This is a genomic window from Streptococcus sp. F0441, assembly GCF_000314775.2.
Lineage (GTDB): Bacteria > Bacillota > Bacilli > Lactobacillales > Streptococcaceae > Streptococcus.
The window spans coordinates 19423-134765 of the sequence record NZ_KB373321.1; the positions used below are offsets into that span (position 1 = coordinate 19423).

Genomic DNA, 115343 nt, shown 5'->3' on the forward strand with positions numbered 1-115343 from the left:
GTTTTAGAGCTGTGTTGTTTCGAATGGTTCCAAAAAAAGCTACTCATTTTTTGAGTAGCTTTTAACTATCCCCCCTACACATAACTCATCCCTTTGTAGAAAAGGAAAACGGCGAGTGCGACAAAAAGTAGGGTTGCTCCGATTCGCTGGCTGGTACTATACATCCTTCTCTCCCATTTGACTGGAAAAATGACTGCTAGAAAGGCACCGCCTACTGCGCCACCAATATGCCCTGCTAGGCTGATTCCTGGGATCAGAACACTTCCAATGATATTTATCACGAAAAGTGTCAGATAGGATTGCCCCAACTGCTGAATATAGGGGTTGCGAGTTGCGTAACGCAAGACGATAATCGCAGCAAATAGTCCGTAAAGAGAAGTGGAGGCCCCTGCTGCTACAACTTTCGGTGTGAAAGCAAAAACAAAGAGATTGCCCATCATTCCTGATAAGAGATAGAGAAAGAAGAACTGCTTAGAACCGAAAATCTCCTCCACTTGTCGTCCAAGAAAGTAGAGCGAAATCATATTGACAATGAAATGCTCCCATCCAATATGCACAAATATAGCCGAAAAAAGGCGCCAAATCTGCTCAGGGAACAGGCGAATTATTGGTCCATACATAGCTCCAAACTGAAGCAAGGTATCTGCTCGTTCAAAATTTAAACCTGTAAGAACCAACATCAAAAGAAATACCAATGCCGTTACTAGGAGGAAGAAACTAGTCACAGGATAGCGTTTATCAAAGATTTCCTTCATAGATTAGCACCTCCTGGACGGGAATATCATGGTCTTCCAAGTTAAACTCCTGAACCTGACAAGGATAGATTGTACTCAGGCTCTGCCCAACAAAATGTTCCAGATAGCGGTCGTAGTAGCCTCCACCATATCCAATCCGATAGCCCTCTGTTGTAAAAGCCAAGCCCGGAACATGAATTAAATCAATCTGAGAGGCATCCACCACTTCCATGTTCCCTTGCGGTTCCAGTAAGCCAAAGGAAGTTTTTACCAACTGCTGCGGATGATAGACCACAAACTCCATTCGCCCCTTGGGATAGGTTTTGGGTATCAGAACTTTTTTGCCATCCTTCAGCGCCTGCTCGATCAATTCTTGCGTTTGAAATTCATGAGGGAAGGAGAGATAGGTTGCGATGGTCTTGGCTTCTTGGTAAAAGGGGTGATTCAAAAATCGTTTTGTTAAAGCTCGATCCATAGCCTGTTTTTGTTCTTGAGATAAAGCCTTCATTTCTTGCAAGACTTGCTTGCGTAATTTCGATTTCATAGCTAAGCCCTCTACTCCGCCGCTTTCTTTTTGAGAAAACTAGAAACCGCCTCAACACCAATGGCTAGGGCTTCTTCCTTGGGACTCATCTGAGGATGATGAAGAGCATAAGGACTGTCGATACCTAGCCAAAACATAACCCCATCAACCTTTGAAAGAAGATAACCAAAGTCCTCACCAGTCATAGCAGGCTCGATATCAATCAACTCGATTCCTTCTTTCTCTTCAAAGAATGTCATTAGTTCACGCGCCAAGGCTAGATTGTTCTCCACAGGCAGGTAGCCCCCTTGTTTGAGTTCCACTTCGACTTCCATATCAAAGGCTGCTGCAACACCTTCTGCGACTGTCTTGACTCTTTTTTGTACCAAAAGGCTCATGTCCTGAGTCAAGGCCCGAATGGTTCCATGTAAAAAAGCTGTGTCTGTGATGACATTATTGGTTGTTCCAGCTTGGAAAACGCCAAAAGTCACCACCGCCCCCTCGATTGGGTTGACATTGCGGCTGACAACTGACTGCACCTGGGTCACAAAGTAACTAGCAGCCACCAAGGCGTCATTGGCTTCATGCGGAAAAGCTGCGTGTCCTCCTTTTCCTTTGAAACGAATCTTCACCTCACAAGTCCCTGCAAAGAGCGTATGGGTATTGGTCGCAATCTGTCCAACCTTCAGATCCGGACGAACATGGAGGCCATAAAATTGGTCTGGCAACCAGTCCCCAAAAGCACCATCCTCATACATAAGCATCCCACCGGCTTCATTCTCCTCAGCAGGCTGAAATAGGAAGAGCAAATTATTCTTGGGTTGCTCCTCAAGAGCGCGTTCGAGACAGCCCAAGGCAATGGTCATATGAAAATCATGGCCACAGGCATGCATGCGACCTTGGTGCTGAGAAGCAAAAGGTAGACCTGTTTGTTCGACGATAGGCAAACCGTCAATGTCTGTCCGCCAACCAATGGTCCGCTCCGGCTGACTTCCCTGCAAATAAACCAAAATACCTGTCCGCCAAGTACGAACTTGAACAAATCCCTTGCCCGCTGTCAATTTCTCAATCACATCCAGCAAATAAGCCTGAGTCTCGAACTCCTCCAAGCCAATCTCTGGAATCTGGTGTAAATCTCGTCTAGTCTGAATCAAATCTAACATCTATCGATCCTCCTTTTGATAGAAGAAAGAGGCTGGAAAAAGGGTTCCGCCTCTTTTTTACTTTTGCAATTACAAGGTACGAAGCGCATCCTCAAGCGCTGTTTTTTGTTGGGTTTGGGCATCAATTTCTTTGATGATACGAGCCGGAACACCTGCTACAACCACATTTTCTGGAACATCTTGAGTAACGATAGCTCCTGCAGCGACAACTGAACCACTACCGATTTGGACTCCTTCAATAACCACTGCATTGGCACCGATAAGAACATTGTCTCCGACACGGACTGGCTCAGCACTAGCTGGCTCAATCACACCTGCCAAAACTGCACCTGCACCAACGTGACTATTTTTCCCAACGATGGCACGGCCACCAAGGATAGCCCCCATGTCAATCATGGTTCCTGCACCAATTTCAGCACCGATATTGATAACAGCTCCCATCATGATAACAGCATTGTCACCAATTTCAACTTGGTCACGGATAATAGCACCTGGCTCAATACGAGCGTTAATCGCACGTTTATCTAGCAAAGGAACTGCAGAATTACGAGCATCTTGCTCAACAACATAGTCTTGATTTTCTACCAAACCTTCAAGAAGCGGAGCGACATCCTTCCAGTCTCCGAATAAAACATTTCCTAGTTTGACAACAGAGATTGGCACAGCAGTTGCGAGTTCTCCTTCAAAGGTTACTTTGACACTGGTTTTCTTTTCAGCATTGGCGATAAATTGGATAATTTCTTGAGCGTTCATTTTTGTAGCAGTCATAGGCGTCTCCTAGTTCATTTTAATGATACCTATTCTACCAAAAAAGACTTTAAATTTGAAGCCTCAACTATCAAATAAGCACCTTTACTTGGCTTGTTTTGCTTCTTCCACAGATAAGAAAATCATTGGAACGATAATCAACACCATAGCTAAGGCCAAAAAACCATCCATGACCAATCCCAGAAAAAGAACACTTAATAGGGCCGAAGAGAGGGGCTCGCTAGCGCTCACTACAGAGACGACTAGAGGAGAAACGAGAGAGACGGCCTTCATAGACAGGAAGAAGGCAAAAGCAGTACCAAGCACGGCAATCGTCAGGCAAATTAGCACACTTACCAGATCCACTTGAAAACTTATCCGATAAATAGGGTAAAGAAAATTACTAAAGAGTCCTGCCAGAATCATCCCCCAACCAACAGTGGGGACAAAACCATAGTGGCGGGCAAATCGTTGGGGCAGGATGACATTAAACATGACGCCTACTGCACTGAGCAGACCAGTCACTAGAGCCAAGGGTGTCATGGACAACTGGGACACATCCCCTTTTGTGGCCATCAAAAAAACACCTAGCATGGCAATCAAAACATAGAAAACAGCTGTAATTGAAGCCTTCTTCTGGTAGACAATGCGATTGTAAAACAAAATAAAAACGGGGCTGATAAATTGTAAAATAGTCGCCGTCGCCGCATTGGAATACTCAACACAAAGATAGAAGAAAAACTGCACAGAAAAAATACCTAGAATAGCATAGGCTAAAAAAGGTAGATAATTTTTCTTATCACGCCAGATATCCAACAAGCGGCTACGCAACTGAAAGGCAGATAACCCTAAAACCAAACTCCCCGCCACAAGCAACCGCATAGAGGTAATCCAACCTGACGATACTGGGTAATGAGTGAAAAAATACTCTCCTAAAATCCCGCAAATCCCCCAGATAAGACCCGAGAACAGTGAATACAAGGTTCCCTTAAAAATCTTCTTTTGATACTTATTCATTCCCTTATTGTAACACGAAATAGAAAAAGAAAAAAGTAGCTAAGAGAAGAAAAATTACCTCTTGCTACTTTTTTTATTATCGATTAAATAGACGGGAACGACCCGACGAACCACTTTGAGTGTTGTTGTTCGAATTTGCCCCTGAGCTACTGCTTGAACTTGGAGGAGTTACTGCAGGAATGCTTCCTAGAATATTCTTCCAAGCATTCTGATAATCTGCATCGCTTCCTCCAATAGCGAAGCGGTAGGTGGTTACTGGCGCCCCTTCTTTAGTAGCCCAGTAACTTGTTACGGTAGAACCGGAAACGTTAACTTCTTTGCCATTAATTGAAACCTTGCCCGGTTTCTCCCCTGTCGACTTGAGAACTTGTGACTTGGTCACACTTGAGTCGAGATTAAAGCGCTCATTCCCCCAAATGCCAGGTTTTGCTTGTTGAATGGCATTAACCAAGTGAGCCATATAGTTGGCATTGCGGTAGTGGCCTGCTCCTTTAGCTAGTGGGCGGTTGTCATCGTGACCTAGCCAGCCACCCAAGGTCAAGCGAGGCGTAGAAAGCATAAGCCACATGTTTTCATCTTCATTGGTTGTACCAGTTTTTCCAATCCAGTCGGCGCTAGCGAGGCTTGGATTGATGGTAGCCAAGTCTGTCTGGAAACTTGAGGTAATCCGAGATGAAATAACATCGCGAAGCAAATTTTGCATGATGGTCGCTGTCGCTTTTGAGTAAACTTGGACAGGTTTATCTTTATGTTCATAAACCACTCGACCATCTGTTGACTCGATCTTCGCAATCATATGTTTCTTATGGTAAACTCCGTTGTTGGCCAAAGTCTGATATCCGTTAGTATGCTGAGCAACTGTAACGTCAATTCCTCCGCCCATCGGTAAACTCTCAATACCATATTCTGGGATTTCGTAACCCATTTTTTCCATATAGCCTTTAACATCAACACCCTTCTCTCGAAGTGTACGATAAGTCCAGTAGGCTGGGATATTCCATGAGTAGTTAAGGGCCTCCCCTAACGTCATCATGCCCGTACCAGGACTATTGACATACATGATAGGATTGCCGTTTGAAAAGTTGGTTGGATAGTTTGATAAGATACTTGCACTTCCCATCAGACCTTGGTCAATGGCAATACTGTAAGTCAATATCGGCTTAGTAGTCGAAGCAGGAGAACGTTTTGTGTCGATAGCGTGGTTATTCTGATTTTTTTGATAATTGCGACCACCGACAAACCCAAGAATAGCTCCCGTTTGGTTGTCCATGAGGACATTCCCCACCTCAGGCTGGCCTGTCGAATCATCTAGCAGATAGCCGTAGGTTGCCACCGCATTTTGCATCGCAGCATGAACATTTTTATTAATAGTCGTCGTAATCTTATATCCACCATTTTCAATTTCCTTAGTCGCTAAATCACGATAAGCTTTCTGGATGGATTCATTCTTTTGCTCTTGTACAGAAACATTATCTCTCTGAATCAGATAGTCATACATCCGATCAGTAGCTTCTGCCAAGGTTGCGAAGTAGAGATAGTCACGCGAAGTACCACTGACACTACCAGATGGTAAGAAGTCTTTCTTAAAATCATAATCCTTGTACTTGTCGTAATCTTCCTGACTTAGAGCCCCTGTCCGGTACATATTATAGAGAACATCTCTAGCCCGTTTGACCCCCAGAGCCAAATCCTCCTCGCTCTTCATACTACCGTCAGATTCATAAGGGGAGTAACTAATTGGGCTCTGTGGCAATCCTGCGATAAAGGCTGCTTGAGGGACCGTTAAATCCGAAGCCTTAACCCCAAAGATCCCTTCTGCGGCCTGTTGGGCACCTGCAATATTTTGGCCTTTATGATTGCGACCAAAAGGAGCAATGTTGAGGTAGGTTGTTAAAATCTCATCCTTACCCATAGCCCGCTCTAAAGCTAAAGCATCAATAATCTCTTTGGCCTTACGAGCTAGAGTGGGAGCGTCCCCCACCACTTGTTGCTTGATAACCTGCTGGGTCAAGGTCGAACCACCACTGGACGACCCTAGACCGACAAAGGTTCCCAAGGTCGCACGAATAACGGCCTTAGGCACGACTCCCTTGTGCTCGTTGAAATTCTCGTCCTCTGTCGCAATGATAGCCTTTTTAAGATTATCCGAAATAGCACCTGAAGCGACTGAAGTGCGCAACAAATCACCCTCAATCGAAGCAATGGTACTGCCGTCAGAATAAGTGATTTCTGAGATAGAGGCAATATCCTTCACTTGCTTGACCAACTCTTCTGCTTGAGGGACTTGGACCTTGTCGAATAGAGCAACCCCATAACCCATGGCCACACCCGCTCCCAAAAGACCTCCGATAAAGGCTAGGATAAAAAGAGTGTTGAAAGTCACTTTAAAAGCACTCAAAATCTTAGCGAAAATAGTCCCTACCCTTTTGACTCTGTCAGAAGAGGCTACTTTCTTATCAGTCTTTTTACTTGCTTGCTTTTTCTTCCATTTAGCAGTTAGCTGCTGGAAAAAATGCTGCATTTTTGTTTTTAATTCATCAATTCTTTCTTTCATGAATGTCCTCACTTTCTCTATTATACCATAAAAGGGAAACTTTCAATAAAATAGCCACTTTCTTCCCTATTCTACTAGGCTATTGCCCAAGTTTGTGATACAATAGGTAGAAACAATATTTTAAAAAGGAGAAAAGACATATGCACATTTTTGATGAGCTAAAAGAGCGTGGTTTGATTTTTCAAACGACTGATGAAGAAGCTTTGCGTAAAGCCCTAGAAGAAGGTCAAGTTTCTTATTATACTGGCTACGACCCAACTGCTGACAGCCTTCACCTAGGTCACCTTGTCGCAATCTTGACCAGTCGTCGTTTGCAATTAGCAGGTCACAAACCTTATGCGCTCGTTGGCGGTGCTACAGGTCTCATCGGAGATCCGTCCTTCAAAGATGCTGAACGTAGTCTCCAAACAAAAGACACAGTAGATGGCTGGGTCAAGTCTATCCAAGGACAACTTTCTCGTTTTCTTGACTTTGAAAATGGCGAAAACAAGGCTGTCATGGTCAACAACTACGACTGGTTTGGCAGCATCAGCTTCATTGACTTCCTCCGTGACGTCGGAAAATACTTCACTGTCAACTACATGATGAGTAAGGAGTCTGTAAAAAAACGGATCGAGACAGGGATTTCTTACACTGAGTTTGCTTACCAAATCATGCAAGGTTACGACTTCTTTGTCCTTAACCAAGAGCACAACGTAACCCTACAAATCGGTGGTTCTGACCAGTGGGGAAATATGACAGCTGGTACCGAATTGCTTCGTCGTAAGGCTGACAAGACTGGTCACGTGATCACTGTTCCACTCATCACAGACGCAACTGGTAAGAAATTTGGTAAATCAGAAGGAAACGCAGTTTGGCTTAACCCTGAAAAGACTTCTCCATACGAAATGTACCAATTCTGGATGAATGTCATGGATGCCGACGCTGTTCGTTTCTTAAAAATCTTTACCTTCTTGTCACTGGATGAAATTGAAGACATCCGCAAAGAGTTTGAAGCGGCTCCACACGAACGCTTGGCACAAAAAGTCCTCGCTCGTGAAGTCGTGACTCTTGTTCACGGAGAAGAAGCTTACAAAGAAGCCCTTAACATCACTGAGCAACTCTTTGCAGGAAACATCAAAAACCTTTCTGTCAAAGAACTCAAACAAGGACTTCGTGGAGTGCCAAACTACCAAGTTCAAGCAGACGAAAACCACAACATCGTGGAAATCCTCGTATCTTCTGGTGTGGTTAACTCAAAACGCCAAGCCCGTGAAGATGTTCAAAACGGAGCTATCTACGTCAACGGCGACCGCATCCAAGACCTTGACTATGTCTTGGGGGATAGCGACAAGTTAGAGAACGAACTGACTGTTATCCGCCGTGGGAAGAAAAAATACTTTGTATTGACTTACTAAATTGTTCAACATTTACCTATAAACAAAGGAGTTAACCTCGAGAAAGGTAACTCCTTTTTGCTGTGAATAGTCCCCACCTATCCCTTAATAGACAGGCTACGCAGTACAATGCGTAAGGTTGTTAGATTATGTAAGATAGAGAGATTTGAAGGACTGAGCCAGTTAAACAAGCCAAAGCCAATCAAACTACTATTTACGACAACGGTATCTTGAATATTCTTCTTAATGAGTGTTTGCAAAGATGATGATAGCGAATCCAACTCTTGGAAGAAATCCAAACGATTATCTAACAATAAGATATCACTCATCTGCTTAGAAATATCTGCACTCTCATTCATCACCACACCGATATCTGATAGGGTTAGAGCCGCTGAGTCATTCAATCCATCTCCAACCATCAAAATAGTGTGACCTGCTTTCTGCAGTTCCTCTACTAACTCAAATTTCCCATCAGGTTTCAAGTCTGTATATACCTGATCAAAGGGCAAATCTTTGACTAATTCCTCTGTCCTAACCAAGGTGTCCCCTGTTGCCAGAATCAATTTTTTCCCCTGTGCCTTAAGTTTATCCAAGGCTGTTTTTGCTTCTTTTCTCAAAGGAGTATGAATGCAGAACATTCCAATCAATTCATTCTGATAAGCCAAGAATAAGAGATTGTAGTGACTCTTGTACTCTTCAATTAAAGCATTTTGTTCTGAACTGATATGAATCTGCTCATCCTGCATCAAGACATAATTCCCAATAAGAACTGGTTGGCCATCTATATGAGATTTGATCCCCTTGCTTGCGATATATTGGAGTTTCCCATGCATTTCCTCATGTTCAATCCCCTCTATCTCAGCTTGCTTGACGATGGCATTAGCAATAGGATGATAAATGTGTTCCTCAAGACAGGCACTGATTCTGAGAATATCTTCCTCACTATAGTCTCCAAAAGGTAACACCTTTTCAACTATCGGATAGCTAGTTGTGATTGTTCCCGTCTTATCAAACAAGAAAGTATCAACTTCCAGATATTTCTCCAAAACATCTCCATCCTTAATCACCATTTCACGGTTCAACCCCTCCTTGATAGCTGTCAAATAAGCTACAGGAGTAGAGATTTTCAAAGCGCAGGAGAAATCGACCAATAGGAAAGAAATAGCCTTAGAAAAAGAACCTGTCAATAGGTAAGTCAGTCCAGCCCCCAAGAAATTATATTTGACGACCTTGTCCGCCATTTTGATGAAATAGCGTTGTTTCGTTTTCTTGTTTTCTTCAGATTTCTTCATCAACTCAATCAGTTGTAAAACCCGGCTGTTCATCTGATTATCGGTTACACGAATGCGTAACTCTCCAGTTTCTAATACTGTATTTGCACAAACCAAATCAGACTCTCTTTTTTCAACTGGAAAACTCTCTCCCGTCAAGGAACTTTCGTTGACCATACCTAAACCTGAAACTACTTGTCCATCAAACAGAATTTCATTTCCTTGAGATAAGACCAAAACATCTCCTATTTGAACATCGGAACTCTTGATACTAACAACCGTATCGCCCTGTACTAGGAATACATCGCTCTCTTTTGCAAGAAGACTCTGTTCTAAATCTGTTGCAGTTTTTTTCAAGGACCACTGATCTAAATGATTCCCCAAATCAAGCATAAACATGATGTTGCTAGCAGTCTTGGATTGATTCATGAACAAGGACAATAAAATCGCCGAACAGTCCAAAACCTCCATCGTTAGTTCCTTACGCGCTAGGGTCTGATAAGCTTCTTTGACATACCCCAGAGCCTGATAACAAGTCCATATATAGCGAATAGGAGACGGTACAAGACTACGAAAAAGCACACGCTTAATCGCTGCACCTGAAACAATAGAATAGGCACTATCTTCTCTACGAATGGGAAGAGTCATCAACTCAGAAACTTTCCCTCTATCAATTCTTTTTAAAAAGGCTTCTGCATTATCTAATACAGAAAAGCCTTCTTTTATACGTAGAGTAAAGTGCTGTTGATCCATGTAAAACTGGATAGACTCAATTCCCTTTTCATCTCTCGCCAAGGAACGAAGATAGTCTTGAATATCCAAGGTGAGTGAAAAAGAAGATGATAGTCGGATATGTTGGTATCCTCTATGTAGCACTTTAAAAGACATATTATTCCCCTATCAGGCTATCTAATTGCTCTTCTTTTTTCTCTTGCTCATACAAATATTTAGCATCTTGCAAGACATCGTCTCCATGTTGCTTCACAACAGAAACAGACGCATCTAGCTCGTCCTTCAATTTGTAAGCCTTAGCCAAGGCTTTAGAATAACCTTTTTTAGCTTCCTTACTTGCTAAGATTTTCAAACCAAGAGTGCCAAATGCTACACCACCCAAAAAGAGTGATGATTTTTTCGCAACTTTTGCGACGGTCAATACTTCTTTTAACATACTTATTTCCTCCTTATCATTATTATATAGCAATTTAGATATAAAAGCAATTTCATTCTATAAATTGGAGAATTAATTTTATTTCTACTGAATCTCCCATCTACTTATTCCTAAGGTTGCTTTCATCTGCCTCTTTTGATACACTTAAACTATGAATACAAATCTCAAACCCAAACTTCAGCGTTTTGCGTCTGCGACTGCCTTTTCCTGTCCTATCTGTCAAGAAAATCTGGCTCTGGTGGAGACTAGTCTCAAATGCTTCAATCGTCATTCTTTTGATTTGGCGAAATTTGGCTATGTCAATCTGGCACCGCAAATCAAACAATCCACCAACTACGACAAGGAAAACTTCCAAAATCGCCAACAAATCCTAGAAGCTGGCTTTTATCAAGCTATTTTAGAAACCATCTCAGACCTGCTTACAAATTCTAAAACTAGCCAAACAATTTTAGATATCGGTTGTGGCGAAGGTTTCTACTCTCGCAAACTACAAGAAAGTCACTCTGACAAAACCTTTTATGCCTTCGACATCTCCAAAGATTCTGTCCAGATCGCTGCTAAGAGTGAACCCAACTGGGCAGTCAATTGGTTTGTCGGTGATCTGGCTCGTCTTCCTATAAAAGATGCCAGTATGGATATCCTGCTTGATATCTTTTCGCCTGCCAACTATGGAGAATTTCGCCGCGTTTTATCCAAAGACGGTATCTTGATCAAGGTCATCCCAACCGAGAATCACCTCAAAGAAATCCGCCAAATGGTGCAAGACCAGTTGACAAAGAAGGACTATTCCAACCAAGATATCAAAAATCATTTCCAAGAACACTTTACCATCCTATCTAGCAAAACTGCCTCTCTGACTAAGGCAATCACAGCAGAGCAGCTCCAAGCCCTACTCAGCATGACACCTCTACTTTTTCATGTCGATCAAAGCAAGATTGATTGGAGCAACTTGACAGAGATTACCATTGAAGCAGAGATTCTGGTTGGGAAAGCACTGTAAATTAGTTTAAATATGAAAAAACGCACCTTAAATAGATGCGTTTTGTTTTACAATCTGATGTAATGAATCTTAGTTCAAGTGCCAGATATCTTCGTTGTACTGTGCAATTGTACGGTCAGATGAGAAGAATCCTGCTTTGGCAATGTTGACGATGACTTTATCCAACCATGCGTCACGGTTTTCGTAGTCAGCAAGCATTTGCTCTTTCACCTTGATGTAGTCTTCCAAGTCAAGGAGAGTCATGAACCAGTCTTTGTTGATCAATTCGTTGTGAAGACGTTCCAAGCGTTCTTTCTTACCTACTGCAAGAACAGCGTCGCTGACGATGAAGTCAACCAATGGTTTGATGGCTTTGCGTGCGTAGAATTCGCTTGATTTGTATGCTGCTTTTGCGTAAAGGTCAATAACAGTTTCTGAATCTTCTCCAAAGATATAGATGTTGTCGTCGCCAACCAACTCAGCGATTTCCACGTTAGCTCCGTCCATAGTACCAAGAGTCAAAGCTCCGTTCAACATGAATTTCATGTTACCAGTACCTGAAGCTTCTTTAGAAGCAAGTGAGATTTGTTCAGAAATGTCACATGCTGGGATCAAGAAGCTTGCTGCAGTAACGTTATAGTTTTCAACCATTACGACTTGCAAGTGTGGAGCTACTTCTGGATCATTTGCAATCACTTCTGACAAGCAAAGGATCAAGTGAATGATGTCTTGGGCAATTGTGTAGGCAGGAGCTGCTTTACCACCAAAGAAGACTGTGATTGGGCGAGCAGGGATGTTGCCAGCCTTGATATCAAGGTATTTGTGGATGACATACAAAGCGTTCATTTGTTGGCGTTTGTACTCGTGAAGACGTTTGATTTGGATATCAAAGATAGAGTTTGTATTGATTTCCACACCTTGGTGATCTTTCAAGTGACGAGCCAATTTACGTTTGTTGTGAGCCTTGATGCTTTCCAATTTTTCTTTGACAGCTGCTTTGTCTTCGTAAGACAAGAGTTTTTCAAGCTCATCTGCTTCATGGTGCCATCCCTCTCCAATAATCTCATCCAAGTAGTGAGATAGTCTTGGGTTGGCATGCATGAGCCAACGACGGAATGTGATACCGTTTGTTTTGTTGTTGAATTTTTCTGGGTAGATGTCGTAGAAAGCTTTCAACTCTGAGTTCTTCAAGATCTCAGTGTGGAGTGCTGCTACCCCGTTAACACTGTATCCGTAGTGGATATCCATGTGAGCCATGTGTACACGGTCGTTTTCATCAATGATTTGAACAGCTGGGTCTTTGTATTCTGCTTTCACACGACGGTCCAATTCTTTGATGATTGGTACCAAGTGAGGAACCACTTCTTGCAAGAATTCAAGAGGCCATTTTTCAAGCGCTTCAGCAAGGATTGTGTGGTTAGTGTAGGCAGTCATGCTACGAACGATTGAGATTGCTTCATCAAGTTCGATACCACGTGCAGTCAAAAGACGGATCAATTCAGGAATCACCATTGATGGGTGAGTATCGTTGATTTGTACAACTGCATAGTCCGCAAGGTCATGCAAGTTGCTTCCTTTTTCGATTGCTTCGTCGATGATCAATTGTGCACCGTTTGAAACCATGAAGTATTGTTGGAAGATACGGAGCAATTCACCTTGCTTGTCGCTGTCGTCTGGGTAAAGGAAGAGTGTCAAGTTGCGAGCGATATCTGTCTTGTCAAAGTTGATACCATCTTCGATGATAGAAGAATCAACTGAATCCAAGTCAAACAAACGCAAGCGGTTTTTAGTAGCTGTCTTGTAACCAGGTACATCGATATCGTAAAGAGTAGATGTCAATGTGAAGTGTGCGAATGGCACTTGGTAGCTACGGCTTGAGCGAACCAACCAGTTTTGCTCTGTCAACCAAGCATTTGGAATTGTTTCTTGTTGGTTATTTTTAAGAACTTGTTGGAAAAGACCGAAGTGGTAGTTCAAACCAACACCGTCACCATTCAAACCAAGTGTAGCGATTGAGTCGATAAAGCAGGCAGCCAAACGTCCCAAACCACCGTTACCAAGTGATGGTTCCAATTCTACTTCTTCGATTTCGATTAACTCTTTACCTGCAGCTGCAAGTTCTTTTTTCACATCGTCATAAAGACCAAGGTTAATCAAGTTGTTTGATAAGAGTTTACCAATCAAGAACTCAGCTGAGATGTAGTAAACTTTTTTCTTACCAGTGTTGACTGGTTTTTGACTGCTAGCAAGCTTGCTGTAGTTGAGAAGAGCAAGATAAAGATCTTTATTGCTACATTCTGCAATAGTTTTATTGTAACGCTTTTGTACAAATTCTTTTAATGGTAACATTTTTGTGTCTCCTGATATTGTCTTATTTCTTTAATTCTACCAAATTTTCATTAATTCGGCGATAAATTGTAGTCAAGTCAAGCAAAGTTTCTTCAACAGCTGGTGTGAGTTGGTCTGCTGTCATACGCCATGACCAGTTTCCACCAAGAGTAGATGGGTAGTTCATGCGAGCTGCCTCATCTAGTTCTAGCAAATCTTGCATCGTTGCAATGGCCATGAAGCTAACGGATGAAAAGACTGTGCGAAGCATTGCGTGTGGCACTGTCTCGTACTCTTTACGGTTGGTGTAACGCGCCATATACTCACGAGTTGGATCGTCGATCTCATTACGGTACCAACCAAGGACTGTATTGTTATCGTGTGTTCCTGTGTACATAACAGAGTTGGCAGGTGCTAAGTGTGGGCTATCGATACTTTCGTCTTCTGGGTTGAAGGCAAATTGAAGAATCTTCATCCCTGGGAAGCCAGTGCGTTCACGCAACTCGATGACTTCATCTGTCATGAAACCAAGGTCTTCCGCGATGATGTTTAGCTCACCAAGCTCTTCCTTAACGGCTGCAAAAAGCTTGTAGCCAGGACCTTTCACCCATTTACCAGGTGCTGCTGTATCGGAACCAGCAGGAATTTCCCAGTAAGATTCGAAACCACGGAAGTGGTCGATACGAACGATATCGTAGATTTTGAAGCTTTCGCGCAAGCGTTCAATCCACCATTTATAACCGTCTTTGTCCATTGCTTCCCAGTCGTAGATTGGGTTCCCCCAAAGCTGACCAGTGGCAGAAAACTCATCTGGTGGGCATCCTGCGATGCAAGTTGCTTTACCAGTGGCATCTGTCTTGAAGAGATGTGGATTTGCCCACATGTCGCTTGAATCTTCCGCTACGTAGATTGGCATGTCTCCAACAATTTCGATGTGGTTGTCATTAGCGTAGGCTTTCAATTTCAACCATTGTTGGAAGAAGAAGTATTGAGTCACACGGTGGTAAACCAACTTGTCTGCCAATTTCTCACGGTAGCTTTCAAGAGCTGAAGCTTTACGAGCACGAGCATCTGCATCTGGCCATTCTGTCCAAGCAAGATTGTCAAAATGCTCTTTAATCGCCATATATTCTGCGAAGAGTTCAAGCCATGATTGGTTGTCTTGAGCAAACTTCTCAAAAGCTTTGACATCTCCCACTTCCAAGAAACGTTTAACTGCTTTTTCTAAAAGCGGACGACGTGCGTAATAAATCTTCGCATAGTCGACTTCTGATGCATCACTACCAAAGTCAACACCTTCAAGGTCACTAGCTTCGAGCAAGCCTTGCTCTACTAAGATATCAAGGTCGATAAAATGCGTATTTCCAGCAAAGGCTGAGAATGATTGGTATGGAGAATCTCCATAGCTTGTTGTCCCAAGAGGGAGGATTTGCCAGTAACGTTGCTTGGTACGAACCAAGAAGTCAACGAAATCATAGGCAGTCTGACCAAATGATCCAATCCCGTATGCTCCTGGTAGAGAAGAGATGTGCATCAACACACCACTTTGACGTTTTTTCATAATAGCACCTCATGTGTTTGTTATAAAACGTTGCGCAATCAAGGCGCAAACGTTTGCGTTAAGTTAAGTATAGCGTATTTCAAAGACAAATGCAAGCGTTTTTAAAATTTTTTTTGAATTATTTTTATCTAACTAAAACTTATTCCCACTGATATTTTATGAAATAAGCGAAAAAATTTTAAAGATTTTCTGATTTAAGATAATTCATTCCCAATATCTGCTCTATTTTCTGAAAAACCGAGCCGAATTTACGCAATCGTTTTCCTAATATATTTTCAATTCAAGAGAAAGAAAGATTTAAAGTTTTTTCCTATATAAGAGCATTGACAAATGTTTGAAACCTTAAAATTTTTTTAAAAAACTTTTTAAAAACGCTTGCAACCGTTTTCTATTTGTGCTATACTAAGCTCATAAAAGAAAACGTTTGCGTTTTCTAAATAAATTATACTGTTATTCTTTAGGAGGAATACACTATGTCATCTAAATTCATGAAGAGCGCTGCTGTGCTCGGAACTGCTACTCTCGCTAGCTTGCTCTTGGTGGCTTGCGGAAGCAAAACTGCTGACAAAGCAGCTGATACTAGCTCTTCAGAAGCGAAAGAAATCACTTTCTACGTTGAAGACCAATATAAAGCCTTTGCTGAATCAGCTGCAAAAGCTTATGAAAAAGAATCTGGCGTAAAAGTTACCATCAAAACAGGAGACCAAATGGGTGGTCTTGATAACCTTTCTCTAGACAACCAATCTGGTAAAGCTCCTGATGTTATGATGGCTCCATACGACCGTGTAGGTAGCCTTGGTACTGACGGACAACTTTCAGAAGTAACTCTTAGTGATGGTGCGAAGACAGACGATAAAACAAAATCACTTGTAACTGTTGGTGGTAAAGTCTATGGTGCTCCAGCTGTCATCGAATCACTCGTTTTGTACTATAACAAAGATTTGCTTAAAGAAGCTCCTAAAACATTTGCTGATTTGGAAAACCTTGCTAAAGACAGCAAATACGCTTTCGCTGGTGAAGATGGCAAAACTACTGCCTTCCTAGCTGACTGGACAAACTTCTACTACGCTTACGGACTTCTTGCTGGTAATGGCGGTTATGTATTTGGCCAAAACGGTAAAGATCCTAAAGATATCGGACTTGCAAACGACGGAGCAATCAAAGGTATCGAATACGCTAAATCTTGGTACGAAAAATGGCCTAAAGGTATGCAAGATACTGAAGGAGCTCCAAACTTAATCCAAACTCAATTCCAAGAAGGTAAAACTGCTGCTATCATCGATGGTCCTTGGAAGGCTCAAGCATTCAAAGATGCTAAAGTAAACTACGGTGTTGCGACTATCCCAACTCTTCCAAACGGTAAAAACTATGAAACATTTGGTGGTGGTAAAGCTTGGGTTATCCCAGCAAGCACTAAGAACCTTGAAGGAGCTCAAAAATTTGTAGACTTCCTAGTTTCAACTGAACAACAAAAAGCATTCTACGATGTAACAAACGAAATCCCAGCTAATACTGAAGCTCGTACTTATGCTGAAGGCAAAAAAGATGAGTTGACAACAGCCGTGATTGAACAGTTCAAGAACGCTCAACCAATGCCAAACATCTCTCAAATGTCAGCTGTTTGGGACCCAGCTAAAACAATGCTCTTTGAAGCTGTAAGTGGTACGAAAGATGCGAAAACAGCTGCTAACGATGCTGTAACATTGATTAAGGACACAATCAAACAAAAATTTGGTGAATAATTGATTTGTTCAAGGGGGGTGGAAGCAAAATCCCCCTTTGAATTTATAGATACGCCTATTATTATACGTACGTATCTTACGATTGAATCCGAGTTTTATCTCGCATCCTATGAAAGGAGTAATCATGGAAAAACAACAGCCTCGCAAAGCAGCCTTGCTGTCAATCATTCCTGGTTTAGGACAAATTTATAACAAACAAAAAGCGAAAGGTTTTATTTTCCTTGGTGTTACCGTTTTATTTGTTCTGTATTTTCTAACACTTGCAACCCCTGAATTGAGCAATTTGGTCACTCTTGGTGACAAACCTGGTCGTGACAATTCACTTTTCATGTTGATTCGCGGTGCTTTCCATTCTATCTTTGTTGTCGTTTACTTGCTCTTTTATATCTTTAATATCAAGGACGCACATACAACTGCTAAACGTATCAACAACGGTATTCCTGTAGCTCGTACCTTTAAGGATATGATTAAAGGTATTTATGAGAATGGATTCCCATACCTTTTGATCATCCCATCGTATGTAGCGATGACATTTGCGATTATCTTTCCAGTTATCGTAACCTTGATGATTGCCTTTACCAACTATGACTTCCAACATTTACCACCAAATAAATTGTTGGACTGGGTTGGTTTGACGAACTTCACAAACATCTGGAGCTTGAGTACCTTCCGTTCAGCCTTTGGTTCCGTTCTTTCTTGGACCATTATCTGGGCTTTAGCTGCTTCTACTTTGCAGATTGTTATTGGTATCTTTACAGCAATCATTGCTAACCAACCATTTATCAAAGGAAAACGTATCTTCGGTGTTATTTTCCTTCTTCCTTGGGCAGTTCCAGCCTTCATCACTATCTTGACATTCTCAAATATGTTTAATGATAGTGTCGGTGCTATCAACACCCAGGTCTTGCCTCTTTTGTCTAAGGTTCTTCCTTTCCTAGATGGAGCTCTTATCCCTTGGAAAACAGACCCAACTTGGACTAAGATTGCCTTGATTATGATGCAAGGTTGGCTAGGATTCCCATACATTTACGTTTTGACCTTGGGTATCTTGCAGTCTATTCCTAACGACCTCTACGAAGCGGCTTACATCGATGGTGCTAATGCTTGGCAAAAATTCCGCAACATCACTTTCCCAATGATTTTGGCTGTTGCAGCTCCAACATTGATCAGCCAATACACCTTCAACTTTAACAACTTCTCTATCATGTATCTCTTTAATGGTGGAGGTCCTGGTACTGTCGGAGGCGGAGCCGGTTCAACTGATATCTTGATTTCATGGATTTACCGTTTGACAACAGGTACATCTCCTCAATACTCTATGGCGGCAGCTGTTACCTTGATTATCTCAATTATTGTCATCTCTATCTCTATGATCGCATTCAAGAAACTACACGCATTTGATATGGAGGACGTCTAAGATGAATAACTCAATCAAACTCAAACGTAGACTGACTCAAACCCTCACTTACCTCTACTTGATTGGCCTATCAATCGTGATCATCTACCCACTTTTGATTACCATTATGTCAGCCTTCAAGGCAGGTAACGTCGCAGCCTTTAAACTAGATACTAACATCGACTTCAATTTTGATAACTTTAAAGGACTCTTTACTGAAACCTTGTATGGCACTTGGTACCTTAATACTTTGATTATTGCCTTTATCACAATGGCTGTTCAAACAAGTATCATCGTACTTGCTGGTTATGCCTACAGCCGTTACAACTTCTTGGCTCGTAAACAAAGTTTGGTCTTCTTCTTGATTATCCAAATGGTGCCAACCATGGCCGCATTGACCGCCTTCTTCGTTATGGCGCTTATGTTGAACGCCCTTAACCATAGCTGGTTCCTCATCTTCCTCTACGTCGGTGGAGGTATTCCGATGAATGCTTGGCTCATGAAAGGCTACTTTGATACCGTGCCAATGTCTCTTGACGAATCTGCAAAACTAGATGGTGCAGGACACTTCCGTCGCTTCTGGCAAATCGTTCTCCCTCTTGTTCGTCCAATGGTGGCTGTACAAGCCCTCTGGGCCTTCATGGGACCTTTCGGGGATTATATCCTCTCTAGTTTCTTACTTCGTGAGAAAGAATACTTTACTGTTGCCGTTGGTCTCCAAACCTTCGTTAGCAATGTGAAAAACATGAAGATCGCCTACTTCTCAGCAGGTGCTATCCTCATCGCTCTTCCAATCTGTATTCTCTTCTTCTTCCTACAAAAGAACTTTGTTTCAGGACTTACAAGTGGTGGCGACAAGGGATAATCTATCCCCGCCACCCTTTTTCATTTTATACTCTTCGAAAATCTCTTCAAACCACGTCAGCTTTATCTCCAACCTCAAAGCTGTGCTTTGAGCAACCTGCGACTAGCTTCCTAGTTTGCTCTTTGATTTTCATTGAGTATTAGCGATTGTTACTGTAAATAATATTCTTGCAACAAGCAATTTATCTCCTAGACTTGAAATAAAGCACATTTCTCTATATAATAATACTCATATAGAAAACACTTTTAGAAAGATGCCTATGCTTCCATATCCATTCTCGTATTTCTCTAGTATCTGGGGATTTCGTAAGCCCCTGTCAAAACGTTTCGGACTCAACTGGTTTCAATTGATTTTTACCAGTATTTTCTTGATTAGCTTGTCTATGGTTCCGATCGCCATTCAAAACAGCTCGCAGGAAACGTATCCGCTGGATACGTTTATCGATAATGTTTATACACCGCTGACAGATGAAGCCATCATGGACTTGTCAGAGAATACACAAATCGTTGATGGAAAGATGAACTACTCAGGTACGAAGAATCATCAGCCTTCTCTTTTAATTGGTCCAAGCCAAAGCACGGAATTTCCAAAGGACTTGCAACTTCATTTTGATACGGAAGAACTCGTCATCAGCAAGGAAAGTAAGGAACTGACTCGCATTCGCTACCACGCGATTCAAACGGAGAGTTTCCAGAGTAAGGAAGATCTTACCCAGGCCATTTCTAAAGACTGGTATCAACAAAACCGGGTCTATATCAGTCTCTTTCTCGTTCTTGGTGCAAGCTTTCTCTTTGGATTGAATTTCTTCATTGTCTCTCTTGGAGCTAGCTTTCTCCTTTATATCACTAAAAGATCACGCCTCTTTTCATTTAGGACCTTTAAAGAGTGCTACCATTTTATCTTGAACTGTTTAGGATTACCCACTCTGATTACGCTTATTTTGGGACTTTTTGGCCAAAATATGGCAACCCTTATCACTGTACAAAACATTCTTTTTGTTCTTTATCTGGTCACCATTTTTTACAAGACACACTTCCGTGATCCAGATTATCATAAATAGGAGATTTTTATGCCCGTTACGATTAAAGACGTGGCCAAGGCAGCAGGTGTCTCACCTTCAACTGTTACCCGCGTTATTCAAAACAAATCAACGATTAGTGATGAAACCAAAAAACGAGTTCGCAAGGCGATGAAGGAGCTCAACTACCACCCCAATCTCAATGCTCGTAGCTTGGTAAGTAGCTATACTCAAGTTATCGGCCTGGTGCTTCCTGACGACTCGGATGCCTTTTACCAAAATCCTTTCTTCCCATCTGTTCTACGAGGGATCGCCCAAGTGGCATCTGAGAACCACTATGCTATCCAGATTGCAACGGGGAAAGATGCAAAAGAGCGGCTCAAAGCTATTTCCCAGATGGTCTATGGTAAGCGTGTAGATGGTTTGATTTTCCTCTATGCCCAAGAAGAGGATCCTTTGGTTAAGCTAGTAGCAGATGAGCAATTTCCTTTCCTTATCTTAGGTAAATCTCTATCTCCCTTCATTCCGCTCGTCGATAATGACAATGTCCAGGCAGGTTTTGATGCAACAGAATATTTCATCAAAAAAGGATGCAAGCGAATTGCCTTCATCGGAGGAACCAAAAAACTTTTCGTAACACAAGATCGTCTAATGGGTTATGAGTTAGCTCTTAAACGATACCAACTTCCTATTGATCCAAATCTGACCTACTTTGCGACCGAATTTCTTGAAGATAATGGTTATCGCTTTAGTAAACTTCTCTTCGAGCATGATCCAAATATTGATGCTATTATTACTATTGATAGCCTTCTTGCTGCAGGGGTCTGTGATTACATCGTAAAACACCAACTGGATGTCCCTGTCCTCAGCTTTGACTCGGTCAACCCTAAACTGAACTTGGCAGCCTATGTGGATATCAATAGCTTAGAACTCGGGCGCGTTTCCTTTGAAACCATTCTCCAGATTATTAACGATGCCAAAAACAATAAACAGATTTGTTACCGCCAGTTGATTGGACACAAAATTATCGAAAAATAAAGACCAGCCTCAAGGCTGGTCTTTTGAGTATTATTAATTGTCTGTTTCTACGAATCGTCCTAGGATGTGGACATTTTCGGATACAGAGACAAAGGCTGTCGGATCGACCTGTTTCATGATGTGTTTAAAATCATTAAACTCTGCTCGCGTGATAACCGTAATCAAGACTGCTTTTCTCTCATGATTATAGGTTCCTTCTGCATCGTGGATCATGGTTGCTCCGCGGTGCAATTTTTTATGGATTTTTGCGATTACCTTGTCAGGATTATTGGTCACAATCATGGCCTGCATGCGTTTTTGCTTTGTAAAGACCGCATCTGTCACACGGCTCGATACAAAAATGGTGATCATAGAGTAGAGGGCGTATTTCCAACCAAAGGTCAGACCTGCTATCAGCATGATGGTTCCATTTACCAAGAAAGAAATACTGCCGACATTCTTACCCGTTTTCTTTCGAATGGTGAGACTGACGATATCTGTACCTCCGCTAGAAATATTGTTACGGAGTGCAAAACCAATCCCCAAGCCCATGACAACACCCCCAAAAAGAGCATTGATAATGGGATCCTCTGTCAAGGTCACAACTGGCACAAGCTGGATAAAGAGGGAACTCATGGATACTGTGATAAAGGTAAAGACCGTAAACTTATGCCCAATCTGATACCAAGCCAAAATCATCAACGGAAAATTGATGGCATAAAAGGTCAGCGATATCGGAATATAAAAACCAAACCAGTGATTACTCAAAGCAGAGATAATCTGTGCCAAACCCGTCGCACCACTGGAGTAAACGTGTCCTGGTTGAAAAAAGAAATTGACTGCTACTGCTGACAAAAAGCCATAAACCAGAGAAGCCGAGACTTTCTCATCATATTTTTCCCGAGAGATACTTTGTAAAACTCGTAAGATTTTTATCTGATAAGCAAAGCGGCGCAGATAATAGCGCCACCGCTTAATTTGTTTTGCTTGTTTCATCTTCTTCTACTTGTAAGCTGAGTTCCTCTAGTTGTTTGAGAGCGACTGTTGATGGAGCTTGTGTCATTGGATCGGTTGCCTTATTGTTCTTAGGAAAGGCAATGACTTCACGGATATTTTCTTCTCCTGCTAAGAGCATCACAAAACGGTCAAGACCGATCGCCAAACCACCGTGTGGTGGGAAACCATAGTCCATAGCCTCAAGAAGGAAACCAAACTGGTCATTTGCTTCTTCGGCTGAGAAACCAAGAGCCTTGAACATGCGTTCTTGAAGGTCTTTTTGGTTGATACGGAGGCTACCACCTCCAAGCTCATAACCGTTCAAAACGATATCGTAGGCAATGGCACGAACCTTAGCCAAATCACCTTCTAATTCGTGAGCTGTCTCTTCCTGTGGAAGGGTAAACGGATGGTGGGCACTCATGTAACGACCTTCTTCTTCAGACCATTCAAACATTGGCCAGTCAACTACCCAGAGGAAGTTAAATTTGTCGTTATCAATCAAGCCAAGCTCTTTGGCAATACGTCCACGAAGGGCGCCTAGTGTTGCATTAGCCACTTCAAGCGTATCCGCTACAAATAGAACCAAATCCTTATCTTCAAGACCAAGTGCTGCAGTCAATTCTCCTTGGATACCCGTCAAAAACTTGGCAACCGGTCCATTTAATTCTCCATCAACTACCTTGACCCAAGCAAGACCTTTGGCACCGTACTGTTTGGCTACTTCGGTCATCTTGTCGATGTCTTTACGTGAGTAGTTGTCCGCAGCTCCTTTGACTACAATGGCTTTAACAGCAGGTGCTTCTGAAAAGACTTTGAAATCAACACCCTTGACAACTTCTGTCAAGTCCTGAAGCAACATGTCAAAACGGGTATCTGGCTTATCAGAACCGTAAAGAGCCATCGCATCATCGTACTTCATACGAGGAAATGGAAGCGTTACTTCGATGCCTTTGGTTTCTTTCATCACGCGTGCAATCAAGCCTTCTGTGATATCTTGGATCTCTTGCTCCGTAAGGAAAGACGTTTCCAAGTCGACCTGGGTAAACTCAGGCTGACGATCCCCACGCAAGTCCTCGTCACGGAAGCATTTAACGATTTGGTAATAGCGGTCAAATCCAGCATTCATCAAGAGCTGTTTCGTGATTTGTGGACTTTGAGGAAGAGCGTAAAAATGCCCTTTATTGACACGAGATGGAACCAAATAGTCACGCGCCCCTTCTGGTGTTGACTTAGAAAGGAATGGCGTCTCCACATCGATAAACTCCAACTCATCCAAGTAATTACGGATAGAGTGGGTCACCTTGGCACGAAGCTTGAGATTTTCCAACATCTCTGGACGACGAAGGTCAAGGTAACGGTAACGCAAACGTGTATCGTCATTGGCCTCAATGCCATCCTTAATCTCAAATGGCGTTGTTTTAGCTGTATTAAGCACTGTCAAAGCTGTCACGTTTAACTCAACCGCACCAGTCGGCAATTTATCATTGGCTTGCTCACGCGCAGCGACTTGTCCAGTCACCTCAATGACAAATTCGCTACGAAGACTTTCGGCTGTTGCCATGACCTCTGCAGATACTTTTTCAGGGTTGATAACCAACTGCATGATTCCTTCACGGTCACGAAGGTCGATAAAGATCAAACCACCAAGGTCACGACGACGACCAACCCAGCCTTTCAAGGTGATTTCTTGTCCGATATGTTCCTCACGAACACGACCAGCATACATACTACGTTTCATTGTTTCTCTCCTCTTTTATTCTGTTACTATTTTACCATAAAAGCGCAGGCTCTTCATGAAAATCAGCAGAAAAGTTTGATTGTCTTTAGAAATCAAAACGAACAGACTAAAAATCCGATGAAAACGTCATCGGATTCTCTGATTATGATTATTAACCTTTTTTACGCTTTTCAGCAATCTCAGCTGCCTTTTTAGGTAGAACAATCTCCGTCGCATAAGCCGAAGCAAAACGCAAGACACCTGCAATAGGCGCAAAGACAACTGCTAGATAGTTGTAAAAGAAATCGCCTTTAAAGGCATAGGCAAGTGCCCCGATGATAAAGAAGAGAACGACCGCCTGTATCACTGCTAATAAAATTACTCGTTTCATGTGACCTCCTGACTCTATTATAGCATGAGTATCATCAAAAAGCCGATTAAATTATTCAAAGCGTGGAGAGAAATGCTGTAAAGAAGACCTTTTCGGTTCACATAAGCTAGACCCAAACTCAATCCCAGACTGGCATAAACTAAAAACTGTTGCAAAGTCCCTGGAAAATGAATCAAGGCAAAAAGAACACTCGATACGAGGAGAAACAGAGCTGTCTGTTTGCTGTTGTTTTGCTTAGGAAAGAAATAGCGCGCCAGCATCCCTCTAAAGATGAGTTCTTCCGTCAGAGGAGCAAAGACTACCACCATAAAGAAACCAAATACAGGCTGAGCTAGTGTCAATTGTGATACAATCTGTTGATTGACCGACGGATCATCTGGCAAAAAGAACTGGGCTGTAATCGCCACTAGCAAAACCAGGGTTGGCAACCAAATATAACGATTAAAAACCGTCGTCTGGATGCTAACCTTTTCTGTCTGATACCATCTGTAAACTCCATAAACATAGGCTCCTGACAGGACGATATAAAGTGGCAAGACTCCAAAGATCGAAGCCCCTAGGTCAAGCGCTGATAAAGCCATACTCTGAACCATTCCATAGCCAAAGAAAAAGGATAGAACAGCTAGAAGAAACCAGCCAAGATTTTTAAATAATTTCATAAAAGGCTCCTATTTGAAATAACGTTTTATCATAGGTAATTGCATCACATTGATATAAATATGGATCGCTCCTACAAGCAAGAAGGCTAGTAACTGAATCTCTCCTGTCAATAAAGAAAAGATAGCAATCAAAAAATAGAGACCTGGTAAGACATACTGATTTAATTGGAATAAAATTCGAAAACTTTGTTCCAAATTAGCCTGACGCTCCCCTTCATCATAGGAGTTTACGTAGTCCAAGACATCCTTTGGTGTAGAGAAGAATTCCAAATCAAACTGACGAACGATCGCAATGGTCTTATAGAGATATTTTTGAGCATTGAAAACCAACACTAATGCCAAAAAAGAAAGAGATAAGGTTAGGTGGCTTACATTTAGTACAATTACTTCACTTCCTGAAATGAATAGAGCCAAAAAAATCGCTACGCTTGCACTATTAAAAGCAATAGTTCCAAACTCGAGATTACGATACATTTGTACATAATAGGTTTCATTCAGATCATCATCCATTTCCTCTTTATACAAGGAGTGAAATGTTCTGCTTTTCTTTAAGAAATCGAAAGTCAAAAACATACTAATGAAACCTAACAGTAAACAAATAGATGATATCCATGGAATCACGGTTTTGACATCTAAAATGCTTCCATAGTTTTCGGTATAGGCCTTAAACATCCCTGCAAGCATGCCCAAGAAGCCTCCCAAGATCAAAGCCATTAAAAATAACAATTCACGTTTCTTTTTCATATTCAACCTCTTTCTAAACTAAACCAATCCAACTAACCACTGACCAAATGCTTTCCCTGATTCATAAATTGCTGTCAAACCCTCTGTTCCAAGTGATACTAAAATCAAACAAACAGCAAGTAAGATAATAGCTTGATTTCTTGCTTTTTTTGCTCCATCTCCCAAGGGTTCATTCCCAAGCCAACCTGCTAGATAAGCATATAGGACGACTGTTAAAATCCCAAACTCTGTTGACGAAAGAAACAACAAAATTGCCACTAAGCGGATAACGTTCGTCTTGATATTAAAATAATTTCCTAAACCTGCACAGACACCTGCAAGTTCTTTGTTCTCAGTATCTACTTGAAAACCTGCTAAAAACTCTCTCATGATTTTTCTCCTTTTTCAACCTTTTTGAATTTTATTTTTCTCTCTACCCATCTAAAGACTAATAGTAAAACTATGTTAATCCAGAAGAGATATTTGCTTTCAACAATTGTAAACCAACCAAATAGGCTTCCGATCATAGCCAAAAAATTAACGATAAACACAACTATAGATAGATAATAAATCACTTTATACTTATTCATTCCTCATCCTCCTCTATACGAAATACCGACTCGACTGGCTCATGGAATATCTGAGCAATCTTCAGGGCAATGACGATGGATGGGGTGTACTCATCCCGTTCTAGCAAACTGATGGTTTGCCTGGACACGCCAGCTAGTTTGGCAAGTTCGGTCTGATTGAGACCATCGCGAGCCCGAAGCTCTTTTAAACGATTTTTTAGCATTCCTTTCTCCTTTACTCTTAACTTGCTTATATTGTAACACATCTTTTTCTTTTTGACAAGTATATTTGTCAAAAAGTTTATGATTTTTGTCATTTTGCAAAAGAAAAAGGTCAGGAATAAGATCCTGACCAGTTTTAAATACTATTAAAAGCCTAATTTTTCAAAGATTTCTGAGAAATTTTGATTGATAGCATCAAGTGACACTTGAACTTCTTCTCGAGTTTGGTTGTTCTTGACTGTCACTTGTCCGCTTTCGACTTCGCTCTCTCCTAGAGTGATGAGGGCCTTAGCCGCAAAGACATCGGCGGACTTGAACTGAGCTTTGAGTTTACGGTTGAGGTAATCACGCTCTGCTTTGAATCCTTGTTGGCGAAGAGCCTGTACCAACTCCAAGGCCTTGACATTTGCGTCTTCACCCAAGACTGCGATATAGACATCTAGAGCGTTCTCGATAGGAAGGGCCACACCTTGTTTTTCAAGGATGAGGAGCAGACGCTCTACACCAAGTCCAAAACCAAATCCAGCAGTCTCAGGGCCACCAAAGTAGGAAACCAAGCCATCGTAGCGACCTCCTGCACAGACTGTCAAGTCATTGCCCTCGATTTCAGTGATAAACTCGAAAATCGTGTGGTTGTAGTAGTCCAGACCACGCACCATATTGGTATCGATGATATAGTCTACATCCAGATTTTCCAACATCTGACGCACAGCATCAAAATGAGCTTGACTTTCTTCATCAAGGAAGTCCAAGATAGACGGAGCATTCTCTACTGCCACCTTGTCTTCTTTTTCCTTAGAGTCCAAGACACGAAGAGGATTTTCCTCCAAACGACGTTGGCTGTCCTTAGACAAGGTCTCCTTGAGCGGTGTCAAATAGTCGATCAAGGCTTGACGATAGGCTGCACGGCTCTCAGGATTTCCGAGCGTGTTGAGGTGTAGTTTGACACCTTGAATGCCGATCGCTTTCAAGAAATGAGCTGCCATAGCGATGGTTTCCACATCGGTAGCTGGATTGCTTGAGCCAAAACACTCAACACCAATCTGGTGGAACTGACGCAAACGACCTGCCTGTGGACGCTCATAACGGAACATTGGGCCCATGTAGTAGAACTTACTTGGCTTTTGCACTTCTGGGGCGAAAAGTTTATTTTCCACATAGGAACGGACAACGGGCGCAGTTCCTTCTGGACGAAGAGTGATATGGCGGTCACCCTTGTCATAAAAATCGTACATTTCCTTGGTTACGATATCCGTTGTATCTCCGACAGAGCGACTGATGACCTCGTAATGCTCAAAAATAGGCGTACGCACTTCCGCATAGTTATAGCGCTTGAAAATTTCACGGGCAAAGCCCTCAACGTACTGCCACTTGGCAGATTCAGCAGGTAAAATATCCTGCGTTCCTTTTGGTTTTTGTAATTTCATAGGGAATCCTCTTTAAACTTAATAGTCTTATTTTACCATAAATAGAGGGATTAAAACAGTGAGAGTAGAAAATCTCAAGAGAGTCTTTTCAGAAAATTCATCAAAAACTTGCTAAATTGTCAGAATTATGAGAAAATAGAGGATATTTATCACGTGGAGGGACTGTTATGAGAGACGATATCAAAATCAATGACCGCGCTTTGGCCTTACAAGACCAAATTATCGAAAAACTAGAGAAGGTTTTTGATACAGATGTGGAATTGGATGTTTACAATCTGGGCTTGATTTATGAAATCAATCTGGACGAAACGGGTCTCTGCAAGATTGTCATGACCTTCACCGACACTGCCTGTGATTGCGCTGAAAGCCTGCCTATCGAAATCGTCGCAGGTCTGAAACAAATCGAGGGTATCGAAGATGTTCAAGTTGAAGTTACCTGGTCACCCGCTTGGAAGATTACACGAATCAGTCGCTACGGCCGTATTGCCCTTGGACTGCCACCTCGTTAAGCAGGCAAATCACTTTTGAAGATGAAAAGAAGCAAGCCGAAATTGGCTTGCTTTTTGATACTCAATGAAAATCAAAGAACAAACTAGGAAACTAGCCGCAAGCTGTACTTGAGTACGGTAAGGCGACGTTGACGTGGTTTGAATTTGATTTTCGAAGAGTATGAGTTTATTTTTTACCTGACTTGTCCATATTCCAGAAGTCTGTCACGGCTCCACGAGAAGCGGATGATACGATGTGGGCATATTTACCAAGAACACCACGGCTGTAAAGTGGTGGCAAGGTTGTTTCTGCCTTACGTTTTTCAAGTTCTTCTTCCGATACGGCCATGGAAATTTCTTTGGTATCTTGGTCGACCGTAACGATATCGCCTGTACGGAGATAAGCAATCGGTCCACCATCCTGAGCTTCAGGAGCGATATGTCCAACAACCAGACCATAAGTACCACCTGAGAAACGGCCATCTGTCAAGAGGGCAACCTTGTCTCCTTGACCTTTACCAACGATCATGGATGAAAGTGACAGCATCTCAGGCATACCAGGACCACCCTTAGGTCCAACGAAACGAACAACGACAACATCGCCATCAACAATTTCATCTGTCAGAACGGCCTGAATAGCATCTTCTTCTGAGTCAAAGACCTTAGCTGGTCCAACGTGACGGCGCACCTTCACACCTGATACTTTGGCAACCGCTCCATCAGGGGCAAGGTTCCCGTGCAAGATGATAAGCGGACCATCTGCACGTTTTGGATTTTCAAGTGGCATAATGACTTTTTGACCTGGTGTAAGGTCTGCAAAGTCAGCCAAGTTCTCAGCAACTGTCTTACCAGTACATGTGATGCGGTCGCCATGAAGGAAGCCATTTGCCAAGAGGTATTTCATAACCGCAGGGACACCACCGACTGCGTAGAGGTCTTGGAAGACATACTGACCAGAAGGTTTCAAGTCAGCCAAGTGAGGCACACGTTCTTGGATCGTATTGAAGTCCTCAAGTGACAAGTCAACATTGGCCGCATGGGCAATGGCAAGCAAGTGAAGAGTGGCATTTGTAGAACCACCGAGAGCCATCGTTACAGTGATGGCATCTTCAAAAGCTTCACGAGTCAAGATATCTGATGGTTTGAGACCAAGCTCCAGCATCTTGACAACAGCTCGCCCTGCTGCTTCGATATCTTCTTTCTTGTCAGCTGATTCAGCTGGGTGAGATGAAGAACCTGGCAAACTCATACCTAGAACTTCGATAGCAGTCGCCATGGTATTAGCTGTATACATACCACCACAGCCACCAGGGCCAGGGCAGGCATTACATTCAAGACGTTTTACGTCCTCAGCTGTCATGTCACCGTGGTTCCATTTTCCGATTCCCTCAAAGACAGAAACCAAGTCGATGTCTTTACCATCAAGATTTCCGGGTGCAATAGTTCCACCATAGGCGAAAATAGCTGGAATGTCCATGTTGGCAATAGCAATCATAGAACCAGGCATGTTCTTGTCACAACCACCGATGGCTACAAAGGCATCTACGTTGTGGCCCCCCATAGCAGCTTCGATAGAATCCGCAATGATGTCACGAGATGTTAGAGAGAAGCGCATACCAGGCGTTCCCATGGCAATCCCGTCCGCTACGGTAATGGTACCAAACTGAACAGGCCAAGCACCTGCAGATTTGACACCTTCTTTCGCCAATTTCCCGAAATCATGCAAGTGGATGTTACATGGTGTATTTTCCGCCCAAGTCGAAATCACTCCCACAATCGGTGTTTCAAAGTCCTTATCTGTCATACCAGTTGCACGCAGCATGGCACGGTTTGGTGATTTAACCATGCTGTCATAAATGCTACTGCGGTGACGTTTATCTAATTCAGTCATCTTATCCCTCCCATTTCAGTTTTTACTATTATAGCACAATTATAGCACAATTTCCGCATGAAGAACAGAATAAAATTCTTGAATTTTCAGAAAATTCCGATTAACAACTTCTAATTTTTTCATCTTTTTTTGTCAAGTAACTTTACTTTACAAAAAAAATGTGTTATCCTAGTATGGTTGATGAAAATCAGTAGATTGAATCGAATTTAAATACCTAAAGGAGAAATCAAAATGGCAGTACCTGCACGTCGCACTTCAAAAGCGAAGAAAAACAAACGTCGTACACACTACAAAGTAACAGCTCCATCTGTAAACTTTGACGAAACTACTGGAGATTACTCACGTTCTCACCGTGTATCACTTAAAGGATACTACAAAGGACGTAAAATCGCTAAAGCTGCATCAGCTGAATAATAGAAGGGAGATACCATGCGCGTAAATATTACACTTGAACACAAAGAATCTGGTGAACGCTTGTACCTTACTTCTAAAAACAAACGTAACACTCCAGACCGTCTTCAATTGAAGAAATACTCACCAAAACTTCGCAAACACGTCGTGTTTACAGAAGTGAAATAAGCATACCTAACTCAAAACGCCTTACTGGGCGTTTTTTGCTTGATTGGCGAGCGATCTATAGTTTTTCAGGAGAGATTTATGGCATTTTATCTTTGGATGTTTCCTCTACTTTTTATCTTTCACGATATGGAAGAAATTATCGGTCTTGTCCCTTGGATTCATCTCAACGAAACCTTGCTGGCTCAAAAGGCTCCAGCTATTCTCAAAATCCACAAAGAAATGACAACAGAGGGATTTGCCCTTGCTGTTTTTGAGGAGTTTATTCTTGTCTTATCCATCACTTTATTAGCGTATTTTAGTCAATCTAGAGCGCTCGAATTAGTTTGGTTGGGGGGATTTGTAGCCTTTGCACTCCATCTCTTGCTCCATATTGGACAATCAATTCTTCTCCGTAAGTATATCCCTGCTCTCATCACTTCCATCCTTTGTTTTCCTGTCAGTGCTTATTTGATTACAGACATCGTGCATTTGTGGCAGGTTTCGACTAGCGAATTTTTCCTATTTTCACTGGTCGGTTCAGGCATCGTCGTCATCAATCTCCTCTTTGCTCTCTGGCTTGGGGTAAAGTATTCCGCCTGGCTTGCCCATAACCATTAACAAAAGTTCCTTGCAATTTCAATTTGCAGGGAATTTTTATTTTACTTCTTGAATCAAACTGATTTCACTTTCATATAGAGAAATTTCAGTCGGCTCTTCAGGACTAGGATTGGCAATGAAAATAGTGATTTCGTCTTGTTCGTCATTGTCCATTTCGTCAACAAAATCTGTGACAAGTCCCTTGATTATCTTGCCGTCATTAGTGACTACCTGAACTCTTGAGCGTAGGTAGTTCCATAGTTGCTTACTCATCTATTCTCCTTTCTTTGCCACTAGTTTTCGATAGTTCTTATAGTTAGGTTGATAAAAGTGCTTAAACTGTTCCATGTCTAAGTTGCTGAAATACTAAGAATTTCATCCTCAAAATATTCTCTAAGAGTTCCATCAACATCCACAAGCAAGGAGTCCATCTCCTCTGCATTGTCAGAGGCGTCACAAAAGTCCTCTACAAACCCTCTAACTATCACGCCATTTTTAAGCGTGATAACTACATCCGTACGGTTAAATTTCCAGAGTTTCATTTAAATATCCCTTTCAATATTGGCTAATTGCTTGGCTTTTTCGTAGTAAGGTGTTAAGAATTCGATAAATCCTTGTTAGTCGCTTGAATCATGCTCTTCTAAATGCATCATTAGATCAAAGTCATTAATAGTTTTAAAAATTTCAGGATTTTCATTATCCCAAGTCTCGGCAAAATCTTCATCTTCTCCCAAGAGAGCGTTAAACGTAAAAGAAAAATCCCCAAAATTATCAATCTACCCACTGACTGCATGCTTAAACATGTCTAATACTTTTGACTATATTTCATTACCCAAACCCTCCTAATAAGAGCATTGTAGCATATTAAACTGCGTTTTAAAAGTTTAACAGATAAAATCTAATCTTTGGGATGCGGTTCATTCATCAAAGGTGCTTTTTATTTTAATAATACTGCACTTCAATTCCATCCATAATATTTATTAAAGTATTATCGCCAATTTTTAAAGAAATCAGTTCATTTAATGATGATACCTGGTATTCTTTATCTCCAATAACCACAACAATATCTTGAGCAGAATTAATAAAAATCCCACAAGCTTTACCATTATAATCAAAAGAGGCATCCCAGCCGTTGTCGTATAACGCTTGTAAATCATCTAATATCGCCATATAAAAATCCTTTCCCATAGTGTTTTGACAGGTGAAAGCGCCTAGATTGTTCTAAGCGCTATGTTTTACTAACTGTTTTACCTGTTCATAGTATGGCTTTAGGAAATTTATAAATCCTTGCTTATCACTTGGATCATGTTCCTCTAAGAACATCATCAGCTCAAAGTCATTGAGAGCGTCAAACATTTCAGGGTTTTCATTGTCCCAAGCTTCGGCAAAATCTTCATCTTCTCCGAAAAGGGCGTTAAACTTGAAGGAGAAATCCCAAAAATTATCAATCTGACCATTGACAGCTTGCTTTAGCATGTCTAATACTTGTTGGCTGTATTTCATAATGGTTTAAATCCTCTCAGTTTTTTTTACGTTTCATCCTAGTTACTACAATATTTGTATAAGCCTCAGTGATGTAGAGGATACCGTTATAGTATCTTGCAAGTCTGCCGTTCTGCTCTGATACATAATTAGGTGGTAAAGAAAAGGCTGCCCTTACCGTTTCATTGCACTCCTCCTAATAAAAGCATTATAGCACACCTTGCTTGCTAAAGTACTACAGATACTCCATTAGACTAGCTTACTACTTTATTTTCCTTGTAAAATGTCGTATGCTATAGCGTGCAAAGGAACCGACTATCATCAAATAGTGGGCTTTAAGTATACTTGCGTCAATTAGTTTTTTCGATTATAATCTATTTAATGAATAGAGGTTTTCCATCTCCCCTTGAAACAGATTATTATGCGGTAGGAGGTGGGACACCTCTATTTTTATAATTGCTAACCTTGGATTATACTTGTACTAGAAATTTTTTTGAGTTATAATTAAGTTAAGGTAAAGGTGGTCTAACGTCCATGAAGCAGCTTGCTGTGGAGGCGGTGGGTCACCTTTATTTGATTTTAAAATCAATAAAATGTATAATTTAGTTAAGAAAGAAGTGTGGTTTTCCCGCCTAAAAGCTCTATTGCTGTGGGAGAGTCATGCTTCTTTTTACCTCTCAAAAATGAACGCCAAAAAAGCCGTCTCAATTTTTGAGGCAGCCATCAGCAATCTATAAATAATAAGGGTGTCCCATTTTGGGGCTACCCTCTTACTATACCTAAAATTAGTTATGGGTAACTAAAAGGGTAGTAAAATCAAAAAAAGCACTCTAGGAAAGCGCCCCAAAGTGCTTAATATCAAGGCTCTAAAGCCTATCTGATTCAATAAAATATTACAACATTTTGTTGTAGAATTCAACGACAAGTGCTTCGTTGATTTCTGGGTTGATTTCATCGCGTTCTGGCAAGCGAGTCAATGAACCTTCCAATTTTTCAGCGTCGAATGATACGAATGCTGGACGTCCAAGAGTAGCTTCTACTGCTTCAAGGATTGCTGGAACTTTCAATGATTTTTCACGAACTGAGATCACTTGACCTGGAGTTACGCGGTATGATGGGATATCAACGCGTTTTCCGTCAACAAGGATGTGACCGTGGTTTACGAATTGACGAGCTTGACGACGGGTAGTCGCAAGACCAAGACGGTAAACAACGTTATCCAAACGACGTTCCAAAAGAAGCATGAAGTTGAAACCTAGGATTCCGCCTTTGATTTTTGTAGCTTGTACGAACAAGTTACGGAATTGTTTTTCACCTACACCGTAAGTGAAGCGAAGTTTTTGTTTTTCAGCCAATTGCAAACCGTATTCTGACAATTTAGAACGGTTGTTTGGTCCGTGTTGTCCTGGTACGTAGTTACGACGTGCCAATTCTTTACCTGTACCTGTAAGTGAAAGGCCAAGGCGACGAGCTTGTTTCCAAGATGGTCCTGTATAACGTGACATGTGTATGTCCTCCTGATATAAATAATATTTCGGTGGAAATAGTCACTTAGAAAGCCCTGATTCGTGCAGATGCCCTTCGCCTAAACAGCCAAGGTTACTTGTCATAAGACACCTGTTGACGAGCTTCATGCTTTCCTGCTGCTATTTCACACAAAGGCTATTGTACCATGAAAAGCTAGATTTGTAAAGGGATTTTACGGTTTTATTTCAAATTGAGACAGAATGTAAACTTGCTTCCTAAGCCATACTGACTTTCTGCTGTGATTTCGCCACCAAGCTGATGGGCTAGTTCTCTTGCAATCGCAAGACCTAAGCCATGTCCACCTGTCTTCATATTGCGCGAAGTTTCTACACGATAAAGTCGTTTAAAGATCTTTTCCAAATCTTCAGGAAGGATCCCCTGACCCTCATCTTTCACACTGATTGTCAGCTCTTGTTCTGTTAATTGGGCAAGAACCTCGATTCTGGTTCCTGGTTCTGAATATTTAAAGGCATTGTTTAACAAATTGACCAAAATGCGAGAAAGTTTGTCAGAATGGCTCTTGATTTTCGCCGACTCAGGTGACACTTGAATGTAAACATCCCGCTCCTCTTGTTCAATCTGGAGTTGAAATTCACTCATTGACTCAATCAACAACTGATCTAAAAAGACCTCTTCGACTTCTTCATCAGCAGTATCTTGAGGTTGTGTGTTAAGAGTCAAAACATCCAATTCCTCTACTAGCTTGTTTAGACGCTCAGTTTGCCGACCAATCGTGGTTAAGTAGTGGAGTCGTTCCTCTTCCTTGATCACTCCATCTAGAATTCCCTCCACAGTAACCTGAATGGAGGTAATGGGAGTTTTAATATCGTGAGAAAGCTGCGCAATCATCATTCTCTTTTCTTGCTCGCTCTCATCAAGTGATTGAAAGGTGGCTTGCAAATTGTGGGACATGTCATTAAAAGCCTGGCCCAGCTCTTGAAATTCTAATGGGCCTTTGGTTTCGATTTCTGTGCTGAAATCCTTGCTTGCTATATCCTGAGCTTGTTTTTTCAAATGTTTCAGAGAAGAGAACACAGGCGACAAAAGAAAGATGCTCACTGCAGCGCCAATGAAACTAGCAATCAAGGTCATTCCAACTAGAAAGTAAACTTCACTTTTCTCAATCAACATTCGTTGGACTGCCCAGAAAACGACCAAAATCGTTAGTAGAGTCGACACTAGATACCCCACTAAAATATAGTTTTTTAATTTCATTTTCTACCTCTTGGTTTTTCCATCTTATAGCCCAAACCCCAGACAGTTTTGATAGCAGGAGCATTTGAATTTGTATACTTGGTCAACTCTTGCCTCAAAGCATGGATATGAACATTGAGTGTATTGGTATCATCCACATAGTCCTCTTGCCATACCTTCTCGTAAAGTTCCGTCTTTGAAAAGACTCTCTCAGGATTGCTGGCTAATACCCATAGAAGTTCAAAGGATTTCACGGTCAATTCCAAAGGTTGATCCCCAATGCGAACCTCATGAGTCACATGGTTGATTACCAAGTCACCAAACTCGATCTGTTCTGTCTCTCTTCCACGGCTAAGGCGACGCAAGATATTATTTACTCTTAAAACCAATTCGCGTGGGCTAAAGGGTTTGACTATAAAATCATCTGCCCCCAAACTTAATCCATAAATCTTATCCTGTTCGCTTGTCTTAGCAGTTGTAAAGAGGAAGGGTTGATCCGGAGCGATATACTGAACTTCACTGATAAAATCATAACCATCCATATTGGGCATCATGATATCTGTAATAATGAGGTCGATAGATTTTTTTCTGAAAAGTTCTAATCCCTCCTTACCATCATGGGCGACCAAAACATCGTAACCTGCCTGTATAAGATAGCGGTTTTGAATATCTAGAATATCTATCTCATCATCAACCAGCAAAATTGTCTTTTTCATCCGACACTCCTTCGATAAAAACAGTGTTATACTTGCTTTAGTATAACACTATTTTCCCTAATGTTTAAGTGATTTGAATCTTAATCTTCTCGTTTGGTTGTCAAACCCAAAAGTCCAACAAGACCTGCCAAGGCTAGACCAAAGATACCAAGGCCAGCTGTAGCCGTTTTAGCTTCCCCAGTATTTGGTAGCATCGCTTTATCATCTTTTTTCATCATATTAGCCATTGGGCTAGAAGCTGGTTGATCGACCCTCATATCTGACATATGGTGATTTGTACCCATCATACCCTCAGTCTTACCTGTAGAGCCTGTTTCAGAAGGCTTCGTATTCATCTGATCTGGTTGAGATGGTGTTGTCGCCATTTCTTTTCCACGAAGTCGAATCGTTACTTGACGAGTAGCAATCAGATTGGTCAAATCAGGTTTACCATCTTTAGAACCATAGACCTTAACAGTAGCTTGGTAAGTGTGAGTGCCATTGGCACGAAGTTGATCTAGAAGGGCTTGTCCTTCTTTGCCTGTCGTGTTGCCATTCAAATCCACTTCGTAGAAATATTGGCCTTTAGCCAAGCCTTCAAGTGGCAATAGAGCAGGATTTTTAGCTGTTCCGTTGTCTGACCATGGGGCTTTGTCTGAGGCTTTTAACAAGAGGCGAGTCAACATACCATCTCCACCAAAAGCTTCGTATGGAATAACTTGGTTGACACCGGCCAAGAAAGGTCCAGGAACCTTAGCCTTATCAAGGTAGCTAGCTGGAACATCAATCATGTCTTTGATATTGTTAACAACAGACTCTTTAACCTGACTTGGTGTGGTTAAACCATTCAAATTAACAGTCAAATCTTTAGTTGCTACCAGATTAGTTAAGTCAGGCTTGCCGTCTTTTGAACCGTACACCTTGATGGTAGCCTTATAGCTTTGCGTACCATTTTGTTTCAAGAGGTCAAGCAACTCTTTATCTGATTTTCCTTGGGTGCCTGCCAAGTCTACTTCGTAGAAGTAAAGACCTTTGCCCAATTTCTCTACTGGTGGGAGAGCAGAATTTTTAGCTGATCCGTTGTCTGACCATGGGGCTTTATCTGAGGCTTTTAACAAGAGGCGAGTCAACATACCATCTCCACCAAAAGCTTCGTATGGAATGGCTTGGTTGACACCAGCTGTAAATGGACCTGGGAAATTGGCTTTGTCAAGGTAACTAGCTGGGACATCTACTGTATCTTTGGTGTTGTCGGCCACACCTTTTTGCACTTCAGCTGGAGTGGTCAAGCCATTCAAGTTAACATCCAAATCTTTAGTCGCTACCAGATTAGTTAAGTCAGGCTTGCCATCTTTCGCACCGTACACCTTGATAGTAGCTTTATAGCTTTGCGTACCATTTTGTTTCAAGAGGTCAAGCAGCTCTTTATCTGATTTTCCTTGGGTGCCTGCCAAGTCTACTTCGTAGAAGTAAAGGCCTTTGCCCAATTTCTCTACTGGTGGGAGAGCAGGATTTTTAGCTGTTCCGTTGTCTGACCATGGAGCCTTGTCGGATGCTTTCAAGATAAGACGAGTCAACATGCCATCACCAGCGAAGAATTCGTATGGAATAACTTGGTTAACACCAGCTGTAAATGGTCCTGGGAAATTGGCTTTGTCAAGGTAGCTAGCTGGGACATCTACTGTATCTTTGGTGTTGTCGGCCACACCTTTTTGCACTTCAGCTGGGGTGGTCAAGCCATTCAAATTAACAGTCAAATCTTTAGTCGCTACCAGATTAGTCAAATCGGCCTTGCCATCTTTCGCACCGTACACCTTGATGGTAGCTTTATAACTTTGTGTACCGTTTTGTTTTAAGAGGTCAAGTAGCTCTTTATCTGATTTTCCTTGAGTACCGGCCAAGTCTACTTCATAGAAGTAGAGACCTTTGCCCAATTTCTCTACTGGCGGAAGGGCCGGATTTTTGGCTGAACCATTGTCTGACCATGGGGCTTTGTCTGAGGCTTTTAACAAGAGGCGAGTCAACATACCATCTCCACCAAAAGCTTCGTATGGAATAACTTGGTTGACACCGGCTGTAAATGGTCCTGGGAAATTGGCTTTGTCAAGGTAGCTAGCTGGAACATCTACTGTGTCTTTGGTGTTGTCGGCTACGCCTTTTTGGACTTCAGCTGGAGTGGTCGCTGATTTCGCTTCACTGGCTTCACGGTCTTGTCCAGAAACTGTAGACGCAGGACTTTCCACAGGTTTAACTGCATCTTCTGTTTGTTTCTTAGAGTCAGGTTGTGCTTGCACTTCTTCTTTTGGTGCTACTACCGGGTCTTTAGCAGTTGCGTCCACTTTTTCCGAAGAGTTTGTAGTATCCAAACTTGCTTTAGGTGTTGGAACAGACTGTTCTGAAGGAAGAGCTACATCAACTGCTTTCTTGAGAACCTCTGCTGGTAAGTCGCTCTTTTCACTCACTGAAGCAGCGTCTGGTACGACTTGGGCAGGGGTTGGATTTACCACATCGGCACGTACAGAACTTGGCTGACCAACTAGGACAAAGAAGCCACTAGCCACAACAACTGAGGCAACACCGACACTAAGACGGCGAATAGACCAACGAGTATATCTTTGATTTGGATTGAATTTCATAGGATTCTCCTTAGAGTTTTTCTTTATTTGATGACTCTAGTATAATCTCCTAAAATTAAAAAGGATTAAGAAAAAGTTAAAATTTTTCTTAAATCCCTCTTATAAAATACTTATATTGACTCGTTAATTATTTGGAAAGAGAGCACTCCTTCCTCCCCTACTCACTAAGATCTGTTAGAGTATCCAAATGTTGGTTATTAATCACCGCCATGATATAGGCGCCTGACCGTAAAAGGTCATCGGGACCGAATTGGACATCCAGAGGAGCATTTTCGTAGGCACGAAAACCTAGTACGTTGAGGTTGTATTTCCCACGTAAATCTAGCTGGCTAAGGCTTTTCCCCGCCCAAGATTGGGGGATTCTCATCTCGACAATTGAAACATTCTTGTCCAACTGAAAGACATCTACGCTGTTATGAAAGAGAATTCTCTGCGCTAACGAACGTCCCATTTCAAATTCCGGTGAGATGACCGAGTCCGCACCAATTTTCTCCAGTACCTTTTTAGCCATGTGACTTTTTACCTTGGCAATGACGGTCGGTACCCCTAGACTTTTACAGTGCATGACTGCAAGAACACTGGATTCTAGATTTTCCCCCGTTGCGACAACCACGGTATCGCAGGTGTCAATCCCAGCTGATAGAAGGAGTTCTTCATCCGTGATATCTCCAACAACCCCACGCGCCAGCACGGGTTCAAATTGATTAATGCGCTCCTCGTGGTCATCAATAGCAATGATATTCATATGATGCTTGGCAAGAGCAGCCAAAACACTGCTCCCAAAAATTCCCAAGCCTAAAATTCCAATCGTCCGATCTGACATCGTTCTTCCTTTCTTATCCGATAGTGATATCTGCTTTCATATAGTGAATCAAATCTTTCTTGTCTGGCTGGTATTCTGCTAAACTGACCAGTAGTGTCAAGGGGCCAATACGGCCGATAAACATCAACAACATAACGATACTAAGAGCTAACTTGCCTAGCTCTGGTGTTAAATTTGCCGTCACTCCAACTGTCGCAAGGGCTGAAATGGTCTCAAACATGAGGTAGATAAAACGCGGATTTCCTTCCGCCGTTATCCCTAGCAGGACCAAGCCTAGCAAGAATGTTAGCAAGAAGATAATAAAAACACTAAAAGATTTTTGCACGGTTCGAGGTTCAATAGTTCTCCGAGCCACATTGGCATGAGGTAAGCCCAATAGCTCGCTACGAGCGAAGGCCAACAAGACAAAGAAGGTCGTAATCTTGAGTCCCCCTGCCGTCCCTCCAGGTGCCCCACCCAGAAACATCTGCAAGATGTAGATCAGCAAGGTGACCGGTCGAGCCTGGGTGTAATCAATAGAAGCAAAACCTGCCGTTCTCATGCTGACAGTCTGGAAAAAGCTAACCAGCAGTTTCTCTGGGACGCTGAGATTCCCAATCGTCCCTGAATTGTTCCACTCAATCAAAAGGGTTGATACCGTTCCAAAGAATAAAATTCCCGCTGTTAAAAAGAGAACCAGCTTAGTATGAAAGCGAAGACGGCGTTTTTTCTTTTTCCCAAACTGGGTCGCTAGGTCAAACCAGACCATAAATCCTAGGCCACCCGTTATAATCAAGCCTGCAATCACTAGATTGATCAAAGGGTCCGTCTGAAAGACTGCTAAACTCGTACTTCCAAAATTATCAAATCCAGCATTACAGAAAGCTGAAACAGCCAAAAAGATAGAGGTTAACATCCCTCGCCCCCAGCCAAATTCAGGAATAAAGCGGAAACTCAAGAGAAAGGCACCGATTCCTTCCACCAGAAAAGTCGTCAAAAAGATCGAGCGGATGAAGTCCTTTAGAGACTGAGTTTCCCCATAAGCAAAACTTTCTTGAATAGTCTCACGGCCACGAAGACTGAGCTTTTGCTTGCCTTGAATATAAAAGATTCCGATAAAGGTCATGAGCCCCAAACCACCGATCTGGATCAAAATCATACAGATCAACTGGCCCCAGATATTGTAAGTAGAGGCTACCGGCTGGGTAAAGAGCCCTGTCACACAGACCATAGACACAGTCGTAAAGAGATGGTCAAAGTAGGCCGCTTGTGACGTTTCTGCTTGCACAAAGGGGAGACTTAAAAGGAGAGAACCCAAGAAGATTACTAGGGCAAAACTTAAAAAGATGCGACGGGCTGGCGATAAACGTCCCAATGTCGTCTTGATTTTTTCCAAAAAAGAGTTGAATAGCATAACTACATTCTACCATAAAAACAGTAAGAATACTCACATGTGGTGCACAATGGCAATACAGAGTTCGAGGGCCTTATCAAAAGCTTCTGCGCCCCAGTCACGACTGTCGTAGTTATCTAGATTCGCTAAGGAATCTGCGGTAAAGAGCAACTCTCCCCAGACAATCCCACGTAGCTGGGCTACTGCCGCAAGAGCAGAGCACTCCATCTCCACAACAGCACAGCCTTCTTCCTTGCGATAGGCAACCTTTTCAGCCGTCTCTCGATAAAAACCATCTGTCGTCCAGGTCATGACCTCCTCGTAAGGAATGCCTCTTTGTTCCAAGACTTGCTCAATGGCAGAGATAGCCTCAATCTGCATCTCCATATAACGAGAAGGCGCTGCATAGTGGTAGCTGGTCCCCTCATCTCGCAGAGCGCGAACAGGGACGAGAAAGGCATTTTCCTCTATATCGGCTAGGACTCCACAAGTACCAGTGGAAATGATTTGCTCCACACCATAGCCAATCAACCAATCCATAAACTGGGCCGCTGGAGCAGAACCAACAGGCGCTTGGGCCAGGCAAATCTTCTCACCCTTGTAGTTGATGACGTACACTGGATACGTTTTAGTGGCAGAAACGAACTCACCAACACAGTCCGCTCCTGCTTCCTGAGCGTAGCGGTCAATCTCTTCCTCCAAAAATGCATAGATGCATTTCTTTGGCAACTTTAAGTCCAATCCCTCATGTGTTGGCATAAGGACCGCCTGGGGATTGTCATCAAACTCCAAAATGGGAATCGCATGTTTCTGAATCATAGCCCACCTCCTCTAATTTTGTACTATTGTATCAAAAGCTGACGAAGTGTCAAGGAGTTGTCTTTAGCAAGCCAGAAATCTCCTCTTCCATACACTTGAGAAATCGTTGCACCGCTGGAGAAGTCGGTTTCTGTTTTGGCAAAGTCATTGAGGACTTATGAAGAATACCAAATCCAACAACAAAAAAGACATGAAAAAGACATGAATCTGAAATAAGCAGAACATGTCTTTTTTAGCTTGTTTGAAAGTCAAGTAAATAAATCTTAGCTCTTCTAGAACTCCCTTATTTCCACAAACCACCTAAAATCTGTTTTTCTAATAAGTCTAGGTCCTCTTCCTTTATTTCTCCGTTGTCGCTAACGATATAAAGTTGAGCGAAGTAAGCCAACAATGGACCAACACAAATACGAACCATTTGAGGAATCGTTAACTCTGGATTTACACGTGGATCTGCTAGCAATTCCTTACGGAGTACTCGAAGTTTATCTTGAATAGCATTCCAGATAAAAATCTGTTCATTTTTTAGTTTTTTATTTGAAAAACTCTCCTGCAGAATGATTTTCATCAAAGCACGATTTTTTTTGAGATAGCTCATACGATCGTGGACGAGATAACGAACCCTCTCTTCTGTCGTTTCAAAAGCTAAGAGTTCCTCAAAAAAACTACCGAAAATGCCTGGGACTACAGGATGTAAAATAGCCGTCAGTAGATCATCCTTCGTCTTAAAATACTTAAACAAAGTTGCCTGGCTTAGTCCAGCACGCTCAGCTATGTGAAGAGTTGAGGTCCCATGGTAACTCCTAGTTGATATGAGATCCACTGCTGCCTGCATGATTTTTTTCTTTCCTTGAGGGTAATTCGCTTCTTCTAAGTAATCTTCAAACGATTCAAAAACAGTCTTATCCATCTAATCTTCACACCTTTTTAGCATTATTTATGTTGATTTCTAAACTTTACGATAACGACGCAATCCAACAATATTGAGAATTGTTAAAATGATCAAGAAAATCATTAAAACACCAAGATTTGGCAAAATATCACCAAGATTGTGTCCGTAAAGAATAATCTGGCTTATTGCATCACCAGAATAGGTTAATGGCAAAAATTTCCCCACAGTTGGAGCCCATTCTCCCATGGATGACAATGGAATAATCCCTGAGAAAAAGAGTTGAGGCATAATCACGAGAGGAATAAATTGCATCATTTGGAATTCTGATTTTGCTAGAGTAGACAAGAGAATTCCAAAAGCTAGTGCTACAAGAGCCAGTACCACATTAACTATTATAACATTTAAAATATTTCCTACAACTTCTACATCTAGTAGCCAAATTGCTGCTAAGACGACAACTGCCGTTTGAAAAATCGCAATAATACCGTAAGACAACATATAGCCATAGACAATTTCAGAACGTTTCACTGGGGTTGCTAACAAGCGATCCAAGGTTCCACTTGTGCGCTCTTTCAAAAGTGCCATACCAGAAATCAAAAAGACAAAGAAGAAAACTACAAAACCTATCAAAACCGGAATCATACTGGTAAAGAAGCTTGTATTTTCATCTCCATACTGATAAGACTCCTTGATTTCTGGTGTTTTTGCGTCCGAGTCCAATTGTGGAAGAGCTTGTTTAACACGAGATAGTAACTGATCGGTGCCTTCACTGGCGATACTCGTTCGTAACACTTGTCGTATCATAGATGTTTTGGAGGCGTCTGTGTTGGCGTAGTCGACCTGGTACTCATCGTTTTTATAAGAAATCACAGCATCGACTTTTTCATTTGCTAGTGCTTCTTTGGCTTGTTCTAAGTCTTGATAAGTCTCGACGTCCACATGGTCGAGCTCATCCATTTTCGTTACCAAACCAGTTGGTAGATCCTGTGTTGCTAACTTGACATTCACGGTTGTACTAGCTGAAAACATGAGGTTCATCAACCACATGATAAAAACAGGTGCTATAAACATCAGAGCTAGAGTTCGTTTGTCACGAAGTAATTCTTTGATGACTTTTTTTGCAATCGCTATTGTTCTCATTTTACTCACCTTCTGCTTTTAAAAATACTTCTTCAATACTTGAAACTTGATAACTTTCTTTTAAGTGTTGCGGTGTATCAAAAGCAATGATTTTTCCGCCTAATAATAAGCCGACCTTATCCGTCAACTCTGCTTCATCCATAACATGGGTAGTAACTAATATCCCAACCCCATTGTCTCTAAGCGCGAATAATTCTTTCCAGATTTTCTTTCGAAGAGAAGGGTCGATTCCAACTGTCGGTTCGTCCAAAATCAAGAGTTGAGGATTTCCTAAAAGCGCGATAGCCAGCGACAAACGCCGTTTCATTCCTCCAGAATAACCAGATACCGCCTTGTTTAAGTAGTCTGTCAGATCTACTACTTGAGCTATATAAGCAATTTCCGCCTTCAGGTCTTTTTTAGAAAGCCCCTTTAGCTGACCAAAAAATTCCAGATTTTCTTGGCCTGACAAGGTCTCGTATAAAGCATCTGATTGGGCCATATAGCCAATATCTCCTAAAATATAGCGATTGGGCATAGTGTGATTTAACACTAAAGCTAGGCCTCCATCAGCCTTTTCCATTCCTAACGTAGTCTTAATCATAGTTGATTTACCAGCACCAGACGGACCAATTAAGCCTATAATTTCTCCTGGCTGCAATTCAAAGCTGACATGATTCAAAACTATTTGATGGTCAAAAGATTTTACTAAATCTTGTAAATGTAGTAATGTTTTCATATGCTTCCTCCTAGGTGAGTGCTTACTCACTTACTGAATATAGACCTATTATAGTGAGTGTTTACTCACTTGTCAAGAAAAAAGTTGAAATTCTTTAAAAAATAAAGCACCAGATTCGTATCTGATGTTTATAATGCACATGTCTTATTTCTAAAAATGTTTTTGAACTTCCTCTCTATACTCCGAAATGGTCTTTTCTGTCCACTTTTTAAAGGCCTATTTTTCCTCTACTTTTCTCGGCTAATCCAACCATCGTCATTGCTATCGCAACTCTAATGACCTTGGTAATGGGAATTCATTTTACTCATTTTTATATGAAACAGACTAAGAAATTTTCAAGACCTAATTGAAACCAAATTAGCCCTCGGAAGTCAAAAAATCCTCGAACTCTACGCTGACCGTCTAGCAGAATCAGATCAAATGTGGCATGACATTTCTAAGAATTCGGTCAAGGGTCGTAACCTACAAGCCGCTTACGTAGATGTGGACGTCGATGGATTGACTTTGGGAGACTTCTTCGCCTTCAACCAAGGACTAAATAAAATGGGCGACGAAGCGCTCCCTTCTAAAGTTCACCCTGAACATTTTGTATTTGCTGGGGTGCACGGTGGACAGGAAGTGATGAAGTTGATTGGAGAGTACGGACAACCAACTTATCAAAAAATCTTTACCAGTCTAGATGCTGAAAAACCAGTCATTCCTGATGCTGATACAAAAATTTCTATGGCAGGTGATACTGCTACTCTCATGCCCGATCCAAGCCTTGATATCAAGATGTATGGTATGCATCAGTTCAAGATGAAAAAAGGTGGACTCCGCATCAAATTAGGCGTCTTTTCCCCAGAAGCAACCTCAAGCTAGATGGAGTTCGGTCACCAGGAACACCTAGCAGTTGAATTTTTCAATTCCCTCACAATCGCCTATCAAAACAAAACATTTAGGGGAAAACTACTCAATACTCTCTTAAAATTCAAGAAATTTAAGTAAACACAAATGAGTGACTTAACAATTTATCCTTGAAAGCTACAACTATAAAACCACTCGTAACATATCAATCTATCACCCATATAAAAAGATAGCCATTCTAATTGAATGCTATCTTTTTTGTTTATCCTTGTCCGCCAGAGGCTGGACCGCCCCCTTGAGGAACTCCATTCGGTCCACCGCCTCCAGGCATAGAATTGACGATTTCCGTTTGTTTTTCACCGTTGAGATAGATATCTCCACCTGTGTAGATCGCTGTTCCATCAAAGTCAAAACCTGTTTGACCAGTCATTTTAATGGTTCCGCCTGTGACTGTGATATTACCGTTTGAATCGATTGGGTCTGTATCCCCTTGACCAACTTCTACTATCAGGTTACCACCGTTCATAGTGAAGAAGATTTCACTCTGTTGGACATTTTTGTTGGCTGCATTGACACCATCGTCCGTTGAATAGATAGTAATGTCCCCACCGTTGATAGTGATTGACTTCCCTTCAAGTCCTTCTGTCGAATTCTTAACGGTGTAGGTACCACTATCGATAACCAAATTACCTGATGCGTGGATGCCATCATCTCCTGCTGTGACTGTTATGGTATTGTTAGCCAAATACATATTGCCGACAGTCATATCGTCATCATTGTCGACCTTGACCCCATCCTCTTTGGCATCAATGGTCATGGTCGTACCAGTGATGTTGAGCTCATCATTGACATTAAAGGCATCGCCAACTGCTGTGATGTTATAGGTTCCACCCGTAATGTGAAGAGTGTCGTTAGCCTTGATACCATTGTTCTTCTTGCCATCTACATTGAGGGTTCCTTTCCCGTTGATGGTCAAATCCACCTTAGAAAAGAGAGCTGCATCTGCTTTTTCGTCGCTGTTAGAGCTTGAGTCAGAGAGACTGTTGGTGGTTCCCTCTGCTAGAGTCAGGTAGACGTGGCCGGCTGATGTCGCAGATATCGCTGCATTGGTATTGGTCATGGTTGCACCTTTTAGGACTAGGTGAACTTCTGCCGACTCATCTGCCTTGACCTTGATCTGCACTCCGTCAGACTGACCTGAAATCACATAGGTTCCAGATTTTGTGATGGTCACTGTTGATTCAGAAACTGTCACCCCATCTCCAGAAACGTTTGCTGATGAGCCAGATAACTCAATCTTAGAAGCTGTGCTTTCATCATAAGAAGTATCATTGTCCTTCTCTGTAAAATAGGATGATTGATTTGTCTTTGTTGAAGTTGTTGTGGCACTATTTGTCGTTTCATTGGTAGTGGATGTAGTTGTTGACTGGGCACATGCTGCCATCAGCACCATTGCCGTTAAACTCGTTGCGAGTAGGGTCCACTTTTTTGATTTCATACCTTTTTCCTCTCCTTCGTATGATATAGCTAGACAGTCTACTGAAGATTCCTGAAACGAAACTAAAATTTTTCTGAAAGTTTCCTTAAATTCAGTTTGGATTAGATTTCGCCTAGTAATTTTTTAGAAAGGGCTGCTAAAACAATTTTTGAACTCTAGACTACCTTTAATAGATTTTTAAAACCAACATCCCTCAGTGCGATGTTTCCTTGACCAAGAAAGCAAAAAAGAAGAAAAATTTATAAGATTAGAGTTCATAAAAAGAACAGCCTGGGCTGTTCTTTTTAGTTTTCTTTTACTGGTATTTCCTTGATAACACGCGCAGGATTCCCATCTAGGACAACATTATCTCCAAAGGACTTGGTAATCACGGCCCCTGCTCCAGCAACGACATTATTTCCTAGTGTCACTCCAGGAAGGACGATGACGCCTCCTCCAGCCCAGAAATTATCTCCGATGGTGATGGGCTTGCCGTATTCGACCCCTGAATTGCGTTCATACGGATCCAGTGGATGGAGTGGGGTTAAAAACTGACAGTTGGGACCAATCATGGCGTTGTTCCCGATGCGAATCGGACAAACATCCAGCATGGTCAAGTTCCAATTAGAATAAAAATTTTCCCCTAGATGGATATTGACTCCATAATCGACCACCAGATGTGGATTGACATAGAGATTTTGCCCAGTTGAGCCAAACCAAGTCTTGATAATATCCGCTCCCTTCAAGGGATCTTCTTCCCGGTTAAAGGCAGCCTGTTTTTGGCGAGAAACCTGAGCCAAGGCCCGTAACTCGGAATCAAACGGATGATAGGGTTCTCCTGCTATCATTTTCTGGTATTCACTGATCATAGTATCACCTCATACTTACTTTGGAGCCCATCATATCAAAAAGCCTTTGAAAGGTCAAGAATAGCCTGCTTTCTAAACTCTCAAAACCAAGCCCTCTCCCAAGTCAAAACAACTTGCTTGACAAAAGCTTGACTTCATGGTTTAATATACCCCATAAGGGTATATTTGGAGGTGCCTATGTTTCACTTATTATTTACAAAAATTGACAGTATTTCTACCAGCGAGTTAGAAGCTAAACTCAGAGAACCGATTCAGCTACTGGATGTTCGGACGCCTACGGAATTCCATAGAGGTCATATCAAAAATGCCAAGAATGTCCCTCTATCCGAAATCGGATCTTATGCACCAACGACAAAAGAAACACTCTATGTCATTTGTCATTCTGGTGTGCGAAGCAAACTAGCTGCGAAGAAGCTAAAGAAAAAAGGCTACAATGTCATCAATGTCCGAGGCGGTATGAGCGCTTGGACAGGTAAGGTCATCTAAAAGCATAAAGGAGAAAGTCAATGAAAGTTATCATTGTTGGAGGAGTTGCAGGCGGTATGTCAGCAGCAACCCGCCTCAGACGTCTCATGGAAGACGCTGAAATCACTATTTTTGAGAAAGGTCCCTTTGTTTCCTTTGCAAACTGCGGACTTCCTTACTATGTTTCAGGAGAAATTTCAAACCGTGATAGTTTATTAGTCCAAACTCCTGAAAGTCTCAAAGCACGCTTTAATCTCGATGTGCGACCATTTCACGAGGTTATCCAGATTTCGCCAGAAGAACACACTGTGACCGTACGCCATGATGGACAGGAATTCACAGAAAGCTACGACAAGTTGATCCTCTCCCCAGGAGCTAAACCATTTGTTCCTACCATTGAAGGTTTGGCAGAAGCTAAGAATGCCTACACGCTCCGCAATGTTCCCGATCTTGATGAAATTATGGCGGCCTTGGACAATCATCCAAAAGAAGCTGTCGTCATCGGTGCAGGCTTTATCGGGCTTGAAATGGCTGAAAACCTGGCGAAACGTGGATTACAAGTTACCATCGTTGAGAAAGCACCCCATGTCTTGCCACCATTAGATCAGGAAATGGCGGCCTTTGTCCAAGCAGAATTGCTGGCAAATGGTGTCCGCGTTATCACTTCCCAGTCTGCAACTCGATTTGAAGACCAAGGAAAAGTCATCGTTCTCGAAAACGGGCAAAAGATCGCTTCTGACTTGACCATCCTTTCTGTCGGCGTTGAGCCTGAAAATGGACTGGCCAAAGCTGCGGGGATTGAACTGGGACTCCGTGGTGGTATCCTGGTCGATGAAAACTACGAGACTAGTCAAAAAGATATTTTTGCAGTTGGGGACGCTATCGTTGTCAAGCAAGAGATTACGGGCCAAGATGCCCTCATCTCTCTAGCTTCTCCTGCCAATCGTCAAGGACGACAAGTAGCGGATGTCATCGCAGGACTCAGTCGTACCAACAAGGGCAGTATCGGTACTGCTATCGTTCGTGCCTTTGATATGACAGCCGCTTCGACTGGTCTCAGCGAGCGTATCCTTCGCATGAATCAACTCCCTTACAAGGCACTTCATGTCAGTGGAAAAGACCACGCTGGTTATTATCCAGGCGCTACTGATATCATCTTGAAGCTCCTCTTTGACCCAACCAGCGGCAAAATCTACGGTGCCCAAGGAATTGGGAAGAAAGGCGTTGACAAGAGAATCGATATCCTGGCAACTGCTATCAAGGGAAATCTCACCATCTTTGACTTACCAGAATTGGAGTTCACCTATGCGCCACCATTTGGCTCTGCCAAGGATCCCGTCAATATGCTGGGCTACGCAGCCTTAAACCTTATCGAAGGTCTCAGCGACAATATCCAGTGGTACCAACTAGAAGACGAACTGGCTAAGGGAAAGAAATTCCTAGATGTGCGGACAAGTGGCGAATTTCAGAGTGGTCGACTCAAAGTCGACACCATCCACATCCCCCTAAACGAACTACGGGAACGCTTGGATGAACTGGACAAAAACCAAGACTACATCGTCAGCTGCCACAGCGGTTTGCGTAGCTACATTGCAGAGCGTATCCTCAAACAAGCAGGATTTGCTGCCCAAAACCTTGACGGCGCTTATTCACTATACAAAATGGCTAACCCAGAAGGAGTAGAATATGGTAACTAGTATCAGCATGGCTGATTTTTATGAAAAATATCAAAATGAAAAACTAGATCTTATCGATGTCCGTGAAGTGCATGAATTTCAAGCAGGACACGTCCCAGCAGCACAAAATTTCCCTTTGAGTACCTTAGAGCAAGGTTACAAAGAACTCAAACCCGATCAAAAATACTATGTTATCTGCCAAGGGGGAGTACGCTCTGCATCTGCCTGTCAATTTCTTAGAGCTCAAGGCCTCACCGTTACCAATGTAGAAGGTGGTATGAATGCTTGGCCCGGTCAAGTAGAATAAGCAAATGAAACTGGGAAGCAACTCAATTTCTGGAGAAAATGAAGTAATACTCAATGAAAATCAAAGTGCAAACTAGGAAGCTAGCCGCAGGCTGTACTTGAGTACGGCAAGGTGAAGCTGACGTGGTTTGAATTTGATTTTCGAAGAGTATAAATCTCCCCACAATAAAACGCATACTATCAAGGCTTTTCAACACCTGATAGTATGCGTTTTTTAATTTTAAAGACTTTTTACCCAGCTTCTTTTGATTCAAATTAAACTATTCTATTAATAGTTAGATATGCCTTTGCAACTATCGTCTCAAAAAATTAGTTCATTTCCGTTTAATCAAGTATCGGATGGCCTTTTCTAGGCGTTCTTTTTGAGCCTCGGGATCATCTAGTGGTTGGTTAATGCAGGCGGTGAGATTTTCCGTAATCATCATCTCAATCACGCGCTCAACACTCGATTTCACTGCTGTCAACTGCGTCACAATATCAGCGCAGTCACGATCTTCTTCAATCATCTTTTGAATCCCACGCAACTGGCCCTCTGAACGTTTCAAGCGTGTTATATACTTTGAGTTTGTCATTTCTTTTTCCTTGCTCGATTTTTCTTCATTATATCTCGAATAAGGGGCTTTGTCAAAATTCTCATCCCATCTGTCTTTGTAGGAACTTATCTCATATCTGTGTTTTCATGATATAATAGTAAAAAAACTGTTCAGAATGGACGTTCTTATGAATTCTATCTATGATAGCTGTGAAGCCTATTTACCCATCATCTTGCAAACCTTTATTCAAGACATAGAAGAGGCCGCAGCCAATTACAAAAAAGAAACCAACCTCAAACTATATGAGCATTTGCATGCGCGCATCAAAACAGAAAAAAGCATGCGTGAAAAATGCCAACGCAAGGGCCTTCCTCAGACAAGTCAATCTGCTCTTAAAGAAATACGAGATGCAATTGGCGTTCGAATTATCACAGGCTTTACAGATGATATCTACCGCATCGTAGAGTATATTCGCCAGATGCCAAGCATCCATATTTTCAAAGAGAAAGACTATATCCGTCAGGTCAAACCCAACGGCTACCGTTCCTATCATCTGATTCTAGAGGTGACCACTCCCTACCCAGACTGTCTGGGAAATGACCAGGGTACCTATTTTATCGAGATTCAACTGCGCACAATTGCCATGGACTCCTGGGCTAGCCTCGAACACCAGATGAAATACAAGAAAAACATCCAAAATCCTGAGCGAATCACGCGCGAGCTCAAACGTTGTGCCGATGAGCTTGCTTCTTGTGACTTGACCATGCAGACCATCCGTGATTTGATTCAGCGCTCTGATCAAGACTAAGGAGAACCTATGAAAATCCTACTTGCCGAAGATGAAACCCAACTAAACCGTGTTATCACTGTTGCTTTAGAACGCGAAGGCTACAGCGTTGATTCTGTTTTTAACGGACAAGACGCTGTCGAAAAGGCTGAATCTAACCACTATCACCTCATGATTTTTGACATCATGATGCCAATTAAAACTGGAATCGAAGCCCTCAAAGAAATTCGCCAGGCAGGCAATACGACCCACGTTATCATGCTGACAGCCATGGCCGAAGTAGATGACCGTGTAACCGGACTCGATGCAGGTGCTGACGACTACTTGACTAAACCTTTCTCGCTCAAGGAGCTCTTGGCTAGACTCCGTTCTACTGCACGCCGCCTGGAAGACTATACTCCGGATACAGTCGAATTAGGAAATACCCGCTTGGATATTGATGAACAAGAATTGGCTGCTACAAACAGCATTCGTTTGGGGAAAAAGGAGACCCAACTCTTGACTCTCCTCATCCAGCACGCTAACCAACCCCTCAGTTGTCAACAACTACTAGAGCAGGTCTGGCCAGACGAGCTGGAAGAACAGGATCACGAGCTCGTCTTTCTCTATATCTCCTACCTACGCCAAAAACTCCAAAGTGTCCAGTCTAGCTTACAAATACTTGGGGCTGCAGAAGGCCCCTTCCAATTGACAGGAGGTGACTAGATGTTTCGAAAACTACGCATCAAATTTATCGCAACGGCTACTCTTACCATTGCTCTGATTCTAACCTTCTTTCTGGTCTTAATGAATAGTATCGTCTACACTCAGACGGAGGGTAACATCCACACCGTCCTCTCTATCTTAACCAAGAATGAGGGCGAACTTCCTATTACAGACGAAATCAAAGAAAGTCTGACTGAGAAAAATATCCAAGAAGGGATTGTCTATAATTTTCAATACTTCTCCGTCAGAGAAAAGGAAAATGACTACGCCATCTCCCTTACAAATGTCCAGTCCTTAACTGAGGCTGAAGTCAAAAGTTTTCTCCCCAATGTCCTCAAAAAGCAAGAAACTTATGGTTCTATTACTCATAAGGGACGCTATTTTACCTACCAAGTGAGCCAATCTACGACTGGGAAACTACTGGTCTTCTTTGAGACGACTAACTATATCCGAGAACGAGATACCTTACTTCAGGTCTCTATCTGGCTGGCCTTGGCTAGCTTACTCCTCCTCATACTGCTCTTCACCTTGATTTCAGGGATTGTCATTCGTCCTTTTATCAAAAACTATGAAAAACAACGGATGTTTATCACCAATGCAGGACACGAACTCAAAACGCCTCTAGCCATCATTTCGGCCAATACCGAGCTACAGGAGTTAATAGAGGGAGAGACTGAGTGGAGTATTAGCACTAAAGAACAGACGGAACGACTCAACCACCTGATTGGAAGACTCATCCGACTTGCTCGGCTCGAGGAACAAGAGGATATCAAACTAGCTCCTCAAAATATCTCCGTCATCGCTGAAAAGGTTGCCTCAGATTTTGCTCCTCTCTTTACCAAAGAAGATAAAAAATTTAAAAGTTCTATTGAAGCAGACGTTGTAGAAAAAGTGGCCCAAGAAGAATTTTATGAGCTTCTTAGCATCCTTCTTGACAATGCCCGAAAATACTGTGATCCCGCTGGAACGATTTGCTTGACGCTCCAACGCAAAAATTACCTACTACGCAAACGAACCTGCATCACTATTTCTAATGATTACAAGGATGGACAAGCAGCTAATATTAAGCGTTTCTTTGATCGCTTTTATCGTGCGGAGATCTCTCACAACAACCAAACCATATCTGGACACGGAATTGGCCTCTCCATGGCTCAGCATCTCGTCAGCCTATTTAGAGGTAAAATATTTGTCACCTACAAAAAACAGGTGATTACCTTTACAGTCTGGTTATAGCTATAGCTCTTTTACCCTTTATCATTTCATAAAAAGCGAACAAGTCCGCATTCTAAAAACAGAATGCGAGCTTGTCCGCCTTTTCCTATGTCTCTAAAATAAATAATGTGTTTTCCTCGTTTCATCGTGCCAAGCGAATGCGAGTCACAATCCCATCTGGGTCTACAAGATCCACCTCACTCGAATGTAGCCATTTGATCTGTGCCTCTAGCTCTTGTGCTTGCTGAACGATAGCTAAGAGTTCTTCCTTGCTTTCGACCTCAAGGACGTAGTAGGCCAAGCCTGACAAGCCTTGCTCACGCGGAGCCAACCCTTTTCCAGCCCATTCGTTGACAGCCAGGTGGTGATGGTACTGACCAGCCGCTATCCAACTAGCACTAGGAATGCTAAATTTATCTTCTAGTCCTAACACCTTTTGATAAAACTGGCTCGCCGCACGACTATCCTTCACCGATAGATGGATATGCCCCATTCTCGTCCCTTCAGCTAGGATAAAGGGATCCACCTTTTCTCCTAACTCATAGATGTCCTGTGCCGCAAGGGCTTCGGTCACACCGATAATGCGGCCGTCTTCTCGAATATCCCATGACGAAACTGGCTTATCACGGTAGAGTTCAATGCCATTTCCTTCCAAATCCTCTAGATAAATAGCCTCACTGTATCCATGATCTGCACCCCCGACCAGAGGAATCCGCAAATCACTTAGGTGTTTCAAGACATCTGCCAAGGCTTTTCGTGTCGGCAACAAAATCGCCAGATGGTAGAGCCCATAATGTTCCCTTACTTCGCCAGTCTTTTCTGCCTGAATCAAGTGAACCAAGGCTTTTCGACCAAGTCCCAAAATCGCTTCTGTCTCTGTTTGGGATAAAATCTCCAAGCCAATAATCTGCTGATAAAAAGCCGTTTGACTCGTTAAATCCTTGACATTTAAAACAGCCTCTGCTAGGTAAATGTGGCTTTGGTATGCATAAGTCATAGGGTGTCTCCTTTTGTTTGTTGTAACTTTATCAATTACATCAATTATACACTATTGAAATAAAATGTCAACGAAGACAACTCAAAAGAGCTGGAAACCAGCTCTTCTTTTTATTTTACAACAAGCTCGTAGCGAGTTTTGCTGGTAAAGATTTGCCCTGCTTTAAGAATGACTTGGTCTTTGAGGTCACTGTGAATGGCATCTGGTAAAGCTTGCGCTTCAAGGGCAATCCCATTGTGTTGTACCATTGGCTGGCCTCCGATGATGACACTCTCATCCACAAAGTTTGCTGTGTAGACCACAAAGCAAGGGGCCTCTGTCTTGAACAGCAGGAAACGACCTGAGTTTTGGTCATAAAGGAAACCAGCATTGTCATGGCCTGCAGGAAGGGCAAATGGGTGATCCAAACCAGATACCAACTGGATTTGTTCATCTTCCTCTGCAAAGATGTCCTTCAACAAAGCTCCATTGTAGATGTGTTTAACCACATCACGATTAGCATCTGGAGTCTTATCCGGAACACCGTCCGGAGCAATTGGGTAAATGCCCTCCGTATTTAGCTGGAAGACATGGCGGTCAACTGTCTGCGTGAAATCACCAGACAAGTTGAAGTAGCTGTGGTTGGTTGGATTGACAAGCGTATCCTGATCTGTCGTCACCTTATAGCTGACTTCGTAGGCGCCAGTTTCTTCCAAGTGGTAGCTGATCCAGATCTTGAGATTACCAGGAAATCCTCCTGTCCCATCTGTACGCTCTGTGTAGAGGGTCAAGCCATGGTCGCTCACCTCAGTTAATTCAAACAAGCTTGAATCCCAACCTGTTGAACCACTGTGGTTACAGTTGCTGGCATTGTTGACTTCAAGATTATAGGTCTGGCCATTGAGTTCAAATGTCGCACCTGCAATACGGCCCGCTACAGGACCTACACTTGCTCCATGCTTGGGACTATTGCCTACATAGCTATCAAAATCATCAAAGCCCAAGATCACATTGGCAAAGTTTCCAGCCTTGTCAGGTGTGACATAGCGCAAGATGGTAGCACCATAAGTCATGATTTCTAGTTGGTAGCCACTGTCAGTCTCAAAGCGATAGGCCAAGACATCCTTACCCTCATGATTTCCAAATACACGCTCTGTGTATGCTTTCATTCTTCTCTCCTTTGATCCATTTCTCTTAAGTAAACAAACCATAGAGAGTGTATGCACCATCTATGGTTGTAGTTTTATTTTCAGAATCCTTTGTCACAAAACCTTAAGTATTTTCTTAACAAAAAGGGATTCTTCTATACTTGTTTTATGCTTCCACACGTTCTTTCCATGAAGTCGCTGTTGTTTGAAGAACCTTGTTGAGTTCGTCAATGTTCTCAAATCCAGTTGTGCGTAGCCATTCACGAGCTGCTGCTTCACCGTCTTTGATGTAGGCTTCAACTGATCCAGCCCAGGTTGCACGGCCGCAAAGAACACCGTTGAAGTTTGCGCCTGATTCGTGAGCAAAGACAAGTGTTTCTTGGAAGAGTTTGGCTGATACACCTGCGCTCAAGTAGATGTATGGCAAGTTAGTAGCTTCGTCTTGTGCTTTGAAGAAAGCTGCCGCTTCTTCGCGTGTATGCACGATTTCACCATCGCCAAAGCCTTCAACGTATTTGACGTTAACTGGAACTTCAACTTTCAAGACATCGATGTTGAAACGTGGGTCTGAGAAGACCTTCATGGCACCGATAACCTTGTGTGGTTTGACTTTAGCGTATTCTGCAGAACCTGCGTCAGCGATTTTTTCGTCGTAAGCCAAGATTTCAAGGAAGAATGGAATATCTTCCGCCACACACTCAGAGCCGATACGTTCGATGTAGGCTTGTTTTTCTTGGTTGAGTTCGTCAGAGCTGTCTACATCGTAGTAAAGCAAGAATTTGACAGCATCTGCACCTTGTTCCTTGATGCGTTTGGCAGACCAAACATCCAAGCAGTCAGGCAAGCGTTTGGTGCTTGTTGTGTCATAACCTGTTTTCTCATAAGCAAGGAGAAGACCAGCATTTGGAGCAAGCGCTTTTGTAGCTGGAAGTCCATACTCTGGGTCAAGAAGCATAGAGGATGCGTATTTTGTTAATTCATCTGCTACCAAGACTTTGAGTTCTTCCATTTGAGCCACTGTTGGCTCTTCTGTTTGGTATTGGGCCATAAGGCGTTTCAAAGCACCACGTTGGTCAAAGGCAAGAGCTGAGATGATTCCATTCTCGTCAGAGAGTTTTTGCAAGCAAGCTACTTTATTGGGACTTAATTGTAATTTACTCATAGATACTTCCTTATTTTTGATAGTCATGAATGATAACACCTTGTACCACACGGTTTACTGTACCTGTAGGAGACGGTGTATCTGGTTTGTTTTTTACCTTGAGCGAAGTCAAAAGGGCAAAGAGTTGGGCATAAACGATGTAAGGGAAGACACGGTAAATATCGTTCAAGACACCGCCACAACCAAGGGCCACTTCTTTGACATTTTCAAGACCAAAGGCTTGATCACTCAAGAGCACAACACGACGAGCAATCTGATCACCAGCCACTTCACGAACTAAGTCCAAGTCGTACTTGCGAGTGTAGTCTGACGTTGTGCCAAAGATCAAAACAACTGTATCTTCATTGATCAATGATTTTGGACCGTGACGGAAGCCAACTGGGCTTTCATACATGGTCGCCACTTGACCAGCAGTTAATTCCAAAATCTTGAGCTGAGCTTCATGAGCAAGTCCAAAGAAAGGACCAGCGCCTAGGTAGATAACACGGTTAAAGTCGAGGTCAACCAGTTCTTTAACATCTGCTGCATTTTCTAGAACTTTACGCGCAAGGCTAGACACAACTTCAAAACGTTCAGCTTTCACAGCAAATTCTGTAGGATCAAAAACCAAGAGAGCTGTTAGCATCATGGACGTAAAGCTAGAAGTCATGGCAAATCCAGCGTCATTGGAAGCAGCTGGTTGCAAGAGTAAAAGATTGCGCTCATCGCCATGAGCTTGAAGAGCCAATTTACCATCTGCAGCACATGTAATGGTCACTTGATAGAGGTCATCAACCAAGGCTTTGGCCAAATCAACCGTCGCCACACTTTCAGGTGAATTCCCACTACGAGCAAAGGAAACAAGGACAGTCGCCACATCTTTTTTCAGATAGGTTTCTGGATTGGCAACAATATCAGTTGTCGCAATGGCATTGAAATTCCATTTGCGTTCATCATAGACTTCCTTAAAGTATGGTACCAAGGTATCTCCCACATAAGCAGAAGTACCAGCACCCGTCAAGATGACCTTGATATAGTCATGCTTATCAGCGATCCCTTGTAGGAAGGCTGCAATTTCTTCACGTTTTGCTTGATAGGCTTCAAAAGCCTCTTTCCATACATCAGGCTGTTGGTAGATTTCACGAGTCGTGATTTCTGCACCCAGTTCAAGTAATTCTTCTTTTGTGTAATTTAGCATAGAGTTCCTCTAATCTATTGTCGTTTCATTCCTATTGAAAATATGGGAATGGGAGTGACTCCCATTCCCATGTATATTCTATATAAGATGCTCTAAGTCACATCTTATTCATCTTCATCGTCGTCGAAGCTTGCCAATAAATCATTAACTTTCACAATGCTTTCTGAAGCACGACTCTTATAGTCCGCATCCATTCCAGTTAGGCTTGCATTGATAAATTCAATGACCATCGGAAGGTTCATTCCTGCATACAGTTCAATGTCACGACCTTCCATAATCAGACGGCTCACCACGTTACATGGAGTTCCGCCAAGAAGATCCGCAAAGACTAGGAAATCATCCAATCCTTCAACAGCAGCTTCAAATTTTGCAGTAAATTCTTCTGGTCCATCTTCTGGAAGAAGAGCAACCGCATGAATGTTGTCTTGTGGTCCCATAATCATCTCTGTGCTACCTTTAAGTTCTTCACAGAAACGACCGTGGCTCACTAAAATCAATGATTTAGTCATAAATTATGCGCCCATTCCAAGTGCAAATTTACCAAAGGCAGAAAGAGCCAAGGCAAGCACGATAATGATACCGATAGCTTTTGTAGAGTTCATACCTTTCTTACCAAGCAACCAGAAGATAAATGCAGTGAAGATTGCTGGAAGCAAACGTGGGAAGATTGAGTTCAAGATGTCTTGGAAGTCAATCATCTTTTCACCGATTGGTAATTTGTATGAAATTTCAAAGTTGATCATTGTTGCTACAAGAGCACCCATCATGAATACACCAAGTACAGATGCAGCTTCAATCAAAGCTGTCAAAGTACTTTGCATGTTGTTGATAAGGTTAACCCCTTCTTTGTATGCAAATTCCAACTGTTTCCAACGGAAGATGTCATACGCTACTGCAACTGCAATCCAAAGGAAGATACCCCAAGGTTGACCAGCAATAGCCATTGTTGCAGCGATAGATCCCATGATAGCAGGTACAAGTGAACCAAAGATAGTATCTCCAAGAGGAGCGAATGGTCCCATCAAACCTGTCTTGATACCGTTAACCGCATCTTTTGAACCAACGCCATCTTTTTCTTCCATAGCAAGGTCAAAACCAGCGATAATTGTGTGGAAGAATGGTGAAGTATTGAAGAATTGAGTATGAACTTTCATCATTTCTTTCAATTCAGGAGTTCCATCCCCATACATTTTACGCAATTGAGGTAAGATCATGTAAAGGTAACCAGAAGCTTGCATACGTTCGTAGTTCCAACCTAATTGGAAAGTAAACAAGCTACGTTTGTTGATTTGATTAAAATCTTCTTTTGTAAGTTTGTAATTAGAATTCGTCATCTTCGATTTCCCCACTTTCTGATGGTGTAGAAGGTGCTGCTACAGCTACTTTTTGGCTGTTCTTAAAGTGAACAACTGCAAGGAAGATACCTACGATAGAAACACCGATCATAGACAAACCTTTGAAGTTATTAGCAAAGCCAATCTTTTCAGCAACATCAGCAGGAAGAGTACCAAGGATACCCGCAACAACTCCACCAAGACCTGTTACATATGAGTAAAGAACAGTCAACATAGCTGTCAAACCAAATCCCATTGCAAGGTAGTGAAGGTTACGTTTAACTGGAAGGTAACGAAGTAAGATAGCGAATCCAAGTCCTGGAAGCATACGACCTGCAAGCGTCAAACCGTCTGCAACCCATTGGTATTCTTTAACAAGGTCTACTACTGATTGTACGAAAGCACCACCAAAAGCAAGAGCGAAGAATACTGGAAGGGCACGAGAAAGAGCCCAAGGCACTGCACCAAGTAGGTAGTTGCGTTCGATACCTTTGTAGTCAAAGCGTTCGATCGCAGCATCAATACGGTGTGCAAAGAAAGTAGTTGTCATACGTCCAAGAACGTCGAAGTATGTCAAAAGTGCTGCTACTGGTACAGCGATTGTTGTGATCGCAAGATCTGTATCAATACCTTGAGAGATAGAGAATGCTGTTGCAAGAACCGCACCAGAAGTTGCGTCGATCCGAGAAGCACCACCGAAGGTACCAACCCCGAGAACGAACAACTGCAAGCTACCACCGATAAACAAACCAGTTGTCACATCTCCCATGATCAAACCAGTAATAAAACCAGCGAATACAGGGGAACCTGCAGATGAAACGATTGTCAACTCATCACAGATTTGATAAGCTGAGTACAAAGTGAGAAGTAAAATTTGCCACCATTGTATCATAACAATGACCTCCTAAAAATTTTTTCCTATTTTAATAAGCTCAAAAAGTCTGAAACTGGATCATTTGGAACCATTTGAGCAGTGAGTTTCACACCTTTTTCTGCTAGTTTGTGGAAATCTTCCACATCCTTGTCTACTACGTTGATAGAACGTGTGATAGGGCGAGTTTCTGGTGTTTGAGACATATTGCCAACGTTGAGTGTTTCAAGCGGAACACCTGCTTCGACCAAACCAAGGAAACGGTCTGGTTTACGTGCAACGATAAAGAGACGTTGGCTATCGTATTTACCAGCAAGGATATTTGCTGCTGCTTTCTCAACTGGCAAGATACTGAGTTTCACACCTGGTGGTGTCGCAAGTTTCAAACCACTCTTTTCAATATCGTTGTTAACAACTTCGTCGTCTACAACCATAATGCGTGAAACATTTAGTTTTCCAGCCCAAAGATTGGCTACTTGACCGTGGATCAAACGTCCATCGATACGGCATCCTACAATTGTCATAAGTTTTCCCCCTTTATGTGTTTTAGTGTAGGTTTACGAGTTAAATGAATCTCTTCTTTATATTCGCCTTCAGTTTCAAAGATGATGATGCGGTTAGCAGCTTCCTTGAGATAGCTATGAGGGATATAAAGTGAGAGGGTCGGGCCGACATTCCAGAAACGCCCTAGGTGACGCCCATTGACAAAGGCAACTCCCTTACCAAACTCAGACAAGTCTAAGTAGGTATCCTTCGGCTCTTCAACAGTAAAGTCGAAAGCGTAAAAGGCTGGTTGTCCTTCTGTCCATCCTTTTGAAAAATCAATTTTCTCAGGATTATCCAGTGGAAGTGGATATTGTTTCCAATTCAGTAAGAAATGTAGATCCTTGCAGACACCTGTACGAATTCCTTTATGTTGCGTATCTGCTAAGAACTTGTGTCCATAGTTGACACGCCCCATATTTTCGATCAGGATATCAATCTCTGAACAGCCTTCTCGGTTTCCCTGACAGTAGATGTCCTCACCAATCTCTGTCTGGTATTGAGTAGCAATCCATTGACCATCTACAAAGAGTTGAGCTCGGTCACGTCCATCGATGATACGGAGGCGTTCCTCTTCTGCATCCCAACTTGCCTCAGTGCGGTAGAGAAGGTAGCCATAGCTTTGACCAAGTTCTTCCATCGCCTTTGGATAGAGGCTTTCAGTTGGACTAGAGAGACTATCCAGGGTTTCAAACAGGGAAACTTTTTCGGTCAATGGAACTGCCTCTATCTCCATGCTTTCCTTATAGAGTGGTTCTAACTGTGGATACTCTGGGAAGTGTGTTGCCATCATCTTCTTGACTGCTAGGTATTTAGCCGTTGGATTTCCTTCTTCATCGAGAAGGGCATCATAGTCGTATGATGTGACTTGTGGTAAATCCAGAGTTCCTCGAGCTGAGCAACCATTCATGAAACCAAAGTTTGTCCCACCATGGAACATGTAAAGGTTGATAGAGCCTTGCTCCAATACCTCTCGAACAGCTTCCGCCAACTCTTTTGGATCGCGTGTGATGATGGGTTCTTTCCAACGGTTGAACCAACCATCCCAGAATTCCATACACATGAGAGGCCATTTCTTGCCATGCTCATCAAAGAATTCTTGCATTTGTGAAAAGTTGTAAGGAGCCTTAGAACCGAAGTTCCCTGTCACAAAGAGATCATCTTCGATCAAGGTCCCGGCTTTCAGAGTAGCCCTCCATGGGCCATCTGAAGTAAAGAGTGGGCAATCAATCCCTCGCTCTTCCATCAATTTCCGAATTGCTCGTAGATAAGACTTATCTTCTCCATAAGAACCATATTCATTTTCGACTTGCATCATAAGAATGTTTCCACCATTATCCAACAAGCGAGGCACAAGCCTTGGCAATAATTGGTCATAATAGCGAGCAACTGCCTCGATGTAGGCCGGGTCGGACGAGCGGATTCGCATGTCCTTGGTCAAGAGCCAAGCCGGCAAGCCACCAAATTCCCATTCCGCACAGATAAATGGAGACGGGCGTACAATGGCATAGAGACCCAAATCTTGTGCTATTTGAAGAAATCTCTCCAAATTTCTGGCACCTTCAAAATCAAATTCCCCTTCAACGGGTTCATGTAAATTCCAAGCCACATAGGTCTCGACCGTATTAAAGCCAAGCGCCTTTAAGTTATAGAGAGAATGATACCAATCCTCTGCTGGAATCCTAAAATAATGAATGGCGCCAGACAAAATCTTGAACGGTTTCCCATCTAAATAGAAATCGTCCTCAATTTTAAATCTTGTCATGTTACCACCTCTGACGAATTAAGTTTGCGCTTTCATTTATTATAATATTAAATATAATCAAATATTTTGCATTTGTCAATAGGTTTTAGAAAATTCTTTAAAATTTTTCTATTTTTTTACTTACTATTTACCAAAATTATCTAAAAATAGCATGAAAGCGATATTTTAATGTATGATAATTCACAAGGTTATAAAATGGAATTTTTTACATGTAACATAACATTTTTAGTCTATTATTTTAATTTTTTTTTACCTAAATACTACTATTTTGTCTGTATTTGTGGTAAAATCAAGGTTGGAGAAAGAGAATCGAGGTGAAATTTATGGCTATTCCTAAATACCAATATATTAAAGATGAATTAAAAAACAAAATCATCTCTGGTCAATTTGCAAGTGGAGATAAATTTTATACAGAAGCAGAATTGATCGCGATGTATGATGTTAGTTCAATCACTGTTGTGCGTGCTTTGAATGACCTTGCAAAAGACGGCTATATTGTCCGCCAACAAGGGAAAGGGACTTTCGTTTCACGTGCCCGCAAGCACAAACTCGTTGAATTTTCAGATGTCGAAATCTTTGAAACAAAAGATGATAAAGTTACTGTCCTTTCTATCGAGCGCGGAAACAAGCTTGAGTACCTAGAGAAACTTGGATTACGTGGAGATCAGTTCTACTACAAAATTGAACGTACCCGTCAAACAAATGGCGTAACTTACATCTACCACACATCCTATATTCCTGAACAATACATCAATGCCAACTATCCAAATCTTGACTATTATAGTTCTATCTATAAACGTTTCAAATTGGATTACCGCATTCACATGAACGATGAACATTTTGAGGAAATCAATGAAATCGCATTTCCAACACCAGAGCATGTTGCTTCTGTACTTGGAATCGATACGCAATTTCCAACAGTCTTCCAAACGAAGACTACTAAACTTGAGGCTACTGGCCAAGTCCTCGCCTATAGTGAAACGTATAAGCGAGCAGACTACTACAAAATTAAATTCCTCTCATGTAATCGAGGTCATTAAGAAAAAGCTTGAGCCTAGCTCAGGCTTTTTCTATATTCATTATAGCACGAGAAAGAAGTTGTGAGAACGCTATGGAGGACTCTTATTTAATTAGTAGCGTTTTTACTAAAAACAAGTTAAATATTGGCTTTCTCTTTCTCATTTCTAGAAATAATTTTCTTCTAAATCTTATGATTTCTTCTATTTATTATAGTTCTTATATAAACCCACTTGACATTTTACTCCTTAGATAATAAAATAAAATCGGTTTTATGTAAACGCTATCATATATGATAATAACAAGGAGGTTTTGTCATGAAACTAGAAAAGAAACAGCGCTTCTCCATTCGTAAATACGCGGTTGGGGCAGCTTCTGTACTGATAGGATTTGCTTTTAGCGCACAAGTCGTATCTGCTGACGGGATTACTCCAGCTCCAACAGCTGAAGAAACTGTCCAAACTATTCAGGAGAGTCCACAAGCAGTCAAGGAAGCTGTAGACTCCAAGGTTCCAGAAAAACTAGAAGAAAAGACTGACGAGCCTGTAAAAGAGGAGGTCAAAGAAGACCAGGAGGCTCCTCGAACAGTTGCTCCAAAAACAGAAGAGTCAAGCGCACCAGTTGTGACAGAAAATGCTAGTCCAACTCCTACTGCCGAGAAAGAAAGCACTGCCCCAGCTGAAACTCCTGCAGAAAGTACTCCTTCAGAAAAGAAAAATGAAGCCGTCACACCTGCAGTAGCCACTCCTAGTACGGAACGAGCACCTCAGGTAAATGAAAAACTGGCTAAAAGAAAAATGATCTCAATTGATGCTGGACGCAAGTACTTTTCTCCAGATCAACTCAAAGAAATCATCGACAAAGCCAAACACTACGGTTATACTGATCTTCATCTACTAGTTGGAAATGATGGCATGCGTTTCATGCTAGACGATATGACGATCAAAGCCAATGGTAAAACCTATGCAAGCGACGATGTCAAACGTGCACTCGAAAATGGAACTGATGCCTACTACAAGGATCCAAACGGCAACCATTTGACAGAGAGTCAGATGACGGACTTGATTAACTACGCTAAAAACAAAGGCATTGGTCTCATCCCAACTGTAAACAGCCCCGGTCACATGGATGCGATTTTGCATGCAATGAAAGAACTAGGCATCCAAAAACCGAACTTCAACTACTTTGGTAAGGAATCTGCTCGTACCGTTGACCTGGATAACAAAGAAGCTGTTGAGTTTACCAAAGCCCTGATCGACAAGTATGCTGCATACTTTGCTGGAAAAACTGATATTTTCAATATCGGACTAGACGAGTACGCCAATGATGCTACAGATGCCAAAGGCTGGAGCGTTCTTCAGGCCTATAAATGGTATCCAGAAGATGGATTCCCTGACAAGGGTTATGATAAATTCATCGCCTACGCAAACGACCTTGCTCGAATCGTTAAATCTCACGGTCTCAAACCAATGGCCTTCAACGATGGAATCTACTACAATAGCGATACAAGCTTTGGTACTTTTGACAAAGATATCATCGTTTCTATGTGGACTGGTGGATGGGGCGGATACGACGTCGCTTCTTCTAAACTTCTAGTTGAAAAAGGTCACCAAATTCTTAATACCAACGATGCTTGGTACTATGTTCTCGGACGAAATGCCGACGGCCAAGGCTGGTACAACCTGGACCAAGGACTCAATGGTATCAAGAACACTCCAATCACTTCTGTACCAAAATCTGATGGGGCTACTATCCCATTCATCGGGGGTATGGTAGCTGCTTGGGCGGACACCCCATCTGCACGCTATTCACCATCACGCCTCTTCAAACTCATGCGCAGCTTCGCAAATGCCAATGCTGAATACTTCGCAGCTGACTATGAGTCTGCTGAGCAAGCCCTGAAAGAAGTCCCAACAGACCTTAACCGCTACACTGCAGAAAGTGTCGCAGCTGTAAAAGAAGCTGAAAAAGCCATTCGCTCACTTGATAGCAACCTCAGCCGTGCCCAACAAGACACCATCGACCAAGCAATCGCAAAACTCCAAGAAGCTGTAAGCAATTTGACCTTCACACCAGAAGCTCAAAAAGAAGAAGACGCGAAACGCGAAGTTGAAAAGCTTGCCAAGAACAAGGTAATCTCTATCGATGCCGGACGTAAGTACTTCACACTCGACCAACTCAAACGCATCGTAGACAAGGCGAGCGAACTCGGCTACTCTGATGTGCATCTTCTCCTAGGAAATGATGGACTTCGCTTCCTCCTTGATGACATGACCATCACAGCTAACGGAAAAACTTATGCAAGTGACGATGTCAAAAAGGCCATCATCGAAGGAACAAAAGCCTACTACGATGATCCAAACGGAACCACTCTTAGTCAAGCTGAAATCACTGAATTGATCGAGTACGCAAAATCAAAAGGTATCGGACTCATCCCAGCGATCAACAGCCCAGGTCACATGGATGCCATGCTCGTTGCTATGGAAAAATTAGGCATCGCAAACCCTCAAGCTAATTTTGATAAAGTCTCCAAAACAACCATGGACCTCGAAAACGAAGAAGCGATGAACTTTGTCAAAGCCCTTATCGGTAAGTACATGGACTTCTTTGCAGGCAAAACGAAGATCTTCAACTACGGTACAGACGAATATGCCAATGATGCTACCAACGCCCAAGGCTGGTACTACCTCAAATGGTATGGACTCTATGGCAAGTTTGCTGAGTACTCTAACACCCTTGCTGCTATGGCTAAAGAAAGAGGCCTTCAACCAATGGCCTTCAACGATGGTTTCTACTACGAGGACAAGGATGATGTTGAGTTTGATAAGGATGTCATCATCTCTTACTGGTCTAAAGGATGGTGGGGCTACAACCTTGCATCTCCTCAGTACCTTGCAAGTAAAGGCTATAAATTCCTTAATACTAACGGAGACTGGTACTACATTCTCGGGCAAAAACCTGAAGATGGTGGCGGTTTCCTCAAAAAAGCAATTGAAAACACTAAAAAAACACCATTTAACCAGCTTGCATCTACCAAATATCCTGAGGTAGACCTTCCAACAGTTGGAAGCATGCTTGCCATCTGGGCAGATAGACCAAGCGCTGAGTACAAGGAAGAAGAAATTTTTGAACTCATGACTGCCTTCGCAGATCACAACAAAGACTACTTCCGCGCTGACTACAATGCTCTCCGTGAGGAGCTTGCTCAAATCCCTACTAACTTGGAAGGATACAGCAAAGAAAGTCTCGATGCTCTAAATGCAGCTAAAGAGGCTCTCAACTACAACCTCAATCGCAGCAAACAAGCCGAGTTAGACGCTCTTGTAGCTAAACTCAAAGCAGCCCGCCTAGGCCTCAAACCAGCAACAACTCACTCAGGAAGCCTCGATGAAAATGAACTAGCTGCCAATGTTGAAACCAAACCGGAACTCATCACAAGAGCAGAAAAGATTCCATTTGAAGTTATCAAGAAGGAAAATCCGAACCTCCCAGCTAAGCAAGAAAAGATTGTCACACCAGGTGTAGATGGCGAACGCACTCATTACATCTCTGTCCTTACTGAAAATGGTAAACAAACAGAAACCGTTCTAGATAGCCAAGTAACCAAAGAACCTGTGACCCAAGTGGTTGAAATCGGTGCCCCTATTACCCACAAAGGGGATGAAAGTGGCCTTGCTCCAGCTGCCGAAGCGAAACCGAGACTGGATATCCAAGAAGAAGAGATTCCATTCACTACCGTAACACGTGAAAATCCTCAATTACCAAAAGGACAAAGTCAAGTCGTCGTTTCCGGAGTAAATGGTCGCCGTACGATTTTCTACTCTGTCAGCACTACTGCTGACGGCAAGGAAGTGAAGACTCTTGTCGATAGCCTTGTAACGCAAGAAGCAGTGACACAAGTCATTGAAGTCGGAACCCTTGTTACCCATGTAGGGGATGAACACGGTCTTGCCCCAGCCGCAGAGGCAAAACCAAGACTGGACATCCAAGAGGAAGAGATTCCATTCACTACCGTGACACGTGAAAATCCGCAATTACCAAAAGGACAAAGTCAAGTAGTCGTTTCCGGAGTAAATGGTCGCCGTACGATTTTCTACTCTGTCAGCACCACTGCTGACGGCAAGGAAGAAAGAACGCTTGTCAATAGCGTGGTAACACAGGAAGCGGTCACTCAAGTTGTTGAAGTCGGCACTGCCGTTGAGAAAGCTGAGCAAACTGCACCAACTACTGCCAAAGCAGATGAAAAACAACTCCCTGCAACAGGAAGTCAAGACTCTGCAGCCTTGGTCGCAGCAGGACTCATGGCGACTCTAGCAGCCTACGGACTGACTAAGAGAAAAGAAGACTAAACCTCTTCAACAAGAATAGAAAAAGCGAGATTGAATCTCGCTTTTTTATTTTATGATTAGTCACCAAGTCCGATACGTTCAAAGATATCATCCACTCGTTTGGTGTAGTATGCAGGGTTGAAGATTTCATCTATCTCCTCTTGAGTGAGGCGTGATGTCACTTCTGGATCTGCTTCGAGAAGCGGTTTGAAGTCTACTTGGTTGTCCCAAGAGTGGGCTGTTTTTGGTTGCACCAAGTCATAGGCTTGTTCACGCGTCATGCCTTTTTCAATCAAGGTCAACATAGCACGTTGGCTAAAGATAAGACCGAAAGTAGAGTTCATGTTGCGGATCATGTTTTCTGGGAAGACTGTCAAGTTCTTGACGATATTGCCAAAACGGTTGAGCATGTAGTCAATCAAAATGGTCGTATCTGGTGTGATGATACGCTCAGCTGACGAGTGAGAGATGTCACGTTCATGCCAGAGAGCCACGTTTTCATAGGCCGTCACCATGTGGCCACGGATAACCCGCGCCAGACCTGTCATGTTTTCAGAACCGATAGGGTTGCGTTTGTGAGGCATTGCTGAAGACCCTTTTTGCCCCTTGGCGAAGAACTCTTCCACTTCGCGCTGCTCAGACTTTTGCAAACCACGGATTTCCGTTGCCATACGTTCAATAGAAGTCGCGATGCTGGCAAGAACCGCAAAGTACTCAGCGTGAAGGTCACGAGGAAGGACCTGTGTAGAGATTTCTTGAGCACGGATACCCAATTTGTCGCAGACATATTGCTCTACGAATGGTGGGATGTTGGCAAAGTTCCCAACCGCACCCGAAATCTTACCAGCTTCTACACCAGCAGCCGCATGCTCGAAACGCTCGATGTTACGTTTCATTTCGCTGTACCAAGTTGCCAATTTAAGACCAAAGGTTGTAGGTTCCGCATGCACACCGTGGGTACGTCCCATCATGATAGTGAACTTGTGTTCCTTAGCCTTATCAGCGATGATGTTTGTGAAGTTTTCAAGGTCACGACGGATGATGTCGTTGGCCTGCTTGTAGAGGTAACCGTAGGCCGTATCCACCACGTCGGTAGAAGTCAAGCCATAGTGAACCCACTTGCGCTCTTCACCAAGCGTCTCAGAAACCGAACGCGTGAAAGCCACCACATCATGACGAGTCTCTTGCTCAATCTCCAAAATACGGTCGATGTCAAAGTCCGCCTTCTCGCGAATCAAAGCCACATCTTCCTTAGGGATTTCCCCCAACTCAGCCCATGCCTCGTCAGCCAAGATTTCCACCTCAAGCCAAGCACGGTATTTATTTTCTTCACTCCAAATGTTCGCCATTTCAGGACGGCTATATCTATCAATCATGTTTAATTTTCCTTTCTTTTGATATTTCACATTTGATATTTCACATCAGTTAGCAACCAGCAATCACTTTACTCAAACTCTTCTTTCCCAATCCATACAGATGGATAGTGATCTATTGTATTCAAATCCGTATCCAGCGGTAGATCATAGATAGCTAAATAGTTTTCAGGGTATTGTGTAGCTAGTTCTTTATATCTAGCTTGCACCTTATCTTGGTCAGCACTAGCAAACAAGACTTCAACAATTGCTCCAGTCTTATCCTTTTCAATAAATGCGCCAACGATAATTTGTATCATAGTAATTGATAAAGTCCGTAGCTCGTATTCAGTTTTAGTAAATACGAGTATCCTTGTTCCTTTCTTTTTTGTTTATTTTATTCTATCAAGGATTGTACTTCTTGATTTACTCAAGTAAACCCTAATACCATTATTTAGTTTTTATAAACTATATAATCGGTTAAAAATCATTTTCTTCCAATTCTTTTAAATACAGCTTGAATAGTTCCATAAATATTCTATCAATAAGAACAAGTATAAAGAACCAGATGAAATAATTTCTAGATGTGTCATCCTCTTTTTGGAGAGATTTTAAAGATGGTAAATTTTCTTGATAGGACAAAGCATTATGAGCTAACCTATTCCTATTTCTGTATAGTTCCTCATATTGTGACTCCAAAACAACTTCTACACTAGCAGAAACTTGTGCTTTAGGCTGGAACATTTTTGTACTATTCGTAAGAATCTGTCCCTCCCCAACTTTAAAATCATGCACAAAATAATCATATTTCCTTTGCGTCCAAGTAACTAAAACCGAATTACTAAAAATTTTTTTTATTGCTTCTACCGACTCATCAATCCATTGCTGTTTTGATAGGTGATTTACATCATAAGATGCCTTTACCGATTTTATTAGTTCATTCAAGCGCTTATAGATAGCAGACTTATCTTTATAACTTGAATACTCTGCCAACTTATCTTCATTTTTTAGAAGAGTTCTTCGATACCCATAATCATATGTAGCCATTTCCCATGCTATACATTTCATTTTCTGCTCTTGGAAACCAGTCATCTTTAAAAACAATGAATGAATAATATACTCAGATAAAGGATAGGTTTCAACACCATCATTAATCACATAACTCGCTGATACCGCTTCTTCTAAGACTGTAGTTATTGGAGTAAAAATAAATGCTTCATGATTGCTCATTTTATATACCTACTGTAAATCTCATAAGAACTTTGAATTCTATTTCGTAAATGCATCAAAGCATTTGGATTCTTTGTATGTTTCATGTCACTTTTAAATGATTGAATTTCTTCTTTCAAATCTAGAACTAAATTATTTATAGAATTGATATCCAGCTTTTTACTCTCAAAGAGAGTATACTTTAACAAACCAAAAGCAACTAAATCTATATCAATAATTGAATTTAAAACTATTTGATTAGTTATAACCTCCATAAATTTTCCAACTTCTTCTAATTTATTTGAATAGTCTTCTGCTGTTACATAGTCTGGTAATGGAGAAAATAAATCGCTATCTGCACCATATGCAACAAAGTAAATGAATTCCTCATATAGTTTTTCCATTCTTCGAGCATATCTATAACCGACCTTATTTATATTGACTTTTTCTTTATAATGAGATATTAAAGCAATATAACGAACAAAATCCATTTGCGCATCATTAATTCTAATTGATTTACTAAATTCTGGTTCAAAAAAATCTACCAGACCATCTCTAAGAAAATATAGTGATTTTCTACTTTCCTGAGGAAGTAATGTTTCACCTTGAATATTTATGTTTCTAAACACAGAAGAATAATATCTTTGCTGTTCAGAGTAAAACTCATCAACACTTTCACCACCCGTAACTTGTGGGACAAGATAACAAAAACCAAGATAATGTGAACGTAAAAATTCTAAACTAATTTCTGAAATTTCATCATAATTATCTTTTTTAATCTGTGAAAGTATTTGTTCTTTGCTGTTACCTTTCTCCGTTAACTTCTTCAACGACCACTCTAAAATATTATCAAACTCATCAATATCTATTTCTGAATCATTATCATCAATCAAGTTTGAAATTTTCTTTTTATATTTTTCTTTATTCGGAAAAATACCTAAGAAGCTAAGAAAAATACTAGTCAAACGTTGTTGCCCATCTAAAATTAAATTTTCTCGTTCATCTCCCTTATCATAAGAACCAATAGTAACTGGTGGTACAAATTCATTTTTTCGTATACTCTCAATTAGTTTCTCTGTTTTCTCCTTATCCCAAACAAATAATCTCTGATAATCTGGAAGAATGATATTTTTTTTCAAAATTAAATTCATCCAATGTTCTAAAGTATATTCACCATAGTACACTTTACTCTCCATACTAAAACTCCTTCCCTTTCCCAAACTCAACCACACTATTTAGCACATCACTAAACAAAGTTATATGCCCTACCCTACGGTTGTGCTTGTCTTCTATAATCATTTATTTACCGCCCACTCCGCCGCTTTCTCTGCATGAATCACTGTTGTGTCGTAGAGAGGCAGGTCAGTGTCGGATTGCTTGACGAGGAGACCAATCTCCGTACACCCCAAGATAACAGCTTCAGCGCCTGCTTTTTTCAATTCATCTATAATGGCAAGATAAACCTGTTTTGAGCTTTCTTTGATGTTCCCTAGGCAAAGTTCGTCATAAATAATTCGACTAACCTCTGTAATGCCAGCTTGATCTGGAATCAGCACTTCTAACCCAGACTCTATTAATTTCTCCTTGTAAAAATCTTGAGTCATGGTGTACTTGGTCCCTAGGAGACCGACTTTTTGAATACCGTCAGCCAACAAGGCCTGCGCAGTTGCCTGCGCAATATGCAAGATTGGAATCGTAATCTGCTCTTGTATCTGCGGAGCAACCTTGTGCATGGTGTTGGTACAAATAACGATGAAATCTGCACCAGCTTGCTCCAAGCGCTGAGCAATATCTGCCAAAAGTCGACCGCTTTTCTCCCAGTCTCCGACTGCTTGATAATGCTCAATCTCTGCAAAATCAACACTATAAAGTAGAATCTTAGCAGAATGCAGACCACCCAGCTCTTTTTTGATGGTTTCGTTGATGATTTGGTAGTAAGATGTGGTGCTTTCCCAACTCATACCACCAATCAGACCAATAGTTTTAATAGGCTAATTAAACTCCTCCTTGCTTATCACAACCGACGAATAGTGTGGCAAGCTACTTAGATCTGTATCCAATGGCGAATCATAGATAGCCAGATAATTGTTTGGATATTGAATCTTTATTTTCTGATATTGGCTTTTACTTTTTCATGGTCGGCACTGGCAAAGAGCACTTCCACAACGGCGATTTCTTTTCCTTCCTCCACAAAAGCGTTGACAATAATTTGAATCATAAACTGGTCTCCATTTAGCTTTAAAGATTATCATTTTCTGAGTCTTCATGTATAGAAAATTCAAATGAAATTCTCTCAGGATGTCTAGGCAGACCGTAACTACTCAGATAATCCTTAACTTCCTTCACGGAACAAGAATATTCTAAGACTAGCTGATTGCCAGCTCTCTCTAAAATATGAATCCCCTCTCTATCCGCAATCTCTGGAACAATCAAATCGTCCGTATAAGTCAGTGTTACGGTCGTTATTTCATCATCTAGCAATTCATCAAATTCTTCTGTCATTTCAAAAATCAATTCCCTCACCAAACTCAACCACACTATCCGGCACTTTACTAAACAAAGTCACGTGTCCCATTTTGCGGTTGTGCTTCGCTTCTATTTTACCATACATGTGGAGGTGGGCGCTTGGATTTTCTGTGACATATTTTTCAGCGGCCTCGACATGCTGGCCGAGAACATTGAGCATGACAGCTGGTCCATGCAGGTGGATAGCTGGCAATGGTGCTCCGAGAACACCGAGAATATGGGTATCAAACTGCGAAAAATCGCAAGCTTCAATTGAGTAGTGGCCTGAGTTGTGTGGACGTGGGGCGATTTCATTGACAATGATGTCATCAGCAGTCGCAAACATTTCCACGCAAAGGGTTCCAGACAAGTTCAGCTGTTCTGCAATTCGCACTGCCATAGCTTTAGCTTTTTCTGCTAAGCTTGCTGGAATGCGAGCAGGGACAATGGTTTTTGAAAGAATGTTGTTGCGATGAATATTTTCCTGAACCGGAAAAACCGTCACGTCCTTGCCATTTCCTGACACGATAACAGAAATTTCAAGGTCGAAGTTGACAAATTCCTCCAAAACACAGTCTGCTGAATCCGCTAGCGCATAGGCTTCTTCTAAGTCTACTTCCGAGCGAATAACCTTTTGACCATGGCCATCATAGCCACCGGTCGCAGTCTTGAGGACATAGTTTTTAGAGAGGTCGATATCTGCTAAGTCTTGGCTTGAAGTCACGACCTTGTAGGGTGCCACAGTGACTTGAGCCTTGTTTGAAAGAAAGTCCTTTTCAGAAATGCGATTTTGGGAAATGCGGAGCAGATCTGTCCCTTGAGGGAGTTGTCCATCCTTGATAACCGCATCCAAACCGTCAGCATCTACATTCTCAAATTCATAAGTCAGGACATCGCAACGCTCAGCCAACTGACGGAGGGCATCCACATCATTATAAGGAGCCACGATGATCTCCGCCACGCAAGAGGCTGGGCAATCCGCCGCAGGATCCAGCGCGATAATCTTGTGCCCCATATAAATGGCAGAAATAGCCATCATCTGACCCAGCTGACCGCCACCGATAATTCCGATTGTTTTAGATGAGCTCATTTGTCGACTCCTCTGCGATTTTTCCTTGTTCTTCTACGAAATCTGCCAAAGCTATCGCGATAGCCTGATTCTCTACTGACAAGAGACGGAGGGCAAATAGAGCCGCATTTGTCGCACCTGCTTCACCAATAGCCATGGTCGCAACAGGCACACCGCCCGGCATCTGAACGATAGAGTAGAGCGAGTCCACGCCACTAAGAGCACGTGATTTGACTGGTACACCAATGACAGGAAGGGTTGTTTTGGCAGCTACCATACCTGGCAAATGGGCTGCGCCACCCGCACCAGCGATGATGACCTTGATGCCACGGCTACGAGCTTCTTCGGCATGTCTGAACATGAGATCAGGTGTACGGTGGGCAGAGACAACTTTCTTTTCGTAGGCTATACCGAAGCGGTCTAGGACTTCGGCGGTTTTTTGCATGGTTGCCCAGTCGGATTTTGAGCCCATGATAATGGAAATTACTGGTTTCATAGTTAATATCCTTTCCTTTCTTTTTTCAATCACCTTAAGTTGTGAGGGACGGCAGCAGCCACCAAAGGTGTCTCATGCCTAAATCGGAAGACCTTGGGCTTCCGATTTCCCTGAACGATTGGCTTATAATCCAATCGTTCTTTCACAACGGCGGTGATTGTTCTATATTGGCTCGTTAACGCTCGCAAACCATACGACCATTAACATATTTTGTGAATTTTTATTTTTCTTTTTGATACTGATCTTAGGTGGTGGGGACGGAAGCAAACCTTCGGTTTCATTCCTAAACTTTGAGCCTAGGGTCTCAAAGTTTTCCCCGACCAGAACATTCACTGTTCTGGTCTTTTCACCACGGCGACCATTATCGTACTTAGCGACTTCGTAGCTTTATTCTTATATCTTTATCGAATTGCCTTGCTTCCGATATCGGTTCGGTAAAAGAGACCTTCTGTTTTTTGTTGAGCGAGTTCTTGGTAGATGGTGTTTTGGGCATCTTTTACAGTGTCTGCTGTGGTGACGAGCATATAGACACGTCCACCGTTTGAGAGCAGTGCTCTGCTATTTTCCGAAAACTTAGCCCCTGCATAATAAGTGATGATGTCGCCCTCAGTCTTGGCTGGCAACTCTAGGCCCTTTGCATAATCCAGCGGGTAGCCGTTTGATGCGACAACCACACCCAAAGTAACACCCTCATCTAGCCAGGTAATAGCAGGCTCCTTACCATCTAGGATATCCGTAATATTTTGTGCAAAGTCAGATGTCAAACGAGGCAGGATAATCTGAGTTTCTGGATCTCCAAAACGAGCGTTAAACTCGATAACCTTAGGTCCATCAGCTGTCAAGATAAGACCGGCATAAAGGACACCCAGATAAGGGCGACATTCTTTAATCATCCCTTCAAGGACTGGCTTGACAATAGTCTCCACTGCCGTATCAACTACACTCTGTGGCAAGTGAGGAACCGGCGCATAGGCACCCATACCACCAGTGTTAGGCCCTTTGTCGCCATCATAGGCACGTTTGTGATCCTGAGCCGTTGGCATGATGTAGAACTTGTCGCCATTGACAAAGGCAAAGAGAGAGAATTCCTCACCTTCAAGAAACTCCTCGATAACCACACGCGCACCTGAGTCGCCGAATTTATTATCCAGCAGCATCTGGTGAGCAGCTTCGACTGCTTGCTCAACCGTTTCAGCAACGACGACACCTTTCCCAAGGGCCAAACCGTCTGCCTTGACTACGATAGGCGCCCCCTGCTTTTCGATATAGGCCTTGGCTTCCTCAAAATCTGAGAAGGTCCCATAGGCTGCTGTCGGAACGCCATACTTGACCATGATTTCCTTAGCAAAATCCTTGGACCACTCCAGCTCCGCTGCTAATCTTGTCGAACCAAAGGCTTTGAGACCAGCTGCATTGAAATCATCCACAATCCCAGCAGCAAGGGCGTCATCTGGCCCGATAAAGGACCAAGCTATATCGTTGGCTTTTGCAAATTCAATCAATTCAGAATGTTCGGAAATAGAGATATTTACCAATTCCAGACCATCTAGAGTCATCCCGTCATTCCCAGGAGCTACAAAGACTTTTTCAACATCTTTTGACTCAAGCAACTTCTTAGCAATGGCATGTTCACGACCACCCGAACCGACAACTAACAGCTTCATCTTACAACCTCTTTTGCGAATTATTTACTAATATTATAACACAAACGTTCGCTTTAATCTCGTTTCGTTCTGCCTTTTAATCAAAAAAAGGAAAGAAACTGTTTTCTTCCCTTTAACGTTCTTAATGTCTAAAATGTCTCACTCCTGTAAAGACCATAGTCAAGCCGTATTTATCAGCCGCTTCGATTGACTCTTGGTCACGGACAGAGCCCCCTGGCTGGATGATGGCCTTGATACCTGCTTTAGCGATTTCTTCCACGTTATCCGCAAATGGGAAGAAGGCGTCGGAAGCAAGAACAGCACCATCAAGACGATCTTTAGCCTGATCAATGGCGATACGAACAGAAGCCACACGATTGGTTTGACCAGGGCCAACACCAAGTGTCATGTGGTCATTAGTCACGATGATACCGTTTGATTTGACGTACTTGATAGCTTTCCAAGCGAACTCAAGAGCAGTCGCTTCTGTCTCGGTCGGCTGGCGCTTGGTCACCACTTGCCAGTCAGCCGGGCTTTCCTTAACCACGTCTTGGTTTTGCACAAGAAGTCCACCAACCACGCCTGTGTATTCTGCCTCTACCTCACTAGCATCTTGAGCATCAAATGGTAAGGCAAGGATACGTAAGTTTTTCTTTTTGTTGGTCAAAATGGCCAGCGCTTCATCTGTATAGCTCGGTGCGATGATGATCTCGAGGAAAACGCCGTGCATCTTCTCAGCTGTCGCAGCATCCACCTCACGATTAAGGACGACAATTCCGCCAAAGATAGACACTGGGTCAGACTCATAAGCGTAATCCCAAGCAGTTTCGATGTCATCAGCCTGACCGATTCCACATGGATTCATATGTTTGAGGGCCACAACAGTTGGACGGTCTTTAAAATCACGAATGATACGGATAGCCGCATCAGCATCACGGATATTGTTAAAGGACAATTCCTTACCATTGAGCTGTTTCGCTGATGCAATTGAGTAATCCGTTGGAAAAGCTTTTTGATAGAAGTCCGCATCCTGTTGAGGATTTTCCCCATAACGCATTGGTTGCTTGAGGTCGTAGGTCAAAGTGAGCTTTTCAGGTTTGCTTTCTCCAACTTGAGCTGTGAAATACTCTGCAATCAAGGCATCATAAGCTGCTGTGTGACGGAAAACCTTGGCTGCCAAACGTTGACGAGTTTCATAAGTCGTTTCACCATTTGCTGCCAATTCGTCCAAAACCACTGCATAGTCAGCAGGGTCTACCACAACTGTCACGCTGGCATGGTTCTTCGCTGCTGAACGAAGCATAGATGGCCCACCGATATCGATATTTTCCACCGCATCAGCGTAAGTCACATCTGGTTTGAGAATCGTTTCCTTGAAAGGATAAAGGTTGACCACAACAAGGTCAATGAGCTCGATCTGATTGTCCTTAGCCGCCTCAAGGTGGCTATCGAGATCACGACGAGCGAGGAGCCCACCATGGATATTTGGGTGAAGGGTCTTGACACGGCCATCCATCATTTCTGGGAAGCCCGTCACATCATCAATTGCAATGGTCTCCACACCAGCATTATCAAGGGTAACCTTTGTCCCACCTGTCGAGATAATCTCCCAACCAAGTTTTTTAAGTTCTTGGGCAAATTCAACAATGCCCACTTTGTCTGAGACGCTGATTAAGGCGCGTTTAGTCATGTTATTTCCTTTCATTTACTTATCCAACAATTCTCTAATAACCTCTGGATACAACTTGTACTCAGCCTCATGAATGCGAGCTTCAAAGCTTTCGATGTCATCATCAGCGAGCCTTGGCACACGAACTTGTTTGATGACCTTGCCTGTATCCACACCGGAGTCCACCCAGTGAATGGTCACGCCACTCTCAGCGACACCAGCATCCCAAGCATCCTCAATCCCATGAGCTCCTGGAAATTCTGGCAGGTAGGCCGGATGAATGTTGATAATTCGACCTTCATAAGCCGCCAATAAGGTTGGGCCGACGATTTTCATATAACCCGCCAAACAAACCAAGTCAATCTGGTGTTCTTCCAAGAGCTCGACAAGAGCTGCTTCGTAGTCCGCCTTGTTCTCAAACTCCTTGAGTTCAAAAGCATAGGACAGGACGCCGAGCTTGTCTGCACGTTCCAGCACATAGGCGTCACGATGGTCTGAAAAAACAAACTCCACCGGAAATTCTTCGGCAATCACCTGAAAATTTGAGCCATTACCAGAGGCAAAAACCGCTATTTTTTTCATTTGATGATGACACTTTCGTTTTCTTTCTTGACGATGCGACCAATTTCATAGACTGGTTCATCCAGCAATTCCTCGACTCGACCTACATTTTCAGGGCTAACTGCCAACATGAGGCCCACACCCATATTGAAGATTTCAAACATTTCTTCGTGCTTGATCTGACCGTATTTTTCAAGGGCTTTGAAAATCGGAAGAACTGGAACTTTATCTTCTTCGATTTCTGCTGCTAGATCGTCTGCAAACATACGAGGGATATTCTCGATGAAACCACCACCTGTGATGTGGGCAATACCGTTTACCAAGCCTTCCTTGATGAGTGGCAGAACAGCTTTAACGTAGATACGAGTTGGTTCCAAAAGGACATCTTTCAGTTTTCTGCCTTCCAACTCAGGCAAGACTTCTTCGCCTGTGTAGTCGGCAAAGACACGACGAACGAGTGAGTAACCATTGGAGTGAATCCCACTTGAAGCAAGTCCGAGAAGAACATCACCTTCTGCCACCTTTGAACCGTCAATGATTTGGGATTTTTCAGCCACACCAACCGCAAATCCAGCCAAGTCATAGTCATCTTCGCCGTACATACCAGGCATTTCAGCCGTTTCCCCACCGATGAGGGCAGCACCAGCCTGCACACAGCCTTCTGCCACACCAGCGACCACTTGTTCTAGCTTAGCTGGTTCATTCTTCCCTGTCGCCACATAGTCGAGGAAATAGAGGGGCTCCGCACCTGCAGCGATGATATCGTTGACACACATGGCTACACAGTCCTGCCCAATCGTGTCATGCTTGTCGTACTTGATAGCCAACATGAGCTTGGTCCCGACACCGTCAGTCCCCGAAATCAATACGGGCTCTTTGACTCCTGTTTTTGAAAGGTCAAACATGCCACCAAAACCACCAAGAGCTCCCATGACACCCGCACGCTCCGTACGCGCCACGTGCTTTTTGATCCGCTCAACAACTTCATAACCCGCTTCAACATCCACACCAGATTGAGCATAAGCATTCTTATTTGTCATTTTTATATTCCTTTTCTTTGAGAAGAGTGCGACGTATTTTTAGATAAACAATTATTTTATCTAAAAATACTAGTCAGGGCTCTAGCTTTGGTCCCATAGGGGAAAGCGTCTACTGACAAATGCTTTAGCTTTTAGTCAGTAGTGAGACGTGGAGCATAAGCATTCTTATTTGTCATTTTTTATTCCTTTTCTTTAATAGAGGATCTGTCGTCTATTTGTAAAAACTGGTCTTGTCACCCAAGCTTCTTCGATATTCTTCTTCATAGTCGTAGAGAGGAGTTGGGTAGTCGCCGTCAAAGTAAGCGACGCAAAGCCCACCATTTGGCGCATCTGTTTCAATCCCGATAGAATTAATCAAGCCATCAATCGAAAGATAAGTCAGGCTATCCGCACCAATGATTTGACAAGTCTCTTCAACCGTATGATTAGCAGCAATCAGCTCCTGACGCGTCTGGATATCAATCCCGTAGAAGCATGGATAAGCTAGCGCAGGGCTACCAATGGCAACGTGAACTTCTGTCGCACCTGCTTCTTTCAAGAGTTGAACGATACGGCGAGAGGTTGTCCCGCGAACAATAGAATCATCCACCATAACCACACGTTTGCCTTTAACAACACCCGAAACGGCAGATAGCTTCATCCGAACACCTTGCTCGCGCAATTCTTGAGTCGGCTGGATAAAGGTTCGTTGCGTATATTGGTTTTTGATGAGGCCCATTTCATTTGGTAGACCGGATTCTTCCGCAAAGCCCATGGCTGCGCTGAGTGAAGAGTTGGGCACACCGACCACAATATCCGCTTCATGCTTGAATTCACGGGCTAGTTGCGCTCCCATTCTCTTACGAGCCGTATGGACATTGACCCCATGAATATTAGAGTCAGGGCGGGCAAAGTAGATATACTCCATAGAACAAATCGCCAACTGAGTATCATTTGTGTAGCTATCATACTGGATGCCATTATCATCGATAATGACAATTTCCCCTGGCTTCACATCGCGAATCCACTCTGCACCAATAACTTCAAAAGCACAAGTTTCAGAGGAAACGACAACTGCTCCATTAGCCATTTTTCCGATAGAAAGAGGACGGAAGCCGTTTGGGTCAAGGGCTGCAATTAACTTATCCTCAAACATCAAGATGTAGGCGAAACCACCTTTGACCAGGCTGAGTGCTTCTTTGATTTTCCCCATCAAACTAGGGTTGTGACTACGGCGAATGAGATGAGCTAAGATTTCCGAGTCCGAAGTTGAACTGAAAATAGCTCCTCTTTGCTCTAGTTCTTTCTTGAGGGATGCTGCATTGGTTAGGTTCCCATTATGAGCCAAGCCAAACTGCATATCGTGAAAACGGAAGAGGAAGGGCTGGATGTTATCCACAGAAGCCTCGCCAGCAGTCGCATAACGCACATGCCCAATCGCACCAGTTCCTGTCAATTTATCCAAATTAGCAGGATTTCTGAAGACTTCTGAAAGAAGACCCATATCACGATGGCGCTTCAATTTCCCTTGGTCATTGGAGAGGATTCCTGCCCCCTCCTGACCACGGTGCTGAAGACTGTGGAGTCCAAAATAGGTCAATTTGGCAGCATCTGGATGACCCCAGATACCGAAAACACCACATTCTTCATTAAGAGATTTTATTTCGTATGTCATTTTTTATACCTTTTATTTCCCTGTGAAATAACGCACCGCCGACGCAAACAGCTGCTGGTCTTTATTTCCTGGGATGTTTTGGAAGAGACCGTCTTCATAACGTTCTGAGTGGCCCATCTTACCAATGATTTGGCCGTTCTTGCTGGTAATTCCTTCGATGGCGTTGACTGAACCATTTGGATTGTACTTAGAATCCATGCTTGGTTTGCCTTCGAAGTCAACGTATTGGCTGAAAATTTGGCCATTGTCACGGAGCTCCGCAAATTCTTCAGCCGTCACGACAAACTTCCCTTCACCGTGCGAAACAGGAATAGCGTGGACATCGCCCACTTGCACCCCAGCCAACCATGGTGAGTTGGTATTGGCAATTCGAGTTTCCACCATCTTGGCCACATGCTGGTTGGCATCATTGTAGAAGAGGGTTGGACTCGTACTGCTGGCATCCTCGAAATTTCCGTATGGAAGAAGACCTGATTTGACCAAAGCCTGGAATCCATTACAGATACCGATAATCAAGCCCCCACGAGCGATAAAGCAATCAATGGCCACACGCACTTTTTCATTAAGAAGGATATTGACAATAAACTTAGCTGATCCATCCGGCTCATCAGCAGCTGAGAATCCACCTGCAAAGAAGAGGATATTAGCCCTGCCGATATTGTCAACCATCGTTTCAACTGACTTGACAATAGCTTCTTCATTCAAGGTCACAAATGGCACCAAGTTAACCTCTGCACCTTCTTTTTCGAAGGCCTTAGCTGAGTCATATTCTGAGTTGGTCCCTGGGAAGACTGGGATGTAAACCACTGGTTTTTCAATAGTTTCCTTGGTTTTGATGAGTTCATCAGAAGCGACAGCTGGCACTTCAGCCAATTCTTTAGATTGGGCAAATTCAGTTGGGTAAACCTCTTCCAGTTTTCCTTGGAAGGCACTGTCAAGTTTCTGTCCATCTAGCTTCACACCGTTGACAAGCAGTGTAAAGTCTGCTTTCGTTTGACCAATCTTCTCAACTCCAGTGATTTCTTCAGCCGAGGTGAAGACAAATCCACCCAATTGAGCTGTCAAGGCTGTTTCAAGTTCAGGCAAGGTCACCTCTGCACCGATATGGTTCCCAAAGGTAGCAAGAGCCAAACTTTCAAGAACACCACCGTATTTAACAGCTGAAGCTGCCGTTACTTTGTGTTCAGCTTGGATGGCTTCAAACTGAGCAAAGTTTTGCTTAATTAAATCAAAATCAATCTCTTCAGAGAGGGCTTGACCTGGAATGTAGTAGATGTTTTCACCAGCAGTCTTGAACTCAGGAGAAAGGACTTTACGGCTATCTGCCGTCGTCACCCCAAAGGCAACCAAGGTTGGTGGTACGGTCAATTCTTCGAAAGTACCAGACATAGAATCCTTACCACCGATAGATGGTAAGCCAAGCTGGATTTGTGCTTCGATAGAACCTAGGAGAGCTGCTACTGGCTGACCGAAACGCTCTGCTTGTTTATCCATGCGCTCGAAATATTCTTGGTATGAGAAACGAGCCTTGGACCAGTTTGCACCAGCAGCCACCAAACGAGCGGTTGCTTCGATAACTGCATAGGCAGCTCCGTGATATGGAGACCATTCTGCTACATAAGGGTTAAAGCCTTGAGCCATGACTGACGCAGTGTGAGTTACACCGTGTTGAACTGGCAATTTCTGCACAGATGCCTCAGTTGGTGTGAGTTGGTAGCGACCACCAAGTGGGTGATTGACCGTTGAACGACCGACCGAGCAGTCAAAGATGGTTTGCAAGCCTTTTTGACTCGCATGGTTGAGATCAGATAGAACCGTAAGGGTATCAGCTTCAAGTGTGTCAGCAGATGTTTGACGTTCTTCTGGAAGCTTGACATCCTTGTCCACCACCTTGGCATCTACGACCACGCGCACACCGTTTGTATCAAGGAAACGACGTTCCAGGTCGACAATTGTTTCACCATTCCAGTGCATGACTAGATTTGGTTTTTCAGTCACTGTCGCAACCACAACCGCGTCAATATTTTCTTTATTACATTCCGCAACGAAGGCATCTACGTCTTCAGGACGCACCACAACTGCCATCCGTTCTTGTGATTCAGAGATAGCAATTTCTGTACCATTCAAGCCTTGGTATTTAAGAGGAACCTTGTTGAGGTCAATTTCAAGACCGTCTGCCAATTCACCGATAGCCACACAGACACCACCAGCTCCAAAGTCATTGGATTTCTTGATAAGACGAGTGACATCACCATTACGGAACAGGCGCTGAATCTTGCGTTCTTCGATGGCATTCCCTTTTTGAACCTCAGCACCAGCAGTCTCTACAGACTCAACTGTCTGAACCTTAGAAGACCCTGTCGCACCACCGACACCATCACGTCCAGTCTTACCACCGAGCAGGATAATGACATCGCCCGCTTCAGGTTTTTCACGAACCACATTTCCCTTTGGAGCCGCACCGACAACCGCACCAAGCTCCATACGCTTAGCAACGAAACCTGGGTGGAAGTATTCACGAACATAGGTCGTCGCAAGCCCAATTTGGTTACCGTATGAAGAATAACCATGAGCAGCTGTTTTCGAAATGACTTGTTGTGGCAATTTACCAGCACGTGTTTCCGAAATCGGTGCTGTAATATCTCCAGCGCCTGAGATACGCATGGCTTGATAAACGTAGGAACGACCTGATAATGGGTCACGAATAGCACCACCGATACAAGTAGCCGCTCCACCAAATGGTTCGATTTCTGTTGGGTGGTTGTGGGTTTCGTTTTTAAACATGAGGAGCCAAGGTTCCTTGACACCATCAACGTCCACTTCTATTTCGACCGAGCAGGCATTGATTTCATCAGACACCTCCATATCGTCCAAACGACCATTAGCACGCTCATAACGACCAAAAATAGTCGCCATATCCATCAAGGTTTGTGGTTTTTCAGACCGACCTAGTTCATCACGCATGGCAATATACTTGTCATAAGTCGCTTGCAATTGTTTTTGGAATTTAGAAGCTGAGAAATCAATGTGTTTCAACTCCGTCTCAAAAGTCGTGTGACGGCAGTGGTCAGACCAGTAAGTATCCAAAACTTTGAGCTCTGTCTCAGTTGGCACGCGCCCGATTGACTTGAAGTAGTCTTGGATAAAGAGCAAATCATCCACTTCCATTGCCATCCCTTGCTCGGCCTTGTAGCGAGCAAAGTCTTCTGCCGTATAACTTTCAAAGAAAGTCAATTTAGGAATGGTCTTGTCTGACTCTGAAAATTCCTGCTTGGCAATCCCTGTCGTGATGTCCTTGAAACGAGAATCCACTGGATTGAGCAGGTAGTTCTTGACTGCTTCCAACTCAGTCGCATCAATATCTTTATTAACCAAGTACAATTGTGCTGTGTTGACCGTTACGTCACTCGAACTTCCCAGCAAAAGCAAGGCTTCTTGCGAAGAAGCTGCACGCTGGTCAAACTGACCCGGCAAACTTTCAATGGCAAAGAAAGCATAATTGACAAGATCAGCCTGCACAGCCGCTTCATCCAAGACATGGTCTGTTACCTGCTCAGAGAAGATGTGTTTTCCCGCAGGTGCAAACAAGTCCTCTGCCAAATCAAAGACATCATAAACTTGCACAATGCGAATACTTTTCAAAGTTGACAATCCCAAGTTGTGCTGGAGCTCCCTTACCAAACTCTCTGACTTAACCTGAAAATCAGCTTTTTTCTCAACAAAAATACGTTTATCCATCAATTCTTATTCCTTTATTTCAGCTCTTGCAATGTTCCCAACGACCTTGAGAGTCTTGCAAACAGATTATTTCAATTCCTGCAATTTCTCCCAGACAATCTCGTAAACATCCGTCAATTCACCCAAGCCACGGCGGAAAACATCCTTGTCCATGTGGTTGCCATCTGCATCCCACAAACGGCAGTTATCTGGTGAAAACTCGTCTGCCAAGATAATCTTGCCATCCTTGTCAAAACCAAACTCTAACTTAAAGTCAATCAATTTAAGGCCAATCTCAGCAAACCAGACTTTCAAAAGTTTATTGATACGACGGGTTTCTTCTTTCAAGTAAGCAATCTGCTGGTCATCCGCAATTTTAAGAAATTTCACATGCTCGTCATTGATAAAGGGATCATCCAAATCATCATTTTTATAGTAAAATTCGACAATTGGAGTCTCAAATGCGATGCCTTCATCTACGCCAAAACGTTTTGAAAAGGAACCAGCCGTGTAGTTGCGGAGCACAACTTCCAAAGGAATAATCTCAACCTTTTTATTGAGCTGTTCCGTGTCAGAAAGTTTCTCCACAAAGTGAGTCGCTACACCAGCCGCATTTAATTTCTCAAAAATAAAAGATGAAATCTGATTATTTAACACTCCCTTACCCGCAATCTGCTCCTTCTTGACACCGTTGAAGGCTGTTGCCTGGTCCTTGTAAGTTGAAATAATGAGATTTTCATCCTCAGTTGTATAGATATCCTTGGCTTTTCCCGAATAGATTAGTTGTTTTGACATTTTAAAGTTCGCCTTTCGTTTTACTTGAGCACATTCTAACATAAAAGCATGAAAAATTCAAGATTTTTACGAATAAATAACGTTTTTCCTATTTTAAGCGTAAAGAAAAACTGCAAGATAAGCTCCTCTTACAGTTTTAAAATCATTTATCCTCTGAAAAACACGAATATTACCCTCTATTTAAAAATTGATCCCAAAAATAACGGAGATAGCTTTTCTTTCCCGTAATCATCTGCAGGCGACCTTCTAAGCCATAGCGAAGTGTTGTAGCCTGCTCAGAAGTCAGATGGGTCTCCACCTCAATTTTAAAGAAATTTCCTTTTTCAGTCTTGGTAGCTGTCGCATCAATACTTGTAATAGTGGAATCCAGGAAAATTTGATTCTTCGCATCATTAGTCGTAGTATAACGGACAGAGTCTCCAATCTTAACTCTAGCAACATCTTTTGAACTGAGATAGGCTGTGAGTTTGGTTTTTCCTTCTTTTTCCAAAGATGGATAGAGTTGGGCTAGCAGGGTTCCTTCTGCAGCCATCGTAGATTCACTGGTCTCAGGATTAAGGTGAAGCACCCCATCCTCGCTTGCTGTAATCTTCCCCTTCTCTAGGAGACCTCCTTGGACTTTCTTACCCGACTCTGCTTCTAAAATTTTCTGATCCAAAAGAGTTAATTCCTGACCGACTTTGACTAGGTGCTGGGACTTGAGCGATTCCAGTTGACTATCCAGTCCCGTTGCATAGGCTTGCTGGGTTCCCGAACCTGCATACTGAACACGATAAGTAGCAAGACTAGATTCTAACTGAGAAAGCTGTGCTTCAACCTGTGCAACAGCCTGAGCCTTAGCTTGCGGATTTTCCTCCCTCTGAGACTTGTAGGACTGGTAGAGAGAGTAGGCTAGATTCTGACTGGTCAAGGAAGCACCTGTTTCAATAGCCGACTTAGCTGTCTGGTAATCGCGAATTTTAGCCTCTGTTTGACTGATGAGGTTCCCGATTTCAGCTTGGGTTTGACTAGCCGCTGCATTCTGGGACGCGATGGTCTCATTTTGCTGTGAAACATTGCTCCTCAGACTACTAGCTTGGCTGAGATAGTCTCGAAACATCTCCTGATATCCAAACTTATCCGCCTCTGGAAATTGATCACTCCCCTCTTTCAAACTGGATTGCAAATAACCCAACTGCTTTTTTTGATCCTTTAACATCTCCAATTGACTGGCATATGCTTCGACCTGGACAGCCTCCGCCCCTTGCTGGTACTCAACGAGTAGTTCGCCTTGCTTGACCAACTTGTTTTCTTCCAGATAGTTGGCCACAATCCGTTGATTGCTAGTTGACTGGATGTTGGCAATGATCCGACTAGGTTCGACAGTCGCTCTGGTAGACAAACTAATCTCCTTCTCTGCAAAAACTGCAAATCCAAGTAAAAACACGAGCAGAAGTGACATAGGTAAAATCACCCGACTGGAAAAATTATGGTAACGACGATGGTAAAACTCCGCACTTTCTAAAAATTCTGGTTTCATCTTCTCCTCTTTCTAGCTATTCACCAAATGGGCGTAAAAGCCACCTCGAGCAAGCAAGTCTACATGGGTGCCTTCTTCGACAATCTTGCCCTGATCCAAAACAACAACCTTTTCTGTCCGCTCAGCGATGGTCAAGCGATGGGCGATGAAAATCAAGGTCTTGTCTAAAGCCATGAGATTATCCACGATCCGCTTCTCTGTCAAAATATCCAGACTGCTGGTCGCCTCATCCAAAATCAAGATAGGCGCATCTGTCAAGAGAGCACGCGCCAGAGCGATTCGCTGACGTTGTCCACCTGAAATTCCTGCCCCATCCGAAGTCAATTCTGTCTGGTAATTCAGTGGCATCCGCTCGATATCCTCCCGAATCTCTGCCAATTCAACTGCTCGCAGAATATCCTCCTGTGTCGTCCCCTCCTTGGCTCCAAGGAGAAGATTCTCCAAAATCGTTCCGTTAAAGACATAGGGCTGTTGAGGCAAATAGTTGATATGCTGGCGCAAGGCTTTTTTATCAATCTGATTAAGATTGACACCACCCAGACTAATCTCTCCCTGACTAGGGTCGTAAAAGTTAACCATCATCTTGGCCAAGGTGGTCTTGCCTGACCCTGAAATCCCCACGAAAGCCACTTTAGAACCTTGCGGGATCGTCAAATTGATATCCGACAAAACATCTCGACCGTAGCCATACTTGTAGTGAACCTGCTTGAAAGCCATATCCCCTTTCATCATGCTCAAATCTTCTACTGTTTTCTTCTCCTCAAACTCCGAAGCTACCAGATAAACCTCATTTAAGCGATTATTGGCAACCTGCGCTGTTTGAAGTTTGGTTTGCAGGTTGATGATATTTTCCAAAGGATTGGTAAAGTAAACAAGCAAAGTATTATAGGTAATCAGCTGGCCCAAACTCATTTTTCCATCCATGACGAGTACTGCTCCCATCCAGAGAACGGCAACATTGAGCAAAAGCTGGGCAACTTTTTTCAGAGCCTTCTGCTGGCTTTCTGCCCGACTGTAGGTAAAGGATTTTTTCAGATAAGCTACAAATTCCTTATCAATCTTTTGATAGCGTGAACTTTCACTGGTCAAAGACTTAATAGTCTCAATACCATTGATATCCTCTATGATAGAAGAAGACAGAACCGCATTGGCTTCCATTGTGTCCCGATTCATCTTTTCAAAAGGCTTCATAAAGGCAAAGATAATCACTGTATAAATGGGAAGTGCAAGCAGACTAATGAAAAAAAGTGTTATATTTTGTGAAAATAAGACAAGCGAGATAATCAAAATCGTCGACACATCCAAAAAGATAGACAGAATGGTCGAAGCTAGCGCATCGATAATACTGTTAGCGTCCGTAAAACGAGATACAATCTCTCCTGTCCTGCGTGTCGCGAAAAAGGACATCGGCAGGTGAAAAACATGCTTGATATAAGACAAAATCACGTCAATTGACAACCGTTGCCCCAGAACAAGTAAAAGATATTCCTGCGCATAGGACAAGATTTGCTGGAGGATATAGACGATGACCAGCCCAATAGAAATAATCCCCAGCGTCGAACGCATCTGATTTGGCACATAGGTATCAATGATCGACTGCAGATAATAAGAACCCACAATGTTAATCAAGGTTACCAAGAGTGTCGCTAGAACGATATTGGTAATTAAGCCACGCTGTTTGAGTAAGATTGGCAAGAAGGATAGGAGCCCTTGTTTTTTCTCCCTGTGAGGTTTGTAGTCTGGAGACGGTGCCATAAAGAGACTGACCCCTGTCCATTCTTGCGCAAATCGCTCACGGCAAATCTTCGTCAGCTTAACACTAGAATCTGGATCAGCGATGTGGATTGTCTTCTTGTCCTGACCAATCACCACATAATAGTGGAGCAATTTCCCTTCCTTGAGCACATGGGCTACAAAAGGAAAAGTCAAATCAGGCAGATCAAAGAGCGTCATATCCGCTTTGATAGCGCGCGTCTCGAAGCCAATTTCTTCTGCCACCTTGACAAGACCCAAAGCAGTTGTCCCATCCATAGTCGTCTTGGCTAACTCTCGCAGGTGAGCCAAGGAGTAATAACTACCATAGTAGCCAAAGACCATGGCCAAGGAAGCCACACCGCAATCCATCTGATCCACCTGGGGACGATAGTGCCTTTTCCCAAATTTCATATCCATCTCCTTTTTTCTAATAATCTCTAAAAACTTTGTAAGATTATTTTAACCAAACAAGGAAGAAATAAGGGAATTATTTCTGAAAAAACTATTTTTACGCCTAAAACGCACTTTAAAAAGCATAAACTATCATTTAAATGTAAAAAGGCAGAACGAAAGTTCTGCCTGCTTAAAGCAACCGTTAAAAAATGAATGCCCAGAAATAAATTATTCTGAAATGATATTTTCTTTACTTTTATAAAGTAAGATAAAGGTCATCAAAAATAATGAAATCGTAGGTATATCAAAACATTCAAACCATGTAGGTAAATTTATTTTGTTTACATCAGCCACAATTCTAATCATTAGATAAGCCATTGAGCTAAACAATACAATAAACTCTGGCCAAGCTTTTTGTAGTAATTGAACGACTTTCATCTCAAACTCCGATCTGATGGTTCATCAATTCCCTATTTTACTTTCTTTTGTTTTGTACTTGTATCCTAGATAAAACAGACCAAGTAGAATTGGATAGGTTTCTGGATAAAACAAGGTATTGATCGGATTTTTCATAATCAAATACGTTGCGATATAAATAATGATCGATACGACAAAATACCCCTCAGCAAAACTTAATAAGAATTTTTTCATAGCAGACTCCTATTTACCTGAAAAGAAAGGCGGGAAAACTCCGCCATTTACATGCACAAAATCCTTTTGATTCAGATTCGTCATTTATAGTTTTGATTATCTTTTGCCAAATCTTTGCAAAAAATACCAAAATAGCCCGAAGCAAGTAAACCAACTACAGTCCATTTCCAATCAAAGGATACTAATGAACCTGTACGAATCACATGAAGTACAAGATTGAGAGCTATAGCCAACAAAGGAATTACAGTGGCTAGTTTAGGTAAGAGTGTATTGAGATTAAGGTTGTGATTGTTCATTATCTAACGCCCTCTGTATCCATTATAGACTCCCAATCCAAGTGTACCTCCTGCTACAGTAGCCGCTGCTCCATAAGCTGCTACTGCTTTCCAGCCTACAAGCACTACCGTACCTATCGTTAATGTAATAACACCGCCTTGAACCTCTTCAAGTTCTTGAAAAGATAATTCTTGAAATTGTTTCATTGCTAAGCCTCCTTTCTAATCATATTAAGGTCGCAATGCTTTTCCAATAGCATATCCTGCTCCATAAAGAGCTCCTCCAATTGTAACCACAGCACCTGCTACTTTTCCTGCTAAAATAATTCCAGCTGCTGTAATAATCAATCCCCCATCCACATCCATCAACTCTTCTTCTGTAAGAGCTGCAAAGTTCTGTTCCATTTTATCAAAATTTGTCATCTTTCTTCTCCTTTATTTCTATTTTTTAGTTTACGACTTCTAAATCTTAAACCATTTTAAAATCAAAATCAGATAAATTACTGAAATCTTTTTTTCTTCCTGTTCTTCTCACTTATCTATTCGAGAAGTGATCTAAAATGAACAGGTAAATTCATTTATTTTAAATACCATTTGATAAACCATGGCAATAAGATTGGTAAATACATCGCGTAGTCTCCTTCCTTTTCTTCTTACCTATCTATTCGAAAAACAATTCGAAAATGAGCAACTCATTCATTTTTATTTTAAAAACCACTTAATGAACCACGGATAAAGACCGGTCACATACATAAACATTCCTCCTTTTATCTTTCTCATCTCTTTATTCGCAATTTCTACTAAAAATTTTTCTTTTTTCTGCAAACAAAAAAGCAACATGCAAATCATGTTGCTTTTTGCTATTCTTTACTTTTGACAACTGCTACCACATCTCCTACACTTTGCAGTTGGTCAATTTCCTCATCACTGATTTCAATTCCAAATTCATCTTCTAGTGTCAAGACGAACTCCATCAAGTCAACTGAGTCCGCATCGAGATCGTCTTTCAAACTCAAAGATTCTGTTACGACAAAGTCCTCTCCCTGTCGCTCTTGGATAATGGTTACAATACGGTCAAAAATTTCTTTTTCTGTCATCTTTTTTATTCTCCTGAAAATTCACGCGCAGTCTGGGCAACTACGTCTGTTTCTAGCATGGTACGGATCTGACGAATCGTACTATAAACAGCTTTGGCATCACTTGAGCCATGAGTCTTGACAACAGGTGCCTTGACACCAAACAAGACTGCTCCACCAACATCTGAGTAGTTGAGCTGTTTTTTCAAACCTCTGAGACTGTCCTTGAGAAGGAGGGCGCCTAGTTTCGCTCGAAGACCACCACCTGTAATAGCGGTCTTGAGCAAGCCCATGATTCCCATGGCTGTCCCTTCGATAGATTTGAGGACAGCGTTTCCCGTGAAACCATCTGTTACGACAACATCCGCAATGCCATTCATCAGATCACGCGCTTCCACATTTCCGACAAAATTTAAGCTTTCATCAGCTGCTAGCAAGGCGTAGGTTTCCTTACGAAGGGGATCACCCTTGCTACTTTCTGTTCCATTGTTGAGCAAACCAACACGTGGTCTCGAAATCCCACGAACACTTTTCGCGTAAAAGGAACCCAAAACAGCGTATTGGTGCAGATGATGAGCTGTATTTTCTGCATTGGCTCCAAGGTCTAGCATGTCAAAGCCCTTGCCATCAATGGTCGGTAAGGTCGACATGAGTCCAGGACGGTCGATATTCTTGATACGACCGACAATGAAAAATCCTGCAGCCAACAAGGCACCTGTATTCCCAGCTGAGAGGACAGCGTCTGCCTCTCCTTCTTTGACTGCCTTAGCCGCTAATACCATACTGGCATTTTTCTTCTTACGAATAGCTTTTGTCGGCTCATCATCAAAATCAATCTTCTCATCCGTATGGATAATGCTGACGCGTTCTGTCGCTGTTAGATATTGCTTGATTTTGCTTTCGTCTCCATAGAGTTGAATCTCAATATCTGAAAAGTCAGCAAGGGCTTGATTGACACCCTCAACGATGGCTTGAGGTGCGTAATCGCCCCCCATAGCATCTACTGCAATTTTTTTCATTTATCTTCCTCTTTTAGTAATTGTCCCCAGTCTGCTAGGGAATCAATAAATTTCTTTGATTTTAGGTGAATTCCAACATACTCTTCGTAGATTTGGTCTATAAACTTGCGCAAGTCTTGCTTGATTTCAGGCTTGAGCGAAATAGTCTCCAAGGTCTCAAAATCAATAGCTTGAAATTGATTGAGCAGATAAGGAATATTGGGATTCAGATGACAACGTCTCTCATCTTCATGATAATGCTCTGAGCAGAGGCAGGCTCCATATTTGAAAGAAAAGTCAAAAGCCTGACCAACCCGATGGCAAAAGACACACTCATTAAAATTGAGACTAATTCCAAATCGAGTCAAGATTTGGATTTCAAAAATATTGGTCAAAACCTGATAATCCAATCCTGCTTCCATCAACTCCAAAGTCTTTTGTAAAAAAGCAAACAAGGGAGCATCCTGCTGATTATCCTGCAAACTAGCATCTGCAAGAGCAGCCACATAGGTTGCATAGGCCATGACAAAGAGGTCACTATTAATCTTAGGAAAGGTCATGACCTCATGATAGTCCTCGATATAGCTGAGCCCATCATCATTGATTCGTAAGAGAAATCGCGCCAACACCAAGGGCTGAATAACCGGAGCTAGTTTGGACTGACCAGCGTGTTTGACGAAAAACATACGCTTGCCAGCCTGCTCGGTAAAAATCTTGACTAACTTGTCATCCTCACGAAAGTTACGATTGTAGAGCACCAAGCCTTGACTCGTGATAGACTGAATCATGCTTCTCTCATGTACTCCTCAAGTCGTTTCATAGCCTCTCTGATCGTTTCCATGCTGGCTGCATAAGACAGACGCACATAGCCTTCTCCATACTGACCAAAAGCAGCACCCGGAATAAAGGCAACAGCCTTCTTCTGGGCAAAATCCTTCAGAAAAGCAAAGGAGTCTTGATTGTAACCTGCTGGAATCTTAGCAAAGATATAGAAGGCACCGTCTGGTTTGATAATCTCAAAACCAAGATTAGTCATCTTCTCAATAATATAATCCCGACGCTGGATGTATTCCTTCTTCATAGGCTCTGCGTCGTTTTTACCAGCGGTCAAAGCCTCCACCGCAGCATGTTGAGCCATAGTGTTTGCGGCAGTAACCAAATATTGGTGACTCTTGATTAACTGAGCTGTGAAAGCTGCAGGAGCAAAGATGAAGCCTAAACGCCAACCAGTCATAGCATGCGATTTAGACAAGCCATTAATAATAATAGCCTGGTCTCTCAGCATCGTTCCCAGAGATACATGGGCTTGCCCTGTATAGGTCAATTCCGAGTAAACCTCATCACAGACAACGAAAATCTCATACTTGCGTAAAACGTCCGCCAAGGCTTCCAACTGCTCCCGACTATAGGTAATTCCTGTCGGATTGGCTGGATAGTTGAGAATGACCGCCTTGAGCTTGTCGCCTTGCTCCAAAATGGCCTTTTCCAACATCTCAGGAGTCAAGACAAAACCATTTTCAGTCGTGTCAATCTCGACAACCTCTGCCCCAACTAGATTGACAATCGGCTCATATCCTGGATAGGCAGGAGCTGGCAAGAGCACTTTGTCCCCCTCTTCCAAAATAGCCGTCAAAGTAGCAGATAAAGCCTCTGTCGCCCCAATTGTAACCAAAATTTCATTTTCAGGATTATAATCTAGCTGGTACTTTTCTTTTACAAAGTCGCTAGCAGCCTGGCGCAAGGTCAGTAAACCACTCATCCCTGTATAGTAGGATTGGTTCTGGTCGATGGCCCGCTTAGCCGCTTCCTTAACATGATCTGGCGTTGTAAAATCAGGTTCCCCCAAGGTCAAACGCAGGACCCCAGGAATCTCCGAAATAGCCTGGTCAAACTGGCGAATCAACGAAACTTGAATCTTATCTAATTGTTTATTAAAGCGCTTAGTTAAGTCCATAGATACCTCCTACTCTCAAACCGTATCTCTATTATACTACAAAAGCCCCCCGACCGCAAAAATACATTATAGAATAGCTTTCCACTTTCTATTTTACTTTTCCTGTTTACAGGTCTATAATGGTAACAGATTATGATTGGAGGTTTTTATGTTATTTCTATCAAAAAATGGAGCAGGCATCTTGGCCTGCCTTCTCATTTCTATCATTTCTTGGTTTATAGGAGGACTTTTCCCCGTCGTGGGTGCACCCGTTTTTGCAATCTTTATAGGAATGCTCCTACACCCCTGGCTCTCACCCTACAAACAACTAGATGCAGGTTTGACCTTTAGTTCAAAAAAATTACTCCAGTATGCCGTCATCTTGCTTGGTTTTGGTCTCAATATCTCGCAAGTCTTTGCAGTCGGACAAACTTCACTCCCTGTCATCCTTTCCACCATTTCGATTTCCTTAATCGTCGCCTACCTCTTCCAGCGTTTCTTTGCACTAGACACAAAACTGGCTACCTTGATTGGTGTGGGTTCTTCTATCTGTGGTGGCTCTGCCATTGCTGCTACAGCACCCGTTATCCATGCCAAAGAAAAGGAGGTTGCCCAAGCCATTTCCGTTATCTTTTTCTTCAATATCTTGGCTGCGCTCATCTTTCCAACTCTAGGAACCTGGCTTCACCTATCTAATGACGGCTTTGCCCTCTTTGCAGGAACTGCGGTCAATGATACTTCTTCTGTAACGGCCACAGCTAGTGCCTGGGACAGTCTTTATCAGACAAATACCCTCGAGTCTGCAACCATTGTTAAACTCACACGTACCTTAGCGATCATTCCCATCACTCTCTTTCTCTCCTACTGGCAAAGTCGCCAACAAGAAAATAAACAAGGCGTACAACTGAAAAAAGTTTTCCCACTTTTTATCCTTTATTTTATCCTGGCCTCTCTCTTAACGACTCTTCTTACCTCTCTTGGTGTGTCCAGTAGTTTCTTTACCCCTCTCAAACAACTCTCTAAATTCTTTATCATCATGGCCATGAGTGCTATCGGTCTCAAAACCAATCTAATTGCCATGGTTAGATCCAGTGGTAAATCTATTGTCCTCGGAGCTCTTTGCTGGATTGCCATCATCCTCACCAGTCTTGGTATGCAAGCATTGATTGGTACTTTATAATACAAAAGGTAGCCCATGGCTACCTTTTTATTGCTCAAGAATTAAGCGAGTATGTTCTCTCTTGATACAGCGATTCATCACGATGTCATCGCATCCTCCAGCACGCAAGATTTCTTCCGCTTCTAGATTTTCAAGTCCTAATTGCGCCCAAAAAATCTTGGCATCAGCCTTAAGAAAATCACGCGCCACATCTGGCAAAAACTCGCTCCGTCGGTATACATTGACAATATCCACAGGAAAAGGAATCTCAGCTAGACTCGCATAAGCCTTTTCTCCCAAGATTTCCCCACCTGCAGCCTTGGGATTAACTGGAATGATTTTATAGCCCCGAGCCTGCATTTCCTTAGTCACTCGATTGCTAGTTGTTTCCTCACGATCGGACAAGCCCACTACCGCTAACGTTTTACTAGTCGCCAGATACTGACGGACCACACCATCACTTGGATTGATAAATTCTTGGCTCATAGAAATCCTCCTTTTTTCTCAGTATAGCATATTTTGAAAAGGCTTGCAGATTTTGACTACAAAAAATTTCCTAGCAAGAGGAAAGTCTGCTAGGAAATTCGTTTATTCAAGTGAAAGTTTAGATTTTTTTCTCAATACTAAATAATGGAGAAAGAGGACGTTTTTCATGGATACGTACAATAGCATCACCTAGGAGATGAGCGATAGAAATTTGTTCAATCTTATCAATCAAGCGCTCTTCTGGTAGGTAGATGGTATCTAAAACAACCAATTTTTTAATGGCTGATTTTTGGATATTGTCCATAGCTGGCCCTGAAAGAACTGGGTGCGTACAGCTTGCATAAACTTCAACAGCACCTGCTTCAGCAAGAGCATCCGCCGCATGACAAATGGTTCCAGCTGTATCGATCATATCGTCAATTAAGATACAAGTCTTACCTTCTACCTTACCAATGATGTTCATCACTTCACTGGTATTCATCTTGTCTACACTACGGCGTTTGTCAATAATCGCAATCGGAGTTTTCAAAAACTCTGCCAATTTACGAGCACGAGTTACCCCACCATGGTCTGGGCTGACAACCACGTAGTCAGAGCCAACCATGCCACGACGTTCAAAATAGTCCGCAATCAATGGAGCACCCATCAAGTGATCTACAGGAATATCAAAGAATCCCTGAATCTGTGCAGCGTGCAAATCAATCGTCAACAAACGATCTACCCCAGCAACTTCTAGCATGTTTGCAACGAGTTTTGCAGTGATTGGCTCACGCGCGCGCGCTTTTCTATCCTGACGTGCATAGCCATAGTAAGGCATGACAACGTTGACAGATTCTGCACTAGCACGCTTCAATGCGTCCACCATAATCAAAATTTCAAGTAAATTATCATTTACAGGTGAACTCGTTGATTGTAGGATAAAGACGTGTTTTCCACGGATTGATTCTTCGATGTTGACCTGAATCTCCCCATCTGAAAATTGGCGAACAGTCGATTTCCCCAACTCTATCCCAATTTCTTGCGCCACACGCTCTGCCAATTCTCTATTAGAAGAAAGGGCAAACAGCTTTAAATCAGAAAAAGACATGATTTCCTCCGGTATTTATGTATCACTTGTTTTTACACAACATTTTCCATCTACCATTGTAGCGCTTTTTCCTTTATTTTTCAATCAAAAATAAAACAAGAGCAAACATTTATACCCTTGTTTTATGCTATTTTATATTAGCTATATTAAAACTAAAAATCCTACATTTTAACAATCGATTTTATGCTAGGATGAGATTTTTTCGAGACAAAGTTAGTATACTTCTCTCATACTTCCTGTATCCACATCATAGACAGCACCTGAAATAACCACATCATCAGGAATCAGTGGAGACTCTCGAAGCAATTGCATATCCTCTCTCACACTCTCTTCAACATTCTGGAATGGTAAAAAATCTTGATCAGATACATCAACTCCGAGCTCGTGTTTCAAATGTTCATGAAAACTTTCATTTTGAAAGGTTTGAGCTCCACAGTCTGTATGGTGAAGCACCACGATTTCTCTTGTCCCCATTTGTTGCTGGGAAATCACCAGTGAACGAATCATGTCCTCAGTTACTCGACCACCCGCATTCCGCAAGATATGAGCATCCCCAAGTGCCAAACCTAGAGCTTGCGCAACGTGCAGACGTGAGTCCATACAGGTCACGATAGCTACTCTGGTTTTTGGTTTAAGTGGCAAATTTAACTGCCCATGTAGGGCAACATAAGCCTGATTGGCTTTCATAAACTGTTCAAAATACGACACGATTCCCTCCTCAAAAATTTGATAATCAAATATTTCTCCTATCTTATCATTTTTAAGAGGATTTGTCACGGATTATGCAAAGACCTTTTTCAAAACTTCCTGAATCGTCGTCACACCAATGACTTCAATTTCCTTGGGTGGAGTAATTCCTGTCAAGGAATTCTTAGGTACATAAATCTTAGTAAAGCCTAGTTTTGCCGCTTCATTTATGCGTTGTTCGATACGATTCACGCGTCGAATCTCTCCCGTCAAACCAAGTTCTCCCACAAAACATTCCTGAGGATTGGTAGGCTTGTCCTTGTAACTCGAAGCAATAGCCACTGCAACGGCTAAGTCAATGGCAGGTTCATCCAATTTGACACCGCCAGCAGATTTGAGATAGGCATCCTGATTTTGCAAGAGAAGCCCTGCACGTTTTTCCAAAACAGCCATAATTAGACTTGCACGATTGAAGTCAAGCCCTGTCGTCGTACGCTTGGCATTTCCAAACATAGTCGGTGTTACCAAAGCCTGGACCTCCGCCAAAATCGGACGGGTACCTTCCATGGTTACCACGATGGATGAACCAGTGGCCCCATCCAAACGCTCTTCTAGGAAAACTTGACTCGGATTGAGCACCTCAACCAAGCCACCTGACTGCATCTCAAAGATGCCAATCTCATTAGTGGATCCAAAACGATTTTTGACTGCTCTCAAGATACGGAAGGTATGGTGGCGTTCCCCTTCAAAGTAAAGCACCGTATCTACCATATGCTCCAACATACGCGGACCAGCCAGGGTACCTTCCTTGGTCACATGCCCTACGATAAAGATGGCAATGTTATTAGTCTTTGCCAGCTGCATGAGCTCAGCTGTCACCTCTCGCACTTGAGAAACTGACCCTTGCACTCCAGAAATCTCAGGAGACATAATAGTCTGGATAGAGTCGATGATGAGAAAGTCAGGTTGGATACGCTCTACCTCAGCTCGAACACTCTGCATATTGGTCTCTGCATAGAGATAAAACTCACTATCAATATCCCCCAAGCGCTCTGCTCGTAACTTAATCTGCTGAGCAGACTCCTCCCCACTGACATAGAGAACGGTCCCCACTTGAGACAACTGGGTAGAAACTTGTAGGAGAAGGGTTGATTTCCCAATCCCTGGATCCCCACCGATGAGGACGAGACTCCCTGGTACCACTCCGCCTCCAAGTACACGGTTGAATTCCTCCATCTCCGTCTTGGTTCGATTGACGTTGATTGAAGTCACTTCAGCCAGTTTCATAGGCTTGGTTTTTTCACCTGTCAAGGACACACGCGCATTCTTGACCTCAGCAACCTCAACCTCTTCTACAAAAGAAGACCAAGACCCACAGTTTGGACAGCGCCCTAGATACTTAGGTGAATTATATTCACAATTTTGACACACAAATGTCGCTTTTTTCTTTGCGATGATAAACCTCTTTCTAAATTTCTACCTCACACTCAATTACTTGGCAAAAATCAATCTTCTCGTCTGGTACAAATTGGCGCATGAGCATTCCGTGAGTTACAATGATAATAGTTTTATAATTTTTATATTTTTCCAAAGTTCTTAAAAAACGATGACGCATCTCCAGAGCAGTTTCATAGCGACAAGGGGAATCTTCAGATAAACCTCCTTGATGTTTTAGATAATATTCATGAGCTACCAATACACTAGTTAAATCAGAGTTAGTACCATCTATGTCTGGACGCCACTCATGAAAAAACGGCTCCACAAATAAGTCCAATCCTGTTTCAACCGCTATATAATGGGCTGTTTCTAAAGCCCTCGTCACAGACGATGAAATAATAATCTCTGCCTTTCCAAAACATGCAGTTTTAGCAACTTCTTTTGCCAGACTGCGACCTTTTTCTGTCAATGGTGCTAAATCACGACCAAAACCACTATAGAGTCGCGGATTTTCAAGTTTATCAAGCATACTATAATCTGGCTCCCCATGACGTACAAAGATTATCTTCATCTTAATGCCCTGTCGATCCAAATCCACCAGTTCGCACGCCATCTGCCTCATCTCCGTCTGCAATTAAGAAAGGAGCAAAGACAGCCTGAACCACACGCTCTCCAACTTCGAGAACCACTTCCTGATCAGTAATATTTTTCATCTGAGCAAAGATATGGCCTTCATTCCCAGGATTTCCATAATAATCCCCATCAATGACCCCAACTGAGTTAATCAAAACCAAACCCTTCTTGCGAGGGTTTGATGAACGGTCATAGAGATAGAGCACTTCTGTCGGCTGCATATAGGCCTTAACACCTGTCGGAACCAAGACAATCTCTCCTGGCGCAATAACCGTACGCACAGCAACCTTTAAGTCGTAACCAGCTGCATGAGCCGTCTCACGCTTAGGTAGCAAACTTTCATCTGTAAAACTCGAAACCAATTCAAAACCACGAATTTTCATATTTTTCTCTTTTCTATTATCATTTATTCTAGGCTATTTTATCTTATTTATTCGAAAAAAGCACGAAAAAAGAGCACACAATTCACACTCGCTTAGGGCTGCTGGATTCCTCCCCTGACCCGCTTCACGCAGAACTGTTGCTCCACTATTTATTATACCACATTCCCCTCGGTTTTTAAAGAGAAATTATTTTTTCCGTCTATTTCTAAAAAAGTCCTGCATAATAGCTGCACAGTCATCTTCCAAAATTCCCGTTTCTACCTCTACACGATGATTGAGACGCTCATCTGTCAAAATATCGTACAAACTTCCAGCTGCACCAAATTTCTGGTTTTTAGCCCCGTAAACTACGTTTGGAATACGGGCAAGCCCAATCGCCCCACTACACATCACACAGGGCTCTATGGTCACAAAAAGGGTGCAATCTAGTAAACGCCAGCTCTCTTCACTCACATTCGCATTCTCTATAGCCATGATTTCTGCATGCATGACCGCCCGTTGCAACTCCTCGCGCGCATTATGCCCCCTACTAATGATTTCTCCATCCTTGACAATCACACAACCAATTGGAATTTCATCGTGTTCTAAAGCAATCTCAGCCTCTCTCAAAGCCTCTCTCATAAAGGCTTCTTTTTCTTCAACTGTATAATCCATAGTTTCTCTCTTTTCCTGCTTATCAATTCTATCATTATAGCATGTTTTCCTAGACAAAAAAAGAGCTCTATGATATTTACACTGACTAACTTTAGATAGTATCAAATCGCTGGATTGTAGAAATAATGTTTTAAAAAGAGTATAATATTAACAAAATTGATAGAAAATCAGAAATCATGAACTTAAAATAATGGAGATAACTGACATAGAAAATTCAAGAGATGAATATACTGAAATTTATACAATAAACAATATGAAAGAGTAAATGATGAAATTAGAGTTATTACTGGATAAACCAAAATTTACCTTAATGTTTCCATATAAAAATCAATTTAATAGAGCAGGGGGACCATTCATGATATCTTTATCTGTTATGATTCTCTGGATTCTAAAGCATCTGATAGCTTATAATACCGATTTTACAGACAAGATTATTATAGCAATCGTACTGATTTATGCTCCACTTCTTCTATGGTTTATGGGGTATTATCTCTTCATAAATGGAGTAAAATTAGAAGTTCATAAAAACAATACTGTTCAATATTATACCTATAGTAGCAGAGGCCTCAGCGTATTACATTATCAATTTAAACTTCAAGATATCGAACAAATAACCGTTAAAAAGCGTCCCTTTAATTGTGCTAAGTTAACCATGAAAATTAGAAATCCTATTTTTTTAGAAGGATATGAGAAAAATCTAAATAAGCTAATAAGTGTCAGTATCATCACAGATAAACTGAAAGCAGATGTTTTTATGCACGAAATAAACCAAATTCAAAATGACAAATCAGGAAACCAAGTTATCAAATAAGCTAATTTACAAAAAATTTAGTTTTATCTAACTTATAAATTCTAAAGAAAATAGTTCACTGAAGAGGTTGGGACCAAAAATCCCAACCTCATTTTTGCTTAGTTGTACACCTATAATTTATTAGTAGATTAAACTGTTTGTTGGTATTTTAAAATTCAAAAGCTCCTTTGAACAAAACTTCCTTTCTCTATCCACAACCTTAACCAATCTACCAAATTGTTGAAACCATGAAGTTCTAGTTCTATCAAATTAAGACTTGGTCTACAGATTTCTGTCCCACTGTTTTTTTCTTTATCTTAAAAAGTCAAGTAGAAGCCTGTATAGGACTTATGAACTAAAAAAGCCACCCAATGGGGTGACTTAATAGGGAGATTATTATGAAAAAGAAAAGTTTAGGATATTTGTTACAACAAGTTAGGAGGTCTTCTTGTAACTGTCTATAGTATACCCAACCTGTCTTAAACTAATCTTAAAAATCTCCTATGACCAAACACTTTCTAAAATATTAGTTTGTTCACGATCAGGACCTACTGAGAACGTCGAAATACGAACCCCAACCAACTCGCTCACACGACGAACATAGTTACGTGCATTCTCAGGAAGGTCTTCTAAATTACGGACTCCAGTGATGTCTTCTGACCAACCTGGCAATTCCTCGTAGATTGGCTTGCAACGTTTCAACTGTTCAAGACTAGCTGGATAGTAGTCAATACGTTGACCATCAAGATCATAGGCTACACAGATTTTAACTGTATCCAAACCACTCAAAACATCAATAGAGTTCAATGAAAGATTTGTAATCCCAGATACACGGCGGCTATGACGCATCACAACTGAGTCAAACCAACCTACACGACGTGGACGGCCAGTTGTTGTACCGTATTCATGACCTACTTCACGGATACGATCTCCCACTTCATCAAACAACTCAGTTGGGAAAGGTCCATCACCTACACGACTCGTATAGGATTTACAAACACCTACAACCTTGTCAATCTTACTTGGACCAACACCAGACCCAATTGTCACACCACCAGCGACAGGGTTTGAAGAAGTAACAAATGGATAAGTCCCTTGGTCAATATCCAACATAACACCTTGTGCACCTTCAAAAAGCACACGTTTGCCATTATCAAGCGCATCGTTCAAGATAACAGAAGTATCTGTCACATATTGTTTAATTTGTTGCCCATATTCATAATATTCTTCAAAAATATCATCGAATGAAATAGGTTCACTATCATATAATTTTTCAAATAAACGATTCTTTTCCGCAAGATTGCGTTCTAAACGCTCACGAAAAATCTCTTTATCCAAAAGATCCGCAATACGAATTCCAACACGAGCAGCTTTGTCCATATATGCTGGACCAATTCCCTTTATTGTAGTACCAATCTTATTGTCACCCTTAGCCTCTTCTTGCAAGCAATCCAACTTGATGTGGTAAGGCAAAATAACATGCGCACGATCAGAGATACGTAGATTATCTGTTGTAACACCTTCTTCATGCAGATAAGACAATTCTTTCACAAGAGATTTAGGGTTTACAACCATACCGTTTCCAATAACTGAAATTTTTTCAGGGAAGAAAATTCCAGATGGAATCAAGTGCAACTTAAACTTTTTACCATCAATAACAATGGTGTGACCTGCATTATCACCACCTTGGTAACGAGCAATCACTTCCGCATTGGCTGAAAGAAAATCTGTAATTTTTCCTTTACCTTCATCGCCCCATTGGGTACCTACAACAACAACTGAAGTCATAATAAAATTCGTCTGAGCTACTAGGAGCTCGTCCTTTCTCATATACATGGCAGGAATTTCACCCGCAATTATATCTTACAGTTTATTATAAGAAAAAAACACTATTTTATCAAGAAGAAACAGTAGAAAAGATTTGGAATTTCTGTAAATAACAAAATTCAAAACCTTAAAAATTAAACAAAATCCTAAAAAATATAAAATCAATACAGATTATTGTTCGTGATATATGATTTATGAGTTTCTTATTGGATAAGAGTTGTACCACCTTGCAGTAATTTATCTAGATATAGGCGATAAGCTGTTTTAAAGTGATATAGTGAAAAGTCCCTATCACTTTTTATTTTAAATCGGATTAAATAATATAGTAAAAACCGAAGATGAAGTGATTCCCACTCAGCACAACTCTGGCCTAAAGAGGCATATTCTTGTTCAACTAGTTTCAAAAAAACAAATGCTCGATCATAAAATTTCTGAAGCATATAAAAATTCCCTTTCTTATTAGTAACACTAGTCTAACAAAAAAAGGAACTAAAAAAGCTTCAAATCCTATAAAAGAAGAATTTAAAGCTAAACGAACTAAAAATAAAATAAAAAGGTAATTATAGACTTAAAAAATAAAATTTGAAATTTCAACAGTCCACTATATTTATAAATGATAAATTGCAAGAATAAGTGCAACATTTACTTTAACTCATCCACTAGAGCTTCATAAGACGTTCTGTAAGCTAAACATTTTCGTGGTCGGTGGTTGATATCATATAAGGCCTTGTTCAAAGCCTCATCAGATATAGCAGCTAAATCTGTTTTCTTTGGGAAATATTCTCTTAGTAAGCCATTTGCGTTTTCATTGCTTCCTCTCTGCCAGGATGAATAGGCGTCCGCAAAGAAAAAGGAAATTCCTAAATTCTCTACCAGAGGATAGCAGGCGAACTCTTTTCCCCTGTCTGAAATGAAGGTTTTAAGAGTCTCTTTTGGAAATAGCCTACAAAGTTGTTCGATGGCTGAAAACATGGCTTTGGCTGTTCTGTCTGGTATCTTGAAAGCTAAGTAAAAGCGCGTTTTTCGCTCCAGAAAGGTAGCTAAACAACCCTTGCTTTTGCCTCTAGAAGACACTACAATATCGGGCTCCCAGTGGCCAAAAGTTTCACGATTTCTGACCTCTTTAGGACGTTTGGCAATCGACCTGCCAATCCTAAATCTTCCACGTGTTTCTTTAGGTTGTCGAGTTTTGCCTTTACGACGAAGGATACTCAAATCCAGATCAATCAAACCAGCATAGAGCCAGTTATAGATGGTTTTAAAACCTACCATTGGCTTTTTTTCAAGCTGATAGCGACCACAAATCTGTTCAGGCGACCAGGAGCATTTTAAACAGTCCTCAATTTCCTTTTTCAACGTTGGTGTCAAACGAGACTTCCGACCTTTTTGCTTAGCCCTGTGGTCGTACTGTTCCTGTGCTAAGACGGCGGAGTAAGCATTTTGGCATCGTCTTAACTCTCTTGAAATGGTAGACTTATAGACGCCAAGTTTACTTGCAATTTGGCAAGGTTTCAAACCTAATTCCAAGTAGGTTTCTATCTTTATTCGGTCGGTTATGGTAAGATGGAAGTAGCTCATAGTTTTTCCTCGGGTTCTGTTTGTGTGGTTACTTACAGTTTACACCAATGAAACGCTATGAGTTTTTTGGTTGCACTATATTTTACAATTTATCTATAGAAAAAAACGCTCAATTGAACGTTTCGATTTATACTCTTATACTCCGCCAGTAGGACTCGAACCTACGACATCATGATTAACAGTCATGCGCTACTACCAACTGAGCTATGGCGGATAAAAGCTAAGCGACTTCCATATCTCACAGGGGGCAACCCCCAACTACTTCCGGCGTTCTAGGGCTTAACTACTGTGTTCGGCATGGGTACAGGTGTATCTCCTAGGCTATCGTCACTTAACTCTGAGTAATACCTACTCAAAATTGAATATCTATCAAATAATTAGAAAACCTCACGCTTCGTATCCTCAGTTACTTTGGATAAGTCCTCGAGCTATTAGTATTAGTCCGCTACATGTGTCGCCACACTTCCACTTCTAACCTATCTACCTGATCATCTCTCAGGGCTCTTACTGATATATAATCATGGGAAATCTCATCTTGAGGTGGGTTTCACACTTAGATGCTTTCAGCGTTTATCCCTTCCCTACATAGCTACCCAGCGATGCCTTTGGCAAGACAACTGGTACACCAGCGGTAAGTCCACTCTGGTCCTCTCGTACTAGGAGCAGATCCTCTCAAATTTCCTACGCCCGCGACGGATAGGGACCGAACTGTCTCACGACGTTCTGAACCCAGCTCGCGTGCCGCTTTAATGGGCGAACAGCCCAACCCTTGGGACCGACTACAGCCCCAGGATGCGACGAGCCGACATCGAGGTGCCAAACCTCCCCGTCGATGTGAACTCTTGGGGGAGATAAGCCTGTTATCCCCAGGGTAGCTTTTATCCGTTGAGCGATGGCCCTTCCATACGGAACCACCGGATCACTAAGCCCGACTTTCGTCCCTGCTCGAGTTGTTGCTCTCGCAGTCAAGCTCCCTTATACCTTTACACTCTGCGAATGATTTCCAACCATTCTGAGGGAACCTTTGGGCGCCTCCGTTACCTTTTAGGAGGCGACCGCCCCAGTCAAACTGCCCGTCAGACACTGTCTCCGATAGGGATCACCTATCCGGGTTAGAGTGGCCATAACACAAGGGTAGTATCCCAACAACGTCTCCTTCGAAACTGGCGTCCCGATCTCTTAGACTCCTACCTATCCTGTACATGTGGTACAGACACTCAATATCAAACTGCAGTAAAGCTCCATGGGGTCTTTCCGTCCTGTCGCGGGTAACCTGCATCTTCACAGGTACTAAAATTTCACCGAGTCTCTCGTTGAGACAGTGCCCAAATCATTACGCCTTTCGTGCGGGTCGGAACTTACCCGACAAGGAATTTCGCTACCTTAGGACCGTTATAGTTACGGCCGCCGTTTACTGGGGCTTCAATTCATACCTTCGAGTTACCTCTAAGCACTCCTCTTAACCTTCCAGCACCGGGCAGGCGTCACCCCCTATACATCATCTTACGATTTAGCAGAGAGCTGTGTTTTTGATAAACAGTTGCTTGGGCCTATTCACTGCGGCTGACGTAAAGTCAGCACCCCTTCTCCCGAAGTTACGGGGTCATTTTGCCGAGTTCCTTAACGAGAGTTCTCTCGCTCACCTGAGGCTACTCGCCTCGACTACCTGTGTCGGTTTGCGGTACGGGTAGAGTATGTTTAACGCTAGAAGCTTTTCTTGGCAGTGTGACGTCACTAACTTCGCTACTAAACTTCGCTCCCCATCACAGCTCAATGTTATAGAATTAAGCATTTGACTCAATTCACACCTCACTGCTTAGACAGACACTTCCATTCGTCTGCTTTAGTTAGCCTACTGCGTCCCTCCATCACTACATACTCTAGTACAGGAATATCAACCTGTTGTCCATCGGATACACCTTTCGGTCTCTCCTTAGGTCCCGACTAACCCAGGGCGGACGAGCCTTCCCCTGGAAACCTTAGTCTTACGGTGGACAGGATTCTCACCTGTCTTTCGCTACTCATACCGGCATTCTCACTTCTATGCGTTCCAGCGCTCCTCACGGTACACCTTCTCCACACATAGAACGCTCTCCTACCATACCTATAAAGGTATCCACAGCTTCGGTAAATTGTTTTAGCCCCGGTACATTTTCGGCGCAGGGTCACTCGACTAGTGAGCTATTACGCACTCTTTGAATGAATAGCTGCTTCTAAGCTAACATCCTAGTTGTCTGTGCAACCCCACATCCTTTTCCACTTAACAATTATTTTGGGACCTTAGCTGGTGGTCTGGGCTGTTTCCCTTTCGACTACGGATCTTAGCACTCGCAGTCTGACTGCCGACCATAATTCTTTGGCATTCGGAGTTTATCTGAGATTGGTAATCCGGGATGGACCCCTCACCCAAACAGTGCTCTACCTCCAAGAATCTTTATGTCGACGCTAGCCCTAAAGCTATTTCGGAGAGAACCAGCTATCTCCAAGTTCGTTTGGAATTTCTCCGCTACCCACAAGTCATCCAAGCACTTTTCAACGTGCCCTGGTTCGGTCCTCCAGTGCGTCTTACCGCACCTTCAACCTGCTCATGGGTAGGTCACATGGTTTCGGGTCTACGACATGATACTAATGCGCCCTATTCAGACTCGGTTTCCCTACGGCTCCGTCTCTTCAACTTAACCTCGCATCATATCGTAACTCGCCGGTTCATTCTACAAAAGGCACGCTCTCACCCATTAACGGGCTCGAACTTGTTGTAGGCACACGGTTTCAGGTTCTATTTCACTCCCCTCCCGGGGTGCTTTTCACCTTTCCCTCACGGTACTGGTTCACTATCGGTCACTAGGGAGTATTTAGGGTTGGGAGATGGTCCTCCCAGATTCCGACGGGATTTCTCGTGTCCCGCCGTACTCAGGATACTGCTAGGTACAAAGACTATTTTAAATACGAGGCTCTTACTCTCTTTGGCTGATTTTCCCAAATCATTCTTCTATAATCTTTGAGTCCACTTTGCAGTCCTACAACCCCGAAGAGTAAACTCTTCGGTTTGCCCTCCTGCCGTTTCGCTCGCCGCTACTAAGGCAATCGCTTTTGCTTTCTCTTCCTGCAGCTACTTAGATGTTTCAGTTCACTGCGTCTTCCTCCTCATATCCTTAACAGATATGGGTAACAGGTAGTACCTGTTGGGTTCCCCCATTCGGAAATCCCTGGATCATCGCTTACTTACAGCTACCCAAGGCATATCGTCGTTTGTCACGTCCTTCTTCGGCTCCTAGTGCCAAGGCATCCACCGTGCGCCCTTATTAACTTAACCTTATTTTCTGACCTTTCAGTCATAAACTCTTTTAATACTACAGCGTTTCGGTTTATTTTCTTGTTACTATTTGATATAGATATTCAATTTTCAATGTGCATTACTTGGTGATCTCTCACCAATGGAGCCTAGCGGGATCGAACCGCTGACCTCCTGCGTGCAAAGCAGGCGCTCTCCCAGCTGAGCTAAGGCCCCACAAGACCTCTCAAGACTAAACAAGACCAATGCGCAGTTCCTTATCCTTAGAAAGGAGGTGATCCAGCCGCACCTTCCGATACGGCTACCTTGTTACGACTTCACCCCAATCATCTATCCCACCTTAGGCGGCTGGCTCCTTACGGTTACCTCACCGACTTCGGGTGTTACAAACTCTCGTGGTGTGACGGGCGGTGTGTACAAGGCCCGGGAACGTATTCACCGCGGCGTGCTGATCCGCGATTACTAGCGATTCCGACTTCATGTAGGCGAGTTGCAGCCTACAATCCGAACTGAGACTGGCTTTAAGAGATTAGCTTACCGTCACCGGCTTGCGACTCGTTGTACCAGCCATTGTAGCACGTGTGTAGCCCAGGTCATAAGGGGCATGATGATTTGACGTCATCCCCACCTTCCTCCGGTTTATTACCGGCAGTCTCGCTAGAGTGCCCAACTAAATGATGGCAACTAACAATAGGGGTTGCGCTCGTTGCGGGACTTAACCCAACATCTCACGACACGAGCTGACGACAACCATGCACCACCTGTCACCTCTGTCCCGAAGGAAAACTCTATCTCTAGAGCGGTCAGAGGGATGTCAAGACCTGGTAAGGTTCTTCGCGTTGCTTCGAATTAAACCACATGCTCCACCGCTTGTGCGGGCCCCCGTCAATTCCTTTGAGTTTCAACCTTGCGGTCGTACTCCCCAGGCGGAGTGCTTAATGCGTTAGCTGCGGCACTAAACCCCGGAAAGGGTCTAACACCTAGCACTCATCGTTTACGGCGTGGACTACCAGGGTATCTAATCCTGTTTGCTCCCCACGCTTTCGAGCCTCAGCGTCAGTTACAAGCCAGAGAGCCGCTTTCGCCACCGGTGTTCCTCCATATATCTACGCATTTCACCGCTACACATGGAATTCCACTCTCCCCTCTTGCACTCAAGTTAAACAGTTTCCAAAGCGTACTATGGTTAAGCCACAGCCTTTAACTTCAGACTTATCTAACCGCCTGCGCTCGCTTTACGCCCAATAAATCCGGACAACGCTCGGGACCTACGTATTACCGCGGCTGCTGGCACGTAGTTAGCCGTCCCTTTCTGGTAAGATACCGTCACAGTGTGAACTTTCCACTCTCACACTCGTTCTTCTCTTACAACAGAGCTTTACGATCCGAAAACCTTCTTCACTCACGCGGCGTTGCTCGGTCAGACTTCCGTCCATTGCCGAAGATTCCCTACTGCTGCCTCCCGTAGGAGTCTGGGCCGTGTCTCAGTCCCAGTGTGGCCGATCACCCTCTCAGGTCGGCTATGTATCGTCGCCTTGGTGAGCCGTTACCCCACCAACTAGCTAATACAACGCAGGTCCATCTGGTAGTGATGCATTTGCACCTTTCAATGGATTATCATGCGATAATCCATTTTATGCGGTATTAGCTATCGTTTCCAATAGTTATCCCCCGCTACCAGGCAGGTTACCTACGCGTTACTCACCCGTTCGCAACTCATCCGCTCGGTGCAAGCACCAAGCTTCAGCGTTCTACTTGCATGTATTAGGCACGCCGCCAGCGTTCGTCCTGAGCCAGGATCAAACTCTCATTAAAAGTTTGAGTTCTCACTCATTTCTGTCACTGACAGATTTATTGTTTTTTTCATTGTTCAGTACTATAACCTTAGTTATAGTGCCCTGCACATTGGTTCGTCTTGTTCAGTTTTCAAAGGTCTTTGTCACTCAATCTCTCTCAAGCGACAACTATATTAGTATATCACAGCTCCCTGTCTCTGTCAACAGTTTTTTTAAACTTTTTTCAAGTTTTTTCTAACCACAATACACCATAGTCCGTACGGGATTCGAACCCGTGTTACCGCCGTGAAAAGGCGGTGTCTTAACCCCTTGACCAACGGACCTTGAGCTTTTCAACTCTTTCTATTATACCTACTTTTCCTACTTTGTCAAGAACTTTTTTCAGTGAATTTAATTTTTTCTTTTCTTCACTAACTTAACCACTGCTTCTGTCCGTGCAGTGTGGGGAAACATATCGACCGACTGGATATACTGGAGATCATAGACTTTTACTAGTTTAACCAAATCTCGTGCCAAGGTCGAAACATTGCAGGATACATAGACCATTTTTTCTGGGACATAGGTCAGGATGGTATCCAACAGCTTATCATCTAAGCCTGTACGAGGAGGGTCGACTATCAAGGCTTCTGCTCGGTAGCCATCACATTAGAAAATAAAAAGAGAGGTTGAACCTCTCTAAATTTATTTTTCTTCACTCATTTTTGATTTTACTTCATCATAAGATAGTGCATGAGACTCCTCTTCTACTGTCTCAGGCATTTTTCCTGTCTCGTAAAGAGATTTAATCTGTGTACTATCCAATGTTTCGTATTTCAACAATGCTTCTGCAATCAACTTGTGGGTTTCACGATTTGATTGAATAATTTCAGCTGCTTTATTTCGTGCCTCATTTAATAATAAACGTACTTCTTCATCAATCTCATAGGCTGTTTGTTCTGAAATTGATTTTTGAGGACTTTGTACACCAAACATAGCATGATTTCCTTCGTATTGAACTGGTCCTAGTTTTTCACTCATACCATATTCAGTTACCATTGCACGCGCCATCTGAGTAGCTTGTTCAAAGTCATTTGAGGCTCCTGTAGTTTGAACATTAAAGATAATTTCTTCAGCTACACGACCACCCATCAAACCTGCCAATTGCTCTTTCATATCTTCTTTAGACAGGAGCATTTGATCTTCTTTAGGAAGTGCAATCATGTATCCGCCTGCACGTCCACGTGGTACAATGGTAACTTTATGAACAACACGGGCATTTGACAAGACTAAACCAACAATGGTATGTCCAGCCTCGTGGTAGGCAACCAATTCACGTTCTCTTTGTGATACTGTTTTATCCTTCTTAGATGGTCCAGCAATCACTCTGTCCTCTGCCTCATCAATATCTGAAGCATCAATAATTGATTTGTTGCGACGGGCTGCAACCAAGGCTGCCTCGTTTAGAACATTTTCTAAGTCAGCTCCCACAAAGCCTGGGGTTTGTTGGGCAACTAGTTTCAAATCAACATCGTCCGCCAGAGGTTTATTTTTAGCGTGAACTTTCAAGATTGCTTCACGACCTTTAACATCAGGGCGACCAACCAAGACTTTTCTATCGAAACGTCCTGGGCGGAGAAGAGCTGGATCTAGAACATCTGAACGGTTAGTTGCAGCGATAACGATGATTCCTTCATTTCCCTCAAAACCATCCATCTCAATCAGGAGTTGGTTCAAAGTTTGCTCGCGTTCATCATTTCCTCCACCGAGGCCGACACCACGTTGGCGACCAACAGCATCAATTTCATCGATAAAGATGATAGCTGGCGCTGCTTTTTTTGCATCCTCAAAAAGAGAACGAACACGACTTGCACCAACTCCGACAAACATTTCTACAAAGTCAGATCCTGAGATACTAAAGAACGGAACCCCTGCTTCTCCAGCAACTGCCTTAGCAAGTAAGGTCTTACCTGTTCCCGGAGGTCCTTCCAAAAGAACACCCGCAGGAATACGCGCACCAAGTTTTGTAAATCGTTTTGGGTCTTTTAGGAATTCAACAACTTCGACTAATTCTTGTTTTTCTTCCTCAGCACCTGCAACATCTGAGAAACGTACCTTGATATCTTCTTTATTAGCAGCTTTAGCCTTGCTACGTCCAAAACTCATTGGATTCCTACTATTATTTCCTCCCATATTTCCCATCATAGAGAATAGGAAGAAGAAAAGAATAGCAAATGGAACAACAGACACAAGGATATTGATCCACATACCACTTGAACTCTCATGTTTGACTGTAACCTCAGCCTGATGTTCAGAAGCAAGTTTTTGCAATTCTGAAACTGTTGAATCAGACGGAAGAATAGTACTTGAGAATCTTTCTACTGTTGTAGTTGTAGGAGTAAAAAATTGAATTCCTGTTTCCTCTTTACTAGTCTTAGGATTTTTATAAACACCAGACACTTCAATGATGCTACCATTTGGCTGATAGGTTAATTCTTTTACATTGTCTGCTGTAATTTCTTTTACCAATTCTGTATAGTTAATTTTTTCGCTTCGCCCAGCAGTATTTCCAGAGTAAAAATACTGGAATCCTGTCACTAGGAAGAAGATAATTAACAAGTAGAGAAATGGATTTCTAACTAAACCGTTATTTTGTTTTTTCATTAAAGATAGATCTTTCTAATTTGAATAAACTTCTTCTTTCAATACTCCAACATAAGGAAGGTTACGATAATTTTCCTTATAATCCAGACCATAACCTACTACAAACTCATTTGGAATAGTAAAGCAGGTATAATCCGCTTCAATTTCAACAACACGTCCCTCTGGTTTGTCCAATAAAGTCGCGATTTTAACAGAAGCTGCTTCTCTTGCAATAAACATATCTCGCAAATTTTTCAAAGTTTGACCTGTATCGATGATATCCTCTACAAATAAAACATGTCTTCCTTTGATATCTTGAGTCACGTCTTGCTTGATATTGATGACACCACTACTTGCTGTTCCACCATGGTAACTAGATACCATCATGAAGTCCATCTCAATATGCGTATCAATATGTTTAACCAATTCAGCCATAAAAGGAATTGATCCTTTCAAAATTCCAATAAGAATTGGATTTTTCCCCTCATATTCTTTTGTTAGTTGTGCACCTAGCTTTTTAGCTGCTTCTGTAATTTCATCATGTGAAACGAGAATTTTTTTTATATCGTGTTCTAACATCTTTTTACCTATCTATTTTTTCTATATAAATTACAGTGTTCATTATATCATTTTTCGTGTTTTTACTCAAATCACTGGTCGCAATTCCTAAAATTGAGACAATTTCTCCAAATTGCTCAATAATAGGGGTTGTTTTTCGTTTTTCAATAGGGAGTTTCAAATCTATAAATAAACGTCTCAGTTTCTTTCGATGACCATTTAGGATAATAACATCGCCAGGTTTTCGACATCTAATATGTACAGATGTTTCCCGTGAAACCGTTACTTTTTGAACAAAATCCCCTTCAATAGGGATACCAAAGGAAAATAAATAACCCATATATCGAACTTGATTTTGATAGTGTAACACAAGTTCATCTTCCTTTTCATCGGCCTGAGGACTGATTTTACAAACTCGAAAATTCTGATACTCTTTTATCAGTTCGTAACCATTTTTAAGAGAGTGACGATACTGGCTTTTCGTTGCTAAAATCTGTCGAACTTCGGCAAACTGAGCCTTTGTCAGATTTAAGTCTGGAAATTGATTAAGATAATTCTGGAGCAAGATTCCTTGAGTTTGTTGTGAGTATGAAAATAGCTCATTCAAATCTTCCACATCAATTTGTTTCGAAAGATCCGTTATTGTTACTTGGTAATCTGAAATTTCCCTTCCTAAATCTAAAAGAGCGGATTTAAGACGAGGGTTTTCTTTTTCAAGTTCTGGTAAATACCTATTTCGAATACGATTGCGAAAATAGCTGTTCTCACGATTTGTTTGATCTTCGAAATGAAAAATTGGTGGGAAGTCTGTTTTATGAAAAGGCAATAAGGGACGGATGATTTCAATTCCATCAACTACTTGACTTTCTTTTATTCCTGTTAAATGACGTAGTCGACTTCCTCGAATCAAGCGCATCAAAATCGTTTCAACTTGATCATCTGCATGGTGAGCAGTAACCAAGGCAGTCGCTCCAGCCTCTTTCATAATTTTCCTAAAAAAATCATAACGAAACTCTCGAGCACGCACTTCTGAAAAGTCTCCTGAAAAACTTGTGATATAAATAGGAAGTTCAGCTGCATCAGCTAACTTCCTTAGTTCATTTTCCTCCCAGTCAGACTCACTTCTCTGCTTGTGATTGACATGTGCTAAAATCAACTCAATTCCCAACTCTTTTTGGTAAGTAGACAATAACTGGAATAAAAACATTGAATCCAGTCCGCCAGACAGAGCCAACACAACTTTAGAATGTTTTTTGAAATACTCTTTTTGGAGAAAATGATTTAAAAAATCCTGCTCCCTCATTTTAGAACCTCATAGACATCCTTGGCTATCTTAGCAATAGTGTCATAATCAGAATTTTTAGTGAAAATGGAGAGAACGAAAGGAGAATCCGTATAGACAATCGCAGTGTCATGTTTAAACTCGTCGGCATCTCCGATTTTATGAGCCACCTTAACCGAGACACCTTTTGCAATTCTTTGATTGTCAAAATCAGTCTTACTGAGAGATTCTAAGACAAAACCATTCTGATTATAAATAGCTTCCATAACTTTTCCAGCCATTTTTGAAGAAGTCAATTTATCATTCACATCCCAATCTTCACCCATAATAGTGGACATTTTTTCTTTAAAAACGCCGTCAGATTGATTGGTCACGTAATAACCTAAAATATTATGAGCAACATTATCAGACTCTTTTGTTACCTTGGTAATTAACTGTTGGAGACTGTAATCTTTGTTATCTTCTTTTTTAGGTAAGCTACCACTACCTTCTGGTTTATAGGACCCAGGGAAACTATTTACTTCTGGGATATACTTGAAGCTACTGTCTAGCGTATATTCCCCTTGATTTATC

The 115343-nt window shown here is 42.3% G+C and carries 108 protein-coding genes, 3 tRNA genes, 3 rRNA genes, 1 other RNA gene and 3 pseudogenes (1 of these 118 running past the window's edge); 22 read left to right on the top strand and 96 right to left on the bottom strand.

Annotation, left to right across the window (positions count from 1 at the left end):
- Positions 1 to 74: 74 nt before the first annotated feature.
- The 6 genes from HMPREF9188_RS00075 to pbp1b all read right to left on the bottom strand — a co-directional run bounded on the left by HMPREF9188_RS00075 (position 75) and on the right by pbp1b (position 6738).
- Complete coding sequence (locus tag HMPREF9188_RS00075) at positions 75 to 755, bottom strand: rhomboid family intramembrane serine protease (RefSeq protein WP_009729479.1); 681 nt, start codon at positions 753 to 755, stop codon at positions 75 to 77.
- Positions 739 to 1278 carry a 5-formyltetrahydrofolate cyclo-ligase gene (locus HMPREF9188_RS00080; protein WP_009729480.1) on the bottom strand — a complete coding sequence of 180 codons (540 nt, stop codon included), beginning with the start codon at positions 1276 to 1278 and terminating at the stop codon, positions 739 to 741. The genes HMPREF9188_RS00075 and HMPREF9188_RS00080 overlap by 17 nt, the downstream gene beginning before the upstream one ends.
- 11 nt (positions 1279 to 1289) lie before the next feature.
- Positions 1290 to 2420: an N-acetyldiaminopimelate deacetylase gene (locus tag HMPREF9188_RS00085; RefSeq protein ID WP_009729481.1), complete on the bottom strand. Its 1131-nt coding sequence runs from the start codon at positions 2418 to 2420 to the stop codon at positions 1290 to 1292.
- 69 nt (positions 2421 to 2489) lie between these two features.
- Complete coding sequence (gene dapD, locus HMPREF9188_RS00090) at positions 2490 to 3188, bottom strand: 2,3,4,5-tetrahydropyridine-2,6-dicarboxylate N-acetyltransferase (protein WP_009729482.1); 699 nt, start codon at positions 3186 to 3188, stop codon at positions 2490 to 2492.
- Between the two features lie 84 nt (positions 3189 to 3272).
- Positions 3273 to 4184: a DMT family transporter gene (locus HMPREF9188_RS00095; protein WP_009729483.1), complete on the bottom strand. Its 912-nt coding sequence runs from the start codon at positions 4182 to 4184 to the stop codon at positions 3273 to 3275.
- A 76-nt stretch (positions 4185 to 4260) separates the two neighbouring features.
- On the bottom strand, positions 4261 to 6738 hold the full coding sequence (gene pbp1b / locus HMPREF9188_RS00100; protein WP_009729484.1) for a penicillin-binding protein PBP1B: 2478 nt from the start codon (positions 6736 to 6738) through the stop codon (positions 4261 to 4263).
- 140 nt (positions 6739 to 6878) lie between these two features.
- On the opposite strand from pbp1b, the gene tyrS reads away from it, so the two are divergent.
- The gene (gene tyrS / locus HMPREF9188_RS00105; RefSeq protein ID WP_009729485.1) at positions 6879 to 8135 is read left to right on the top strand and encodes a tyrosine--tRNA ligase; all 1257 of its coding nucleotides are present in this window, start codon (positions 6879 to 6881) and stop codon (positions 8133 to 8135) included.
- A 77-nt stretch (positions 8136 to 8212) separates the two neighbouring features.
- Here tyrS and HMPREF9188_RS00110 read toward each other — a convergent pair whose 3' ends face one another.
- Both HMPREF9188_RS00110 and HMPREF9188_RS00115 read right to left on the bottom strand, forming a co-directional pair.
- Complete coding sequence (locus HMPREF9188_RS00110) at positions 8213 to 10273, bottom strand: heavy metal translocating P-type ATPase (RefSeq protein ID WP_009729486.1); 2061 nt, start codon at positions 10271 to 10273, stop codon at positions 8213 to 8215.
- A 1-nt stretch (position 10274) separates the two neighbouring features.
- Complete coding sequence (locus HMPREF9188_RS00115) at positions 10275 to 10553, bottom strand: DUF6110 family protein (RefSeq protein ID WP_000910909.1); 279 nt, start codon at positions 10551 to 10553, stop codon at positions 10275 to 10277.
- 151 nt (positions 10554 to 10704) lie between these two features.
- Here HMPREF9188_RS00115 and HMPREF9188_RS00120 point away from each other — a divergent pair, with 151 nt between their 5' ends.
- Complete coding sequence (locus HMPREF9188_RS00120; protein WP_009729487.1) at positions 10705 to 11553, top strand: putative RNA methyltransferase; 849 nt, start codon at positions 10705 to 10707, stop codon at positions 11551 to 11553.
- A 69-nt stretch (positions 11554 to 11622) separates the two neighbouring features.
- On the opposite strand, the gene glgP is transcribed toward HMPREF9188_RS00120, so the two are convergent.
- Together glgP and malQ are read right to left on the bottom strand one after the other, a co-directional pair.
- The gene (gene glgP / locus HMPREF9188_RS00125; RefSeq protein ID WP_009729488.1) at positions 11623 to 13881 is read right to left on the bottom strand and encodes a glycogen/starch/alpha-glucan family phosphorylase; all 2259 of its coding nucleotides are present in this window, start codon (positions 13879 to 13881) and stop codon (positions 11623 to 11625) included.
- Between the two features lie 22 nt (positions 13882 to 13903).
- Positions 13904 to 15421, bottom strand: a complete 1518-nt coding sequence (gene malQ / locus HMPREF9188_RS00130) for a 4-alpha-glucanotransferase (protein ID WP_009729489.1) — start codon at positions 15419 to 15421, stop codon at positions 13904 to 13906.
- 473 nt (positions 15422 to 15894) lie between these two features.
- Here malQ and HMPREF9188_RS00135 point away from each other — a divergent pair, with 473 nt between their 5' ends.
- From HMPREF9188_RS00135 to HMPREF9188_RS00160, 5 genes are all read left to right on the top strand, one after another.
- Positions 15895 to 17163 carry an extracellular solute-binding protein gene (locus HMPREF9188_RS00135; RefSeq protein ID WP_000095459.1) on the top strand — a complete coding sequence of 423 codons (1269 nt, stop codon included), beginning with the start codon at positions 15895 to 15897 and terminating at the stop codon, positions 17161 to 17163.
- A 124-nt stretch (positions 17164 to 17287) separates the two neighbouring features.
- The gene (locus tag HMPREF9188_RS00140; protein ID WP_000414947.1) at positions 17288 to 18580 is read left to right on the top strand and encodes a sugar ABC transporter permease; all 1293 of its coding nucleotides are present in this window, start codon (positions 17288 to 17290) and stop codon (positions 18578 to 18580) included.
- A 1-nt stretch (position 18581) separates the two neighbouring features.
- Positions 18582 to 19424: a sugar ABC transporter permease gene (locus tag HMPREF9188_RS00145; protein WP_001065640.1), complete on the top strand. Its 843-nt coding sequence runs from the start codon at positions 18582 to 18584 to the stop codon at positions 19422 to 19424.
- A gap of 259 nt (positions 19425 to 19683) precedes the next feature.
- The gene (locus HMPREF9188_RS00155) at positions 19684 to 20484 is read left to right on the top strand and encodes a DUF1189 domain-containing protein (RefSeq protein WP_033588857.1); all 801 of its coding nucleotides are present in this window, start codon (positions 19684 to 19686) and stop codon (positions 20482 to 20484) included.
- Between the two features lie 9 nt (positions 20485 to 20493).
- Positions 20494 to 21480 carry a LacI family DNA-binding transcriptional regulator gene (locus HMPREF9188_RS00160; protein WP_009729491.1) on the top strand — a complete coding sequence of 329 codons (987 nt, stop codon included), beginning with the start codon at positions 20494 to 20496 and terminating at the stop codon, positions 21478 to 21480.
- 33 nt (positions 21481 to 21513) lie between these two features.
- Here HMPREF9188_RS00160 and HMPREF9188_RS00165 read toward each other — a convergent pair whose 3' ends face one another.
- From HMPREF9188_RS00165 to hisS, 9 genes are all read right to left on the bottom strand, one after another.
- Positions 21514 to 22455 carry a YitT family protein gene (locus HMPREF9188_RS00165; protein ID WP_009729492.1) on the bottom strand — a complete coding sequence of 314 codons (942 nt, stop codon included), beginning with the start codon at positions 22453 to 22455 and terminating at the stop codon, positions 21514 to 21516.
- On the bottom strand, positions 22433 to 24196 hold the full coding sequence (aspS, locus tag HMPREF9188_RS00170; protein ID WP_009729493.1) for an aspartate--tRNA ligase: 1764 nt from the start codon (positions 24194 to 24196) through the stop codon (positions 22433 to 22435). Before aspS ends, HMPREF9188_RS00165 begins: the two co-directional genes overlap by 23 nt.
- Positions 24197 to 24347: 151 nt before the next feature.
- Positions 24348 to 24566 carry a hypothetical protein gene (locus HMPREF9188_RS00175; RefSeq protein ID WP_000832176.1) on the bottom strand — a complete coding sequence of 73 codons (219 nt, stop codon included), beginning with the start codon at positions 24564 to 24566 and terminating at the stop codon, positions 24348 to 24350.
- Positions 24567 to 24583: 17 nt separating this feature from the next.
- Positions 24584 to 25225 carry a CPBP family intramembrane glutamic endopeptidase gene (locus HMPREF9188_RS00180; RefSeq protein ID WP_009729494.1) on the bottom strand — a complete coding sequence of 214 codons (642 nt, stop codon included), beginning with the start codon at positions 25223 to 25225 and terminating at the stop codon, positions 24584 to 24586.
- A gap of 9 nt (positions 25226 to 25234) precedes the next feature.
- The gene (locus tag HMPREF9188_RS00185; protein ID WP_009729495.1) at positions 25235 to 25969 is read right to left on the bottom strand and encodes a DUF3169 family protein; all 735 of its coding nucleotides are present in this window, start codon (positions 25967 to 25969) and stop codon (positions 25235 to 25237) included.
- A gap of 18 nt (positions 25970 to 25987) precedes the next feature.
- Positions 25988 to 26338 (bottom strand): PspC domain-containing protein, encoded by a 351-nt coding sequence (locus tag HMPREF9188_RS00190; RefSeq protein ID WP_009729496.1) that lies wholly within the window; start codon positions 26336 to 26338, stop codon positions 25988 to 25990.
- Positions 26335 to 26538: a hypothetical protein gene (locus HMPREF9188_RS00195; RefSeq protein WP_001046115.1), complete on the bottom strand. Its 204-nt coding sequence runs from the start codon at positions 26536 to 26538 to the stop codon at positions 26335 to 26337. The genes HMPREF9188_RS00190 and HMPREF9188_RS00195 overlap by 4 nt, the downstream gene beginning before the upstream one ends.
- Positions 26535 to 26741, bottom strand: coding sequence for a helix-turn-helix transcriptional regulator (locus HMPREF9188_RS00200; RefSeq protein WP_000916943.1), 207 nt, complete (start codon positions 26739 to 26741; stop codon positions 26535 to 26537). The genes HMPREF9188_RS00195 and HMPREF9188_RS00200 overlap by 4 nt, the downstream gene beginning before the upstream one ends.
- A 144-nt stretch (positions 26742 to 26885) precedes the next feature.
- Positions 26886 to 28166, bottom strand: a complete 1281-nt coding sequence (hisS, locus tag HMPREF9188_RS00205) for a histidine--tRNA ligase (protein WP_009729497.1) — start codon at positions 28164 to 28166, stop codon at positions 26886 to 26888.
- A 167-nt stretch (positions 28167 to 28333) separates the two neighbouring features.
- Between hisS and HMPREF9188_RS00210 the strand changes: the two genes are divergently transcribed.
- Complete coding sequence (locus HMPREF9188_RS00210; protein ID WP_009729498.1) at positions 28334 to 28675, top strand: metal-sulfur cluster assembly factor; 342 nt, start codon at positions 28334 to 28336, stop codon at positions 28673 to 28675.
- 166 nt (positions 28676 to 28841) lie between these two features.
- Here the strand turns inward: HMPREF9188_RS00210 and ilvD are convergent, their stop codons facing one another.
- Complete coding sequence (gene ilvD / locus HMPREF9188_RS00215; protein ID WP_009729499.1) at positions 28842 to 30545, bottom strand: dihydroxy-acid dehydratase; 1704 nt, start codon at positions 30543 to 30545, stop codon at positions 28842 to 28844.
- Between the two features lie 231 nt (positions 30546 to 30776).
- On the opposite strand from ilvD, the gene rpmF reads away from it, so the two are divergent.
- From rpmF to HMPREF9188_RS00230, 3 genes are all read left to right on the top strand, one after another.
- Positions 30777 to 30959 carry a 50S ribosomal protein L32 gene (rpmF, locus tag HMPREF9188_RS00220; protein WP_000290417.1) on the top strand — a complete coding sequence of 61 codons (183 nt, stop codon included), beginning with the start codon at positions 30777 to 30779 and terminating at the stop codon, positions 30957 to 30959.
- A 15-nt stretch (positions 30960 to 30974) separates the two neighbouring features.
- Positions 30975 to 31124 carry a 50S ribosomal protein L33 gene (rpmG, locus tag HMPREF9188_RS00225; protein ID WP_001265622.1) on the top strand — a complete coding sequence of 50 codons (150 nt, stop codon included), beginning with the start codon at positions 30975 to 30977 and terminating at the stop codon, positions 31122 to 31124.
- A 78-nt stretch (positions 31125 to 31202) separates the two neighbouring features.
- Positions 31203 to 31721, top strand: a complete 519-nt coding sequence (locus HMPREF9188_RS00230) for an HXXEE domain-containing protein (protein ID WP_009729500.1) — start codon at positions 31203 to 31205, stop codon at positions 31719 to 31721.
- A 36-nt stretch (positions 31722 to 31757) separates the two neighbouring features.
- Here the strand turns inward: HMPREF9188_RS00230 and HMPREF9188_RS00235 are convergent, their stop codons facing one another.
- From HMPREF9188_RS00235 to HMPREF9188_RS00300, 14 genes are all read right to left on the bottom strand, one after another.
- Positions 31758 to 31973, bottom strand: coding sequence for a hypothetical protein (locus HMPREF9188_RS00235; protein WP_009729501.1), 216 nt, complete (start codon positions 31971 to 31973; stop codon positions 31758 to 31760).
- Between the two features lie 77 nt (positions 31974 to 32050).
- The gene (locus tag HMPREF9188_RS00240; protein WP_009729502.1) at positions 32051 to 32242 is read right to left on the bottom strand and encodes a hypothetical protein; all 192 of its coding nucleotides are present in this window, start codon (positions 32240 to 32242) and stop codon (positions 32051 to 32053) included.
- Positions 32243 to 32642: 400 nt separating this feature from the next.
- A complete protein-coding gene (locus HMPREF9188_RS00245) occupies positions 32643 to 32870 on the bottom strand; it encodes a hypothetical protein (protein ID WP_009729503.1) in 228 nt (75 codons plus the stop codon).
- A gap of 51 nt (positions 32871 to 32921) precedes the next feature.
- Positions 32922 to 33203 carry a hypothetical protein gene (locus HMPREF9188_RS00250; RefSeq protein ID WP_000877754.1) on the bottom strand — a complete coding sequence of 94 codons (282 nt, stop codon included), beginning with the start codon at positions 33201 to 33203 and terminating at the stop codon, positions 32922 to 32924.
- 872 nt (positions 33204 to 34075) lie between these two features.
- A complete protein-coding gene (gene rpsD / locus HMPREF9188_RS00255; protein ID WP_000092756.1) occupies positions 34076 to 34687 on the bottom strand; it encodes a 30S ribosomal protein S4 in 612 nt (203 codons plus the stop codon).
- 202 nt (positions 34688 to 34889) lie between these two features.
- Positions 34890 to 35924 carry a sensor histidine kinase gene (locus tag HMPREF9188_RS00260; protein ID WP_009729504.1) on the bottom strand — a complete coding sequence of 345 codons (1035 nt, stop codon included), beginning with the start codon at positions 35922 to 35924 and terminating at the stop codon, positions 34890 to 34892.
- Complete coding sequence (locus HMPREF9188_RS00265; protein ID WP_000751227.1) at positions 35921 to 36619, bottom strand: response regulator transcription factor; 699 nt, start codon at positions 36617 to 36619, stop codon at positions 35921 to 35923. The genes HMPREF9188_RS00260 and HMPREF9188_RS00265 overlap by 4 nt, the downstream gene beginning before the upstream one ends.
- Before the next feature lie 80 nt (positions 36620 to 36699).
- The gene (locus HMPREF9188_RS00270; protein ID WP_009729505.1) at positions 36700 to 39234 is read right to left on the bottom strand and encodes an SSURE domain-containing protein; all 2535 of its coding nucleotides are present in this window, start codon (positions 39232 to 39234) and stop codon (positions 36700 to 36702) included.
- 157 nt (positions 39235 to 39391) lie between these two features.
- Entirely contained in the window at positions 39392 to 40057 is a 666-nt protein-coding gene (locus HMPREF9188_RS00275; protein ID WP_009729506.1) for a potassium channel family protein, read from the bottom strand.
- A 13-nt stretch (positions 40058 to 40070) separates the two neighbouring features.
- Entirely contained in the window at positions 40071 to 41450 is a 1380-nt protein-coding gene (locus HMPREF9188_RS00280; protein WP_009729507.1) for a TrkH family potassium uptake protein, read from the bottom strand.
- A 33-nt stretch (positions 41451 to 41483) separates the two neighbouring features.
- Positions 41484 to 42248 (bottom strand): nucleoside phosphorylase, encoded by a 765-nt coding sequence (locus HMPREF9188_RS00285; RefSeq protein WP_009729508.1) that lies wholly within the window; start codon positions 42246 to 42248, stop codon positions 41484 to 41486.
- A 283-nt stretch (positions 42249 to 42531) separates the two neighbouring features.
- Positions 42532 to 43155 carry a TetR/AcrR family transcriptional regulator gene (locus HMPREF9188_RS00290; RefSeq protein WP_009729509.1) on the bottom strand — a complete coding sequence of 208 codons (624 nt, stop codon included), beginning with the start codon at positions 43153 to 43155 and terminating at the stop codon, positions 42532 to 42534.
- Positions 43156 to 43194: 39 nt separating this feature from the next.
- Positions 43195 to 44277: an ABC transporter permease gene (locus HMPREF9188_RS00295; RefSeq protein ID WP_009729510.1), complete on the bottom strand. Its 1083-nt coding sequence runs from the start codon at positions 44275 to 44277 to the stop codon at positions 43195 to 43197.
- Position 44278: 1 nt separating this feature from the next.
- Positions 44279 to 44995, bottom strand: a complete 717-nt coding sequence (locus HMPREF9188_RS00300) for an ABC transporter ATP-binding protein (protein ID WP_009729511.1) — start codon at positions 44993 to 44995, stop codon at positions 44279 to 44281.
- A gap of 420 nt (positions 44996 to 45415) precedes the next feature.
- Here HMPREF9188_RS00300 and HMPREF9188_RS00305 point away from each other — a divergent pair, with 420 nt between their 5' ends.
- Positions 45416 to 45856 (top strand): hypothetical protein, encoded by a 441-nt coding sequence (locus HMPREF9188_RS00305; protein ID WP_009729512.1) that lies wholly within the window; start codon positions 45416 to 45418, stop codon positions 45854 to 45856.
- Between the two features lie 247 nt (positions 45857 to 46103).
- On the opposite strand, the gene HMPREF9188_RS00310 is transcribed toward HMPREF9188_RS00305, so the two are convergent.
- Entirely contained in the window at positions 46104 to 47339 is a 1236-nt protein-coding gene (locus tag HMPREF9188_RS00310; RefSeq protein WP_009729513.1) for a carbohydrate-binding domain-containing protein, read from the bottom strand.
- Between the two features lie 284 nt (positions 47340 to 47623).
- Positions 47624 to 48187 carry a sugar O-acetyltransferase gene (locus HMPREF9188_RS00315; RefSeq protein ID WP_009729514.1) on the bottom strand — a complete coding sequence of 188 codons (564 nt, stop codon included), beginning with the start codon at positions 48185 to 48187 and terminating at the stop codon, positions 47624 to 47626.
- Between the two features lie 177 nt (positions 48188 to 48364).
- On the opposite strand from HMPREF9188_RS00315, the gene HMPREF9188_RS00320 reads away from it, so the two are divergent.
- Genes HMPREF9188_RS00320 through HMPREF9188_RS00330 form a run of 3 tightly spaced genes read left to right on the top strand, consistent with a single transcriptional unit; the run spans position 48365 to position 50635 of the window.
- Complete coding sequence (locus tag HMPREF9188_RS00320; RefSeq protein ID WP_000468874.1) at positions 48365 to 48673, top strand: rhodanese-like domain-containing protein; 309 nt, start codon at positions 48365 to 48367, stop codon at positions 48671 to 48673.
- Between the two features lie 20 nt (positions 48674 to 48693).
- Positions 48694 to 50349, top strand: coding sequence for an FAD-dependent oxidoreductase (locus HMPREF9188_RS00325; RefSeq protein ID WP_009729515.1), 1656 nt, complete (start codon positions 48694 to 48696; stop codon positions 50347 to 50349).
- Positions 50339 to 50635 carry a rhodanese-like domain-containing protein gene (locus HMPREF9188_RS00330; RefSeq protein ID WP_009729516.1) on the top strand — a complete coding sequence of 99 codons (297 nt, stop codon included), beginning with the start codon at positions 50339 to 50341 and terminating at the stop codon, positions 50633 to 50635. The genes HMPREF9188_RS00325 and HMPREF9188_RS00330 overlap by 11 nt, the downstream gene beginning before the upstream one ends.
- 313 nt (positions 50636 to 50948) lie before the next feature.
- On the opposite strand, the gene HMPREF9188_RS00335 is transcribed toward HMPREF9188_RS00330, so the two are convergent.
- Positions 50949 to 51206, bottom strand: a complete 258-nt coding sequence (locus HMPREF9188_RS00335) for a metal-sensitive transcriptional regulator (protein ID WP_000185161.1) — start codon at positions 51204 to 51206, stop codon at positions 50949 to 50951.
- Between the two features lie 148 nt (positions 51207 to 51354).
- Between HMPREF9188_RS00335 and HMPREF9188_RS00340 the strand changes: the two genes are divergently transcribed.
- From HMPREF9188_RS00340 to HMPREF9188_RS00350, 3 genes are read left to right on the top strand one after another with little or no spacing between them, the layout of a single operon-like run.
- Positions 51355 to 51975, top strand: a complete 621-nt coding sequence (locus tag HMPREF9188_RS00340) for a GTP pyrophosphokinase (protein ID WP_009729517.1) — start codon at positions 51355 to 51357, stop codon at positions 51973 to 51975.
- A gap of 9 nt (positions 51976 to 51984) precedes the next feature.
- The gene (locus HMPREF9188_RS00345) at positions 51985 to 52659 is read left to right on the top strand and encodes a response regulator transcription factor (protein ID WP_009729518.1); all 675 of its coding nucleotides are present in this window, start codon (positions 51985 to 51987) and stop codon (positions 52657 to 52659) included.
- Positions 52660 to 53892 (top strand): sensor histidine kinase, encoded by a 1233-nt coding sequence (locus HMPREF9188_RS00350; protein ID WP_009729519.1) that lies wholly within the window; start codon positions 52660 to 52662, stop codon positions 53890 to 53892.
- 121 nt (positions 53893 to 54013) lie between these two features.
- Here the strand turns inward: HMPREF9188_RS00350 and HMPREF9188_RS00355 are convergent, their stop codons facing one another.
- The 9 genes from HMPREF9188_RS00355 to HMPREF9188_RS00395 all read right to left on the bottom strand — a co-directional run bounded on the left by HMPREF9188_RS00355 (position 54014) and on the right by HMPREF9188_RS00395 (position 62847).
- Positions 54014 to 54868 (bottom strand): VOC family protein, encoded by an 855-nt coding sequence (locus HMPREF9188_RS00355; RefSeq protein WP_009729520.1) that lies wholly within the window; start codon positions 54866 to 54868, stop codon positions 54014 to 54016.
- Positions 54869 to 54978: 110 nt separating this feature from the next.
- Positions 54979 to 56016: an aldose epimerase family protein gene (locus tag HMPREF9188_RS00360; protein WP_009729521.1), complete on the bottom strand. Its 1038-nt coding sequence runs from the start codon at positions 56014 to 56016 to the stop codon at positions 54979 to 54981.
- A 145-nt stretch (positions 56017 to 56161) separates the two neighbouring features.
- Entirely contained in the window at positions 56162 to 57157 is a 996-nt protein-coding gene (gene lacD / locus HMPREF9188_RS00365; RefSeq protein ID WP_008289247.1) for a tagatose-bisphosphate aldolase, read from the bottom strand.
- 10 nt (positions 57158 to 57167) lie between these two features.
- Positions 57168 to 58334, bottom strand: a complete 1167-nt coding sequence (locus HMPREF9188_RS00370; RefSeq protein ID WP_000936007.1) for an SIS domain-containing protein — start codon at positions 58332 to 58334, stop codon at positions 57168 to 57170.
- A gap of 104 nt (positions 58335 to 58438) precedes the next feature.
- Positions 58439 to 58843 carry a PTS sugar transporter subunit IIA gene (locus HMPREF9188_RS00375; RefSeq protein WP_000167445.1) on the bottom strand — a complete coding sequence of 135 codons (405 nt, stop codon included), beginning with the start codon at positions 58841 to 58843 and terminating at the stop codon, positions 58439 to 58441.
- Between the two features lie 3 nt (positions 58844 to 58846).
- The gene (locus tag HMPREF9188_RS00380; protein WP_000185293.1) at positions 58847 to 59668 is read right to left on the bottom strand and encodes a PTS system mannose/fructose/sorbose family transporter subunit IID; all 822 of its coding nucleotides are present in this window, start codon (positions 59666 to 59668) and stop codon (positions 58847 to 58849) included.
- On the bottom strand, positions 59655 to 60560 hold the full coding sequence (locus HMPREF9188_RS00385) for a PTS mannose/fructose/sorbose/N-acetylgalactosamine transporter subunit IIC (RefSeq protein ID WP_009729522.1): 906 nt from the start codon (positions 60558 to 60560) through the stop codon (positions 59655 to 59657). Before HMPREF9188_RS00385 ends, HMPREF9188_RS00380 begins: the two co-directional genes overlap by 14 nt.
- Before the next feature lie 26 nt (positions 60561 to 60586).
- Entirely contained in the window at positions 60587 to 61063 is a 477-nt protein-coding gene (locus HMPREF9188_RS00390) for a PTS sugar transporter subunit IIB (RefSeq protein WP_000156962.1), read from the bottom strand.
- On the bottom strand, positions 61060 to 62847 hold the full coding sequence (locus HMPREF9188_RS00395) for a glycoside hydrolase family 35 protein (protein ID WP_009729523.1): 1788 nt from the start codon (positions 62845 to 62847) through the stop codon (positions 61060 to 61062). Before HMPREF9188_RS00395 ends, HMPREF9188_RS00390 begins: the two co-directional genes overlap by 4 nt.
- A gap of 323 nt (positions 62848 to 63170) precedes the next feature.
- On the opposite strand from HMPREF9188_RS00395, the gene HMPREF9188_RS00400 reads away from it, so the two are divergent.
- The gene (locus HMPREF9188_RS00400; RefSeq protein ID WP_001007186.1) at positions 63171 to 63887 is read left to right on the top strand and encodes a GntR family transcriptional regulator; all 717 of its coding nucleotides are present in this window, start codon (positions 63171 to 63173) and stop codon (positions 63885 to 63887) included.
- Positions 63888 to 64181: 294 nt separating this feature from the next.
- Complete coding sequence (gene strH / locus HMPREF9188_RS00405; protein ID WP_009729524.1) at positions 64182 to 68213, top strand: LPXTG-anchored beta-N-acetylhexosaminidase StrH; 4032 nt, start codon at positions 64182 to 64184, stop codon at positions 68211 to 68213.
- Between the two features lie 56 nt (positions 68214 to 68269).
- Here the strand turns inward: strH and purB are convergent, their stop codons facing one another.
- The 28 genes and pseudogenes from purB to HMPREF9188_RS00545 form a co-directional block, all read right to left on the bottom strand.
- Positions 68270 to 69568 carry an adenylosuccinate lyase gene (gene purB / locus HMPREF9188_RS00410; RefSeq protein WP_009729525.1) on the bottom strand — a complete coding sequence of 433 codons (1299 nt, stop codon included), beginning with the start codon at positions 69566 to 69568 and terminating at the stop codon, positions 68270 to 68272.
- Positions 69569 to 69636: 68 nt separating this feature from the next.
- Positions 69637 to 69864: a hypothetical protein gene (locus HMPREF9188_RS00415; protein ID WP_000614684.1), complete on the bottom strand. Its 228-nt coding sequence runs from the start codon at positions 69862 to 69864 to the stop codon at positions 69637 to 69639.
- Positions 69865 to 70024: 160 nt separating this feature from the next.
- Entirely contained in the window at positions 70025 to 70774 is a 750-nt protein-coding gene (locus HMPREF9188_RS00420; protein ID WP_000064904.1) for a hypothetical protein, read from the bottom strand.
- Positions 70771 to 71949: a DUF262 domain-containing protein gene (locus tag HMPREF9188_RS00425; protein WP_000444515.1), complete on the bottom strand. Its 1179-nt coding sequence runs from the start codon at positions 71947 to 71949 to the stop codon at positions 70771 to 70773. The genes HMPREF9188_RS00420 and HMPREF9188_RS00425 overlap by 4 nt, the downstream gene beginning before the upstream one ends.
- A gap of 1 nt (position 71950) precedes the next feature.
- Positions 71951 to 72046: pseudogene (locus HMPREF9188_RS10705) on the bottom strand (phosphoribosylaminoimidazole carboxylase); the annotation flags it as partial.
- Positions 72047 to 72048: 2 nt separating this feature from the next.
- Complete coding sequence (locus HMPREF9188_RS00435; RefSeq protein WP_025168973.1) at positions 72049 to 72741, bottom strand: aspartate/glutamate racemase family protein; 693 nt, start codon at positions 72739 to 72741, stop codon at positions 72049 to 72051.
- A gap of 3 nt (positions 72742 to 72744) precedes the next feature.
- Positions 72745 to 72971 (bottom strand): annotated as a pseudogene (locus tag HMPREF9188_RS00440) (phosphoribosylaminoimidazole carboxylase).
- 20 nt (positions 72972 to 72991) lie between these two features.
- Positions 72992 to 73255, bottom strand: a complete 264-nt coding sequence (locus HMPREF9188_RS00445; RefSeq protein ID WP_002931759.1) for a hypothetical protein — start codon at positions 73253 to 73255, stop codon at positions 72992 to 72994.
- 1 nt (position 73256) lies between these two features.
- Positions 73257 to 74348 (bottom strand): 5-(carboxyamino)imidazole ribonucleotide synthase, encoded by a 1092-nt coding sequence (gene purK, locus HMPREF9188_RS00450; RefSeq protein WP_000099006.1) that lies wholly within the window; start codon positions 74346 to 74348, stop codon positions 73257 to 73259.
- Positions 74335 to 74823 (bottom strand): 5-(carboxyamino)imidazole ribonucleotide mutase, encoded by a 489-nt coding sequence (purE, locus tag HMPREF9188_RS00455; RefSeq protein WP_000805596.1) that lies wholly within the window; start codon positions 74821 to 74823, stop codon positions 74335 to 74337. The genes purK and purE overlap by 14 nt, the downstream gene beginning before the upstream one ends.
- A 401-nt stretch (positions 74824 to 75224) precedes the next feature.
- Complete coding sequence (purD, locus tag HMPREF9188_RS00460; protein WP_000772179.1) at positions 75225 to 76487, bottom strand: phosphoribosylamine--glycine ligase; 1263 nt, start codon at positions 76485 to 76487, stop codon at positions 75225 to 75227.
- Positions 76488 to 76608: 121 nt separating this feature from the next.
- Positions 76609 to 78156 carry a bifunctional phosphoribosylaminoimidazolecarboxamide formyltransferase/IMP cyclohydrolase gene (gene purH, locus HMPREF9188_RS00465; RefSeq protein ID WP_009729528.1) on the bottom strand — a complete coding sequence of 516 codons (1548 nt, stop codon included), beginning with the start codon at positions 78154 to 78156 and terminating at the stop codon, positions 76609 to 76611.
- A gap of 15 nt (positions 78157 to 78171) precedes the next feature.
- Entirely contained in the window at positions 78172 to 78717 is a 546-nt protein-coding gene (gene purN / locus HMPREF9188_RS10360; RefSeq protein ID WP_000717477.1) for a phosphoribosylglycinamide formyltransferase, read from the bottom strand.
- Positions 78714 to 79736 carry a phosphoribosylformylglycinamidine cyclo-ligase gene (gene purM / locus HMPREF9188_RS00475; RefSeq protein ID WP_009729529.1) on the bottom strand — a complete coding sequence of 341 codons (1023 nt, stop codon included), beginning with the start codon at positions 79734 to 79736 and terminating at the stop codon, positions 78714 to 78716. The genes purN and purM overlap by 4 nt, the downstream gene beginning before the upstream one ends.
- A 211-nt stretch (positions 79737 to 79947) precedes the next feature.
- Positions 79948 to 81390, bottom strand: a complete 1443-nt coding sequence (gene purF / locus HMPREF9188_RS00480) for an amidophosphoribosyltransferase (protein ID WP_009729530.1) — start codon at positions 81388 to 81390, stop codon at positions 79948 to 79950.
- Positions 81391 to 81402: 12 nt separating this feature from the next.
- Positions 81403 to 85128, bottom strand: a complete 3726-nt coding sequence (locus HMPREF9188_RS00485; protein WP_009729531.1) for a phosphoribosylformylglycinamidine synthase — start codon at positions 85126 to 85128, stop codon at positions 81403 to 81405.
- 66 nt (positions 85129 to 85194) lie between these two features.
- Positions 85195 to 85902 (bottom strand): phosphoribosylaminoimidazolesuccinocarboxamide synthase, encoded by a 708-nt coding sequence (gene purC, locus HMPREF9188_RS00490; RefSeq protein ID WP_033588865.1) that lies wholly within the window; start codon positions 85900 to 85902, stop codon positions 85195 to 85197.
- Between the two features lie 169 nt (positions 85903 to 86071).
- Complete coding sequence (gene comB, locus HMPREF9188_RS00495; RefSeq protein WP_009729533.1) at positions 86072 to 87421, bottom strand: competence pheromone export protein ComB; 1350 nt, start codon at positions 87419 to 87421, stop codon at positions 86072 to 86074.
- Positions 87422 to 87433: 12 nt separating this feature from the next.
- A complete protein-coding gene (comA, locus tag HMPREF9188_RS00500) occupies positions 87434 to 89587 on the bottom strand; it encodes a peptide cleavage/export ABC transporter ComA (protein ID WP_009729534.1) in 2154 nt (717 codons plus the stop codon).
- A gap of 210 nt (positions 89588 to 89797) precedes the next feature.
- Positions 89798 to 90007: a hypothetical protein gene (locus HMPREF9188_RS00505; protein ID WP_000869800.1), complete on the bottom strand. Its 210-nt coding sequence runs from the start codon at positions 90005 to 90007 to the stop codon at positions 89798 to 89800.
- A 24-nt stretch (positions 90008 to 90031) separates the two neighbouring features.
- Positions 90032 to 90220 (bottom strand): hypothetical protein, encoded by a 189-nt coding sequence (locus tag HMPREF9188_RS00510; RefSeq protein ID WP_009729535.1) that lies wholly within the window; start codon positions 90218 to 90220, stop codon positions 90032 to 90034.
- A gap of 80 nt (positions 90221 to 90300) precedes the next feature.
- Entirely contained in the window at positions 90301 to 90516 is a 216-nt protein-coding gene (locus tag HMPREF9188_RS10550; RefSeq protein WP_009729536.1) for a hypothetical protein, read from the bottom strand.
- Positions 90517 to 90519: 3 nt separating this feature from the next.
- Complete coding sequence (locus tag HMPREF9188_RS00520) at positions 90520 to 90702, bottom strand: Blp family class II bacteriocin (protein ID WP_009729537.1); 183 nt, start codon at positions 90700 to 90702, stop codon at positions 90520 to 90522.
- Positions 90703 to 90726: 24 nt separating this feature from the next.
- Positions 90727 to 90918: a class IIb bacteriocin, lactobin A/cerein 7B family gene (locus HMPREF9188_RS00525; protein WP_009729538.1), complete on the bottom strand. Its 192-nt coding sequence runs from the start codon at positions 90916 to 90918 to the stop codon at positions 90727 to 90729.
- 437 nt (positions 90919 to 91355) lie between these two features.
- The gene (locus HMPREF9188_RS00530; protein WP_000136450.1) at positions 91356 to 91592 is read right to left on the bottom strand and encodes an acyl carrier protein; all 237 of its coding nucleotides are present in this window, start codon (positions 91590 to 91592) and stop codon (positions 91356 to 91358) included.
- A gap of 5 nt (positions 91593 to 91597) precedes the next feature.
- Complete coding sequence (gene plsX, locus HMPREF9188_RS00535; protein WP_009729539.1) at positions 91598 to 92590, bottom strand: phosphate acyltransferase PlsX; 993 nt, start codon at positions 92588 to 92590, stop codon at positions 91598 to 91600.
- Positions 92587 to 93357 carry a DNA repair protein RecO gene (recO, locus tag HMPREF9188_RS00540; protein WP_009729540.1) on the bottom strand — a complete coding sequence of 257 codons (771 nt, stop codon included), beginning with the start codon at positions 93355 to 93357 and terminating at the stop codon, positions 92587 to 92589. Before recO ends, plsX begins: the two co-directional genes overlap by 4 nt.
- The gene (locus tag HMPREF9188_RS00545; protein WP_009729541.1) at positions 93354 to 94523 is read right to left on the bottom strand and encodes a pyridoxal phosphate-dependent aminotransferase; all 1170 of its coding nucleotides are present in this window, start codon (positions 94521 to 94523) and stop codon (positions 93354 to 93356) included. Before HMPREF9188_RS00545 ends, recO begins: the two co-directional genes overlap by 4 nt.
- A 148-nt stretch (positions 94524 to 94671) precedes the next feature.
- Here HMPREF9188_RS00545 and HMPREF9188_RS00550 point away from each other — a divergent pair, with 148 nt between their 5' ends.
- Positions 94672 to 95682: a YeiH family protein gene (locus HMPREF9188_RS00550; protein WP_009729542.1), complete on the top strand. Its 1011-nt coding sequence runs from the start codon at positions 94672 to 94674 to the stop codon at positions 95680 to 95682.
- A gap of 27 nt (positions 95683 to 95709) precedes the next feature.
- Here the strand turns inward: HMPREF9188_RS00550 and HMPREF9188_RS00555 are convergent, their stop codons facing one another.
- The 8 genes from HMPREF9188_RS00555 to tadA form a co-directional block, all read right to left on the bottom strand.
- Positions 95710 to 96147: a CoA-binding protein gene (locus HMPREF9188_RS00555; RefSeq protein WP_000076504.1), complete on the bottom strand. Its 438-nt coding sequence runs from the start codon at positions 96145 to 96147 to the stop codon at positions 95710 to 95712.
- Positions 96148 to 96265: 118 nt separating this feature from the next.
- Positions 96266 to 97234, bottom strand: coding sequence for a ribose-phosphate diphosphokinase (locus HMPREF9188_RS00560; RefSeq protein WP_000010178.1), 969 nt, complete (start codon positions 97232 to 97234; stop codon positions 96266 to 96268).
- Positions 97235 to 97447: 213 nt separating this feature from the next.
- Complete coding sequence (locus tag HMPREF9188_RS00565; protein ID WP_009729543.1) at positions 97448 to 97942, bottom strand: beta-class carbonic anhydrase; 495 nt, start codon at positions 97940 to 97942, stop codon at positions 97448 to 97450.
- A gap of 72 nt (positions 97943 to 98014) precedes the next feature.
- The gene (gene radA, locus HMPREF9188_RS00570) at positions 98015 to 99376 is read right to left on the bottom strand and encodes a DNA repair protein RadA (RefSeq protein WP_083888872.1); all 1362 of its coding nucleotides are present in this window, start codon (positions 99374 to 99376) and stop codon (positions 98015 to 98017) included.
- Between the two features lie 13 nt (positions 99377 to 99389).
- On the bottom strand, positions 99390 to 99929 hold the full coding sequence (locus tag HMPREF9188_RS00575) for a histidine phosphatase family protein (protein WP_033588867.1): 540 nt from the start codon (positions 99927 to 99929) through the stop codon (positions 99390 to 99392).
- A gap of 1 nt (position 99930) precedes the next feature.
- Positions 99931 to 100374 carry a dUTP diphosphatase gene (locus HMPREF9188_RS00580; protein WP_009729546.1) on the bottom strand — a complete coding sequence of 148 codons (444 nt, stop codon included), beginning with the start codon at positions 100372 to 100374 and terminating at the stop codon, positions 99931 to 99933.
- A gap of 59 nt (positions 100375 to 100433) precedes the next feature.
- An RNA gene (ffs, locus tag HMPREF9188_RS10000) (signal recognition particle sRNA small type) lies at positions 100434 to 100528 on the bottom strand.
- Positions 100529 to 100560: 32 nt separating this feature from the next.
- Positions 100561 to 101028: a tRNA adenosine(34) deaminase TadA gene (gene tadA, locus HMPREF9188_RS00585; RefSeq protein WP_009729547.1), complete on the bottom strand. Its 468-nt coding sequence runs from the start codon at positions 101026 to 101028 to the stop codon at positions 100561 to 100563.
- Between the two features lie 265 nt (positions 101029 to 101293).
- Between tadA and HMPREF9188_RS00590 the strand changes: the two genes are divergently transcribed.
- Positions 101294 to 101839, top strand: coding sequence for a hypothetical protein (locus tag HMPREF9188_RS00590; protein ID WP_156811826.1), 546 nt, complete (start codon positions 101294 to 101296; stop codon positions 101837 to 101839).
- A 480-nt stretch (positions 101840 to 102319) separates the two neighbouring features.
- Here HMPREF9188_RS00590 and HMPREF9188_RS00595 read toward each other — a convergent pair whose 3' ends face one another.
- The 14 genes and pseudogenes from HMPREF9188_RS00595 to HMPREF9188_RS00660 all read right to left on the bottom strand — a co-directional run.
- A complete protein-coding gene (locus HMPREF9188_RS00595) occupies positions 102320 to 103606 on the bottom strand; it encodes an adenylosuccinate synthase (RefSeq protein ID WP_033588948.1) in 1287 nt (428 codons plus the stop codon).
- A 242-nt stretch (positions 103607 to 103848) separates the two neighbouring features.
- Positions 103849 to 104085, bottom strand: a complete 237-nt coding sequence (gene comW, locus HMPREF9188_RS10555) for a sigma(X)-activator ComW (RefSeq protein WP_000939506.1) — start codon at positions 104083 to 104085, stop codon at positions 103849 to 103851.
- A gap of 202 nt (positions 104086 to 104287) precedes the next feature.
- Entirely contained in the window at positions 104288 to 105223 is a 936-nt protein-coding gene (locus HMPREF9188_RS00605) for an IS30 family transposase (protein ID WP_009729550.1), read from the bottom strand.
- Positions 105224 to 105363: 140 nt separating this feature from the next.
- Positions 105364 to 105437 (bottom strand) — tRNA-Asn (locus tag HMPREF9188_RS00610).
- 5 nt (positions 105438 to 105442) lie between these two features.
- Positions 105443 to 105558, bottom strand: a 5S ribosomal RNA gene (gene rrf / locus HMPREF9188_RS00615).
- Positions 105559 to 105634: 76 nt separating this feature from the next.
- Positions 105635 to 108536: ribosomal RNA gene (locus tag HMPREF9188_RS00620) — 23S ribosomal RNA — on the bottom strand.
- A 122-nt stretch (positions 108537 to 108658) separates the two neighbouring features.
- Positions 108659 to 108731 (bottom strand) — tRNA-Ala (locus HMPREF9188_RS00625).
- Positions 108732 to 108782: 51 nt separating this feature from the next.
- A 16S ribosomal RNA gene (locus tag HMPREF9188_RS00630) occupies positions 108783 to 110330 on the bottom strand.
- Together the 16S, 23S and 5S rRNA genes with 3 tRNA genes alongside form the textbook arrangement of a ribosomal RNA operon.
- A gap of 232 nt (positions 110331 to 110562) precedes the next feature.
- Positions 110563 to 110634: transfer RNA gene (locus tag HMPREF9188_RS00635), tRNA-Glu, on the bottom strand.
- A 67-nt stretch (positions 110635 to 110701) separates the two neighbouring features.
- A pseudogene (locus tag HMPREF9188_RS00640) lies at positions 110702 to 110953 on the bottom strand (23S rRNA (uracil(1939)-C(5))-methyltransferase RlmD); the annotation flags it as partial.
- A 39-nt stretch (positions 110954 to 110992) separates the two neighbouring features.
- Positions 110993 to 112951 (bottom strand): ATP-dependent zinc metalloprotease FtsH, encoded by a 1959-nt coding sequence (gene ftsH, locus HMPREF9188_RS00645; RefSeq protein ID WP_009729551.1) that lies wholly within the window; start codon positions 112949 to 112951, stop codon positions 110993 to 110995.
- A 15-nt stretch (positions 112952 to 112966) separates the two neighbouring features.
- Positions 112967 to 113509, bottom strand: coding sequence for a hypoxanthine phosphoribosyltransferase (gene hpt, locus HMPREF9188_RS00650; RefSeq protein WP_000889402.1), 543 nt, complete (start codon positions 113507 to 113509; stop codon positions 112967 to 112969).
- A gap of 4 nt (positions 113510 to 113513) precedes the next feature.
- Entirely contained in the window at positions 113514 to 114791 is a 1278-nt protein-coding gene (gene tilS, locus HMPREF9188_RS00655) for a tRNA lysidine(34) synthetase TilS (protein WP_009729552.1), read from the bottom strand.
- Positions 114788 to 115343, bottom strand: the final stretch of a protein-coding gene (locus HMPREF9188_RS00660; protein ID WP_009729553.1) for a serine hydrolase. The gene runs 713 nt beyond the window's last position; 556 of the gene's 1269 nt are visible here — the last part of the coding sequence; its start codon lies beyond the right edge, outside the window; the stop codon is at positions 114788 to 114790. Before HMPREF9188_RS00660 ends, tilS begins: the two co-directional genes overlap by 4 nt.

Coding starts and splice junctions, on each gene's coding strand:
- HMPREF9188_RS00075 (WP_009729479.1), bottom strand. CDS start 755: ATGAAGGAAATCTTTGATAAACGCTATCCTGTGACTAGTTTCTTCCTC.
- HMPREF9188_RS00080 (WP_009729480.1), bottom strand. CDS start 1,278: ATGAAATCGAAATTACGCAAGCAAGTCTTGCAAGAAATGAAGGCTTTA.
- HMPREF9188_RS00085 (WP_009729481.1), bottom strand. CDS start 2,420: ATGTTAGATTTGATTCAGACTAGACGAGATTTACACCAGATTCCAGAG.
- dapD (WP_009729482.1), bottom strand. CDS start 3,188: ATGACTGCTACAAAAATGAACGCTCAAGAAATTATCCAATTTATCGCC.
- HMPREF9188_RS00095 (WP_009729483.1), bottom strand. CDS start 4,184: ATGAATAAGTATCAAAAGAAGATTTTTAAGGGAACCTTGTATTCACTG.
- pbp1b (WP_009729484.1), bottom strand. CDS start 6,738: ATGAAAGAAAGAATTGATGAATTAAAAACAAAAATGCAGCATTTTTTC.
- tyrS (WP_009729485.1), top strand. CDS start 6,879: ATGCACATTTTTGATGAGCTAAAAGAGCGTGGTTTGATTTTTCAAACG.
- HMPREF9188_RS00110 (WP_009729486.1), bottom strand. CDS start 10,273: ATGTCTTTTAAAGTGCTACATAGAGGATACCAACATATCCGACTATCA.
- HMPREF9188_RS00115 (WP_000910909.1), bottom strand. CDS start 10,553: ATGTTAAAAGAAGTATTGACCGTCGCAAAAGTTGCGAAAAAATCATCA.
- HMPREF9188_RS00120 (WP_009729487.1), top strand. CDS start 10,705: ATGAATACAAATCTCAAACCCAAACTTCAGCGTTTTGCGTCTGCGACT.
- glgP (WP_009729488.1), bottom strand. CDS start 13,881: ATGTTACCATTAAAAGAATTTGTACAAAAGCGTTACAATAAAACTATT.
- malQ (WP_009729489.1), bottom strand. CDS start 15,421: ATGAAAAAACGTCAAAGTGGTGTGTTGATGCACATCTCTTCTCTACCA.
- HMPREF9188_RS00135 (WP_000095459.1), top strand. CDS start 15,895: ATGTCATCTAAATTCATGAAGAGCGCTGCTGTGCTCGGAACTGCTACT.
- HMPREF9188_RS00140 (WP_000414947.1), top strand. CDS start 17,288: ATGGAAAAACAACAGCCTCGCAAAGCAGCCTTGCTGTCAATCATTCCT.
- HMPREF9188_RS00145 (WP_001065640.1), top strand. CDS start 18,582: ATGAATAACTCAATCAAACTCAAACGTAGACTGACTCAAACCCTCACT.
- HMPREF9188_RS00155 (WP_033588857.1), top strand. CDS start 19,684: ATGCTTCCATATCCATTCTCGTATTTCTCTAGTATCTGGGGATTTCGT.
- HMPREF9188_RS00160 (WP_009729491.1), top strand. CDS start 20,494: ATGCCCGTTACGATTAAAGACGTGGCCAAGGCAGCAGGTGTCTCACCT.
- HMPREF9188_RS00165 (WP_009729492.1), bottom strand. CDS start 22,455: ATGAAACAAGCAAAACAAATTAAGCGGTGGCGCTATTATCTGCGCCGC.
- aspS (WP_009729493.1), bottom strand. CDS start 24,196: ATGAAACGTAGTATGTATGCTGGTCGTGTTCGTGAGGAACATATCGGA.
- HMPREF9188_RS00175 (WP_000832176.1), bottom strand. CDS start 24,566: ATGAAACGAGTAATTTTATTAGCAGTGATACAGGCGGTCGTTCTCTTC.
- HMPREF9188_RS00180 (WP_009729494.1), bottom strand. CDS start 25,225: ATGAAATTATTTAAAAATCTTGGCTGGTTTCTTCTAGCTGTTCTATCC.
- HMPREF9188_RS00185 (WP_009729495.1), bottom strand. CDS start 25,969: ATGAAAAAGAAACGTGAATTGTTATTTTTAATGGCTTTGATCTTGGGA.
- HMPREF9188_RS00190 (WP_009729496.1), bottom strand. CDS start 26,338: ATGAGAGAGTTTTTAGCAGGTTTTCAAGTAGATACTGAGAACAAAGAA.
- HMPREF9188_RS00195 (WP_001046115.1), bottom strand. CDS start 26,538: ATGAATAAGTATAAAGTGATTTATTATCTATCTATAGTTGTGTTTATC.
- HMPREF9188_RS00200 (WP_000916943.1), bottom strand. CDS start 26,741: ATGCTAAAAAATCGTTTAAAAGAGCTTCGGGCTCGCGATGGTCTCAAT.
- hisS (WP_009729497.1), bottom strand. CDS start 28,166: ATGAAATTACAAAAACCAAAAGGAACGCAGGATATTTTACCTGCTGAA.
- HMPREF9188_RS00210 (WP_009729498.1), top strand. CDS start 28,334: ATGAGAGACGATATCAAAATCAATGACCGCGCTTTGGCCTTACAAGAC.
- ilvD (WP_009729499.1), bottom strand. CDS start 30,545: ATGACTGAATTAGATAAACGTCACCGCAGTAGCATTTATGACAGCATG.
- rpmF (WP_000290417.1), top strand. CDS start 30,777: ATGGCAGTACCTGCACGTCGCACTTCAAAAGCGAAGAAAAACAAACGT.
- rpmG (WP_001265622.1), top strand. CDS start 30,975: ATGCGCGTAAATATTACACTTGAACACAAAGAATCTGGTGAACGCTTG.
- HMPREF9188_RS00230 (WP_009729500.1), top strand. CDS start 31,203: ATGGCATTTTATCTTTGGATGTTTCCTCTACTTTTTATCTTTCACGAT.
- HMPREF9188_RS00235 (WP_009729501.1), bottom strand. CDS start 31,973: ATGAGTAAGCAACTATGGAACTACCTACGCTCAAGAGTTCAGGTAGTC.
- HMPREF9188_RS00240 (WP_009729502.1), bottom strand. CDS start 32,242: ATGAAACTCTGGAAATTTAACCGTACGGATGTAGTTATCACGCTTAAA.
- HMPREF9188_RS00245 (WP_009729503.1), bottom strand. CDS start 32,870: ATGGCGATATTAGATGATTTACAAGCGTTATACGACAACGGCTGGGAT.
- HMPREF9188_RS00250 (WP_000877754.1), bottom strand. CDS start 33,203: ATGAAATACAGCCAACAAGTATTAGACATGCTAAAGCAAGCTGTCAAT.
- rpsD (WP_000092756.1), bottom strand. CDS start 34,687: ATGTCACGTTATACAGGACCATCTTGGAAACAAGCTCGTCGCCTTGGC.
- HMPREF9188_RS00260 (WP_009729504.1), bottom strand. CDS start 35,924: ATGAAATTAAAAAACTATATTTTAGTGGGGTATCTAGTGTCGACTCTA.
- HMPREF9188_RS00265 (WP_000751227.1), bottom strand. CDS start 36,619: ATGAAAAAGACAATTTTGCTGGTTGATGATGAGATAGATATTCTAGAT.
- HMPREF9188_RS00270 (WP_009729505.1), bottom strand. CDS start 39,234: ATGAAATTCAATCCAAATCAAAGATATACTCGTTGGTCTATTCGCCGT.
- HMPREF9188_RS00275 (WP_009729506.1), bottom strand. CDS start 40,057: ATGTCAGATCGGACGATTGGAATTTTAGGCTTGGGAATTTTTGGGAGC.
- HMPREF9188_RS00280 (WP_009729507.1), bottom strand. CDS start 41,450: ATGCTATTCAACTCTTTTTTGGAAAAAATCAAGACGACATTGGGACGT.
- HMPREF9188_RS00285 (WP_009729508.1), bottom strand. CDS start 42,248: ATGATTCAGAAACATGCGATTCCCATTTTGGAGTTTGATGACAATCCC.
- HMPREF9188_RS00290 (WP_009729509.1), bottom strand. CDS start 43,155: ATGGATAAGACTGTTTTTGAATCGTTTGAAGATTACTTAGAAGAAGCG.
- HMPREF9188_RS00295 (WP_009729510.1), bottom strand. CDS start 44,277: ATGAGAACAATAGCGATTGCAAAAAAAGTCATCAAAGAATTACTTCGT.
- HMPREF9188_RS00300 (WP_009729511.1), bottom strand. CDS start 44,995: ATGAAAACATTACTACATTTACAAGATTTAGTAAAATCTTTTGACCAT.
- HMPREF9188_RS00305 (WP_009729512.1), top strand. CDS start 45,416: ATGTGGCATGACATTTCTAAGAATTCGGTCAAGGGTCGTAACCTACAA.
- HMPREF9188_RS00310 (WP_009729513.1), bottom strand. CDS start 47,339: ATGAAATCAAAAAAGTGGACCCTACTCGCAACGAGTTTAACGGCAATG.
- HMPREF9188_RS00315 (WP_009729514.1), bottom strand. CDS start 48,187: ATGATCAGTGAATACCAGAAAATGATAGCAGGAGAACCCTATCATCCG.
- HMPREF9188_RS00320 (WP_000468874.1), top strand. CDS start 48,365: ATGTTTCACTTATTATTTACAAAAATTGACAGTATTTCTACCAGCGAG.
- HMPREF9188_RS00325 (WP_009729515.1), top strand. CDS start 48,694: ATGAAAGTTATCATTGTTGGAGGAGTTGCAGGCGGTATGTCAGCAGCA.
- HMPREF9188_RS00330 (WP_009729516.1), top strand. CDS start 50,339: ATGGTAACTAGTATCAGCATGGCTGATTTTTATGAAAAATATCAAAAT.
- HMPREF9188_RS00335 (WP_000185161.1), bottom strand. CDS start 51,206: ATGACAAACTCAAAGTATATAACACGCTTGAAACGTTCAGAGGGCCAG.
- HMPREF9188_RS00340 (WP_009729517.1), top strand. CDS start 51,355: ATGAATTCTATCTATGATAGCTGTGAAGCCTATTTACCCATCATCTTG.
- HMPREF9188_RS00345 (WP_009729518.1), top strand. CDS start 51,985: ATGAAAATCCTACTTGCCGAAGATGAAACCCAACTAAACCGTGTTATC.
- HMPREF9188_RS00350 (WP_009729519.1), top strand. CDS start 52,660: ATGTTTCGAAAACTACGCATCAAATTTATCGCAACGGCTACTCTTACC.
- HMPREF9188_RS00355 (WP_009729520.1), bottom strand. CDS start 54,868: ATGACTTATGCATACCAAAGCCACATTTACCTAGCAGAGGCTGTTTTA.
- HMPREF9188_RS00360 (WP_009729521.1), bottom strand. CDS start 56,016: ATGAAAGCATACACAGAGCGTGTATTTGGAAATCATGAGGGTAAGGAT.
- lacD (WP_008289247.1), bottom strand. CDS start 57,157: ATGAGTAAATTACAATTAAGTCCCAATAAAGTAGCTTGCTTGCAAAAA.
- HMPREF9188_RS00370 (WP_000936007.1), bottom strand. CDS start 58,334: ATGCTAAATTACACAAAAGAAGAATTACTTGAACTGGGTGCAGAAATC.
- HMPREF9188_RS00375 (WP_000167445.1), bottom strand. CDS start 58,843: ATGACTAAATCATTGATTTTAGTGAGCCACGGTCGTTTCTGTGAAGAA.
- HMPREF9188_RS00380 (WP_000185293.1), bottom strand. CDS start 59,668: ATGACGAATTCTAATTACAAACTTACAAAAGAAGATTTTAATCAAATC.
- HMPREF9188_RS00385 (WP_009729522.1), bottom strand. CDS start 60,560: ATGATACAATGGTGGCAAATTTTACTTCTCACTTTGTACTCAGCTTAT.
- HMPREF9188_RS00390 (WP_000156962.1), bottom strand. CDS start 61,063: ATGACAATTGTAGGATGCCGTATCGATGGACGTTTGATCCACGGTCAA.
- HMPREF9188_RS00395 (WP_009729523.1), bottom strand. CDS start 62,847: ATGACAAGATTTAAAATTGAGGACGATTTCTATTTAGATGGGAAACCG.
- HMPREF9188_RS00400 (WP_001007186.1), top strand. CDS start 63,171: ATGGCTATTCCTAAATACCAATATATTAAAGATGAATTAAAAAACAAA.
- strH (WP_009729524.1), top strand. CDS start 64,182: ATGAAACTAGAAAAGAAACAGCGCTTCTCCATTCGTAAATACGCGGTT.
- purB (WP_009729525.1), bottom strand. CDS start 69,568: ATGATTGATAGATATAGCCGTCCTGAAATGGCGAACATTTGGAGTGAA.
- HMPREF9188_RS00415 (WP_000614684.1), bottom strand. CDS start 69,864: ATGATACAAATTATCGTTGGCGCATTTATTGAAAAGGATAAGACTGGA.
- HMPREF9188_RS00420 (WP_000064904.1), bottom strand. CDS start 70,774: ATGAGCAATCATGAAGCATTTATTTTTACTCCAATAACTACAGTCTTA.
- HMPREF9188_RS00425 (WP_000444515.1), bottom strand. CDS start 71,949: ATGGAGAGTAAAGTGTACTATGGTGAATATACTTTAGAACATTGGATG.
- HMPREF9188_RS00445 (WP_002931759.1), bottom strand. CDS start 73,255: ATGACAGAAGAATTTGATGAATTGCTAGATGATGAAATAACGACCGTA.
- purK (WP_000099006.1), bottom strand. CDS start 74,348: ATGAGCTCATCTAAAACAATCGGAATTATCGGTGGCGGTCAGCTGGGT.
- purE (WP_000805596.1), bottom strand. CDS start 74,823: ATGAAACCAGTAATTTCCATTATCATGGGCTCAAAATCCGACTGGGCA.
- purD (WP_000772179.1), bottom strand. CDS start 76,487: ATGAAGCTGTTAGTTGTCGGTTCGGGTGGTCGTGAACATGCCATTGCT.
- purH (WP_009729528.1), bottom strand. CDS start 78,156: ATGACTAAACGCGCCTTAATCAGCGTCTCAGACAAAGTGGGCATTGTT.
- purN (WP_000717477.1), bottom strand. CDS start 78,717: ATGAAAAAAATAGCGGTTTTTGCCTCTGGTAATGGCTCAAATTTTCAG.
- purM (WP_009729529.1), bottom strand. CDS start 79,736: ATGACAAATAAGAATGCTTATGCTCAATCTGGTGTGGATGTTGAAGCG.
- purF (WP_009729530.1), bottom strand. CDS start 81,390: ATGACATACGAAATAAAATCTCTTAATGAAGAATGTGGTGTTTTCGGT.
- HMPREF9188_RS00485 (WP_009729531.1), bottom strand. CDS start 85,128: ATGGATAAACGTATTTTTGTTGAGAAAAAAGCTGATTTTCAGGTTAAG.
- purC (WP_033588865.1), bottom strand. CDS start 85,902: ATGTCAAAACAACTAATCTATTCGGGAAAAGCCAAGGATATCTATACA.
- comB (WP_009729533.1), bottom strand. CDS start 87,421: ATGAAACCAGAATTTTTAGAAAGTGCGGAGTTTTACCATCGTCGTTAC.
- comA (WP_009729534.1), bottom strand. CDS start 89,587: ATGAAATTTGGGAAAAGGCACTATCGTCCCCAGGTGGATCAGATGGAT.
- HMPREF9188_RS00505 (WP_000869800.1), bottom strand. CDS start 90,007: ATGAAAGTCGTTCAATTACTACAAAAAGCTTGGCCAGAGTTTATTGTA.
- HMPREF9188_RS00510 (WP_009729535.1), bottom strand. CDS start 90,220: ATGAAAAAATTCTTATTAAGTTTTGCTGAGGGGTATTTTGTCGTATCG.
- HMPREF9188_RS10550 (WP_009729536.1), bottom strand. CDS start 90,516: ATGAACAATCACAACCTTAATCTCAATACACTCTTACCTAAACTAGCC.
- HMPREF9188_RS00520 (WP_009729537.1), bottom strand. CDS start 90,702: ATGAAACAATTTCAAGAATTATCTTTTCAAGAACTTGAAGAGGTTCAA.
- HMPREF9188_RS00525 (WP_009729538.1), bottom strand. CDS start 90,918: ATGACAAATTTTGATAAAATGGAACAGAACTTTGCAGCTCTTACAGAA.
- HMPREF9188_RS00530 (WP_000136450.1), bottom strand. CDS start 91,592: ATGACAGAAAAAGAAATTTTTGACCGTATTGTAACCATTATCCAAGAG.
- plsX (WP_009729539.1), bottom strand. CDS start 92,590: ATGAAAAAAATTGCAGTAGATGCTATGGGGGGCGATTACGCACCTCAA.
- recO (WP_009729540.1), bottom strand. CDS start 93,357: ATGATTCAGTCTATCACGAGTCAAGGCTTGGTGCTCTACAATCGTAAC.
- HMPREF9188_RS00545 (WP_009729541.1), bottom strand. CDS start 94,523: ATGGACTTAACTAAGCGCTTTAATAAACAATTAGATAAGATTCAAGTT.
- HMPREF9188_RS00550 (WP_009729542.1), top strand. CDS start 94,672: ATGTTATTTCTATCAAAAAATGGAGCAGGCATCTTGGCCTGCCTTCTC.
- HMPREF9188_RS00555 (WP_000076504.1), bottom strand. CDS start 96,147: ATGAGCCAAGAATTTATCAATCCAAGTGATGGTGTGGTCCGTCAGTAT.
- HMPREF9188_RS00560 (WP_000010178.1), bottom strand. CDS start 97,234: ATGTCTTTTTCTGATTTAAAGCTGTTTGCCCTTTCTTCTAATAGAGAA.
- HMPREF9188_RS00575 (WP_033588867.1), bottom strand. CDS start 99,929: ATGAAGATAATCTTTGTACGTCATGGGGAGCCAGATTATAGTATGCTT.
- HMPREF9188_RS00580 (WP_009729546.1), bottom strand. CDS start 100,374: ATGAAAATTCGTGGTTTTGAATTGGTTTCGAGTTTTACAGATGAAAGT.
- tadA (WP_009729547.1), bottom strand. CDS start 101,028: ATGGATTATACAGTTGAAGAAAAAGAAGCCTTTATGAGAGAGGCTTTG.
- HMPREF9188_RS00590 (WP_156811826.1), top strand. CDS start 101,294: ATGATGAAATTAGAGTTATTACTGGATAAACCAAAATTTACCTTAATG.
- HMPREF9188_RS00595 (WP_033588948.1), bottom strand. CDS start 103,606: ATGACTTCAGTTGTTGTTGTAGGTACCCAATGGGGCGATGAAGGTAAA.
- comW (WP_000939506.1), bottom strand. CDS start 104,085: ATGCTTCAGAAATTTTATGATCGAGCATTTGTTTTTTTGAAACTAGTT.
- HMPREF9188_RS00605 (WP_009729550.1), bottom strand. CDS start 105,223: ATGAGCTACTTCCATCTTACCATAACCGACCGAATAAAGATAGAAACC.
- ftsH (WP_009729551.1), bottom strand. CDS start 112,951: ATGAAAAAACAAAATAACGGTTTAGTTAGAAATCCATTTCTCTACTTG.
- hpt (WP_000889402.1), bottom strand. CDS start 113,509: ATGTTAGAACACGATATAAAAAAAATTCTCGTTTCACATGATGAAATT.
- tilS (WP_009729552.1), bottom strand. CDS start 114,791: ATGAGGGAGCAGGATTTTTTAAATCATTTTCTCCAAAAAGAGTATTTC.